A 114,312-nucleotide genomic window follows, 5' to 3' on the forward strand; every position below is an offset into this window, starting at 1 on the left:
TACAGCAGGGCGCCGAACGGTTCGGGGCGGACGGCGACCTGGTGGTGCAGCCGCCAGCCGCGGTCAGGATCGAAGGCCGGCACCGGCGCAGCCGGCAATCCGGCACCTGCTGGCGGAGCCGGCAATCCGGCCTCTGCCGGCCCCATCCGGGCCGCGGCTGGTGCAGACACGGTCAGTAGACCCCGCACATACCGTCGATCGAAACCTCTTCGACCAGAGTCTCGGTCACGAGATCGGAGCCGGTTGCTGCGTCAACCTCTGCGTGCTGATTCGAGTCCATGGATCGCCCCTTTCGCTACCGTGTCAGTTGCCGGTACTCGACAACTGTGATCCAAGTCGCAAGAATATGGCATCGAGTGCCGAAAAGGAAGGGCGGGTCTGATGAGGACCGAAGCGGAGCGTCCCGAGCCCGACGCCGGGACCGCCCCACAGCACGGCCGGGTCGGCCGTCGCCGTTCCACCACGCGCGACCACATCACCCACGTGGCGCTCGAACTGTTCGCGACCCGCGGCTTCGACGACGTCAGCGTCGACGACGTCGCCCACGCCGCCGGGATATCCCGACGCACGCTGTTCCGCTACTTCTCGTCGAAGAACGCCATTCCCTGGGCCGACTTCGATGCCAGCCTGACCGAACTGCGGAACCTGTTGAATGCCGTCCCCCACGACATGCCGCTGGATGCCGCGCTGCGGTCGGCTCTCTTGGAGTTCAACAGCTTTGACGAGGCCGAGACGCCCCGGCACCGACGCCGGATGCAGGTGATCCTGCAGACCGATGCGCTGCAGGCCTACTCGATGACGATGTACGCGGGCTGGCGGGGCGTGATCGCGGCGTTCGTCGCGCGCCGGCTGGACGCCAAACGGACGGACCTGGTGCCCCAAACCGTGGCGTGGACAGTGCTCGGCGTGGCGCTTACCGCCTACGAACAGTGGCTGGCCGACGAGACCGTCTCGCTGCCCGATGCCCTCGGCGAGGCCTTCGACGTCGTCCGCGAAGGCCTGCGCTCCGTGTGATTTGTGCACGGTTTTCCGCGGTCAGCGCGGAAAACCGTGCACAAATCGCAGAAAGTTTCGGCGGGGGCGTCGGAAAATCGTGGCGCGGCGCGACGATAAGGGTGTGAGGGGCGAATCAGACGGGGATGCTCCGCAGACGCTGCTGGCGCTGTACGACTCGGCGCTGCCCGTGGTCTACGGGTATTTCGTGCGGCGCTGCGGCGATCGGGGCACCGCGGAAGACCTGACGTCGGAGACGTTTCTGGCGGCGATGGACGCCGCCCGCCGGGATGCGCCGCCGGTGATCTCGGTGCCATGGCTGATCGGCGTGGCCCGGCACAAGCTCGCCGATCACTATCGCCGCAGACACGACCGCTTCACCGTGCCCGTATCCGAAACACCCGAGCCCGCAGAGCCTTTCGACGACTGGGAGGCCGAAGTGGACCGGCTGGTCGCCGAGGCCGCGCTGGCCCGGTTACCCGAACAGCACCGCATGGTGCTGACACTGCGATATCTGGATGACCGCCCGGTGCCCGAATGCGCCGAGTTGATCGGGCGCACTGTGCACGCCACCGAGGCACTGCTGGTGCGGGCCCGGCGGGCATTACGAACCGAATACCAGGACGGAGGTGCGTCATGACCATGCACAACAGTCACGACCCGCTGACAGTCCTGGCCGGCGGTGAACTTTCCGTGCAGCCCGACCCGGCTTTCGCGGCCCGGCTGCGCGAACGGTTGGCAGCCGCCGTCACCCTCCCGAAAGGAGTTGTCATGAGTGGAACCGACACCGCCATCGCCGAACTGAATGCACCTGCCGCCGCTGCCATCGAGGTGCCCCGACCAGCTGCCCTGCCCTACCTTGCCGTCGCAGACGCGCGGGCGGCGATCACCTGGTACGTCGACGCGCTGGGCGCGGTCGTGGTCGGGGAACCGATCGTCATGGACGACGGCCGGATCGGCCATGCCGAACTGACGCTGGCCGGCGGCGTGCTGTACCTGGCCGACGAGTTCCCCGAGATCGGGCTGAAAGCACCCGCACCCCAGTCGGTTTCGGTCAGCCTGATGCTCGCGGTCCCGGATACCGACGCTGCCCTGATCCAAGCCCGGCGGCACGGCGCACAGGTGCAGCGGGAGCCCTACGAAGCCCACGGCTCGCGGACCGCCGTGGTGATCGACCCGTTCGGCCACCGCTGGATGCTCACGGGCCCGGTCCCCGCCGCCGTACCCATCCAGCACGGCGACATCGGCTACATATCGGTGCAGACGCCGGATGCCGAGCGAGCCGCCGCGTTCTACCGGCACGTGCTGGGCTGGGTCTACGATCCGGGGACCCACAAGGTGACGGGCAACCGGCTGCACACCGGCATCTTCGAGATCACCGGCCCGCAGACGCTGTTCTGCTGCTACGCGGTCGCTGATCTGGATGCCGCGCAGCAGGCGATCGTGGCCGCGGGTGGTCAGGTGGGCACGCCCGAGGTCCACGAGTGGGGCGCGACGCTCGACGCCACCGATGCGCAGGGCACGGATTTCGCGGTGTTCCAGCCGGTGCCGGGCATCCCCCGCCCCGAGCTGAACGGTGCCGGGCCGGGCGAACTTTCGTATCTGACCTACGAGGTACCCGACTCGGCGGCGTTCAGGCAGTTCTACGGCGCGGTGCTGGGCTGGACGTTCGAACCCGGCCGGGTCGCGGACGGCTGGGCGGTGCAGGGCTGCCACCCGATGTCCGGTGCCGCCGGCGGTGCGGCGCAGACCACTGCCGTCCCGATGTGGACCGTGTCGGACGTCGACGCCGCGGTGGCGCGGGTTCGCGAGGCCGGCGGCACCGTCATCGACGAACCGTCCCGACAGCCCTACGGGATGTCAGCACTCTGCACCGACGACCAGGGCGCGCGCTTCTACCTCGGCGCGTTCTGAGTGATTTGTGCACGAAAATCCGCGGCCAGCGCGGATTTTCGTGCACAAATCACTGCAAAACGTCGGCGATCGGGACGGCGGCCGCGACCTTGGCCCGGTTCTTCATCACCTTGCCCGGCATGCCGCCGCCGACCACGCCGGCGACCGCCCCGTCGCGCTCGTAGAACGCCAGGAACTTGCGGCCGTCGTCTTCGACGATGTGCACGGTGTCGCCGGCCTTGGGCTCACCGAGGCACTGGATCTTGACGTCGTACTGGTCGCTCCAGAAGTAGGGCACCACCACGGCGGCGGTGGCGTCCTGGCCCAGCATCGCCGGCACGATCACCCGCGCCTGCTCGGCCACGTTGCTCCAATGTTCCACCCGCACTTGGTGTCCGGCGGCATCACGCCAGGAGGCGACGTCACCGATGGCCCACACGTTGGGCGCGCTGGTGCGGCCGGCGGCGTCGCACACGACGCCGTTGTCGACCGCGATCCCGCTGCCCTCCAGCCAGTCGGTGGACGGGCGCGAACCGATACCGACGACAACGACGTCGGCGTCCAGTTCGGAGCCGTCGGCCAGCTGCACCTTCTCGACATGATCTGTGCCGGTCACGCCGGTGACCCCGACGCCGCACCGCACGTCGACGCCCTCGGCGCGGTGCAGGCGTGCCACCAGTTCGCCGATCTCGGTGCCCAGCACCGACGCCAGCGGCGTGGGCTGTGGCTCGACGATGGTCACGTCGATACCGAGCTTGCGCAGGCTGGCCGCCACCTCGCAACCGATGAACCCCGCGCCGATCACCACCGCCCGCTTGGCCGAACCGGCGTGCTCACGCAACGCCACCGACTCGTCGTAGGTGCGCAGCACCCGGATACCGTCGAGGGCCGGCAGCGACGGGATGGTCCGGGGGACCAGCCCCGTCGCGATGACCAGCTCCTCGTAGGCGACGACATCACCGCCCGCCAGCGTCACGGTCTGTGCGTCGGTGTCCAGCTTGACCGCGCCCGAGCCCAGCAGCAGCGTGATGTTGTTCTCGTCGTAGAACTCGGCCGGCTTGAGCGTCGTGTCGTCGGTCTCGGCACGCAACACGTCCTTGGACAGCGGCGGCCGGTCATAAGGCAGATGGACTTCATCGCTGATCAGGGTGATCGGCCCGGCGTACTCGGCCTTGCGCAGTTGCTCGGCGGTACGCGCGGCGGCCAGACCGCCACCGACGATGACGATGCCTCCGTTTGTAGTCACGTGGGCTTTCTTACACGATGCGGCCGCTGCGAGGCAGGCCACCCTGTGCATCGCTGCTCAGCAGAGCACCAGGTGGGCCGGCTCGGGGCTATCCGTGCCCCCAAACCCCACGCGCCCTGCGCTCGACGATGTTCGACAGCACCACGATGCTCTCGCTGCGTTCGATGGACGCACTACCGCGGATGCGCTCCAGTACCACCTCCAGATGCCGCATGTCCCGGGTCATCAAGTGCAGGATCGCGTCGGAGGTGCCGGTCACCGTCGCGGCCGAGACCACCTCGGGGATACCCTCCCAGGCCTCCCGCAGCTGGGCCGGCGTGATGGTGCCCTGACAGTACACCTGGACGTATGCCTCTGTCCCCCAACCGATTACATTGCGGTCGACGACGGTGGTGAAGCCGCGGATGACGCCGGTGGCCAGCAGGCGGTCGACGCGCCTCTTGACCGCGGGCGCGGACAGGCTCACCCGTTCGCCGATCTCGGCGAACGTGGCGCGTGCGTTGTCCGCCAGTTCGGCCAGGATGCGCTCATCGGTCTCGTCGACGGTTTCCACCGGCCACGCACCTCCGTCACGCAATAGATTGTCGAATCGCGAGTCATCAAACAATAGATCTGTTACAGACGCGCAACAAGCATCGATTGCTTGCGCGCAATAGTGCTTCTACCATCGAATTATGACGATTACTGATGTCGTCAAGATGGCGACACCAAACGCAGGTTGGCGACCAGACCGGGTAGCCCGCCCCCGGCACTATGTGATGACCCGGCCGACGCATTTCACCGTCGAGTACGCGATCAACCCCTGGATGGACACTGCTGCGAGCGTCGATACCGCGCTGGCGGTGCGGCAGTGGGAGCGTCTGGTCCAGACGTACCGGAGCCTGGGCCATACCGTCCAACTGGTCGACCCGATCCCCGGACTGCCCGACATGGTGTACGCCGCCAATGGCGGACTGGTGCTCGACGACGGGTTCGAGAAGGTCGCCATCATCGCCAGGTTCACCTACCCCCAGCGGACCGGCGAATCGGTGGCCTACGCCGGATGGCTGCTCGACCACGGATACTGCCCGCTGTATACCGAGCACACCAACGAGGGCCAGGGCGACCTGCTGATCATCGGTTCGAAGATATTGGCCGGCTATGGATTCCGGACCGACCGCCAGTCACACGACGAGGTCGCCAAGCTGTCCGGGCTGCCGGTGGTCAGCCTGCAGTTGGTCAACCCCCGCTTCTACCACCTCGACACCGCCCTGGCCGTCCTCGATGACGAAACCATCGCGTTCTATCCACCGGCCTTCGGCGCCACGTCGGTGGCGTTGTTGCGCAAGATGTTTCCGGGCGCCATCGAGGTCGCCGACGCCGACGCCCACGTCCTCGGCCTCAACGCGGTATCGGACGGACTGAACGTGGTACATCCGGCCGCGGCCACGGGCTTCGCCGCGCAACTCGCCGCCGCCGGTTTCCGGCCCGTCGGCGTCGACTTGTCCGAATTGCTCAAGGGCGGCGGTTCGGTGAAGTGCTGCACCCTGGAGGTGTACTCGACGTCATGCTGAAAGCCGTTGCGGGAACGCCGGGAGCGTCCGGCAGCACGGCTGCGCTGATCGACCTCGACGACCGCTACGCCGCGCACAACTACGCCCCGCTGCCGGTTGTCGCGGCATCAGCTGACGGGGTGTGGATCACCGACCCCGAAGGCCGCAGTTACCTGGACTGCCTCGCGGCGTATTCGGCGGTCAACTTCGGCCACCGCAACCCTGAGATCCTCGCGACCGCCCACGCCCAGCTGGACACCGTGACACTGGTCAGCCGCGCATTCCATTCCGACCGCCTCGGTCCGTTCTGCGCAGCGCTTGCCCAGCTGTGCGGCAAAGACCTGGTCCTGCCCATGAACAGCGGCGCGGAAGCGGTCGAGAGCGCGATCAAGGTCGCGCGCAAGTGGGGCATCGATGTCAAGCACATCAAGGCCGATCCGGGCCCGAATATCATTGTGGCGCAGGGCAACTTTCATGGCCGCACCACGACGATAATCAGCTTCTCCGACGACCAGACGGCGCGGCAGGGCTTCGGCCCGTACGCACCCGGCTTCCGCTCGGTGCCGTTCGGGGACGCCGATGCGCTGGCCGCGGCCATCGATGACAACACCGCCGCCGTGCTGATCGAACCGATCCAGGGCGAGGCCGGCATCATCGTGCCACCCGACAACTATCTGCCCCGCGTACGCGCCCTGTGCACCGAGCGCAACGTGCTGATGATCGCCGACGAGATCCAGTCCGGCCTGGCCCGCACCGGCCGCACGTTCGCCTGCGACCACTGGGGCGTGGTGCCCGACGTCTACCTGCTGGGCAAGGCTCTGGGTGGGGGCGTCGTACCGCTGTCGGCGGTGGTGGCCGACAGCGATGTGCTCGGCGTGCTGCACCCCGGCGAGCACGGGTCGACGTTCGGCGGCAATCCCCTGGCCGCGGCCATCGGCACCACGGTGGTCGGCATGGTGCAGCGCGGCGAATTCCAATCCAGGTCAACCGAACTCGGCCGGCACCTGCACGCGCGCCTGACAGCGATGACGGGGCGCGGTGTCACCGCCGTGCGCGGGCTGGGCCTGTGGGCCGGCGTCGACCTCGACCCCGCCGTCGGCAGCGGACGGGAGGTCAGCCTACGGCTGGCCGAGCGCGGTGTGCTGACCAAGGACACGCACGGACCGACGTTGCGGTTCGCCCCGCCGCTCGTCATCACCCTGGCCGAAATCGATTGGGCGATGGACCGATTCGCCGAGGTGCTGGCCGGAGCGCCGACGGCACGGTGGTAAACCCATAGGATGCGCTTCAACCCGCCGCCCAGCTGGCCGCCGTTTCCACCCGACCGGCCCGATGGACGGAAATGGTTGATCATCGGCGGCGTGGTGCTGGCCGTGATCGCCCTGGTGGCGGGCGGCACCGTCGCCGTCACCAAGCTCTCCCGCGGCAACGGTGCATCCCAAGACGCAACGACGACAACACCGTTCAACGGCCTGACCATCGTGCCGACGCACCCGCCGGAGCCGACGGACTTCAACGCCTGGAACCGCGTCGGCGGCATCGACGCCACCTTCACCGACGACGGCCGGACGGTACGTCTCGATCCACCCGACGTCGCCGGCAGCCCGGTGACCACGTGGGTAGGGTTGATCCAGCCCGGCGATCCGGCGTGCTCGCTGCGGTTCACCGGACGCGTCCGCGGCGCCTCGAGCGGCTACGCCATCGGGCTCACGACCGTCAGCAATCCGGCCGATACGGATTCGGGCCCGATCCCGGCACCGGCCGACAACGACTGGCATGCAATCGATGTGACGATCACCAAGACCGGCGCGGTCTCGGTCGACCTCGACGGCACATCCGCGCTGCGGCGCATGATCGCGCCCGGCTGCGGCCGGCCCGCGATCAGAGTCTCAAGAGGCGCAACAGAATTCGCAGACGTGCTGGTCGGGCAGGTGGCCCCGTAGCTCAGTACTTCATGACGCCGCGGTCGACGGCGATCTGGGAACCGGAGATGGTCCCCGCGCCCGGACCGGCCAACCAGGTCACCACGTCGGTGACCTCTTCCGGCGTCATGAATTCCTGCAGGCCGGCCTTGCCGTCGTGCGCGACGGGCTTGTACGGCATCGGCGCGAAGCTGTGCAGGTAGTTCGGGTACTTGGAGAAGATCGCGCCCATGGCCTCAGGCTCGATCATCGGCGTCATGATCGAGTAGGGGTGGATCGAGTTGACCCGGATGCCGAACTCGCCGACCTCGAGTGCCAGTGCATTGGTCAGCCCGACGAGGCCGAACTTGGAGGCCGCGTAGTGGCCGTTGCCCGGCGTCGCCTTGAGGCCCGCCGAGGAGCTGACGATGATGATCGACCCGCCGTTGCCGGCCTCGATCATCGCGGGCACCACGGCCCGGATGGTGCGCCAGGTGCCGGACAGGTTGACGTTGACGACGCTGTCCCACTGGTCTTCATCCATCTCGAACAACCGTCCCCAACTCAGGACACCCGCATTGGCCACCAGGATGTCGAGCCGACCGAACTGCTCGACGGCGTCGGCGACGACCTGCTTCTGGGCGGCCAGGTCGCGGATGTCGACCTCGCGGGCGAGGACCTTGCGGCCTTCGGCCTCGACCAGGCGCGCGGTCTCGGCGAGATCTTCCGACGTCGGCATCGGGTAGGTGATGGTGTCCGACACGGGACCGCAGATGTCGATGGCGACGATGTCGGCGCCTTCGCGCGCCATCCGGATGGCGTGCGCCCGGCCCTGCCCACGGGCAGCCCCGGTAATGAACGCCACCTTGCCTTCGAGTGTTCCGCCTGCCGTCATTGCCAGTCCCTTCATCACATCTCGCCGGAGTCCACCGCCACGCTAGCAGTCAAACTGGAACGTGTTCTAGCGGCTTCCCCCCAGGCGGGACACCGGCTATAACTCGGCGATGATCTGGGCGCGCTTCGCGGTGTACTCGGCCTCGCTGATGGTGCCCATCGCGCGCAACGTCTCGAGTTCCTGCAGTCGTTGTGCCGCAGGCTGACTGGGCATCACAGGTGCCGCGGCCGGAGCCGGTGCGACCGGTGCGGCCGGTGCCGCATTGCCACCGGCGCGCCGGACCACCGCCATCACCTGCTGCCGAACCGCCGGATTCGACCGGAGATCCACCGTGCCGTCGGCCGGCACGCCGTTGGCCTTGAGAATCCGCAGGATGTCCATCAATGGACCGGCTTGGCCGGTCAGATCGTAGGTCCTGCCGTCCTCGTCCGAGGTGAACTGTGCCGGCGCGATCCCTGCCACCAGTGTGCTTCGCTGCCAATCGATTTGGAACTCGTTGGTCGCCGGGTCCACCAGCACCGCCAGGTATCGCGCGGTGATCAGCGGCATGCGCGGGATCGATGCGATCACCCGATCGGTGGCATCGAACGGAGCCAGACCCGGCCCCTCGATATGCAGACCCAGCTTCACCAGAGGGCGGTCGTTGATCTGGGTGCCGGTCTCGGTCAGACTCGTGACGCGAGCCAGTGCCAGCACCCCGTTGGCTTCCAGCGCCTGCTGCTTGGCCTGCCGTTTGGCGCCGAAGCTGACCAGCCACAGCGCAACGAGCACGTCGGCCGCGGTGACGAACAGCCCGGTCCAGAACATCCAGCCCAGGTACTCGCCGAACCCGCTGGCGAAATACACGGCCAGGAAGATGGGGCCCACCAGCCCGCCGCACAGCAGCACCATGGCCTGAGCCTTGAGGTAACGCACCAACATGTCAGCCACGCTCCTTGGATCAGCCGAACCGCTGCGAGACTCTAGTGTGGCGTCAGTCGCCCAGGACGTCCAACAGAACGAACGAGAAGTTGTCGGCGGCGCCGTTGGCCCGGGCCGTCCCGATGATGATCGCCGCGCCGTCGGCCCGGTCGTTGCATGCCGTGGCCGCCTGCAGGTCGTGATGCTCCATCTGCCCGTGCACGCCGTCCGAGCACATCAGGTAGCTACCCGGCTGCAGCGGCGTCGCGGTCAGGTGGGCAGCGATGGGCACCCCCTGGCCGAGCGACTGCGTGATGATGTTGGTGGGCCGGCCCGCGGCGTCGAGCACGGCGTCGTCGACCGACACCTGGGTCAACGTGTCGCCGGTGATCGAATACACGCGACTGTCCCCGACATTGAAGACGATCACCTCGTCCGCCGTCAGACACACGCCCGCGATGGTGGTCCCCATGCCGGCCAGCTCGGTATCGCGGCCCATGTCGTAGAGCCAGTCACTGACGTACGACAGCGACGACGTGATGTCGTCGCCACCGGTCCAGCCGGGCGACATGGTCGCGATCATGCTGAGCGCCGTCCGGCTGGCGACATCGCCGCCGACGTGCCCGCCCATGCCGTCGCATACCGCGCAGACGAACGGAAACCCGGGCTGCATCCGCATGTCCACCAGGACCCCGTTGTGCGTCTGGCTGACCCAGCCGCCGACCATCACGGCATCTTCGTTGCGTTTGCGCCGTAGTCCGGTGTCGGTGAATGCCCGCACGTTCACTCGCACGACAGGCCACCCCTCATCGCGTTCCCCTCCATCGCGAACGATCCTGCCATCTTGCCCGCAAGTACCACGTGTCGACACCTCTTTCTCGCCGCAAAACAAAGCGCCGCCCACCCGAAGGTGAGCGGCGCTCCGCTTGGAAAAACTAGATCACTTAATGATCTTGGTAACGCGACCCGCGCCGACGGTACGACCGCCCTCACGGATGGCGAAACGCAGACCCTCGTCCATGGCGACCGGCTGGATCAGCACGACGGAGATGTCGGTGTTGTCACCGGGCATCACCATCTCGGTGCCCTCGGGCAGGGTCACAACGCCCGTCACGTCCGTGGTACGGAAGTAGAACTGCGGACGGTAGTTGTTGAAGAACGGCGTGTGGCGGCCGCCCTCGTCCTTGGACAGGATGTAGACGCTGCCCTCGAACTCGGTGTGCGGGGTGGTGGTGCCGGGCTTCACGACGACCTGGCCACGCTCGACCTCTTCGCGCTTGATACCACGAACCAGCAGACCGACGTTGTCGCCGGCCTGGCCCTGGTCGAGCAGCTTGCGGAACATCTCGACACCGGTGACGGTGGTCTTGGTCGTGGTCGGGCGGATGCCGACGATCTCGACCTCTTCGTTGACGTTGATCACGCCACGCTCGACACGGCCGGTCACCACGGTGCCACGACCGGTGATGGTGAAGACGTCCTCAACGGGCATCAGGAACGGCTTGTCGGTCTCGCGAACCGGGTCCGGGATGGACTCGTCGACGGCCTCCATGAGCTCCTCGACCGACTTCACCCAGGTGGCGTCGCCCTCGAGCGCCTTGAGCGCCGAGACGCGGACCACGGGGGCGTCCTCGTCGAAGTCCTGAGCGGCCAGCAGTTCGCGGACCTCCATCTCGACGAGCTCCAGGAGCTCCTCGTCCTCAACCATGTCGGACTTGTTCAGCGCGACGAGGATGTAGGGCACGCCGACCTGGCGGGCGAGCAGCACGTGCTCGCGGGTCTGCGGCATCGGGCCGTCGGTGGCGGCGACCACGAGGATTGCGCCGTCCATCTGGGCGGCACCGGTGATCATGTTCTTGATGTAGTCAGCGTGACCGGGGGCGTCCACGTGGGCGTAGTGACGCTTCTCGGTCTGGTACTCCACGTGGGAGATGTTGATGGTGATACCGCGCTGACGCTCCTCGGGCGCATTGTCGATCTGGTCGAATGCGCGCGACTCGTTCAAATCGGGGTACTTGTCGTGCAGAACCTTGGTGATTGCTGCAGTCAGCGTGGTCTTGCCGTGGTCAACGTGACCGATGGTCCCGATGTTGACGTGCGGCTTCGTCCGCTCGAACTTCGCCTTCGCCACTTCTGTGTCCTCCTGGACTTGTTGGTGCTTTGGTTAAAGCAGTGTTGATGTGTTCAGTTATGTGGTCTGCCGCAGCAGAACGGGTCAGAGACTACTGGCCCGTTGCCTTGGCGATGATCTCCTTCGACACGTTGGCCGGAACTTCGGCGTACGAGTCGAACACCATGGAGTAGTTCGCCCGGCCCTGGGTCTTCGACCGGAGGTCGCCGACGTAGCCGAACATTTCGGACAGTGGAACCTGTGCCTTGACGACACGAGCACCACTGCGCTCCTCCATGGCCTGGATCTGGCCACGGCGGGAGTTCAGGTCGCCGATCACGTCGCCCATGTAGTCCTCGGGCGTGGTGACCTCGACGGCCATGATCGGTTCCAGGATGACCGGCTGCGCAGCGGACGCAGCCTTCTTCAGCGCCTGCGAACCCGCGACCTTGAAGGCCATTTCCGACGAGTCGACGTCGTGGTAGGCGCCGTCGAGCAGGGTCAGCTTCAGGTTGACCAGCGGGTAGCCGGCCAAGATGCCGTACTGCATGGCGTCCTGCGCACCGGCATCCACCGACGGGATGTACTCACGCGGGATGCGGCCACCGGTGACCTTGTTCTCGAATTCGTAGGTCGCACCGTCTTCGCCGACGAACGGCTCGATGCTGATGATGACCTTCGCGAACTGACCCGAACCACCGGTCTGCTTCTTGTGGGTGAACTCCACGTTCTGCACGGCCTTGCGGATGGTCTCGCGGTAGGCGACCTGCGGCTTGCCGACGTTGGCCTCGACCTTGAACTCGCGACGCATGCGGTCCACCAGGATGTCCAGGTGAAGCTCGCCCATGCCGCCGATGACGGTCTGGCCGGTCTCCTGGTCCAGGTGCACCTTGAAGGTCGGGTCCTCTTCGGCGAGCTTCTGGATCGCCGTACCCAGCTTCTCCTGGTCGCTCTTGGTCTTGGGCTCGATGGCCACCTCGATAACCGGGTCCGGGAAGGTCATGGACTCCAGGACGATCTGGTTGTTCGGATCGCACAGGGTGTCACCGGTGGTGGTGTCCTTGAGGCCGATGACCGCGTAGATGTGACCGGCGGCAGCCGACTCGACCGGGTTCTCCTTGTTGGAGTGCATCTGGAATAGCTTGCCCAGACGCTCTTTCTTGCCCTTTGTCGAGTTGATGACCTGGGCACCGGAGTCGACCTTGCCCGAGTAGACGCGGACGTAGGTCAGCTTGCCGAAGAACGGGTGCGTGGCGACCTTGAACGCCAGGCCGGAGAACGGCTCGTCGGCGGACGGCTTGCGCGAGATGATCTCGTCTTCCTTGCCCGGGACGTGGCCTTCGGCGGCCGCGACGTCCAGCGGGGTCGGCAGGTAGTCGATGACCGCGTCGAGCATGGGCTGCACACCCTTGTTCTTGAACGCGGAACCACACAGCACCGGGTAGGCCGCGCTGGTGACGGTCAGCTTGCGCAGGCCACCCTTGATCTCGTCGATCGTCAGCTCTTCGCCGCCCAGGTACTTCTCCATGAGCTCGTCGTCGGTCTCGGCGACTGCCTCGATCATGGCGGTGCGGTACTCCTCGGCCTTCTCCTGAAGGTCGGCCGGGATGTCGATGGTCTCGTACTTCTCACCAAGCTTGGTCTCGCCGCGCCAGACCTTGGCCTTCATCTCGACCAGGTCGACGATGCCCTCGAAGTCACCTTCGGAGCCGATCGGCAGCTGGATCGGGATGACGTTCGCGCCCAGGCGATCCTTCATGGTCTGGACCGAGAAGTAGAAGTCGGCGCCCAGCTTGTCCATCTTGTTGACGAAACAGATGCGGGGGACGTCGTACTTGTCGGCCTGGCGCCACACCTGCTCGGACTGCGGCTCCACGCCTTCTTTGCCGTCGAACACGGCAACGGCGCCGTCGAGCACACGCAGCGAACGCTCCACCTCGACGGTGAAGTCGACGTGGCCCGGGGTGTCGATGATGTTGATCTGGTTGTCGTTCCAGAAACAGGTGGTGGCAGCGGAGGTGATGGTGATACCACGCTCCTGCTCCTGCTCCATCCAGTCCATGGTGGCCGCGCCGTCATGGACCTCACCGATCTTGTACGAGATACCGGTGTAGAAGAGGATGCGCTCGGTCGTCGTCGTCTTGCCGGCGTCGATGTGCGCCATGATGCCGATGTTGCGGACCTTGTTCAGGTCGGTCAGCACGTCCTGTGCCACGGCTTGGTTCCCACTCTTTCAGTTGCTTCGGGTGATTCCGCATCGCCCGGTAGGGCGCTCAGTTGTGAGCCCGGGAGGGCGGTCAGTTGTGAATCAGATGCGCCGGCCGCCGGCATTGGCGGCCGGCGATTGAGTCACCAGCGGTAGTGCGCGAAGGCCCGGTTCGCCTCGGCCATCTTGTGGGTGTCCTCGCGTCGCTTGACGGCGGCACCCAGGCCATTGCTGGCATCCAGGATTTCGTTGGCCAGACGCTCGACCATGGTCTTCTCGCGGCGAGCCTTCGAGAAGCTGACCAGCCAGCGCAGCGCCAGGGTGGTCGAGCGGTCCGGGCGGACCTCGACCGGCACCTGGTAGGTCGCGCCACCGACGCGGCGGCTGCGAACCTCGAGGGACGGCTTGACGTTGTCCATGGCGCGCTTCAGCGTCACGACGGGGTCGGTGCCGGTCTTCTCACGAGCCTGCTCAAGGGCGCCGTAGACGATGCGCTCGGCCAGCGACTTCTTGCCGTCCAGCAGCACCTTGTTGACGAGCTGGGTAACCAGCTGCGAACCGTAGACCGGGTCGTTGACCAGCGGCCGCTTCGGCGCGGGGCCCTTGCGTGGCATTAGCTCTTCTCCTTCTTGGCGCCGTAGCGGCTGCGTGCTTGCTTGCGGTTCTTGACACCCTGGGTGTCCAGCGAGCCGCGGATGATCTTGTAGCGCACACCGGGGAGGTCCTTCACACGGCCGCCACGCACGAGCACCATCGAGTGCTCCTGCAGGTTGTGACCTTCACCCGGGATGTAGGCCGTGACCTCAACCTGGCTCGTCAGCTTCACGCGGGCGACCTTGCGCAGAGCCGAGTTCGGCTTCTTGGGGGTGGTGGTGTACACGCGGGTGCACACACCACGGCGCTGCGGGCTGCCCTTGAGTGCCGCGGTCTTGACCTTGGCGGTCTTATCGTGGCGACCCTTGCGGACCAGCTGGTTGATGGTTGGCATCTATCGGCTTTCTCTATTGCGTGTCGTACTGCGGTTTAAGTCTCTGTACTGCGGTTTCCGCCCGATCGCGTACCCGCGTCCGGGCGTGTCGCACGCGGCCAGGCACAAACCTTGCGGTGCACCACGGACATGCGAATTGGCCCGGCGTGCAGGCTTGCCCACAAACACAATGAATGCAAGCGCCCAGTCGGCCAGGCACGAACCACCACGATACCAGTACGGACCGCCACGATCCAAACCCACACAGAGGACCCAAACCGCAGGTCAGAGCGGTGCAGCCCGGACCGTGACCAACACCTTAGCGCTGGCGGTACGCCCGCCGGGTCATCAGAACCACTCCAAGGATGATCGCAAAGATCACCACCACCCCGCCACCGAGAACCGCGATTCGCGGTACCGACCAGAAGGTCGGAGCGATCTGTTTCGCCTGCACCGACTCCACCGATACCGGCAACGGCAGCGCCCCACCGGCCACCACCGCGGCGAACGACTTCGCCGAATCGGCGGTGAACTGCCCATGGATCTGCGTGCGCCCGGTCGTGATGGGCTCAAGCAGCGCCGGCGCGCTGACCACCTGGCTGTCGACGGTGAAGGCGGTCCGGGCGCCGACGTTGGCGCCGGTGAACGTCGACCAGATGTCGGCGGCCTTGTCGTCGAAGGTCACGAAGACGACGTAGTCGCCGCGTTGTCCACCCTGCCGGGCCGAGGCGTCCTTGATCTGGTCGCCGCTGATGATGGACTTGTCCAGCAGATACACCTGCTTGTGGTCGTCAGAGCACGTGACCAACGGCAGATTCGGGTCGTCGTGGTCGGCCAGCAGGTCCGGCTGAGCGCAGCGGGTCGCCTGGAACTGAAGCGCCAGCAGCTGGATCTGCGGCTGCGCACTCTGCCGCAGCGCCTTTTCGTCGGCGATGCGCTGGCTGTCGGCCACCGGCGGGGTCCGCGGCGCGGACGCCCCCTCGGAGTTCGCCGGAATCGCGTGGATCACCGGCCTTATATAGAGGCGGCCGATGGCGGTGACACCCCGCAGTTGAGCTTCGGTCACGTCGGTGGCCGTGACCTTGAGGGTGCTGCCGTCCAGCCCGACGGCGACGTCGTGTCCGCCGAGGTGGCCGATCCGCGATTCGACCACTGTGCGCGTCTGCGCCAGCGCGTCGGGGGTCGGCGTCGTGCCGGGCGGCGGCTGAATCTCGAACGACGCCTGCACGACCGGCCGGGGTTCGCCCGGACGCCAGATGTCCCTGGTCACGAACACTGTTGCGCCATAGCTCAGGACCAGCACCGCCAGGACCAGGGCCACCAGCCACCGGGGCACTCCGGAGTGCGCAGCGGCGATCGGTGCCGGCGGCCAGGCGGGCGGCGGTCCCGGCGGGAACCCCGGTGGCATGAAGCCGGGTGGCATGAAGCCGGGTGGCGGCGGCACGAAACCCGCAGGCATCTCCGGCAAGACTGGCGGCTGCGACCCACTCTGGTCGTCAGGCATCACGCGCTTCCCCGATCAAGCCGAGTCGCGCTCGTTCATCCCCCGCGCCAGTCGTACCACCATGTCGGTGAACACCGCGTCGGTGTCGACGCCGTCCATCACACCGGTCATCTCCAGCAACACGAAGCCGTGCAGGGCCGACCAGAACTCCAGCGCCGCGTAGAAGGCGTTCTCGCCGTCGAGTCCGTAGGACGCCAGGACCGCGATCACCGGTCCGGCGGCCGCGTGCGTCGCCGCGGTGTACTCGGGGTCGTCGCCACCCAGAGGCATCCGGGTGAACGCCGAGTACCGGCCCGGATGGTGATGCGCGTAACTGCGATAGGCGCTGGCCATCGCCATCACGGCATCGTCCCGGCTCCGACCCTCGCCCACTGTGTTGAGCATGCCGATGATGTCGTCGATGACGCGCATCCGGACCGTGCGCCGCAGGTCATCGAGGCTCTGCACGTGGTTGTACAGCGACGGGCCCTTGGTGCCCAGCTGATTGGCCAGCGCGTTGATGGTCAACGAATCCCAGCCCTCACGGTCCAAGAATGTCAGGGCGGCGCTGACGATAGAGTCCCGGCTGAGCTTGGTGGCGCGCGCAGTCGCCCGCGACCGCGCCGGCGCAGCCGGTCGGGCATCCCCAACGGCTTGCGACTCTGGGCGAGGTGCCATCTGCGCGATCCTCCGGTGTTCTATCTTTGAGTTCAACCGGCCGCGGTACGGACAGTTAACTAATGACTCTAACCTCTAGACGCTGCAGATTCCTGGCCATTTGGGCGAAACTTGTAACCGCGTCTCACGGCAAGTCCCACAGAACGGACCAACCGCCTCCGCGGCACCTACCCGCAACGTAGGCTCCCAGATACCGCACCACGGTGCACATCATCGCCAGACCAGAACGAAGGGGACCATCGTGAGTCGCAAAGCGTGTGGAACCGCATTGGTCGCCGGACTGCTGACGGTCCCGTTCACGGTCGGCGCGCCGAACGCCGCTGCGGTCAACGACGACACCCACATCGTCGGCACGGGCCTGTCGCAGACCATCGACTGCCACGGCGGCACCCTGTTCGTCAACGGGAGCGGCAACACCGTCAACGCGTTCGGTACCTGCTGGGCAGTCACCGTCCAGGGCTCGTCCAACACCGTCATCGCCGACACGATCATCAATGACGTCACCGCCTACGGCTTCAATCAGACGGTGATATTCCACAATGGGGATCCGGCACTCATCGACATCGGTCACCAACTGGGATTGGGCAACCGGCTGAACAAGATCCCCTGACCGGGTCCCGCATCGGGTGCCAGTAACGCCGACAGGGAGGGACACCGTATGAACCCCAACCGAATCGCGATTGCGGCGGCCGTCGCCGCTGCCGCTCTGGTGCTGACCAGCTGCGGATCGCAGGACAGCACCACCGCTGGAACCGGCCCGGGCACCACGGGCACCGCAGCCACCTCGGCAGCTCCCACCACCGCGCAGGTCGAGGTCGGCAACACCATCAACTACAGCGCGGTGGGCACCACCCGGGACCTCGATTGCGGCACCGGCAAATCGCTGACCGTGGGCGGCGCCAACAACACGCTGACCGTCAAGGGCACCTGCGCGAACGCGAACATCGGTGGCACCGACAACAAGGTGACCTTCGAAAAGATCGACCAGGAGCTCGCCGTCGTCGGCATGCACGCCACCGTCAGCTACAAGGACGGGTCACCGAAGGTCACCAACACCGGCATCGGCAACACCGTCACCAAGGGCTAGCGGGCCGCCCTCACGCCTGCGCGCCGTGCCGGCCCGCTCCCCCGGCGAACCGCTGCGCGCCGGCGAGGGATTCCTCGGCCACCTGGGCCAGACTGGCGAACTCGAATTCCATTGCGGATTGCTCGGATTCGCCCCATTGCCGCAGCGCGGACATCCGGTCGGCGCGCAGACACAACTGCGGCAACGCGGCCAGCTGGTGGGCCAGCTCTTCGGCCCTCTCGCGCGCCTGCCCGCGTGGCACCACCCGGTTGGCCAGGCCGATCTGCAACGCCTCGGCGGCATCGACGGCACGGCCGGTGAGGATCAGATCCATGGCACGGCTGTGCCCGATGAGCCGCGGCAACCGGACCGTGCCGCCATCGATGAGCGGGACCCCCCAGCGCCGGCAGAACACGCCGAAGGTGGCGTCCTCCTCGACGACGCGCAGGTCGCACCACACCGCCAGTTCGAGTCCGCCGGCGACGGCGTAGCCGCTGACCGCGGCGATCACCGGCTTGGACAGCATCATCCGGCTCGGCCCCATCGGCCCCGGCCCGGTCCGGTGCGTCTGGTTCATCTCCGGAGTGCCGAACGCCTTGAGATCGGCTCCGGCACAGAAGGTTCCGTGATCTCCCCACAGCACCGCGACAGCAGCGGAGTCGTCGCGGTCGAATTCGTCGAACGCCTGATAGAGCGCCGCTGCCGTCGGCCCGTTGACGGCGTTGCGGGCCTCCGGCCGGTCGATGATGACGGTTGTCACCGGTCCGTTCTTCTCGACGCGCACGGGCTCGGTCATATTGCCTCCATCGGTTCGTCCCGCCGCACTACCAGTTCCGCGGCGAAGTCTGCGTAGACCTGCCGCAATTGCTCGCCGGGCCAATCGGCCGGCAGCAGTTCGGCAGGCAGTACCGGGTCGGCCAACAGGTGGCGGACGATCGCGGCCGCAGCCACGAACCGGCCGGGAATGTCTGTTGCCGAGGCCATTTCGTCGAGCAGCTGACGCGCATGGGTGATCCAGGCCGGCAGGTCCCACAGGATGTCGGCCAGGCTTGCGGGGTCGTCGTCCCGGCTGGTCAGCACTCGGGCGCTGGCCGTGATCTCTTCCGGGATTTCGGTGGTCAGATTGGCCGGGCGCAGCCACAGGCCCTCGCGGAGCTCACCGAATCTGTTCTGCAACAGGTCGTTTCGCAAATCGGCGCGGGTCCGGGCATCGGCCCCGACCGTGGTGATCACCACGGTCGTCCAGTCGCCGTGCCATGGCTTGGTTTGCGGGTCGATCGCGGCATCCTGGCGTCGTTGCCGGGCCAGCAGCCGGTCGGCGAGCCGGTAGCCGTCGGCCGAGCGCACCAGATCGCCGGCGCTGACCATCCTGGTCAGCGCCACCCGCAGCGTCTGCTCCTTGATGTCGAAATCCGAAGTGAGCCGGACCAACTCGGCCGCGGACGCCCACGCGGGGTGGGCACCCAGCAGCACGCTGAGCACCACCGACCGCGCGGTCATCCGCTTGAGGTCAGCCATGGACGTCAGACCCCGGAGGCAACCCGACCCGTGTCCCCGAACGGATCGTCGCGGTGGCGGACCGCCTGGCGGAAACCGTGCTCGACGGCGTCGGCGACGAAGGCATGCCCTTCGGGCGTGTGCCGGGCGATGCCGTCGAACACCGTGCTGACCATCCGGCTGGTCGCAACCCCCTGTTGTAACAACGACGTGTTGCAGGCCAACTTCGCCATGATCAGCTGGTTGACCGGCATCGCCGCAATGCGCGCGACGAGGCGCTCGGTCCGTTCGTCGAGGTCTTGCGGCTCCGGCGCCTCGACGGCCAGGCCCCACTCGGCGGCCTGCGCCCCGGTGATGCAATCGCCGGTGAACAGCAGGCGTTTCGCCCGCTGGTCGCCCAGCCGGTGGGCCCACAATCCACCCGCGGGCACGCCCCAGACCCGCATCGGCGGATAGCCGATCTTGGCGTCGGAGGCCGCGATCACCTGGTCGGCATGCAGCGCGATGTCGGTGCCGCCGGCCACGCAGTAACCGTGGATCTTCACGACGGTCGGCTTGTCGCAGTGCATGAGGCTGGAGAAGCCACGGACGAACCGGCTCATCATCTGGTAGTCGATCATGGGATCCCAGGGCTGGTTCGGCAGGTGGTTGACGGCCTGGGTCTTGCCGTCCAGCACGGTGCCCTGGTGCTCCGATCCCCCGGCCGACGAGGTCCCGTCGGCGTAGGCGCTCAAATCGAAACCGGCACAAAAGCCTTCACCTCGGCCGGACACCAGGATCACGTGCACGTTCGGATCGAGGTCGGCCCGCTCCACGCACGCCGCCAATTCCAGCGGGGTGTCCGCGACGATCGAGTTGCCCTTCTCCGGACGGTTGAACGTGATCCGGGCGACGCGGTCGGCGACCTCGTACGTCATCGTCTTCAGACTGTCGAAATCCACAAACTCACCTTTCAAGAGCTGGGGACACCTCCCGCTTGCGGGGGACCGCAAAACTGCTCAAACCGGGCGTTTTGGGACAGTTTTGGGTCAGTTCGGCCGCAGAAATCAGCCCTTGACGAGGGCGCGTTCGATGATCGGCGCCAGGTCGAGGCCCGTCGGCAGCGTGCCGAACGCACCGCCCCACTGGCGGTCGAGGCGGCTGACGAGGAACGCCTCGGCCACTGCGGGGTGTCCATGGCGCACCATCAGCGCGCCCTGCAGCGCCAGCGAGATGTCCTCGGCGACTTTGCGTCCGCGGTATTCGAGGGTCTGCGGATCGGTGAGCTGCGCCTTGAGCGCGCGGACATGCGCGTCCAGGCGCGGGTCCTGTGCCTGGGCCAACTCGTCGAACAGCACCTCGATGCACTCGGGCTTGGTGGCCATGGCGCGCAGGGTGTCCAGCGCGCTGACATTTCCCGAACCTTCCCAGATGCCCATCAGCGGGGCCTCCCGGTACAGCCGCGGCATGCCCGACTCCTCCGCGTAGCCGTTGCCGCCGAAGCACTCCATGGCCTCCGCGGCGTGCGGCGTCGCGCGCTTGCACACCCAGTACTTGGCCGCGGCCAAACCGATTCGGCGGAACAGGCTTTCGCGCTCGTCGCCGCGGACAGCGCGGTCGGTGGCCCCGGCCATGCGCATCGCCAGCATGGTGGCGGCCTCGGCCTCGACGGCCATGTCGGCCAGTACGTTGCGCATCAGCGGCTGGTCGATCAGGTACGCACCGAACGCCTTGCGGTGCTGCGCGTGGTGCACCGCCTGGGTCAGACCCGTACGCATGCTGGTGGCGCTACCGAGTGTGCAGTCCAGGCGGGTCAGGTTGACCATCTCGATGATGGTCGGCACGCCGCGGCCTTCCTCACCGACCAGCCACACCGTGGCGCCGTCGTACTCGATCTCGCTGGAGGCGTTGGCGTGGTTGCCGAGCTTGTCCTTGAGCCGCTGGATGAACATCCGGTTGCGGGTGCCGTCGGGCAGCACCCGGGGCAGGAAGAAGCACGACAGTCCGCCGGGGGCCTGGGCCAGCACCAGGAACATGTCCCCCATCGGTGCCGAGGTGAACCACTTGTGACCGCGCAGCGAGTAGGTGCCGTCGCCGTTGGGGGTGGCCTGGGTGGTCCCGGCTCGGACGTCCGAACCGCCCTGCTTCTCGGTCATCGACATGCCAGCGGTGATACCCGCTTTCGTGGCAGGCACTTTCAGCTCGGGGTCGTACACCCGGCTGGTCAGCAGCGGCTCGTAGACCTTGGAGAGCTCGGGGTTGAACCGCAGCGCCGGGACGACGGCGTAGGTCATCGAGATCGGGCAGACGTGGCCGGGTTCGGGAGTCCAGGCCGACATCTTCGCCGCCCGGACGACGTGGGCGCCGGTACGGTCGTCGGCCCACGGTGCGCCGTGCAGACCGTGCGTCACCGCGGCGTTCATCAACTGGTGGTAGGCGGGGTCGTATTCGACCTCGTCGACGCGGTGGCCATAGCGGTCGTGCGTGTGCAGGATCGGGACGTTGCGGTCCGCGAGCTCACCCCAGCGCTGCGCGACCCGGCTGCCGCCGAGGGCGCCGACCTCGTGGACCTCGTCGACGCCCCACTCCCCGCCTTCGCGGATCAGGGCCTCGGCGAGCGCCGGGAAGGTGGCGGGGTTGTAGTTCTCGAGCGGCGGAACCTGGTTGGTGACGACATGCGTATCACTCATGCCCTCACTATTACACTTTTCCTACAGCCGCACAAGAACTGTATATATCAGCGGTGGCGCACCACGACCTCGGTGGCGGGATCCCCGCGGTGCACGAAATACCCCAGCGTCACGATGACGAACCAGATGACGCCCACCAGGATCGCCGTCCGTCCGTCGTCGGTGAAGAACAACAGCACGACCACGAGCGCCAGGAACCCGAGCGCCAGGAAGGTGGTGTACGGCGCCCCGGGCAGGCGGTAGTCCGACGCCGGCAGCACGCCCGCGGCCACCTGCCGCCGATACAGCAGGTGCGATACCAGGATCGAGCCCCACACGAAGATGATGCCGATGGTCGACACCGAGGTGATGTAGGCGAACGCCTTATCCGGCGACAGGTAGTTCACCAGGACGCCGACGCCCATGGTCAAGGCCGAGAAGCAGATGGCCAGCATCGGCACGTGGCGGCTGCTCAGCGCCTGCAGGCCGCCCGGCGCGTCGCCGCGCTGGGCCAAGCTGCGCACCATGCGGCCCGTCGAGTAGATGCCCGAGTTGCACGACGACAGCGCAGCGGTCAGCAGGATGAAGTTCACGATGCCCGCGGCCGCCGGGATGTTCAGGTACTGGAACACGGCGACGAACGGGCTGTGTCCGGCGTGGTAGTGCCGCCAGCCCTGCACGGACAGGATCACGAACAGCGCGCCGACGTAGAACAGGCCGATGCGGAAAGGCAGCGTGTTGATCGCCTTGCGCAACGTCACCTTCGGGTTTTCCGCCTCTCCCGCGGTGACGCCCACCAGCTCGACGCCCACGTAGGCGAACACCACGATCTGCAGGCTCAGCAGTGCCGAGCCGAGGCCCGTCGGGAAGAAGCCGCCGTCGTTCCACAGGTTGGCGACCGTCGAACCCGGACCGGGCGCCAGCCCGGTGAACGGCAGGAGCACGCCGATACCGATGAGGATCATTCCGATGATCGCGGTCACCTTGATCATCGAGAACCAGAATTCGGCCTCACCGAAGACCTTGACCGAGATCAGGTTGGCGATGAAGAGCACCACCAGGACGACCAACGCCGTCACCCACTGCGGGATGTCGTGTCCCCACGGCCAGTACTGCACATACTTGCCGGCCACGGTTATCTCGGCCATGCACGTCGTGGCCCACACCGCCCAGTACGTCCACCCGTTCGCGAAACCGGCGAACCGGCCCATGAATTCGTCGGCGTACTCCGAGATGCTGCCCGAAACCGGGCGGTACACCAGCAACTCACCGAGTGCCCGCATGATGACGAACACGGCCAGACCGGCAAGAAGGTATGCCAGGAGCAGCGCCGGGCCGGCTTTCTCGATGGCGCCGCCCGCGCCGTAGAACAGACCGGTACCGATGGCCCCGCCGATCGCGATCATCTGCACGGTTCTGGCCGAAAGACCGCGCTGATAACCGACGTCGGGAGTCTCTGTCACCTCAGCGTTGGAGTCTTGGGTGTTGGCGTCTTGCATCCGAGGTGTTTATCACAATTGTCGGTGCTGACTAAACGTTCTCGCGGAGGAACGCGATGTCGTCCTTACGGCCGTCTTCCGACGTCTCGCAGATGACCGGGGCAGCCGCGGCGCGCACCACGGCTGCCAACAACTGCGGATCGATCTGCCCCATGCCGAAGTTGGCGTGCCGGTCCGCTCCGGAGCCGGCGGCGTCGCGGGAGTCGTTGCAGTGCACCAGATCGATGCGGCCGGTGATGGTCTTGATGCGTTCCACCGCGTCGACCAGCGCCTCCCCCGCCGCCCACGCATGGCAGGTGTCGAGGCAGAAGCCGATGCCCTTGTCGCCGATCCGGTCCCACAGCCGGGCGATGGTGTCGAAGTGCCGGGCCATCGCGTGATCGCCGCCGGCGGTGTTCTCCAGATACACCGGCACATCGGTCTTGAGGGCGTCGAGCGCCTTCACCCACCGTTCGAAACCGGCGTCCATGTCGTTGTCGTCGGCGTGCCCGCCATGCACGATGACGGCCGTCGCCCCGATCTCCGACGCGGCGTCGCACGTGTCCTGCAGGATCTTGCGCGACGGAATGCGCACCTTGTTGTTGGCCGACGCGACGTTGATCAGGTACGGCGCGTGCACATAGAGAGGCACAGCGGACGCACGTAGCGCCTCGGCGTCCTCGCGGGGCGCGGGCTTCTTCCAGCTCTGCGGGTTGCCGAGGAAGAACTGCACCACATCGGCACCGTCGGCGGCGGCCGCGGCCAGAGGATCCGTGTTGTCGACATGCGAACCAATCAGCACGGGCCCAGTCTAGGACGGGTGCCCGACAACGGCTGACAGCTACCGAACCCGTTGTTTGCCCCACAGCAATATCCCCTGCAGCCGGCGTTGCTGCCGCATTGATCCGCAAAGCCTTGTGCCGGTTGGGAATACGTGACGCACTCACCAACACGCCCGTCGAAACCGGTTGGCGCAGAATGCCCACCGCACCACATCGTGACGCAATGGCGCACCAGCGCGGCTCGAGCCGGCGTGAGTTACGTCACGAAATGAACCGATCGGCGCCAGGCCTCGTGACCCCGGTAGAGGAGGACAAATGAGCGTAATCGCAAGTGTCCGTGGAGAACTGCCCGCCAACCGATACACCCAGGATGAGGTGACCGACGCGCTCCTGGCGCTGCCCGGCTACGCCGAGCACGCAGATGCCATCCGCAAACTTCATCGCAGCGCCAAGGTCGCCAGTCGACATACGGTCCTGCCGCTGCAGGACTACGCCGGCATCACAGACTTCGGACGCGCGAACGACGTGTTCATCGAACACGCCGTGGCGCTCGGGTGCGCCGCCGTTCTGGGTGCCCTGGAAGAAGCCGGGCTGAAGCCGGCCGACGTCGACGTCATCTACACCACCACTGTCACCGGCGTGGCAGTGCCGACGCTGGACGCCCGGATCGCCGGACTGATCGGCTTGCGGCCCGATGTGCGGCGTGTACCGATGTTCGGGCTGGGCTGCGTGGCCGGTGCCGCCGGCGTGGCGCGTGTCAACGACTACCTGCGCGGGGCACCAGAAAGTGTCGCCGTGCTGCTCGCGGTGGAACTGTGCTCACTGATACCCAAGACCGATCCATCGATGGCGACCGTCGTCGGCTCGAGCCTGTTCGGCGACGGCGCCGCCGCGGTGGTCATGGTCGGCGACCACCGCGCCGCCAACGTCGACACGTCGGGGCCGGAGGTGCTCGCCTCGCGCAGCCACCTCTATCCCGATTCGCAGCGCACCATGGGCTGGGACGTCGACTCCAGTGGCTTCCGGTTGGTGCTGTCTCCCGACGTGCCGAAGGTCGTCGAGAAGTACCTGGGTGACGACGTCACGGAATTCCTTGCCGCACATGGACTTCAAATCAGTGACATCGCGTCGTGGGTCAGCCACCCGGGCGGGCCGAAGGTGATCGAGGCCATCACCGCGACACTCGGACTGCCCGACGACGCACTCGAGCTGACCTGGCGATCGCTGGCCGAGGTCGGCAATCTCTCGTCGGCTTCGGTGCTGCACGTCCTCCGCGACACGATGGCCAAGCAGCCACCGGCGGGCAGCGCCGGGCTGATGATGGCGATGGGTCCGGGGTTCTGCTCAGAACTCGTCCTGCTGCGCTGGCGCTGACCCGTGGTCTGGTACCTCGCCCTGATCGCGGTGGTCGCCGTCGAGCGCCTCGCCGAGCTCGTCGTCTCCCGGCGCAATCTCGCCTGGTCGCTGGCTCGGGGCGGCCGCGAATACGGATTCAGCCACTACCCCGTCATGGTCCTCCTGCACGTCGGCCTGCTGGTGGGGTGCGTGCTCGAACCGGTGGTGCTGCACCGACCGTTCCTCCCCGCGCTGGGCTGGTCGATGCTGGCCGCCGTCCTGGCCGCGCAGGTGCTGAGGTGGTGGTGCATCACCACACTCGGCCCGCAGTGGAACACGCGCGTCATCGTCGTCCCGGGAGCACAGCGGATCGTCGGCGGGCCGTACCAGTGGATTCCACACCCCAACTATGTGGCCGTGGTCGTCGAGGGCATCGCGTTGCCACTGGTGCACACGGCCTGGCTGACGGCAGTGGTGTTCACGCTGCTCAACGCACTGCTGCTGCGCACCAGGCTGCGCGTCGAGAACTCGGCGCTGGCGAGCCTGTCGTGATCGACCTGCTGGTGGTCGGCGGCGGTCCGGCGGGGCTGGCGACGTCGCTGTACGCGGCGCGCGCGGGGCTTGAGACCGTCATCGTCGAACGCCGCCCGGGCACGCTGGACAAGGCCTGCGGCGAAGGCCTGATGCCGCACTCCCTCGCGCATCTGGACCGGCTGGGCGTCGTGGCGGCCGGGCAACCGCTGCGCGGAATCAGTTATCACGCGGGTGCGTCGCGGGTCGAAGCCGCGTTCCGTGGTGGCGTCGGCCGTGGGGTCCGCCGGACGACGCTGCACGCGGCGATGTCCGACGCCGCCCGGGCCGCCGGGGTGAAGGTCGTCCAGGGTGTGGCCGGCGAGATCACGCAGGACGAGGACGGTATTCAGGCGGTGGGGCTCCGGGCGCGTTACCTGGTGGCGGCCGACGGACTGCACTCGCCGATCCGGCGCGATCTCGGGCTGTCGCGCCCGGCGACCGGCCCGCGCCGTTGGGGTATCCGGCGACATGTCCAGATGGCGCCGTGGACCGACCACGTCGAGGTGCACTGGAGCACCGAGGCCGAGGCCTACGTGACACCGGTGGGCGACGACTGCGTCGGTATCGCGATCCTGTCCGCCGGCCGCGGCGGTTTCGATGCGAAGTTCGCCGCGTTCGACGAACTGCGCCAACGCGTCGACGGACATGATCACGGGCCCGACCTGGCGGCTGGGCCGTTGCGCCAGCACGTGCGGACGCGCGTTGCCGGCCGCGTGCTCCTGGTCGGCGACGCCGCCGGCTACGTCGACGCGCTGACCGGCGAGGGTTTGGGGTTGGCGTTCAGCGCGGCCGAGGCGCTGGTCGACTGCGTGGTCCGGGAGCAGGTCAGCGACTACGACCGGCGCTGGTGCAGGTTGACCCGCCGCTACCGGCTGCTGACCGAGGCTCTGGTCCGGGCCGGAGCCGTGCCTGCGGTGCGGTCCCGCATCGTCCCGGCCGCAGCGGCACTACCGCAGGTGTTCGCCGCAGCGGTGAATCAGCTCGCCTACTGAGTGCCGCACTACTGCGGGACCTTGTCCAGCATGGCGTTCTGGATGGCCGTCGCCGCGCCCGCCGAATCGGCCGAACACACCAAGTTGTCGACGACGACGCGATTTCTGGCCGCCATCGTCCGCGTGCATTGGATCCCCGGCCCCACCACGGCCTGCATCGACAACGCGTCGGGCTTGACCTGAAGCGCCTGGTTGTGTTGGGCGCCAGACTGATCGGCGACCTTCAGTACCACGTCGCTATTGGCGCACTGCTGCCACACAGCCTGCTGCGCGCCGATCCAGGCACGCGCCGCGCCGGGATCAGGAAACCCGACAGCACCCTCACTCACCTGCGCCCCCGGCGATGCCGTGCTGGTGTAGTTGACGTAATACATGCCGATCTGCCCGCTGCCGTCGAGTGCTGCGTGCAAGCCGTTGGTGGCGACGACACTGCACTGGGGTGGGGTGAACGTCATGCTCAAACCAACGCCCGCGTGCCGCCACGTCGCGGTCTTGACCAGACTCGGGTCGTTCGTGATACGCCGGAGCTCGTCGACACCCAAGGTGACGGCCTGCAGGTCCGGACCCGGAGCTGGCGCCGCGACCGCGCTGGTGGTCGACGGCGTGACGGTCTGTGGCGCGGCTGCGGGACTGCCGCCGACGGACGTCGTGCACGACGTCAGCAGAGCGACGGCGACACCGAGCGCCAAAGTCATTGGTACGCAAGGCTTTACTGAGACGGTCGTCATGCCGGCACCTTCCCGGCGATGAGGTTGACCAGCGCCGCCGCAGTGGCGCCGACCACGGCGGGGTCACCGCCGCACACCGTCACGTCGATGACCAGATTGCTACGGGAACTGATACCGCGGCCGCAGTTGCCGCCGGGCTCGGGAGGCACGGTGCGGTTGTTGACCAGAGTCTGTACATCACCCGCGGCAGCCGGGGCGCCGATCACATACGTGGCCGGCGGCACCGTCTTGACCTGGACCGACTTACCCGAGCACCCCTGCCACCCCTTCGTGGTCGCGGTCACCTGGTCCCGGGCGTCTTGAGCTGTCTCATAAAGAATCGCCGACGTGATGGCCGAGAAGCGGGCGGAACCGTCGGCCGGCGCATAGTCCTGGGTACGTACCAGCACGACGGGACTCTCCGAGTACGGCTGGATGGCTGCATCGGCGACCGCCCCCACACATGTCATGTCCGATACGTAATCGTCGGGCAGCAGCGACAGGGAATCATGGCTTTCGCTGATGCCGAGATTGGGCACATTGACCGTGGCACTCACCTGATTCGCTTCCGGCATCAGGCCTTTGAGCTGGTCCATCTGCACCAGCGGTCCGGGTGGCGGCGGTGGCGACGGCGGTGCCGCCACGCTCGCGCTCACCGGAGTGCTCGACGCTGACGTGGACGTCGTCGTCTGTGAGTTGCTGGTGCTGTCGGAGCCGCAGCCCGCCGTCGATCCCACCAGAACGACAGCGGCCATGACGATATGCAGTCGCAAAATAGTCCCCTCCCCCAAGGGACAGTCTCGCACGAGAACGCAAACGTCCCCGACACCAGAAGTGTCGGGGACGTTCACGAGCCGGCGGGGAAAGCTCCCCGCGTCACGACCTAGCGGTAGTCGCTGTAGCCGTAGTCATCCAGCGGCACGGCAGCACCAGTGGCCTGGCCGAAGTCCGGGCTGTAGTACTGATCCTCGTAGGACGGGATCGTGTACGCCGCAGCGCGGGCTTCTTCGGTCGGCTGAACCTGGATGTTGCGGTACCGGTTGATGCCCGTACCAGCCGGGATCAACTTACCGATGATCACGTTCTCCTTCAGACCCTGCAGCTTGTCGCTACGGCAGTTGATGGCCGCATCGGTCAGCACGCGAGTGGTCTCCTGGAACGACGCCGCCGACAGCCACGAGTCCGTGGCCAGCGATGCCTTCGTGATACCCATCAGCACCGGACGTCCGGCCGCGGGCTCGCCACCCTCGGCCACGACGCGACGGTTCTCGGTCTCGAACTCGCTGCGTTCGGTCAGCGAACCGGGCAGGAACTCCGTCGCGCCCGAGTCGATGATCGTCACACGACGCAGCATCTGCCGCACGATGACCTCGATGTGCTTGTCGTGGATCGACACACCCTGTGCGCGGTAGACCTCCTGGACCTCCTTGACGAGGTGAATCTGCACCTCGCGGGGGCCCTGGACGCGGAGCACCTCGTGGGGGTTCGCCGAACCCTCCATGAGCTGCTGGCCGACCTCGACGTGGTCACCATCGGCCAACAGGCGCTCGGTGCCGTCGTCGTGCTTGAAGACGCGCAGGCGACGGTTACGCCGCGGCAGCTTGTCGTAGACGACTTCCTCGCCACCATCGTCGGGAACGATGGTGATCTTGTAGAACTTGTCGTCCTCTTCCAGCTGCACCCGGCCGGCCACGTCCGCGATCGGAGCGACGTTGCGGGGCACGCGGGCCTCGAACAGCTCCTGCACGCGCGGCAGACCACCGACGATGTCGGCGCCACCGGTAACACCACCCTGGTGGAAGGTACGCATCGTCAGCTGGGTACCGGGCTCACCGATCGACTGGGCGGCGACGATACCGACGGCCTCACCGATGTCGACCAGCTTGCCGGTGGCCATGCTGCGGCCGTAGCACTTGGCGCAGACGCCGGTGCCGGTGGCACAGGTCAGCACCGAGCGCACCTTGACGGTGGAGATACCCGCCGCCAGCAGGGCCTCGATCGCCGGATCACCCAGGTCGTGCCCGCGCTCGACGATGACGTTGCCGCCTCCGTCGACCGCGTCCGTGGCGAGGGTCCGCGCGTAGGCGGACGTCTCGACGTGAGCGTCGCGCACCAGCGAACCGTCGGCCTGGACCTCGGCCAGAGTGACGGTGACGCCGCGCTCGGTCTCACAGTCGGTCTCACGGACGATGACGTCCTGCGACACGTCGACCAGACGACGGGTCAGGTAACCCGAGTCGGCGGTACGCAGCGCGGTATCGGCCAGACCCTTACGAGCACCGTGGGTGTTGATGAAGTACTCCAACACCGTCAGGCCCTCGCGGAAGGACGACTTGATCGGGCGCGGGATGAACTCACCCTTCGGGTTCGTCACCAGACCCTTCATGCCGGCCAGGGTGCGGGTCTGGGTGAGGTTACCGGTGGCGCCCGACTTCACGATCGTGATGATCGGGTTGTCCGCCGGGTAGTAGTCCTCCAGAGCCTTACCGACCTCTTCGGTGGCCTGCTGCCAGATCTTGACCAGCGACTCGTTGCGCTCGTCGTGGTTCAGACCACCGCGCTGGTACTTCTTCTCGATCGCGTCGGCCTGGCCCTCGTAGCGCTCCAGGATCTCCTGCTTCTGCGGCGGCACCAGAACGTCGGCCATCGAGACCGTCACGCCCGAGCGGGTCGCCCAGTGGAAACCGGCATCCTTCAGCTTGTCGACGGTCTGCGCCACGACGATCATCGGGTAGCGCTCGGCGAGATCGTTGATGATCGCCGCCTGCACCTTCTTGTGCATCTGCTTGTCGACGAACGGGTAGCCCTTCGGCAGCAGCTCGTTGAAGAGCACGCGACCCAGGGTGGTCTCCGCGGTCCACGCGTCGCCCGGCTTCCAGCCGTTCTCGAACAGCTGGGCCTCGATCTCGGCCGGCGGACGCAGGTGCGTCAACCGGATCTTGATCTTCGCCCGCACCGACAGCGCACCGCGGTCCATGGCCATGATGGCCTCGGCCGGGCTGCTGTAGACACCCTGCTCAGCGCCGTCCTTGGTGGCCGGCACAAACTCGCCGAGGTCACCCTCGATCAGGGTGGTCAGGAAGAACAGACCCGTCACCATGTCCAGACGCGGCATGGCGAGCGGGCGGCCCGATGCCGGCGACAGGATGTTGTTCGACGACAGCATCAGGATGCGCGCCTCGGCCTGCGCCTCCGCCGACAGCGGGAGGTGCACGGCCATCTGGTCACCGTCGAAGTCGGCGTTGAACGCCTCACACACCAGCGGGTGCAGCTGGATGGCCTTGCCTTCCACCAGCTGCGGCTCGAAGGCCTGGATACCCAGGCGGTGCAGCGTAGGTGCACGGTTCAGCAGCACCGGGTGCTCGGCGATGACCTCTTCGAGGACATCCCACACCTGGGGACGCTGACGCTCCACCATGCGCTTGGCGCTCTTGATGTTCTGCGCGTGGTTCAGGTCGACCAGACGCTTCATCACGAACGGCTTGAACAGCTCCAGAGCCATCAGCTTCGGCAGACCACACTGGTGCAGCTTGAGCTGCGGGCCGACCACGATGACCGAACGGCCCGAGTAGTCGACGCGCTTACCCAGCAGGTTCTGACGGAAGCGGCCCTGCTTGCCCTTGAGCAGGTCGGACAGCGACTTGAGCGGACGGTTGCCCGGACCGGTGACCGGCCGGCCACGACGGCCGTTGTCGAACAGCGCGTCCACCGACTCCTGAAGCATGCGCTTCTCGTTGTTGACGATGATCTCGGGCGCGCCGAGGTCGATCAGTCGCTTCAACCGGTTGTTGCGGTTGATGACACGGCGGTACAGGTCGTTCAGGTCGGAGGTCGCGAAGCGGCCACCGTCGAGCTGGACCATCGGGCGCAGCTCCGGCGGGATCACCGGAACGGCGTCGAGCACCATGCCCATGGGCGAGTTGCGGTTCGTCTGGAACGCGGCGACGACCTTCAGACGCTTGAGGGCGCGCAGCTTCTTCTGGCCCTTGCCGTTCTTGATGGTGTCGCGCAGCGACTCGGCCTCGGCGTCGATGTCGAAGGTCTCGATGAGCTTCTTGATCGACTCGGCGCCCATGGCGCCCTGGAAGTACTCGCCGTAGCGGTCCTGCAGCTCGCGGTACAGCACCTCGTCGACGATGAGCTGCTTCGGAGCCAGCTTGCTGAAGGTGGTCCAGATCTCGTCGAGCCGGTCCAGCTCACGCTGGGCCCGGTCGCGGAGCTGACGCATCTCGCGCTCGCCACCGTCGCGCACCTTGCGGCGGACGTCGGACTTGGCGCCTTCCTTCTCCAGCTCGGCGAGGTCGGCCTCGAGCTTCTGCGAACGCTCGGCCAGGTCCAGATCCCGCTGATCCTCGACGGCCTTCTTCTCGACGACCATCTCGGCCTCGAGCGTGGACAGCTCGTTGTGCCGCATCTCGGTGTCGACCGAGGTGATGACGTAGGCCGCGAAGTAGATGATCTTTTCCAGATCCTTCGGGGCCAGGTCCAGCAGGTAGCCCAAGCGCGACGGCACGCCCTTGAAGTACCAGATGTGCGTGACCGGCGCGGCCAGCTCGATGTGGCCCATGCGCTCACGACGCACCTTGGCGCGAGTCACCTCGACGCCACAGCGCTCGCAGACGATGCCCTTGAAGCGGACGCGCTTGTACTTACCGCAGTAGCACTCCCAGTCGCGAGTCGGTCCGAAGATCTTCTCGCAGAACAGGCCGTCCTTTTCGGGCTTGAGCGTGCGGTAGTTGATGGTCTCCGGCTTCTTGACCTCGCCGAAGGACCAGTTGCGGATGTCGTCCGCGGTCGCGAGACCGATGCGGAGTTCATCGAAGAAGTTGACGTCTAGCACGTAACTCCCTTTCCCCTTTCGGGATTAGATAACTATCAATCAAACGGCGAGAGGATTAAGCGAGATCCTCGACAGAAGCAGACTCGTTGCGCGACAGGTTGATACCCAGGTTCGCGGCGGTGCGTTCCAGGTCCTCGTCGTCGCTGTCGCGCATCTCGATCGCGGCGCCGTCCGAAGACAGCACCTCGACGTTGAGGCACAGCGACTGGAGCTCCTTGAGCAGAACCTTGAACGACTCCGGGATGCCCGGCTCGGGGATGTTCTCGCCCTTGACGATCGCCTCGTAGACCTTCACGCGACCGACGGTGTCGTCGGACTTGATGGTCAGCAGCTCCTGCAGCGTGTACGCCGCACCGTAGGCCTGCATGGCCCAGCACTCCATCTCACCGAACCGCTGGCCACCGAACTGCGCCTTACCACCGAGCGGCTGCTGGGTGATCATCGAGTACGGGCCGGTCGAACGCGCGTGGATCTTGTCGTCGACCAAGTGGTGCAGCTTCAGGATGTACATGTAGCCAACCGTCACCGGGTACGGGAACGGCTCACCGCTGCGGCCGTCGAACAGCTGCGACTTGCCTTCGGCATCGACCATGACGTCACCGTCGCGGTTCGGCAGCGTCGAGCCCAGCAGGCCCTCCAACTCGCCCTCGCGGGCACCGTCGAACACCGGGGTGGCGACGATGCTGTCGCGCGGCGCGCTGTGCATACCGTCGGGCAGGTTCGCCGCCCACTCGGGGTACGCACCGTTCGCATCCGCCTCGATGTTCCAGCCGGCCTTGGCCACCCACCCGAGGTGGGTTTCCAGAATCTGGCCGATGTTCATACGACGCGGCACACCGTGGGTGTTCAGGATGATGTCCACCGGGGTGCCGTCAGGCATGAACGGCATGTCCTCCTGCGGGAGGATCTTGCCGATGACGCCCTTGTTGCCGTGGCGGCCGGCGAGCTTGTCACCGTCGGAGATCTTGCGCTTCTGGGCCACGTAGACGCGGACCAGCTCGTTGACACCGGCGGGCAGATCGTCGTCGTCCTCGCGCGAGAACACGCGGACGCCGATGACCTTGCCGGACTCACCGTGCGGCACCTTCAGCGAGGTGTCGCGGACCTCACGGGCCTTCTCACCGAAGATGGCACGCAGCAGGCGCTCTTCCGGGGTCAGCTCGGTCTCACCCTTCGGGGTGACCTTGCCGACCAGGATGTCGCCGTCGCGGACCTCGGCGCCGATGCGGACGATGCCGCGCTCGTCGAGGTCAGCCAGCACCTCGTCGGAGACGTTCGGGATGTCCCGGGTGATCTCCTCGGCGCCCAGCTTGGTGTCGCGCGCATCGATCTCGTGCTCCTCGATGTGGATCGAGGTGAGCACGTCCTGCTCCACGAGCCGCTGGCTCAGGATGATGGCGTCCTCGTAGTTGTGGCCTTCCCACGGCATGACTGCCACGAGCAGGTTCTTGCCGAGGGCCATTTCACCGTTCTCGGTGCAGGGACCGTCGGCGATGACCTGGCCGGCCTCGACGCGCTGTCCCGAGTCCACGATCGGGCGCTGGTTGGCGCACGTACCGTGGTTCGAGCGGTTGAACTTGCGCATCCGGTAGGTGTGCCGCGAGCCGTCGTCAGCCATGACGGTGACGTAGTCGGCGGAAACCTCTTCGATCACACCGGACTTGTCGGCCACGACGACGTCACCGGCGTCGATGGCGGCACGCAGCTCCATGCCGGTACCGACCAGCGGGGCCTCGCTGCGCACCAGCGGAACCGCCTGACGCTGCATGTTCGCACCCATCAGGGCGCGGTTCGCATCGTCGTGCTCCAGGAACGGGATCATCGCGGTCGCGACCGACACCATCTGGCGCGGCGAGACGTCCATGTAGTCGACGTCGTTCGCCGAGACGAACTCGACCTCGCCGCCCTTACGACGGACGAGGATCTTGTCCTCGGTGAAGTGGCCACCGTCGTCCAGCGGCGAGTTGGCCTGCGCCACGACGTGGCGGTCCTCCTCGTCGGCGGTCAGGTAGTCGATCTGGTCGGTGACGACACCGTCGACGACCTTGCGGTACGGGGTCTCGATGAAGCCGAACGGGTTGACCCGCGCGTACACCGAGAGCGAACCGATCAGACCGATGTTCGGGCCTTCAGGGGTCTCGATGGGGCACATGCGGCCGTAGTGCGACGAGTGGACGTCGCGGACCTCGAGGCCGGCACGCTCACGGGACAGACCACCGGGGCCCAGCGCCGACAGACGACGCTTGTGGGTCAGACCCGACAGTGGGTTGTTCTGGTCCATGAACTGCGACAGCTGGCTGGTTCCGAAGAACTCCTTGATCGCCGCCACGACGGGACGGATGTTGATCAGGGTCTGCGGAGTGATCGCCTCGACGTCCTGGGTCGTCATGCGCTCACGCACGACGCGCTCCATCCGCGACAGGCCGACCCGGATCTGGTTCTGGATCAGCTCGCCCACGGTACGCAGACGACGGTTGCCGAAGTGGTCGATGTCGTCGACCTCGACGGGGACCTCGACGCCGCCGGGGGCGGTCATCTTGGTGTCACCGTCGTGCAGGCGCACCAGGTACTCGATGGTGGCGACGATGTCCTCTTCGGTCAGCGTCGTCGCGGTCACCTGAGCCGGATTGCCGTCGTGCAGGCCCAGCTTCTTGTTGACCTTGTACCGGCCCACGCGGGCCAGGTCGTAACGCTTCTCCTTGAAGAACAGGTTCTCCAGCAGGGTCTGCGCCGACTCCTTGGTCGGCGGCTCGCCCGGGCGCAGCTTCCGGTAGATGTCCAGCAGGGCCTCGTCGGGACCGGCGGTCGGGTCCTTCTCGAGGGTGCCCATCATGATCTCGGAGAAGCCGAAGCGCTCGCGGATCTGCTCGCTGGTCCAGCCCAGCGCCTTCAGCAGCACGGTGACCGGCTGACGACGCTTGCGGTCGATGCGGACACCGACGGTGTCGCGCTTGTCGACGTCGAACTCCAGCCAAGCACCGCGGCCCGGGATGACCTTGACGCTGTGCAGGGTCTTCTCGGTGGCCTTGTCGATGGACTCGTCGAAGTACACACCCGGCGAACGGACCAGCTGCGAGACGACGACGCGCTCGGTGCCGTTGATGATGAAGGTGCCCTTTTCGGTCATCATCGGGAAGTCGCCCATGAAGACCGTCTGGCTCTTGATCTCGCCGGTGGTGTTGTTGATGAACTCAGCCGTGACGAACAGCGGGGCCGCGTACGTCTGGTCCTTTTCCTTGCACTCGTCGACCGGAGCCTTGACCTCGTCGAAGCGCGGGTCGGAGAAGCTCAGCGACAGGGTGCCGGCGAAGTCCTCGATGGGCGACAGCTCCGCGAGGACCTCTTCGAGGCCACCTACGGGGTTGATGTCGCCGCGATCCACTGCCTTCGCCCGCCAGCGGTCGGAACCGATCAGCCATTCGAAGGAATCCGTCTGAACGTCGAGCAAGCCCGGAACCTCAAGCGGTTCGCGCAGCTTCGCGAACGAGACTCGGTTCGGCGCTCCTGGGACGGAGTTGTTGGAATCTACTGACTTGCTCTCGCGAGAGGCTGCCAAGATGCGTCCTTCCAGCACCTGATGCGACCATTTCGGGGCCGGTCGAAACCGGTCCGAATTGCCGCTGTATCTGCTTCGGTCCGGCTGGCGTTCTCACAGTCCGGGCCTTACAAGACACAAAGCACGCGTCTAGATCACTGAGCAACGCTCAGGCTAGAAGGTGTCAGGTGCGGGTGAGGTGGGCAGGATGCAGCCAGCGCAACGTCCAACATTAGCGTAGGACGGCGCATTCCTCAACCACGGCATGTTTGAAGAGAGTTCTAACGGATAACGCTGGCTGGCGTCTGAACCCATTAACAAAACCCTCGAATACATGCTGCCCAACAGATTGGCCCGTTTGCGGGCGTCAGTCAAGACTTGCCACGGTGTTTGGTGTGGAGTTTTGCCGGCAAATGGCGAACCGGGGCGCTCACATCGTGACGCAGCAGGTCCCGCGGCGCCAGTCGCACGCCCTCTCAGGCGGGCGTACGGTGACCAAGATCACCGACTCCCCCGCCGACGAAATCGCGCCCGGGCTGATTCAGCCCGGGCGCGATCGTCGACGTGCTGCGGATCAGGCCCGCGGAATCTGGGCGGTCACCGGGTCGTCGGCACCGCGGCCGCTCTTGTTGAGGTCCTCCAGGATGGCGGCCTGCGCGGCGGGCGGCAGGGTGTGCAGGATCGAACGCACGCGAGCCTGGCGACGCGCCACCGCCTGGCGCACCGGCATCCCCGGGGTCACCTCGATCTGCGGCGGCACGCCCTCGACCTCCTCGACACCACCATCGGCGTGACCGGCATCGATCGCCGCCGCCTCCGCGGCGGCGGTCGCGGCGTCCTTCTCCTCGGACATACCAATGGGGCCGATACGACGACCGTTGAGGAACTGCTTGACCGCCGGCTCCTCACTGGTCAGCAGCACCTCGCGGGGGCCGAACATGACCAGGTGCTTGCGGTAGAGCATGCCGATGTTGTCCGGCACCGTACGCACCACGTTGATGTTGTGCGTCACGATCAAGATGGTCGCGTCGATCTGGGCGTTGATGTCGATCAACAACTGCGACAGATAGGCGGTACGCACCGGGTCCAGACCCGAGTCCGGCTCGTCGACCAGGATGATCTTGGGGTCGAGCACCAGTGCGCGGGCCAGGCCGGCACGCTTGCGCATACCACCGGAGATTTCGCCCGGGAACTTGTGACCGTCGTTGGGCATACCCACGATGTCCAGCTTTTCCATGACGATCTTGCGGATCTCGGACTCGGACTTCTTGGTGTGCTCGCGCAGCGGGAAAGCCGTGTTGTCGTAGATGTTCATCGAGCCGAACAGCGCGCCGTCCTGGAACAGCACACCGAACAGGGTGCGGATCTCGTAGAGCTCCTTGGCCGAGCACTCGATGATGTTGGTGCCGTCGATGACAATGGAGCCGCGCTCGGGGCGCAGCAAACCGATCAGGGACTTCAGGAACACCGACTTACCGGTACCGGACGGACCCAGCATGACGCTGACCTCACCGGCGGGGATGGTCAAAGTGACGTCTTCCCAGATCTTCGACGACCCGAAGGACTTGCTCAGTCCCGTCACGTCGATTTGGACGCCCATATGAGATCCCTTCCGCCAGCGCTCGCGCGCCATCTGCTGCCCTGCCTGTGGCTTGAGTCACTGTAGCGCATCGATCGCGAGCCGATACACCTTGTTCCAACTATCGGACGGCCCGGCCAGAAGTCACTCTGATGGACACTGAGGCAACTACGCCATGGTCCCCGAAGGGGTCAGAAATGCCCCGATTTATAACCTCTGAAAAGCGAAATCCCCCGGAGTCCGCAGTGGACTCCGGGGGAAAACGTCAGTTCTGGCGAACTTACTTGACGGACACCGAAGCGCCGGCAGCCTCGAGCTTGGCCTTGGCGTCCTCGGCGGCCTCCTTCGAGACCTTCTCCAGCAGCGGCTTGGGGGCGCCGTCGACCAGGTCCTTGGCTTCCTTCAGGCCCAGGCCGGAAACGATCTCGCGGACGACCTTGATGACGCCGATCTTCTTGTCGCCGGCACCCTCGAGGATGACGTCGAACTCGGACTGCTCTTCAGCAGCCTCGGCGGGAGCAGCAGCGCCACCAACGGCGGCAACGGCGACCGGAGCAGCAGCGGTGACGTCGAAGGTCTCCTCGAACTGCTTCACGAACTCCGAGAGCTCCAGCAGGGTCATTTCCTTGAACGCGTCGAGCAGTTCTTCGGTGGACAGCTTGGCCATGTGAATGGTCCTTCCTTAGTTCTTTATTAGTGGTTGTGGGGTGGGTCAGGCGGCCGAGTCTTCGGCGGCCTTCTTGTCCTGCAGAGCGGCCGCCAGGCGGGCAACCTGGGACGCGGGCGCAACGAACAGCGCCGCGGCCTGGGACTGCTTCGCCTTGAGGGCGCCGGCCAGCTTGGACAGCAGCACTTCGCGCGACTCGAGGTCGGCGATCTTCTCGACCTGGGCCACGGACAGCGCAGCGCCGTCCATGTAGCCGCCCTTGATGACGAGCTGCTTGTGATCCTTCGCGAACTTCTTGAGTGCCTTCGCGGCATCGACCGGCTCGCCGGTGATGAACGCGATGGCGGTCGGACCTGCGAACAGGTCGTCGAGGCCTTCGATCCCGGCCTCCGAGGCGGCGCGCTTGACCAGGGTGTTCTTGGCGACCGTGTAGGTCGTCGAGGCACCAAGGGAGCGACGCAGCTCGGCGAGATTGGCAACCGTCAGACCGCGGTACTCGGTCACGACAGTGGCCGTCGAGGCCTTGAACTGTTCGGCGATGTCAGCGACCGCAGTGGCTTTATCAGCCGTGGCCATACATGCCTCCTTGTGGTGTATTCATCGGCCCACTGGAGACTGCCGGGGATTCGGCTTCGATCAAGGTCAGAAATGCAAAGCGCCCCGACACAGAAAGGTCGGGGCGCGCAGAATAAAAACTCTGAAAACCTCGTCCTCCTGCGTGGGCCGCCCGGAAAATCCGGAACCTTCAACCGATTTCCGAGCTACTTGCTCTTCGCGCAAGCGGCTCATCGGTGACCGACGGTCTTCGGTGGAACTGGATCAGAGTAGCCGATGGCCTGCCGATCAGCCAAAACGGCGACTCTGCGCATCACGGCCGGCCGGGCCGAACCTCATCCGGCGCCGGCAGCTGCCACTGCCGGCCTTGCTCGAGGTCGAAGCTCATCGGTTGGTATCGCAGCATGCCGGTGCCCGGGTACGGGGTGTACTCGCCGAACCAGACGTCGCCGTCGACGGCGTAGAGGTCGACGCGGACGAAGTCCCAGTCGGTGCCCAGCACGCTCGCGATCTCCAGCATCTTGTCCAGTTCGAGCGGCCGCTCCTCGACGGCGATCGGGTGGATGCGCCAGCGCACGGGCAACGGGCGCCAGTCGACGTCCAGGAAGGTGGTGGTCTGCTTCTTGTCGAAGCGGCCGCGGTTCACCTGGATCAGTTCGACCCGGCCACCAAAGACGAAGAACTTGTAGTCGACGGGCGGCCGGCCGTCCGGGGTGGGGATGCGTTCCTCGAGAAGGAGCAGTGGGCGGGCTTGGCTGTATCCCCACTCGCCGAGTTCCAGCGGCGTGCGCTCGAACCAGCGCTCGGTCCGGTTCCGCAGACTCTGCAGGTCGGTGTGCGCATCGGGGCCGAACAGCGCGTGCCCGCTGCTGTGGTTCGGTTTGAGGACCCACGGTGGCAGCGTCGTCAGCTCCGGGGCCTCCCGCAGGTCGGTACCGGACCAGTACGTGGCGGGGATGCGCAGATTGGCGCCCGGATAGGCCGCGCGGGCCATCTCCTTCATCCACATCTTGTCGCAGGCCTTGACGATCCGGTCCCGCCGATCGTTGAAGATGCGCCAGTTCACCTTCTCGTTGAAGGTCGCCGGCTCGCTGAAGTTGCCCCATCGCCGGATCATGAAGAGATAGAGCATCTTCCGCATCACCAGCAGTGGGATCAGCGCGACGAGGCGGCGGCGTACGGCGGCCGACCACTTGTCCAGCCGCATCACATCGCCCCGTCGAGTTCGGCCACACTGGTCAGGTAGCCGCCACGGCGGAAGAATGCGTCTCCGGCGTGTTCGGCACCGTCGGCCGTGCGTACGCGGGTGATCACCAGCGCCCGGTTCTGGCCGCGGTGCGCGCCCGGTCCGGACACCACGGCACCGCCGCCTTCCTGCACGATCACTCGGCCGGGCGATCCGCCGTACCGGATTTCGGAGACCTTGGATTCGAGCACCTCGATCCGTTCACCGCGGTAGAAGGTGAACGCGCGCGGGTAGGGGTCCGAGAGCGCGCGGACGAGCCGTTCCAGGTCCTCCGCAGGCCAGCTCCAGTCGATCAGGCTGTCGCGCACGGAACGCTTGTGGAAGTAGGTCCGCTCCGACTTTTCTTGCGGCCGCCATTGCGCGGTACCCGTTTCCAGCGCGGTGAGCGCTTCGTCCAGTGCGCCCGGGATGAGGTCGATGCCGCGCATCACCAGCTCGGTGCCCGTGTCGGCGGGACCGATGGGCAGCGAGTGCTGGACCAGGATGTCGCCGGCGTCGAGTTCGGAGTTCATGCGGTGGATGGTCAGCCCGATCTCGGATTCACCGCTGATCAGCGACCACAACACCGGCGAGAAACCGGTGCTCTTCGGCAGTAGGGAGTCGTGCATGTTCAGCGTCCCGTACGGCGGCAGGTCGTACAGCTCCTCCGTCATGCGCGTGTACCAGCTGTTGACGACGATGACGTCGGGCTCTGATCGCTTGACCACGTCGATGGTCTCGTGGTCGGCCCGCATGGTCAGGTGGACCGGGATGCCGTGCGCCCGGGCGAGTTCCTCGACCGAATCCGAGAAGATCGCCTTGTACGACTCCGTGCTGGTCGGATGCGTGACCACCATCGGCACGTCGTGTCCCAGATCGAGCAGCGCCTGCAGCGTCTTGACCCCCCACGTCTGGAAACCGAAGAAGACGACGCGCATGCCAAAACCTCACTAAGTCTGATTCTGCTGTCGATCGGAGCGATGTTCGCCGACCGGTTATCACAATCAACTTAGCTAAGTCTTACCTAAATTTGTGATCTACCTGTGAACGCGGGCCCGGGCCACGTCATCCGGCTAGCGCCACCACGACAAACACCGCGACCAGTACCGCAACCCGCAGCCAGTGCAGGTGGTCCCAGCGGCGGGCCAGTTCCCGACTGGTCGGCGCCTCGTCGGGACCGGCGCCCGCCCACGCCGCGACCCGGTTGTTGATCGGAACCAGCGCAGTCAGCGACAGGACCATCACCACGGCCATCAACACCACCGCGGCGATGGCGAGTGGCGCCGGCGCGAGTACCGCATCGACGACCAGCAGCGCCGCCGCGGTGGCGTACCAGAACGGCATCACCGCGCCGAGGATCCGACTGCCGGCGGCACGCGCCTGGCGGTAGGCGTCGTCGGGCAGCTGTTCCAGAACCGGATTGGTGAATGCGGCGACGCCGAACTCGACGCCGACGAGCGTGCCGACGACGATCACCGTGAGAATCTGCGCAAGACGTTCCATGGCATCGAGCCTGGTCACTATGCTGCCAAATAACAAGGTACTGACAAATTAGTCAGTACGTGAGCCAGTAGGAGCCCGGTCATGGCGGTATCGAAGAAGGAGATCGGCGAGTGCCCCATCGACGCGGCGCTGTCCGTGGTCGACGGCCGCTGGAAAGGCACCATCCTGTGGCGACTCGCGGACGGGCCGATGCGCACCGCGGAGCTTCGCCGGAGCATTCCCGAGATCACGGAGCGCATGCTCATCCGCCATCTGCATGAACTGGTGGCCGACGGCATCATCGAACGCCACGACGCGGGCACGGTGCCGCCGCGCGTGCACTATTCGATCTCCGAGTACGGCAAGACGCTGGGACCGGTGCTCGGCGCGCTGTGCGACTGGGGCCGAAAGGACATGGCGCGCCGCGCCGCTCAGGACCGCCACAACGCGGCGGCACCCACCAGTCCGGCGTCACCGCCGAGTTCGGCCGGCACCACCCGCAGGCCGCGCAGGAAACTCAATCCGGCGTAGCGGGGCAGCGCCGCCCGCAGCGGGCCGAACAACACCTCCCCCGCATTCGCCACGCCGCCGCCGACGATCACCAGGTCCAGATCGCAGACCGCTGCCGCTGATGCGATGGCGACCGCGATCGCCTCAGCACCACGCGTGAAGGCCTGCACCGCAACCGGATCCCCACGGCGGGCAGCCTCGGCCAGCGCCTTCGCATCGGCGTCCGGCGGCGCGTCCCACCCGTGCTCGTGCGCCCACCGCGCGAGGTGCGGACCCGAGGCCACCGCCTCCACGCAGCCCTGCGCGCCACACGCACAGCGGGGACCGTCGGGTTCCACCACAACATGCCCGACGTGTCCGGCATTGCCGGTCCGACCGAGGTAGGGCACGCCGCCCTGCACCAGTCCGCCGCCGATGCCGGTCGACACCACCATGCCGAGCAGGAACTGCGACCCGCGACCGGCTCCGCGCCAGTGCTCGCCCATGGCCAGACATACGACGTCGCCGGCCAGCCGAACCGGCAGGCCGGTGCGGCCGGCCAGTCGGTCAACCAGCGGAAACTGTTGCCAAGCAGCGATATTGAGCGGACTGACGGTTCCCGCGACCGTATCGATGGGGCCGGCGCAGCCGGCACCCACGCCCCGCAGCGGGCGGCCGCCGGCAACGACGAGGGCGCTTTCGATCAAAGCATCGACCGTTCCCCACACCTGCTCGCGGTCCGCGTGCGGTGTCGGCAGCTGCTCGCGGTGCACGAGCACGCCGTCCGGGTCGACGAGGGCCGCGGCGATCTTGGTGCCGCCGATGTCAAGGGCGAGGGTCAGTTCGGGCATCGTCACTTTCAGTGCCGGTGGACGTGGTCGGGCTGGCGCGGGTCGCCGGGATGTTCGTATCCGGGCGCCAGCTGCACCGCCTCGGCTCGTCGCGCATCGAGCCAATGCCGGAAGGCACGCCTGCGCGCCGAACCCAGCAGGTGTGCGGTGATCTGCGGCCGCACCTGGTCCAGCACGGGGGCGACGGTCGGCACGGCGGACCAGCCGTCCGGACCGGGCACGGGCGGCGCGAACCGCAAAGGGTTGCGTGCGTGGTAACCCTCGATCTCGTCGTCGGAGAGCTGAACTGTCGACGTCACGTAGCCGAACAGTGCCCTGGCCAACGGCCGCTCCAAGGCGGCCGCGGCAATGCTGCCGAGCTCCATGCGAGCAACAGCGTCGGGCAGCAGGTCGGCTTCGGTCGGGGTGTCGCGGTCGTCGACGCCGAGTTCCGCGGCCGCCACGCGCACCACCTCGTCGGTGACGAGCAACTGGGTCAGCCAGCGCCGTAGCTGCCGCCCCTCACTGGTTCCGGGCACAGGTAGCGACGACGCCAATGCGCTTGCGCGCAAACATGATTCGCGCTCGTCGAGCACAGCGACGGGAATCGTCCGCCCGGCGACGATGGCAATATGATTCATCGGACGCGCACCGATACCGCCGGCATGTACAGCACCCGGCCGGCCGCGGCGATCCGCACCAGCGCCCACCATCGCCCCGGGCCGACCCATGGCGGCGGCGCCACGTCGAAGTCGAACGCGACGGTGCCACCGGCGGGCACGTCGGCCCCGAGCACGCTGGGCCCCAACCAATCCCAGGTGCCCCACGGGCTGATCAGATGCGCTTCCAGGCTCAGCGGCGCCCCCGCGGCAGAGCCGACGATCACGCTCAGGTCCGCGTGTTCACCGGCGACGACCTCGACGGCTGCGGGCTCGGCAACCAACCTGAGCAGCGGGGTGTCGCCGGGGTCGCCGACCGTGACGACGCAGACGTCTTCGACCAGCTGGCGCCAGGCCGCCGGAATCTGCGTGTCCTTGGCGCCGCCGGTGACGGCCAGCTCGATCCGCACCGGGTACCGGCCGGCGGGGATGTCGGCCGGAAGTGCCACCTGCACATCGGTTTCCAGATAGCCGCCGGGCGGCAGCACGAACGCCAGCCCGTCCGGGGTGGCCGCCCAGCCGTCGGGGCACAGCACTCGCACCCGGCCGTGGAGCGCCGCGTCGGTGCAGTCGCTGGCGGCGGTGACGCGCAGCGACAGCGACGTACCCGGTTCGCCGGAAACTTCGGTGGGGTGTACGTGCGCCACGGCCGGCAGTCCACCCAACGGGGCCGGGCCGCGATTGTGCAACCAATACCGGGCGTAAATCGGTTGGGCGACTTCGGCATCCGGCGCGAGGGTGACATGGTCACCGTTGAGAACGTGGGGCAGATCGAGCCGGGCCCGCACGGTCGCGATCTCGAAGCCGTGTAGGCGCAGGTCCTTTTCGCCGGCCACCGGTTGTTCGAGGAGATCCAGCCGCTCCACGCTGTCGAGGTGCCGCATCCCCGAGGTGACGCTGACCTCGGTCGGGCGTCCCGAGGTCTGCACCAGGCGCAGAGTGATGCCCGACCGCGGGTCGACGGGCGCGCAACTGCCGGTGGCAATGGGATTTCCGGTGGCCTTCAGCGCAACCAGCGTCACGTCGGATGCGGGTTCGACGCCCAACAGTGAACCGGTACCGGGCAATCCGCCCGCCACCGCCGGATGGTCCGTGTGCACCGCGAGCAGCGGCTGCGAGTACTCGGCGCTGCGGCCGGCAATGCCCGCCGTCCGCCAATCTCCGTCGCCTGCCGCAACGGCGTAGTCGAAGGTGTGGGTCCAGTGCTGGAGCTGGAAATTCGAGCCGTCGGGTGCCGTTCGTCGCGGCGGGTCGATCCAGGTGCCCGACGGCCAGCCGGTGCACGACCGCATCAACGAGGTGTGCAGGACACCGTCCGGCTCGACGGCGAAACCCGGTACACCCCGGTTCATCACGGCGACGCTGCGCGCCTCGAAGGGACCGATACCGGCCGCAGCGTCCTGCTCGACGGTGATCTCGACGTCGGCGAGGGCGGCGATCAGTTCTTCGGTGGCGCCGGGTCCGGCGACGATCAGCACCGGCAGCGCCCGCACACCTGTCAGGTCGGCGCCCGGAATCCAGCGCTGCACCAGATCGGCGTCGGCGGGCACCCAGAGCCGGGCGCTGCCCATCGCCAGGCGCCGCTGCAGTTCCGCGCCGTAGCACGGGTCCACGGCTGCCAATACCGCTCTGGTGAAAGCGTTTTCGTCGGGACCACCGAGCGCGATGCGCGCGTCGGGCAGATTGGAGTCGACGGCGAGATCACCGTAGCGAGGTTTGCCGGCGCTGCTGCAGGTCGCCGTCACCCCGGCCCGGACGAGCGCCACCATCAGCTCACGGGTCGGAACCGCCGCATCGTCGGCGTTCGGGGCCACAACCTCGGCCACCGACACCGCCCGCACGTTGTCGCCCTGCGCGTCTCGCACCCGGACCCGCACTGCCGAGGACAGTCCGAACCAGCCGTAGGCGGGGTTGTCCAGCGTGTAGGGGTGGTCCGCGGTGTCGACGGCGTCGTGCGAATCCCGTTGGTGCAACAGGCCGAAGCCCCGGCCGATCACCGCATCACCGACCTCGCTGACCGGCATCGCGCCCGGCACCGGGCAGGGCCAGCGCAGCCGCAGCAGCTTGTCCGCACCGGCGAACTCGTCGACCACGGTGCGGCAGTCCAGGCGATCCACGCCGTGCCACAGCGTGATGGTCTGGGTGTAGCCCAGCAGGTCACCGATCCGACCGGTGACCACCAGCCGCTCCCCCACCGGGCAGCGGTAGGCCTGTACCGACTGGGCCGGATATTCCGCGGAGCCCACCACGGGCCCCTTCGGCAGCAGATGCCAGGGTCCTTCGTGTTCGGTGGGATGCGCGGAATGTTCGTCATAGACGGCGATCTCGTTGCCGAACCGTCCCATGCCGATCAACTGGATGCCGTCGCGCAGCAGTGACGACACCGCGCCGCCGCGGTCGGGGTCGACGGTGCAGCGGTAGCGGTCGTTGCCGATGGTGGTGCCGGCCACCGGTTCCCACCCCGACGGCACGGTGTTCCCGCCGAGCGTGTACCCCCGCCATCCGAGCGACGGCACCTCGCGGGCCAGCCAGGTGACGGTGCGGCCACCGTCTTCGGCCAGTACCGGCACCGGCGTACCGTCCGCACCCTGGACCGACCCTGCCATCGGTTCGTCGAGGTGGACGGTGACGATGTCGGTTCGGCTGTGCGCCAATGGGTTCCACACCACGATGTCACCGTCGACGGCGCGGGACAGCAGCGCCACCGCGTTGTCCCGGGCAGTCCGGCCGAGTTCCCAGGCGTCGCGCCAGCCGGTGAGCAGGTCGAGGTACACCTGGTCGGATTCCGATCCCGTGATGGCGTCGTGGTGTGCCCCGTAAGCCAGTTGCACCCAGGCTTTGGCCAGGGCCGCTTGCGGATAGGTGGCGCCGGTGAGCAATCCGGCGAACACCGCGAACCGTTCGGCTTCCAGCACGACGTTCTCGGCGGCCCGGTTGGCCTGCTTGGTGTCGATGTACGACACATCCTTGCCCGTGTAGATCGGGTTCATGTCCCGGGTCTGGGGCGACGGCTGGGCACCGCCGGCCGCGAGTTCCGTGCGCACCGCGGCGAAGAACTCCCGCGGCAGCGCACACACGAAACGGGGCCAGGTGTAGCGGGCCGCCCAATCCCGGTGAATCTCGGTCACCCACTTGTTCGGCGGGGTGTAGTCGGTGCCCACGGGCAGCAGCACATTGCGGGTCAGCGCCACCTTTTTCAGCTTGGCGAACGTCTCGTAGGTGGCAGCCTCAGCCTCCTGCAAGGACGCCGACGAATCCATCCACCATCCCGCGGCGTAGTGCGCAGGCATGTAATGGGTGAGCAGCCCGCGACCGGAGGGCGCGATCCAGTCGAATTCACTGGCGAACTGCATGCGCTCGGGATCGCCGCCGCGGTGCATCGGTCCCCACTGGTGATGCGGGCCGCGGGCCCACGAACTGGAGGTCAGCCCCGCGTCGGCGGCCATGCCGGGGAACTGCGGATCGTGACCGAACACATCCAGCTGCCACGCCGTCGCCGGGTCGGCGCCCATGACGTCACGCTGAAACCCGATGCCGTGCACGAAGTTCCGGATCGCCGTCTCGGGACTGGTCAGGTTGGTGTTCGGCTCGTTGTAGGTGCCGCCCATGATCTCGATGCGGCCCTCGGCGAGCAGCGCGCGCAGCTGGGCGCGTTGCTCCGGATGGGTATCCCAGTAGGGTTTGAGGTAGTCGACCTCGGCCAGTACGAATTTGTATTCGGGCTCCCGCCTTGCCATTTCGAGGTGCGCGGTGACCAGGTCGAAGCCGTTGGTCTGCCGGCACCGTCCGGGCGGATCCTCGGTCCAGGCGCTGGTGTACGCGGCCTGGGTGTTCCACCACACCGGGTCGTAGTGGAAGTGGCTGATCATGTGCATGGTCCAGCCGGGCTCGGCGACGACGAACTCGAACGGGGTCTGCCCGCCGCCGATCTCGAGATGCGCGGCCCGGCTCTGTCCCGGCTCCGGAGCCGCGACGGCCACCGGAATCTCCACCATGCCGTCGCCCGGCAGAGCCACAGCCTGGCCGCTCAACCCGTCCCCGGCCACCCGGACCTCGGTGGCATCCGCGCATCCGGTGTAGTCCACACGCACGATCTGCAGCGGTTCATCGGCCGGCCCGACGAACAACTCGGTGGAAACTACCGCCGTCACCCGCAGGAGTGGTCCCGTCGACACCCCTGCACCATACGGCGCGCTCCCTACCGGCCGGGCGGCATTGCCGCACGCAACCGGTCGGCCACCACGCCGGCCGCGGCCACCACCTCGGGCGGCTCGAGCACCACGAACCGATACCCCGGCATCGCCAGGTAAAGCACGATCCGTTCCGGGTCGTCGCCCGCGGCGGTCACGATGCAGTGGTCCGGCCCATCCGGCTCGATCTGCGCGGAGGCTGAGGAAAACACCTGTGCCAGTTGGCTTTCGGATGCCCGGAACCGCACCCGCGCGACGTACCGGTACGGCGACGTCGTGATGGCCCGGCGGACGTACTCGGCCGGGTCGGGCGCCGGGCGCGCGACGAACGTGGTCCCCGCCGCGCTGACGTCAACCATCCGGTCCAGCCGCAGCGTCCGCCAGTCGTCGCGGTCGCGGTCGTACGCCAGCAGGTACCAGCGGCGTCCGGTCGTGACGAGTCGGTAGGGCTCCAGGCGCCGCTGCGTGCTGTTGCCGCGGATGTCGGTGTAGCCGAGCCGGATGTGTTCGTGGTCGCGGCAGGCGCGCGCCAGCGTCATCAGGTCGTCGGGCGACACCGCTTCCACGGCGCCGCCGCCGGTCAACGTCACTGTCGCGTCGTGCACCGCGGCCACCTGCGACCGGAGCCGCGCCGGCATCACCTGGTCGAGTTTGGACAGTGCCCGCAGCGCCGACTCACCGACGCCCGCCACGCTGCCACCGGCCGCCAGTCGCAGACACACCGCCATCGCGACGGCCTCCTCCGGGTCGAGCAGCAGCGGAGGCAACGCGGCGCCGGCACCCAGCTGATAGCCGCCGTCGCGGCCCTTGCTGGCATGCACGGGATAACCGAGGTCGCGTAGCCGCTCGATGTCGCGACGGACGCTGCGTCCGGTGACGCCGAGCCGGTCGGCAAGCTCCTGCCCCGTCCACACCCGGCGCGCTTGCAACAGCCCCAGCAGCTGGAGCACGCGGCTCGTCGTTTCGGACATGACAACACTCTGCCGCACTCATAGGACAGAAACAGTCCTAATTGAGTGCGAGGCTTTGCACGTGACCGAAGAACTGGCCGAACAACTCGACTGGCACTGGCAGCACCAGCTGCGCCCACGCCTCGACGGACTGACCGACGACGAATATTTCTGGCAGCCGGTGCCCGGCTGCTGGACCGTCCACCCCGACGGGTCCATCGACTTCAGCTATCCCCCGCCGCAACCCGAACCGTTCACCACCGTCGCCTGGCGGTTGGCGCACGTCATCGTCGGCGTCCTGGCGATGCGCAACCACTCGCATTTCGGTGGCCCACCGGCCGATTACCAGTCGTGGTCCTACGCCCGCGACGCGCGCACCGCGCTGGATCAGCTCGACGCCGCCTATGCGCACTGGATTGCCGGGGTCCGCGGGCTCGACGACGCCGCCCTGGCGCGTCCATGCGGTCCGGCCGAAGGTCCCTACGCCGACCTCAGCATGGCCACCCTGGTGCTGCACATCAATCGCGAAGTCATTCACCACGGAGCGGAAATCGCCTGCGTCCGTGATCTTTACACCCACACCAAGAAGGAGAACTAACCATGGCTGGACTGCCCACACCCGCCGGCGACGAGCGGCAGACCCTGATCAATTTTCTGGCGTTCCAGCAGGACGCCTTCGCCGCCGTCGCCCACGGCCTCACCGATGAGCAGGCCCGCTCGACGCCCTCGGTCAGCGCGCTGTCGGTCGGCGGCCTGATCAAACACGTCACCGCCGTCCAAGCGGGCTGGGTGTCGCGCGCGGTCGCGGCTCCCGGCTTCCCGCCGCGCGACACCCGGCCGATGGCCGAGCAGATGGCCGAGCACGAAGACCAGCTCACGATGCGCGACGACGAGAAGCTCGGCGATCTACTGGACGCCTTGCGCGCGCAGAACACCGAGACGCTGCGGGTCTTCGCCGAACTCGACCTGGACGCGCTGGTGCCGGTGCCGCACGAGGTGCCGTGGTTCCCGTCGGACATCGACCACTGGTCGGTGCGCTGGGTGGGCATGCACATCATCGAGGAACTGTCCCGCCACGCGGGCCACGCCGACATCATCCGCGAATCCATCGACCGCGCCACCATGTACGAATTGCTGGCCGCCGAAGAAGAATGGCCGGAGACGGACTTCATCAAGCGGTGGCGGCCCGCCGTCCGGTAGCACTGTCGAGCCCGACGACACGGCTGCCCAGGCCCACGCCTGGGCAGCCATGTCGTCACTCTGGGCGCAGTACCAACGCCAGCGCCGCGTCGACCACCACGTTCAGCTCGGCGCCAAGCGCACCCGACAGCCACTGCTGGGCCAGCTCGGCCATCGCGCCGGTGTACATCGCGGCGCCGACGCGCGCGGCGACCGGGTCCGAGTCGGGGTGCAGCCGGCCACCCTCGGCCAGCACCGCGTCGAGCAGCAGGTCCTGGGTGACGGCCCGGCGCGCGGCCAGCACGGGGTTGGCGCGCGCTTCGGTGAACAGCACCCGCCCCCGCCGCGGATCGTGGGAACCGAAGCCCAGTACCGCAGCGATGCCGGCGCCGGTCCGTTCCCGCACCGAATCCCCCGCGCCGGCGATCGCGGTGTCCACCACGGCGGCCAATTCGACACTCACCTTGTCGTAGACGGCGCCCAGCAGCTCGTCGATGCCGTCGAAGCTCTCGTAGAAGTACCGGGTGTTGAGTCCGCACGCGCGGCATACCGACCGGACCGACAATGCCGTCTCGCCGCCGGAACCGAACAGTTCGAATGCCGCGTCGACCAGCAGCCCGCGGCGCTCCGCGCGGCGGTCGTCGAGCGGAATCCCCGCCCACCTGGTCGGTGTCGACATCCCTACAGCCTAGGTCTGGTCACACCCGTCACCAAATACTATTCTGGTCACAACCGTGACCAGAAGGAGTGGACGTGTATCTGCCGCACCAGTTCATCGAGCACCAGCTTCAGCACCGGTTCGACCAGACCATCCGGCGGAACTACTTCCGCGGCATGGACTTCGCCGGCCCCGCGGGAGATCCGGGCTGGTTCGGGCCCGGCAGCGCCGTCTGGCACGTGCACTCCCACACCGAGGCACTGGTCTTCGGCCTGCAGTGCGCCGCGTTCATCGAGCGGCTCGACCCGTCCATCTATTGGATGGGTATGCACCACTCCCGCCTGGTCCAACGCGACGAGAACGGGGTCGCCAGCCCGGTGATCGACCCCAAGGGCGCGGTCGTCCGGCTGGGCCATTCCATCGCGTTCTTCATCGGCACTGCGTACGGCAATACAGAGACCGCCGAAAACTTGGCCCGGACGGTCCGCGCCATGCACCACACCATCAAGGGCGTCCGCCCGGACGGTGCACCCTACGACGCCGACGACCCGGACTGGCTGCGCTGGAACTACGCGACGGTCGTGTGGGGCCTGGCCACCGCGCACGAGCTCTATCACCCGAACCCGTTGCGCGGCAAGAAACTTGACCGGTACTACGGCGAGTTCATCCGCGTCGGGCACGCCCTGGGCGGCACCGACCTGCCCACCACCAAGGCCGAGACCCTGGACTGCCTGAAGTCCTATCTCCCCAAGCTGGCCCTGACCCACGGCGCCGCCATGGCCACCGGCCCGAACCTGCCGATGCCACAGAGCGCCATCGATTGGGCGGTGCGCGACACCATGCCGAAGTGGGCCAAGCAGCTGCTCGGGCACACCGACCCCAACCCGATCGAGCGCACCGCGCGTCGCGCCGTCGTGTGGTCGATCATCAACGGCCTGCACGCCGCCGCGGGCCCGTTCCCGGAATTCCAGCAGGCGAAGGCCCGGGTCAAAGGTGGCCTCGATCCGGAGCTGGCTCCACACACCGTGCCGGCGTACGTACCGGGCAGCGACCCGGTCCGCAGCCGCGCCGACATCGAGAGCGTCTTCGTCTGACGCCCGGCCGCCAAGGGGTGATGCAGGGCACACATGTTTGGCGGTACTCGCGGTTTTGAGACACTTCCTCAATGAGTTCTCCGCGGAAGACACCGCACCGCGAAGGCGCCAGGCTGGACCGGGTGCCGCTGCCCGTCGAAGCCGCCCGCATCGGGGCCACCGGCTGGCAGCTCGCCCGGACCGGCATACGCGTCGTCGGCAGCGCCTTCTCCAAGGGCAGCCTGCAACAGAAGGTGATCAAGCAGGTCCCGAAGACCTTCTCCGATCTCGGGCCGACGTACGTGAAGCTCGGCCAGATCATCGCGTCCAGCCCCGGCGCCTTCGGCGAGCCCCTGAGCCGCGAGTTCCGCAGCCTGCTGGACCGGGTCCCGCCCGCGAACAAGGACGAGGTCCACAAACTGCTGCGCGAGGAGCTCGGCGGCGAGCCGTCCGACCTTTTCGAGAGCTTCGACGACGAGCCCTTCGCCTCCGCATCCATCGCGCAGGTGCACTACGCGACGCTGCACTCGGGCGAAGAGGTCGTCGTCAAGATCCAGCGCCCCGGTATCCGCCGGCGAGTGGCTGCCGACCTGCAGATTCTCAAGCGCGGGGCACAGATCGCCGAGCTGGCCAAGCTGGGCCAGCGGCTGTCCGCGCAGGACGTGGTCGCCGACTTCGCCGACAACCTCGCCGAGGAGCTCGACTTCCGGCTGGAGGCGCAGTCCATGGACGCCTGGGTGGCGCACATGCATGCCTCGCCGCTGGGCCAGAACATCCGGGTGGCCGAGGTGTACTGGGACCTGACCAGCGAGCGCGTGCTGACCATGGAGCGCGTCGAGGGCATCCGCATCGACGATGCCGCCGCCATTCGCAAGGCCGGATTCGACGGCGAGGAACTGGTCAAGGCCCTGCTGTTCAGCGTGTTCGAGGGTGGCCTCAAGCACGGCCTGTTCCACGGCGACCTGCACGCCGGCAACCTGCACGTCGATAAGGACGGCAAGATCGTCTTCTTCGACTTCGGGATCATGGGCCGCATCGACCCGCGGACCCGGTGGCTGTTGCGCGAACTGGTGTACGCCCTGCTGGTCTCGAAGGACCACGCCGCGGCCGGCCGGATCGTCGTGATGATGGGCGCCGTCGGCACGGTCAAGCCGGAAGGCCAGGCAGCCGAGGACCTCGCGGCCTTCGCGACGCCGCTCACCATGAAGTCGCTGGGCGACCTCTCCTACGCCGAGATCGGCAAGCAGCTGTCCGCGCTCGCGGACGCGTACGACGTCAAGCTGCCCCGTGAGCTGGTCCTGATCGGCAAGCAGTTCCTCTACGTCGAGCGGTACATGAAGCTGCTGGCGCCGCGGTGGCAGATGATGAGCGACCCCCAGCTGAAGGGCTACTTCGCCAACTTCATGGTGGATATCAGCCGCGACCACAAGAACACCGAGGAGTAGGCCGGAGGCCGCATCCGACCATGAACCACGAGGAGTAGTCAGTAGTGCACCCCGAACGCGACACCACCCCCGAAGTCCGGACCGGCTTCGCCCGCTCGGGCGACCTGGACATCGCCTACGAGGACATGGGCAACCCAGACCATCCGGCGGTCCTGCTCATCATGGGCCTCGGCGCACAGCTGCTGCTGTGGCGAAAAGGCTTCTGCGACAAGCTCGTCGAGAAGGGCTACCGGGTCATCCGGTTCGACAACCGGGATGTGGGCCTGTCCTCCAAGATCGAGGGCAAGCACTCCGGCTCCTCGCTGCTGCCGCGGATGCTCCGGTCGTATGCCGGTCTGCGCAGCGATGCCGTCTACACCTTGGAGGACATGGCCGACGACGCGGCGGCACTGCTGGATCATCTGGAGGTCGATCAGGCGCACATCGTCGGCGGCTCGATGGGCGGCATGATCGCGCAGGTCTTCGCGGCGCGTTACCAGCACCGGACCAAGACGCTCGGCGTCATCTTCTCGAGCAACAACCAGCCGCTGCTGCCGCCTCCCGGCCCCAAGCAGCTCAAGGCCATCACCACGCGGCCGCCGGACACCTCCCGTGCGGGCGTCATCGCCAACGCGGTCAACGTCGGCCGGATCATCGGTAGCCCCGGTTACCCGACACCGCTCGACCAGGCCGAGGCCGATGCTGCCGAAAGCTACGACCGCTCCTACTATCCCGTCGGCGTCGCCCGGCACTTCGGGGCCATCCTGGGCAGCGGCAGCCTGCGGCACTACGACGCGCTGATCACCGCACCGACGGTTGTCATCCATGGTCGGGCCGATAAACTGATGCGACCGAGCGGTGGTCGAGCAGTGGCCAAAGCAATCAGGCGCGCTCGGTTGGTGTTGTTCGACGGCATGGGTCATGACCTGCCCGAGCCTCTCTGGGACAGCATCGCAGGCGAACTGGCCACGACATTTGCCGAAATTCGATAGACGTATCAGTCCGGTCACGGACCCCGCCACGCGGGGGAATGAACGCGGCGACCTAGTGCGTCGGCGCTACGTTTGCTGCATGAGCTGAGCGTGACGACGCGTCACACCAACGCCAAGGCACCGGTTGGCGGCCAGGTATTGTGCGGTCACAGTTGCGAGATTTAGTGACCGACATCACCAAAGAGTGAGGAAGGTCAAGTTAGGTGTTACAGATGATTCAGGATTCGACTGGGGCCAAGGACATGCGGCCGCATTTCGAGGACATCCAGGCCCATTACGACCTGTCTGACGATTTCTTCGGGTTGTTCCAAGACGACACCCGTAAGTACAGCTGCGCCTACTTCACCGGACCGTTCGTCACGATGGAAGAGGCGCAGCTCGCCAACGTTGATCAGCACCTCGAACAACTGGACCTCAAGCCCGGTATGACGCTGCTGGAGATCGGCTGCGGTTGGGGCCTGACCATGCAGCGCGCCATGGAGAAATACGACGTCAACGTCATCGGCCTGACGCTGAGCAAGAACCAGCAGGCGTTCTGCACGGAACTGCTGAGCAGTACCGAGTCGGACCGCACGCACCGGGTCCTGCTGAAGGGCTGGGAAGAGTTCCACGAGCCGGTGGACCGCATCGTGTCCATCGAGGCGTTCGAGCACTTCGGCTTCGAGCGCTACGACGACTTCTTCAAGAACTGCTACGAGATCATGCCCGCCGACGGCCGGATGACCATTCAGAGCAGCGTGAGCTACCACCCGTTCGACATGTCTGCCCGCGGTAAAAAGGTGACGTTCGAGATGGCCCGGTTCATCAAGTTCATGGCGACCGACATCTTCCCCGGCGGCCGGCTGCCCAGCACCCAGATGATGATTGATCACGGCGAGAAGGCCGGCTTCAACGTCCCGGATCCGGTGTCGCTGCGCAACCACTACATCAAGACGCTCGGCGTCTGGGCTGCCAACTTGGAGCACCACAAGGAAGAGGCCATCGCGATTTCCGGCCAGGTGAACTACGACCGGTACATGAAGTATCTGACCGGTTGCCAGTACTACTTCCTCGACGAGGTCCTCGACGTCAGCCTGGTCACCTACGCCAAGAAGAAGGTCGCCGCCTAGCCGTTCTCCACAGCAGCAGCGCCCCCGGCCTCGAGGTCGGGGGCGCTGCTGCTTTGTGGCGGGGCTATCCGGTGTGTGATGCGTTTTTGGTGCCTGTCGTTCCGGTGTTCGACGTAGACCCGCCGGACTGGTTCGTATTGCCCGTCGAAGCCGCGGTCACCGGAGCAGCCGCTGTTGCGGTCGATGTCGATGACGTCTTCGCCACCACCGGCGTCGCCGCGGTAGCCACCACCGCCGCGGTCACCGGAGCAGCCGCTGTTGCGGTCGATGTAGATGACGTCTTCGCCACCACCGGCGTCGCCGCGGTAGCCACCACCGCCGCGGCCACCGGAGCAGCCGCCGTTGTGGTCGACGTCGATGACGTCTTCGCCACCACCGGCGTCGCCGCGGTAGCCACCACCGCCGCGGCCACCGGAGCAGCCGCCGTTGTGGTCGACGTCGATGACGTCTTCGCCGTCACCGGCGTCGTCGCGGTGGTCACCACCGCCGCAGTCGTCGCGGTCGTCGCGGTGGTCGCCTTGGGGGTGACCGCCGCGGTCTGGAGCGGCGCGGCCGTGGTCGCCGCCAACGGTGTGGAGCTCGGCAGGGTGTGGCTCAGCTGAGCGGAGATCGCGGCGAACCACGCATTGATTGCCTGGCCCAATTGTTGGAACTCGCCCTGGATCGCCAGGCTGATCGATTGCAGGAGACTCGCCAGCGACTGGGCAACTGCGCCTATGCCGGAGGTGACAGTGCCGACCGTAGAGCCGACGGTGCCCAGCACACCACTGGAGTACTGCTTGATGGCCTGCTGGATCACGGCGACCGCGAGCTTCGGGGTCCAGTCGGCGTTGTAGATGCCGTAGCCGTCGGCACCCGGAACGCCGTCCTGCGCGGTGTAGATGAACGCCGGGCCGGCATAGCTGAGCGTCTGCCAGGTGGCGAGCAGGTTCTTGATCAGGTCGGCCTGGGTCTGCTGGCTCACGTCGTTGGTGGATGCGCCGAACTCACTGATCCAGATCTTCTTCAGCCCGTCGCCGTATTGCGTCATCAGCTGATAGATCGCATTCAGTTGGGACAGCGGCGTATTCGCGATGCCGGCGCCTTGGGAGAACGGCAGCGACTCCTGATACGGATGGAACGACAAAGCGTCGAAGTACTTCGCCGCACCGGCGGCCAACATCTGGCTCACGAAGGTCGTCGGGTCCATGGTGATGTTGCCGAAGGTGACCACGCTGCCCAGCGCTCCGGCCACCACAGTCGCCGACGGGTTGACCGCCTTGATCGCCGGGTAAGCGGCCTTCAGCAGTGCCGCGTAGGCGACCGGGTCGATCGGGTCGGACGACAGCACGTAGTTGGGCTCGTTCCAGACCTCGTACGCGGAGATGGCCGTGCCGTACCGCTTGGCAACCGAGGTCACGAACGAGGCGTAGTCGGTGGGGTTCGGCGTACCGGCACCGGCGATGGCGTTGGACGAGCCCTCCCACAGCGGGGTACTGGCAACCTCGGCCATGACGCCCATATTCCGTGCCTTAGCCGCCTGGATCACCATGTCCAAACTGCTCCAGTTGTAGGTGCCGTTGGCGGGTTCGACGTAGATCCACGGTACGAAGACGCGGACGTCCTGGACCCCGATTGATTGCAGGGTGTCGAGCGTCTGATTGATCTGCGCCTGTGTTTCGCCGTATAGGCCGGAGTCGGCAATTCCGATGGTCGATGGGGCCGACACGATCTCGGCGACGTTCTGGACCTGAGCCGCTACCAGCCTCGGCGGGGTCGGCACGACTGATGGCGGGCTGTACGCGCAGACCATCGCGATCGGCAGTGCCGCGATGATCCCACGGAATGCGCAGGCACGAAGCGACCCGCGTAACGACGAGTACATGTGTTTCTCCTTGCTCGAAAACTAGCCTGGCGAACTATTAGGAGGCCTCCTGCGAATGGCGGAGACGCTACTCGTTAGTGCCAGAAAATATCTACGGATTAGTAAAATAAAAAGCCCAGAGCACAGCTAACAACCAGGTCATGGGCCATATCTGGATCACAGCATCTTCATAGGTTATTGTCAGTAGACTCCCACTTACCGCCCAGACAGGTTTTCGATAGCACACTTAACAACTCTATTCAGCAAATGATATTTTCGTTGCCAAATTTGCTCGGTGAAAACCTGGAAATTTCCGGGACGTTTCCGGGACGTTTCCGGGACCCGACTCGGCACTCGGCGGCGCGGCTCCGACCCATAAGCTTCTGCAGCACCGATCGATGGAGGGCGGATCCACCCCATGGGGCATTCAGTAGTGACGTACGCGGGCGCCGTCGCGCTGGGCGCAACCGTGGCAGGACTCGCGGTGCGGTCGATCCCCATCGCCAACCGGCTTTTGCTGGCACTGGCCGCCGGCGTGCCGTACCTGTCCCTCGGTGCTCCGGTCGCCGCGGTGATGTTCGGCGTCGCAAGGAACTGGCCCCTGGCCGCGGTCGCGGTCGCGGTCACCGTCGCCGCCGTGGCCGTCCAGCTACCCTTGCTCCGACGTGCAACGGCGCCTTCCGGAACGCCGTTGCGATTCCTGTCGGCGAATCTCCGCTACGGGCGGGCCGAGGCCGAACCGATCGTCCGCTACGCCGAGGACAGCGCGGACATCGTCGCACTGCAGGAACTGACGCCGGCAGCGTTGTCACGACTCGAGGCTGCCGGGCTGGACCGAATGTTCCCGTATCGCGCGCTTCGCGAGATGGACGAACCCGGCGGCGTGGGCCTCTGGAGTCGCTATCCGATCAGTGATATACACATCGACGACGGGTTCTGGCTGGGCATGTTGGCCGTCGATGTCCAGGTCCCCGGCGCGCCGGTGGCAACGCGTGTGTTGACCGTGCACCTGTCGGCGCCGTGGCCCGATCCTCTGCAAGGCTGGCGTGATGACCTGGCCCGGCTGGCCGGCACGTTGCTCAAAACAGCCCGGGCAAGTGCAGGCCCGGTGCTCCTCGCCGGTGACCTGAACGCCACCCCGGACATGCGCGAGTTCCGGCGGCTACTGCGGCAGGGCTATCAGGATGCCGGCGCGCAGGCCGGCGCCGGGGTGGTGCGCACCCATCCGGCCGATATCTTCGCGCCCCCCGTGTTCGCCGTCGACCACATCCTCACCCGCGGCTACGTGGCGACGTCACTGCGGACGCTGCGGGTGGCCGGTTCCGATCACCGGGCGCTGCTGGCCCAGTTGGTCGCCGGCTGATCAGTTCAGCGGCACATCGAGGATCGGGCGCGGCTCGGCCGCTCCCGGCCCGTTGAAGTGCCACCACTCCCCCGGATACACGCTCAGCCCACCGGCGACCATGGCATCCCGCAGCCGGGCGCGGTTGGCCTGCTGCGCAGGGGTGACGCCTGCGGTCGCGTATGCCGTCGCGCGCGGCGTGAAGTCGTCGAAATCAGTCCCCATGTCGACGCCGGTGATGGTGACATCCACCGACAGGCCGGACTCGTGACTGCGCGCGAACTGGCTGGGTTTGGCGACCCAGTTCGGATCCGGTACCGCCTGAAACATCCGGACCTGCACCGCATGCGGTCGGTAGCAGTCCCAGAACGTCAGCACCTCGCCATGCGCGCGCAGAATCCGGGCGGCGGTGGCCAGCCCGGGCGCCATGGATTCGTGGATCAGGCACCGCGCGTCGGCCGGATACAGCGGAACGCCGACGAAGTTGTTCGGGGTGGCGTACCGCAGGTCGATCACCGCATCGGGGACGACGGTTCGGACGTCGATCAGTCCGGCCGCCGCGGCCTGCGGCGATACCGGCGGCGGGGCGGCCGAGGCCGTGCCGAGGTCCGGCCCGAAATTGCCGACCGACAGCAGGGTTCCCAGAGTGACGGCGAGTGTTCGCACGAACATGTGTCGAGGTTGCCAGATCCTGGCGCCGGACCACTACCGGATCGGGTCGGCACGCCAGGGTGCACGGGCGCGGAACCAGCTCTGCCACTGGCTCGCGGAGACGTCGGGACGAAGGCGTCCGCAACCACCCGGTTCGCAGAGCGCGCATTCCGAACCCGCACGGTGGTGCTGGTGAGCGGCCCGATCGTGGCCGCACTGACAGGCATTGCTCATGCCTTCGATGGTTGGCGACGCACCTGTGACGGCTGCTAAACGAGACTGAACCGCACCTGAGAACTCCAGATGCGCCATCCGAAACGTCGGCCGGAAACGACGGAACCCCGCACGACCTGGGTCGTGCGGGGTTCCGTTACGAAAGCGGATTCGGACTACGCCTCTTCGGTGAAGTTCCGGGTGACCGACGGGTCGACCGGGATACCCGGGCCGGTGGTCGTCGAGACGACGACCTTCTTCAGGTAACGGCCCTTCGACGACGACGGCTTGGCACGCAGCACCTCGTCCAGCGCGGCACCGTAGTTCTCGGCCAGCTTGACCTCGTCGAACGACGCCTTGCCGATGATCAGGTGCAGGTTGGCCTGCTTGTCGACACGGAAGTTGATCTTGCCGCCCTTGATGTCGGACACGGCCTTGGCCACGTCCGGGGTGACGGTGCCGGTCTTCGGGTTCGGCATCAGGCCACGAGGGCCGAGGACGCGGGCGATCTTACCAACCTTGGCCATCTGGTCCGGCGTCGCGATCGCGGCGTCGAAGTCGGTCCACCCACCCTGGATACGCTCGATCAGGTCATCGCTACCGACGGCATCGGCGCCGGCGGCCACAGCGGCCTCGGCCTTCTCACCGACCGCGAACACCACTACGCGGGCGGTCTTACCGGTGCCGTGCGGCAGGTTGACGGTGCCACGCACCATCTGGTCTGCCTTACGAGGATCGACACCCAGCCGGATCGCAACCTCGACGGTCGCGTCCTGCTTCTTCGAGGACGTCTCCTTGGCCAGCTTGACGGCCTGGAGCGGGGTGTACAGGTTGTCGCGGTCCACCTTCTCGGCAGCTTCGCGGTATGCCTTGCTGTTCTTGCTCATTTGAATCTCCTGATTAGAGGTGTGGTCTGGATTGAACGCTCTTCGCGCGAGCGCTCATCGCCGAGCCGAAGCGGGCTCTTCCACAGGTGGATTCACGCAGCTGCGCGAATCCGGGGATTATTCGACCGTGATACCCATCGACCGGGCAGTGCCGGCGATGATCTTGGCAGCGGCGTCGATGTCGTTCGCGTTGAGATCTTCCTTCTTGGTCTCGGCGATTTCGCGGACCTGGTCCCAGCTGATCTTGGCGACCTTGGTCTTGTGCGGCTCGGCCGAACCCTTCGGGATACCCGCAGCCTTGAGCAGCAGCCGGGCAGCCGGCGGGGTCTTCAGGACGAACGTGAACGTGCGGTCCTCGTAGACGCTGATCTCGACGGGGATGACGTTTCCGCGCTGGCTTTCTGTCGCGGCGTTGTACGCCTTGCAGAACTCCATGATGTTGACGCCGTGCTGGCCGAGCGCCGGACCCACGGGCGGAGCGGGGTTGGCCGCGCCGGCCTGGATCTGCAGCTTGATCAGCCCGACGACCTTTTTCTTCTTCGGGGCCATTGGTGTGGTGTTCCTTTCTAGGTAGTCGCGGTGCGACTACATCCTGCTAATCGCGAGTTGGCAGTCCGCGACTAAATCTTGCTGACCTGGGTGAAGGTCAATTCGACCGGTGTCTCGCGTCCGAAGATGGACACCAGCACCTTGAGTTTCTGCTGTTCGGCGTTGACCTCGCTGATCGATGCGGGCAGCGTGGCGAACGGGCCGTCCATGACGGTGACGGACTCGCCGACCTCGAAGTCGACCAGGATCTCCGGACGCGCCAGGGTGGCCTCGCTCTCGGACGCAGCGGCGGCTGCGGTCGCCTTGGCGGGCTTCTTCGCGGCGCCCTGCGGCAGCAGGAACTTGACGACATCGTCGAGCGACAGCGCCGACGGCTTCGAGGTAGCCCCGACGAACCCGGTCACACCCGGGGTGTTGCGCACCGCGCCCCACGACTCGTCGTTGAGATCCATGCGCACCAGGATGTAGCCCGGCAGCACCTTGCGGTTGACCTGCTTGCGCTGGCCGTTCTTGATCTCGGTGACCTCTTCGGTCGGCACCTCGACCTGGAAGATGTAGTCGCCGACGTCCAGGTTCTGCACGCGGGTCTCGAGGTTGGCCTTCACCTTGTTCTCGTAGCCGGCGTACGAGTGGATGACGTACCACTCGCCCGCCTGCCGACGCAGCTGCTTCTTCAGCGCGACCGCGGGATCCTCGTCTTCGGGCTCCTCGGCGGCGGTTTCCACCGTCTCGTCGGCAACCACGTCGGTTGCCTCGGGTGCATCTGCAGCGTCAGCCGTTTCCACGGTGTCGTCAGCGTCCACGGTGTCGTCAGCGTCCACGGTGTCGTCAGCGTCCACGGTGTCGTCAGCGTCCACGGTGTCGGCTGCTTCCACAGTGTCGCCCGAGGTCTCCACCGACTCGACTGCCTCGGCGGTCACGTCGGACTCGTCCGAAGGTGTCTCGCCATCGAAAGTCACGGTAGTCAGTCCTCTCTTACGTTCTTGAGCTCGTCACCGGCGGGCGCTCGGCGTCAGCCGAACACCCACATGACGAGCTTGGCGAGACCGAAATCGACCCCACCGATCAGCGCCACCATGAAGACCAGGAACACCAGCACGACGGTCGTGTAGCCGACCATCTGCTTACGGTTCGGCCAGATGACCTTCCGCAGCTCGGCGACGACCTGCTTGAGGTAGTTCCAGACGAACACGAAGGGGTTCCGAGTGGGGCCCGTCTTCTTGGACTTTGCAGCCTTCTTCGGCTTGGCCTTCTTGTCAGCGTCGGCCGCACTGTCTTCGGCGTCGGAGTCCACGTCGCCGGATTCGATATCCGACTCGGCTTCGTCGACCTCGACGGCCCGCCGCGCCCGCTTTCCGGTCGGACGCGCGGGGCGCGTCACAACTGCGGTCTGGCCCGGCGACTCGCTTTCGCCCGCGTCGGTGCCCGCATCAGTACCGGCGCCTGCGGAGCCGGCACTATCGCGCTCGTCGCTCACCGCATGCCTTTCGTCTGTTCCAGGTGGTCACAGTTCCAGTGTCCACATCGGTATTCAGTTGAGCAGGGGCGACAGGACTTGAACCTGCAACCTGCGGTTTTGGAGACCGCTGCTCTGCCAATTGAGCTACGCCCCTTCAGCACCGACCAGGGTCGGCACTTCAGGTTGGGTCCTCACACAATTCGCGCGCTCCCCGATCGGTCGATCTGTAACCGACGGACAGCGCGCTGAAATGGGTGGATCCCCGAGGACCGAGTGTACATCGGCCCATGTCTGAGTTACTAATCCGCTCCGGCGGCCGAGCGCAGCACCTGCCCGGTCTCGCGGTCATAGCGCACCGACACCGAATTGTCGCCCTCGTGGCCCATCAACGTGGTGAAGGCCTCCATGATGACCCCGCCGTCGTCATCGGTGAGCGTGTTGCGGGTCTGCACGATGTCGGCGCCGAACCGGTGCTCGACGGAGATGATCTCGACGGTCGCATGCAGCCGGTCACCGACCTTGATCGGGCGGTGGTACACGAACTTCTGATCTACCTGGATGATCTGCATGGTCTCCATGCCGACATCGACGACGCGGAAGAAGTCCTGCTGGACCAGCAGCGCGACGATCGACACGAACGTCGGACCGGCGACGAGGGTGTCGTGGCCGAGTTCGGCCGCAGCCGCTTCGTCCATCGACGCCGGATGATCCGACTTGACCGCCTTGGCGTACTGCCGGACCTGCTCGCGCCCCACCGTGAACACCTGGGGGTACTTGTGGACGATGCCCAGGATGTCGGGATTCACCGGCATGGGCTAGGCCAACTTCGCGGTCGCGACAGCGCGGCCGAAGATCTTCTTGCCGCCGGTGGTGGCGGAAAGCGCAATGGTGACCGACTTGGATTCCTCGTCGACCGACTTGACGCGGCCGGTGAAGATCAGCTCGGCGCCGATGCCGTCGTTGGGGACCGGCACCACCGAAGTGAAACGGACGTTGTACTCGGTGACGGCAGCGGGGTCACCGACCCAGTTGGTGATGAAGCCACCGCCGAGGCCCATGGTCAGCATGCCGTGGGCGATCGCGGTGTCCAGACCGACTTGCTTGGCGATCTCGTCGTCCCAGTGGATGGGGTTCAGGTCGCCGGAAACACCGGCGTAGTTGACCAGGTCCTGCCGGGTCAGCTTGATGGTCTTCTCGGGCAACTCGTCACCGACCTTGACCGAGCTGAATTCACGAAGCGCCATCTGAGAATCCCTTCTGTCCGTCCTCACCCGAACGACCCGCCAGGGTCGTATAGGCCTCTTGAACGACATCACCACGATCGTTCGTGATGATGTTCTTGGTCACGATGATGTCGGTGCCGTGCGCCTGCCGGAACGAGTCGACGTAGACGTCGTAGTAGAGCTTGTCGCCGGCCTTGATCGGCGCGAAGAACTTCAGCTCCTGGTCGACGTGAATGATCTGGGCGTCCGAGATGACGACGCCGGCGTCCTCGAACATCGCCAGCTGCGCCTGGTACCCGAAGATGCTGATGAACGTCAGCGGCGCCAGCAGCGCGTCGTGACCGAGTTCAGCCGCGGCCGACTCCCGGTGAAAGCATGCGTCGTCGTTCTGGACGGCTATCGCGTGCTCTCGGATCTTCTCGCGACCGACCTCGTAGCACTCCGGATGCCGGTAGTGATACCCGACAATTTCCGCCGACAGACCCACGACGAGTGGCTAACGCGACTCTTTGTGCGGCTGGTGGGTGCCGCAGTTCGGGCAGAACTTCTTGATCTCAAGACGATCCGGGTCGTTACGACGGTTCTTCTTGGTGATGTAATTACGGTGCTTGCACACCTCGCAGGCCAAGGTGATCTTCGGCCGTACGTCGGTACTCGACGCCACGTCTCTGCCTCTTTCGCTTCGTAAATCTCTGTTGTGCTGGTAGCGGTGGGGAGGCTCGATCTCCCGACCTCACGATTATGAGTCGTGCGCTCTAACCAGCTGAGCTACACCGCCCCGACAGACACAGGCGGCGCAGCGGCGGATGTTTACTTCCGTCGCTCCGCTCGCCAAATGTCCACCGAGCCCCCTAACGGAATCGAACCGTTGACCTTTTCCTTACCATGGAAACGCTCTGCCGACTGAGCTAAGGGGGCCTGACCCTCGGGTTTCGTACTGTCGGTTACGACCGTCTACCCCGTGGGCCTTAAAGAGGTTACAGTCTCGCCGAATCACCTGCCAAAACGGCAGCGTAACCGCCCTATTTTGACTCGTCCGTGGCTTCCCGTGGCCCGATTGCCCCGATCTCGCCACTCGTTGGTCCCAGACAATCAAGGATTGCGCGCTACGACACGTGTCGATCGCGGTCAGCCCGGGATCGGCTCACGGCTGCTCGATGGGCACCACGCGCCGGGAGATTGACGCCATGTGCTTCGTCGCCCGGAGCACCCTCCTAGTCTGTCGGCATGCCTGATGACCGCCTCTACTTCCGTCAGTTGCTCGCCGGCCGCGACTTCGCGGCGACCGATCCGATCGCCCAACAGATGCGCAACTTCGCCTACCTGATCGGCGACCGGGACACCGGCGACTGCGTGGTGGTCGATCCGGCCTACGCCGCGGGTGATCTGGTCGACGTCCTGGAGTCCGACGGCATGCACCTGTCCGGCGTGCTCGTCACCCACCACCACCCCGACCACGTCGGCGGCTCGATGATGGGTTACACGCTGGCGGGCCTGGCCGAACTACTGGAGCGGGTCAGCGTGCCGGTGCACGTCAACGCCCACGAAGCCGACTGGGTGTCCCGCGTCACCGGCATCGCGCCGTCGGAGCTGACCTCCCACGAGCACGGCGACGTGGTGCAGGTCGGGGCGGTGCCGATCGAACTGTTACACACCCCCGGCCACACCCCCGGCAGCCAGTGCTTCCTGCTCGACGGCCGATTGGTGGCCGGCGACACCCTGTTCCTGGACGGCTGCGGCCGCACCGATTTTCCGGGCGGGAACGTCGACGACATGTTCCGCAGCCTGCAGGCACTGGCCGCGTTGCCCGGCGATCCGACGGTCTTCCCGGGGCACTGGTACTCAGCCGAGCCCAGCGCGCCGCTCGACGACGTTCGTCGCACCAACTACGTCTACCGGGCCAGCAACCTGGACCAGTGGCGCATGCTCATGGGCGGCTAGCGACGCAGTCGCCTGAACCTCAGCGCACAGCTACTACCCATCTTCCGTTGTACAAGTTCGCCAGCGAATATTATTGTCGGATTCCAAACCGATCGTTGACGTGAACGGACTGGATGGCGCGGTGGACTGGATATCTCAACGCTGGGACGATCTGACAGGTCTGGGATCGGGCGGCTGGCTGGCCATCGCGGCGTGGGCCGCCCTGGTGTTCGGCGTCGTCGTACTGATCGTCGTGAACCGCCAGCTGTCCAAGAATCGCCAGCTCAAGCAGGATCAGGTCCGCCCGCAGGTGACCATGTTCATGGAGCCGCACGCGTCGGACTGGCACCTCATCGAACTGGTGGTCCGCAACTTCGGGCAGACCGCGGCGCACAACATCTCGTTCGAGTTCACGCATCACCCGACCGTCGCCATCTACGAGGATTCCGACCACGACGGCGAGCTCGACGTCACCGAGCTCCGGCTGCCCAGCGAACTGTCGGTTCTGGCTCCGGGACAGGAGTGGCGAACCGTATGGGACTCGGCGATCAGTCGTGAGGAGCTGGGCGGGTCCATCCGGTCGCGGTTCGAGGGCACGGTCACCTACTACGACAGGCCGGCTCCCGCGCCCGGCAAGAAGTCCCGGTTCGGACCGAAGCCCCGCGAGTTCGAGGCCAAGGCGGTGCTCGACTGGGCCGCGCTGCAGCCGGTGCAACGGCTCGAGCTGATGACGACCCACGACCTCGCCAAGCGGGAGAAGCAGAAGCTCGAGCTGCTCCGCAGCGTGCTGACGTACTTCCATTACGCGTCCAAGGAGACGCAGCCCGAGGTCTTCCGGGCCGAGATCGATCGCATGAACCGGGCGGTGCGGGAAACCCAGGACCGCTGGCGCAGCAGGGAGTCCGACGAGACCACCGAGCTGGAGATCCAGTGGATCGACGACGGCCCGAAGGGCCGCCACCGCAACGGCGTCCACTGAGCGGACGGCGCCGAAGGCCCGTCTAGCATCGGCTCACACCTGTTTCCGGCCCGGGAACCTACCGAGGGAGAACCGATGAGCACCGTCACCTACGCCGTGACCGATGCAGTCGCCACCATCACGCTGGACGACGGCAAGGTCAACGTCCTGAGCCCGACGATGCAGGAGAACATCCACGCCGCGCTGGACCAGGCCGAGCAGGCCGCGGCGACCGGAGCGGTCAAGTCGATCGTCCTGGCCGGCAACAACCGGGTCCTCAGTGCGGGTTTCGACCTTGCGATCTTCGGCTCGGGGGACGCGGCGGCCGGATTCGCCATGCTGCGCGACGGTATCGAACTGATGGTCCGGCTCCTGCGTTTCCCCGTTCCCGTGGTGGTCGCGGCCACCGGGCCGGCCGTCGCCGGCGGATCGTTCCTGCTGTGCTCGGGTGATCACCGGGTCGGTTCGGAGAAGACCCGCTGTCAGGCCAACGAGGTGGCCATCGGTATGACGGTGCCGCAGTCCTGCATCGAAATCCTCCGCATGCGATTGACCAATTCGGCCTTCCAGCGCGCGGTCGGTCTGGCCGCGACGTTCACCGGCGAGGACGCGCGCGCCGGCGGCTGGTTGGACGAGATCGTGGCGCCGGAGAACGTGCTGAGCCGCGCTCAGGAGGTGGCCGCCGGATTCGCCGCGACCTTGCACACCCAGCATCACCTGGCCAGCAAGCTCAAGGCCCGAGCTGACGCGCTGGCCGCGATCCAGGGCGGCCTCGACGGCCTGGCCGCCGAGTTCGGCGGGTAACGCCCCGCTTCGACAACGCTGTCGGTACCTCGACCTAGGGTGGTCCGATGGCGCTACATCTGCACCGAGCCGAGGACACCGGCGCGCTGGCCACCGGGCTCGGTGCGCTCCTCGCCGAACCGTTGGCGGATCCGTTCGCCTCCGAGCTGGTACTGGTGTCCGCCCGCGGCATGGAGCGCTGGCTCAGCCAGCAGCTGTCTCATGTGCTCGGCCACGGCGCAGCCGCCGACGGCGTCTGTGCGGGCATCGAATTCCGCTCCCCCGCATCACTTCTCGCCGAGATCACCGGGACCGTCGACAGCAACCCATGGGACCCAGACGCCATGGTGTGGCCACTGCTCGAAGTGCTCGACGACCTCGGTACGGACCACCGCTGGGCAGACACCCTCGCCGCGCACCTGGGCTACACCGAACTGGGCAGCCCCGAGGAGACCCAGCTGCGGCAGGGCCGTCGTTACGCGGTGGCCCGGCGGCTGGCGGGTCTGTTCGACACCTATGCCAAGGCCCGGCCGGCGATGCTCGCGGACTGGCTGGACGGCGGCAGTGCCGATGGCGCGGGCGGCCATCTGGACGACGACCTGCGCTGGCAACCGCACCTGTGGCGCGCGACGGCCGACCGAATCGCCGCCGACCCACCTCCCATGCGACAGGCGAAAACGGTTGCTCGCCTTCGTCATTCACCGTCCGAACTGCCGGCCCGCTTGTCCTTGTTCGGCCACACCCGGTTGCCTGCGGCCGACCTCGAACTACTCGGAGCACTGGCCACCCACCACGAGCTGCACCTGTGGCTGCCGCACCCCAGCGACCCGTTGTGGCAGGAGCTGTCCGACCTGCACGGGCAGGAGGCCCGACGCGACGACACCAGCCGGCTGCGGGTCGGGCATCCGCTGCTGCAGACGCTGGGCCGCGATCTGCGGGAGCTGCAACGCGGCCTGCCCGCCGCGCAGACCGATCGGTTCCATGCCCGCGCCGGATTTCCGGACACGCTGTTGGGCTGGCTGCAGTCCGACATCTCGGCCGACGACGTGCGGCCCGCGCAGCGGCACCTCACGAAGGACGACCGCTCCATCCAGATCCATCGCTGTCACGGTGCGGCACGGCAGATCGACGTCTTGCGCGACGTCCTGCTCGGTCTGCTCGACGACGACGAGACCCTGCAGCCGCGCGACATCCTGGTGATGTGCCCGGACATCGACACCTACGCACCGCTGATCACCGCCGCGTTCGGGGCGGGTGAGCATGCCGACCTCAGCCATCCGGCCCAGGGTCTGCGAGTCCGGTTGGCCGACCGCGCGCTCACCCAGACCAATCCACTGCTGGGCGTGCTCGCCGAACTACTCGACATCGCCGACGGCCGGGCCACCGCCAGTTCGGTGCTGAGCCTGGCGCATGGCGACCCGGTCCGCCGCCGTTTCGGGTTTGGCGACGACGACCTGGTGACGATCACCGAATGGGTTGGCGCAGCGGGTATTCGGTGGGGTTTCGACGCGCCGCACCGCAGTACCTACGACCTGCAGCGGTACCCGCAGAACACCTGGCAGTTCGGTGTCGACCGGCTGCTCGTCGGCGCTGCCATGTCCGACGATTCGCAGGGCTGGCTGGGCACCGCCTTGCCGCTCGACGACGTCGATTCGAACCGGGTCGAACTGGCGGGCCGGCTGGCGGAGTACGTGCAGCGGTTGCGCGGCGTCGTCGACCGCCTGGCCGGCGCGCAGCCGCTGGACGGCTGGGTCGAGGTGCTGCGGGACGGCATCGCGCAGCTCACCCGGGTCGGCCTCGACGAGCAATGGCAGCAGGCGCAGCTGGACCGTGAACTGACAAGAGTGTTGACGCATGCGGGGTCTCGGTCCGGCACGACGTTGCGGCTGCCCGATGTCCGCTCGCTGCTGCGCCGGCAACTGGCGGGCCGCCCGACCCGCGCCAACTTCCGCACCGGCACGCTGACGGTGTGCACCATGGTCCCGATGCGCTCGGTGCCACACCGCGTGGTGTGCCTGGTCGGGCTCGACGACGGCGTCTTCCCGCGCACCAACATCGCCGACGGGGACGACGTCCTGGCCCGTCACCCGCTGACCGGGGAACGCGACATCCGTTCCGAGGACCGGCAATTGCTGCTCGACGCCATCTGCTCGGCCACCGACACCCTGGTCATCACGTACACCGGTACCGACGAGCACTCCGGTGAGCACCGTCCACCCGCGGTCCCCGTGCAGGAGTTGCTCGATGCGGTGGAGAACACCTCAGCCCGGACCGTCGACCAGACTGAATCCGTCCGCGACCACATCGTGGCCGATCACCCGTTGCAGCCCTTCGATATTCGCACCGTCAGTGCCGCGCCTGATGGGCTGGTGCCGGACCGGCCGTTCACCTACGACCCGGCCGCGCTGCGCGGGGCCAGGGCGGTCCTCGGGGAACGCCGGCCGAAGCCGCGGCTGATCGACGGTCCGCTGGACCAGTCACCGTGCGGCGACGTCGAGCTGGCCGAGCTGCTGCGGTTCTTCGCGAACCCCGTCCGGGGCTTTTTCCGGGCGCTGGACTACACACTGCCGTGGGACGCCGACGAAGTGTCCGACGAAATGCCGGTCGCCATCGACGGCCTCGGCAAGTGGGCGGTCGGGGAACGGATGCTCGACGACCTGAAGATCGGCCGGGAACCCGACTTCGTCATCGGCGCGGAATGGCGGCGCGGCACGCTGCCGCCGGGACACCTCGGCTGGCGTCAGGCCAGGGAAATCCGTGGCGAGGCAATCGAACTGGCGACTGCCGCGCGGACGCTGCAGCGGGGCGAGCCGAGCGCGTTGGACATCGATGTGGACCTGGGCGAGGGCCGCAGACTCACCGGCACCGTCGCCCCGCTGTGGCAGGACCGCACCGTGACGGTCACGTATTCGAAGCTGGGAGCCAAGCACCGACTGCAGGCCTGGGTCACCCTCGTTGCGCTGGCCGCGGGCGCGCCGGAGCGGGAGTGGGAGGCGTACTGCATCGGCCGCGGTCCACGGAACACCATGGCGGCCATGGCGTATCAGCCACCGGAGCAACCACTGCCGGTGCTGCGCGACCTGGTGGCGATCTACGACGCCGGCCGGTGCGAACCGCTGCCGCTGCCGCTCAAGACATCGCTGGAATGGGCGCGCGCGCGGCAATTCGACGATCCGGTACCGGAGCGGGGCGCCGAGTCGGAATGGCGCTGGGAGAAGGACGGCGCCGAGTACGTCGAGGTATGGGGACCGGGCGCGCCGATGCACGTTCTGCTCGATCCGCCGCGGTCCGACGAGGTCGCCGTACCCGGGGAGAACACGCGCCTCGGGGCCTACGCGTCCCGGCTGTGGCGGCCGCTGCTCGATGCGGAACGGCGGATCTGATGGACGCTTTCGATCTGCTCGGCTCGCTGCCCGAACGAGCGACGACGACGGTGCTGGAAGCCAGCGCCGGGACCGGCAAGACCTATGCCCTGGCCGGTCTGGTGACGCGGTACATCGCCGAGGGGGCCGCCACTCTGGATCAGATGCTGCTGATCACGTTCAGTCGGGCGGCCACCCGGGAACTGCGGGAACGGGTGCGCGCTCAACTGGTCAAGACCGTGGCCGCGCTGGATGATCCGCCCGCGGACGCCGACGACCTGATCCGCCATCTGGCCAATGCGGTACCCGACGAACTGGACCGGCGCCGCGGCCGCCTGCGGGACGCACTGTCGGATTTCGACGCCGCGACCATCGCCACCACCCACGAGTTCTGCGGGCTGGTGCTGCGCTCCCTCGGCATCGCCGGTGACACCGATTCGGGTGCCCAGCTGGTGGAGAGCCTCGACGATCTGGTGGGCGAGATCGTCTCCGACCTGTACCTGACCACCTACGCAGACCAGCGCGACGAACCCGGGCTGAGCTTCACCGAGGCGCTGGAGCTGGCCAAACGGGTCGCCGGCGATCCCAGTGCACAGCTTCGTCCCGCGGCCGCTGATCCCGACAGTGTTGCGGCAGAACGCTTGTCGTTCGCCGCCGGGGTGCTCGAAGAACTCGAACGTCGCAAGCGCCGGCTGGGCGTGCTGAGCTTCGACGACCTGCTGAGCCGGCTCGCCACCGCGCTGGAGGAATCCGACGCACCGGCGCGCGACCGGATGCGCCGGCGCTGGCCGATCGTCATGGTCGACGAGTTCCAGGACACCGACCCGGTGCAATGGCAGGTGATCTCCCGGGCCTTCGTCGGGCACAGCGCCGTCGTCTTGATCGGTGACCCGAAGCAGGCCATCTACGCGTTCCGCGGCGGCGACATCGTCACCTACCTGGATGCCGCGCGCAGCGCCGACCAGCGACTGACGCTGGCCGAGAACTGGCGCAGCGACAAGGTTTTGGTGGACCGGCTGCAGACCCTGCTCAAGGGCGCGGCGCTCGGCGACGAAGACATCGTGGTGCACCCCATCGAGGCCCGTACCGACCGGCACCGACTCACGGGTGCGCCGCACAGCGATCCCTTCCGGCTGCGGGTGGTGGCGCGCACGGAGTTCGGGACGCCGCAGCGCAAGATGGTCCCGATCGGCCAGTTGCGTCCGTACATCGCCAAGGATCTGGCCGCCGACATCTCGGTGCTGCTCGCCAGTGGCGCGCAGTTCGACGGCGAGCCGCTGACCGCCGGCGACATCGCGGTGATCGTCGACAGCGGCCTCGATGCCATACCGTGCCGGGATGCGTTGCTGGACTTGGGTATTCCGGTGGTGTATTCGGGTGACACCGATGTGTTCGCCTCGGCCGCGGCGGCGGAGTGGCTGCGGCTGCTCGATGCCTTCGACGCCCCCAATCGCAGTGGCGTGGTGCGGGCCGCCGCGACCACCATGTTCTTCGGCTACCGCGCCGCCGAACTGGCGGCGGGCGGCGACGAGTTGACCGACCAGGTCACCACCACGGTCCGGCAGTGGGCCGGGCTGGCCAGGGATCGGGGTATCGCGGCGGTGTTCGAGTCGGCGGTCTCCCTGGGCCTGCCCGAACGAGTGCTCGGGCACCGCGGCGGTGAGCGGCACATGACCGACCTGGCGCACGTGAGCCAACTGCTGCACGAAACCGCCCACCGCGAGCGGTATCACCTTCCTGCCCTGCGTGATTGGCTGCGCCGCCAGATCAAGGACCGCGGTGGCCCGGCCGAGCGCAACCGCCGGTTGGACAGCGACGCCGCGGCCGTGCAGATCATGACGGTGTGGCGCAGCAAGGGGCTGCAATTCCCGGTGGTGTACCTGCCGTTCGGGTTCAACCGGTTCGTCAAGGCCGACACGGTGCTGTGCTTCCATGACGCCGACGGCACGCGTTGTCTGCATGTCGGCGGCGCCGGGGCTCCCGACCGGACCGCGGCCGAGCAGGCCGGCCTGGCCGAGACCGCCGGGGACAACGTCCGGCTCACGTACGTCGCGCTGACCCGGGCCCAGTCGCAGGTGGTGGCGTGGTGGGCGCCGTCCCGCGACGAGCGCAGCGGTGGCCTGTCCCGGCTGCTGCGGGGGCGCCGTCCCGGCGCCACCCTGGTACCGGACTCCATTGTCCCGCAGACGCTTTCCGACGACGACGCGATGGCCTGTTTCACCGCGTGGGAGCACGCCGGCGGCCCGGTGGTCGAGGCGGCCGAGCCCGTCACGCCGATGGCACCACCGCTCCGGGAGGCGCCCCCGGACCTGGACGTGCGGCACTTCCACCGGAGCATCGACACCCATTGGCGCCGGACGTCGTACTCGGCGCTGGTGCGCGTCGTGCACGACGACGGGCAGGCCGTGAGCAGCGAGCCGGACTCCGCGCTCCGGGACGATGAATCCGCCGACGTCGTCACCGAGGCACCGCCTCGGCCACTGGCCGGTGATCTGCCGTCGCCCATGGCGCACTTGCCGGCCGGTGCCGCGTTCGGCTCCCTGGTGCACGCCGTGCTCGAACGTGCCGATCCCCTGTCCGCCGATCTCACGGCCGAGCTGGCCGCCCGCATCGACGAGCAGACCGGTTTGTGGAACGTCGAGGTGCCGACGGTTGAATTGGCCACGGCCTTGGTGCCGATGCACGACACGCCACTGGGCCCATTGGCGCCGGGCCTGACGCTGCGGCAGATCGGGTTGCACGATCGGCTGCGGGAACTTGATTTCGAGATGCCGCTGGGCGGCGGCCAGGGCCGGCCCGACGCCGCGCGGGACATCCGGCTGGCAGAGGTGGGTGCGCTGGTCAGCGAGCTGCTGCCGGCGTCGGATCCGTTGTCCGCCTACGGGGCCCGGTTGCAGGCGCAGCCGCTGGGCCACCAGCGATTGCACGGGTATCTGTCGGGGTCCATCGACGCGGTGCTGCGGGTTCCCGGCGACGGGGGCCACCACCGATACCTGGTGGTCGATTACAAGACGAACCGGCTGGGCGATTTCGGCGCGCCGAACACCGCGACGGACTACACCGCGCCCCGGCTCGCCGAGGCCATGATGCACTCCGACTATCCGTTGCAGGCGTTACTGTATTCTGTTGTGCTGCATCGGTTTCTACGGTGGCGACTACCCGACTACGCGCCCGGCCGGCATCTGGGCGGCATCGCCTACCTGTTCGTGCGGGGCATGTGCGGAGCACAGAATCCCGTCGTCGATGGTCACCCGTGCGGGGTGTTCAGCTGGCAGCCCCCGGTGGAGCTGGTCAGCCGGCTGTCCGACCTGCTGGACCGGGGGATGCCGTCATGACCGCACCGCCGGAGACAACACCGGACCGGCTGCCCGACCCGATGGACTGGCGGCAGGTGCCGGCGGCCACCGGCCTACTGGCGACGTTCAACGCCGCCGGTGTGCTGAATGCCGCCGACGTACATGTGGCCCAAAGGTGTTGCGCGCTGGCAGAAGAGCCGAGCGAGGTCGTTGCGCTCGCGGTCGCGTTGGCGGTCCGCGCGCTGCGGGAAGGCTCGGTTTGTGTCGACCTCAGCACCGTCGCCGAGGACATCGGCGACGGCGGTGGCCTACCGTGGCCGGCGCCCGACGAACTGGTCGCCGCGGTCGCGGGCAGTTCGTTGACGGGCACGGCCATCCGGCTGGACCACGAGCGGCTGGTGTACCTCGATCGCTACTGGCGCGAAGAACAGCAGGTGTGCGCCGACCTGCTGGCACTGTCTGCGCACGCATCACCCGCCGTTACCGGCACAGAACTCGAACGGCTTTTCCCACCAACGCGTTTCGCCGAGCAGCGGGCCGCGGCGCAACTCGCGCTGACCCAGCCGGTGACCGTGCTGACCGGCGGCCCCGGCACCGGAAAGACCACGACCGTGGCCCGGCTGCTCGCGCTCCTGGCGCAGGCCGCGCACCCGGCCCGGCTGCGCATCGCACTCGCGGCACCGACCGGGAAGGCCGCAGCCCGGCTACAGGAGGCGGTCACGGCAGAAGTCGCCACGCTCGAGCCCGCCGATCAGGCGCGGCTCAGCGGACTGCGGGCCGTCACACTGCACCGGCTGCTCGGCCGCCGCCCCGACAGCGCCTCGCGGTTCAAGCACCACCGCGGCAACCGGTTGCCGCACGACGTCATCGTCGTCGACGAGACCTCCATGGTGTCGCTGACACTGATGGCCCGGCTGCTCGAAGCCGTGCGGCCCGACGCCCGGCTGCTGCTGGTCGGCGATCCCGACCAGCTGACCTCGGTGCAGGCCGGCGCCGTGCTGGCCGACCTGGTCGACGGGCTCGCCGATCATCCGTCCATCAAGATCGCCGCGCTGCGCACCACGCACCGGTTCGGGGCGGCCATCGGCGGCCTGGCCGAGGCGATCCGGTCCGGCGACACCGATCAGGTGCTGACACTGCTGCGCGCCGGGGACCCGGCGATCGAGTTCGTCGAGGATGCCGACCCGGCCGCGGTGCTGCGCCCGGTACTGGCGGGCCACGCGCTGAAGATCCGCGAGTGCGCGCTGCTGGGCGCCGGCGACGACGGCCTCGCCGCCATGGACGAGCACCGGCTGCTGTGTGCGCACCGCGACGGCCCGTACGGCGTTCGGCACTGGAACCACCAGGTGGAACGCTGGATCACCGACGAGACCGGGCAGGCCACGTGGTCGCCGTGGTACCCGGGCCGCCCGCTGTTGGTGACTGCCAACGACTACGCGCTCGGCATCTACAACGGCGACACCGGGCTGGTCACCGCCGGCCCCGACGGCGTGCAGGTACACATCGCCGGAGCGACTGCGACGCAACAGTTCTCGCCGAGCCGCATCGTCGACGTCGAGACCATGTACGCGCTGACCATCCACAAGAGCCAAGGGTCGCAAGCCGACGAGGTGACGGTGATCCTGCCGCCGGCCGACTCCCGGCTGCTGACCCGCGAACTGTTCTACACCGCCGTCACCCGCGCCAAGAAGAAGGTGCGCATCGTCGGGTCGGCCGACGAGGTGCGGGCCGCGGTGCAGCGGCAGGCCCTGCGCGCGTCGGGCCTGCGGGACCGGCTGCGGGCCAGTACCTAGGGCCGCGCCGTGTGACGGCTCAGGATCGACACCCGATTGAAGGCATTGATCGCGGTGGCCACCCAGATCACCGCGGAGATCTGGTCGTCATCGAGTACCGCTCGCGCCCTTGCATATTCGCGTTCGGCGATATCGTGGTCGGGCAGCGTCGTGGTGATCTCCGCCAGCCGTAGCGCGGCCCGTTCCTGTTCGGAGAACAGCTCGGTGTCGCGCCAGGCGCGCAGCGTCGCGAGTTGCTTGTCGGTGACGCCGGCCTTGACCGCGCGCCGGTGATGGATCTCCAGGCACGACGGGTAGCCGTTGATCAGGGAGACCCGAGTGTTGACCAGTTCCACCAAGGCGGGCGGCAGCCCGGCCTCGGCGGCGGTCTTGGTGACCGCGGTCGCCACCGCGACCAGTGCCCGGTAGGCGTGGGGCGACTGCTTGTCGATGTGCACGTGGGCGAGGCCCGGTTCGGTGGTGTCCATTGCCTACTTTCAGGTTGCGGTCAGGACGGCGCGGGTAGGGTCGGGGCGAACGCGACGATGGTACGCAGCCGGAAAGGCGAATCGTGAGCAATCTTGAGGCAGAGCCCGTCGAATATGACTGTGCCGCCGGGCCTCCCAATCGCATCGAGATTCTCCGGCCGCGTGAGGTGCCGCTCGGTGGTCCCCGTGCGATGCAGGTCCGTCGCACTCTGCCGCAGCGTGACCGTTCGCTCGTCGGCGCGTGGTGTTTCGCCGACCACTACGGTCCGGAAGACGTCCGCACCCAGGCCGGCATGGACGTCCCGCCACACCCGCACACCGGTCTGCAGACGGTCAGCTGGTTGTTCAGCGGCGAGATCGAACACCGCGACTCGCATGGTGTGCACGAGATGGTGCGGCCCGGCGAGCTGAACCTGATGACCGCCGGCGCCGGCATCTGCCACTCGGAGGTCTCCACGCCGGCGACAACCATCCTGCATGGTGTGCAGTTGTGGGTCGCGCTGCCGGACGCCGCGCGCCACAGCCCCCGCAATTTCGATCACTATGCGCCGCAACCGGTCTCATTCGGCGACGCCACGGTGTCGGTGTTCCTCGGCACGCTGGCCGAGCAGCGGTCACCGGTGCACACGCACTCTCCGCTGCTGGGCGCTCAGGTCGATCTACCGGCCGGCGCCACCGTCGAATTCGAGGTCGACCCTACGTTCGAGCACGCCGTGCTGCTCGACCAGGGCGAGCTGACCGTCGCCGGTACATCGGTGCAGCCGGCCGAAATGGCTTACCAGGGCGTCGGATCCACGCGCCTGACGCTGGCCAACACCGGTTCGGAGGCAGCGCGCGCCGTCGTCCTCGGCGGTACGCCGTTCACCGAAGAACTGCTGATGTGGTGGAACTTCGTCGGGCGCACGCACGAGGAGATCGTCGAATATCGCAATCAGTGGCAGGCCGAGTCGCAGCGGTTCGGCGAAGTCATCGGGTATCGGGGTGAGCCGGCGCGGTTGCCCGCTCCCCCGCTACCGACCACCCGCCTGGTCCCGCGCAAGCCACCTACCGGAGGAAAGGCCCGAGTAATGCTCACCGACAAGAACGGCGCACCCGTCGACGTGACCCAGGAAGCCGACCGGTTCAGCATCGCGGTCGACGGAAAGCCCGTGGGGCTCACGGCATTCGTCGAGCACGGCGAGCAGCGGGTTTTCTACCACACGGAAATCGATCCGGCGTTCGGCGGGCGCGGACTGGCCAGCGTGCTGATCGCCCAGGCGCTCGCGACCACCCGGCAGCAGGACAAGCGCATCGTGGCGATCTGCCCCATGGTCAAGGCGTACGTCGAGAAGCACCACGACTTCGACGACATCCTCGATCCGCGGACGCCGGAGGTTCTGCGGCTGCTGCCGCACTAGAGACGGTCAGCCTGCGTGCAGGCGCCGTTCGGGATGGTCGGCCAGCCAACGCTGTTCGACTCGCTTGACCCGCAGATGCTCGAATGTGATGACGAGTGCCCCCGCGGTGACCAGCGCGCCGGCGATCAGGCCCAGCGGTAGCTCAAGCCCCGTGTGGCCGAACGCGGTTGCGAAGACGAAGCCGGCGATGGTGACGATGCCGAGTGCGATCAAACCCAGGCCAGGTAGCCACAACGTGTCGATGAAGGATTCACCGGCATGTGGTTGCGTGGTTCGCGAATGATCCACCGGATCATGGTGCGCGCCTTTCATTCGCATCTCCCTCCTTGCCGAAGATGCCCTAAGGCTACGCTCAAATACCGGCCGTAGTGAGATAGTTCACACTCGACCGCGCGGCTCCCCCGCCGACACACAATCCTGCGGGCTGAGGGGTGAAAATAAGCGGTTTGGGCGGATGCTCGAGAATTGCTAGCGCGGCGGCAGCGACACAGCCGACGCGGGCGGCGGCGCCAGAGCGGAACCGCGCACCCACTGGTCCCACGGCACACTCCAGTCGCCGTTCTGGCTCAGCATCTGCGGCGGGCCACCGGTGAACTTCACCTCGACGACGTCGCCGGGCACCGAGAAGTCGTAGAACCACTTGGCGTTGTCGCTGTTGAGGTTCAGGCAGCCGTGCGACGTGTTCTGTTTGCCCTGCGCCCAGATGGTCGCGTTCAGCTGGTGCAGGTAGATGCCGTCATGGCTGATCCGGGTGGCCCACGGGATGGTCTCCTTGTAACCGAGGCGGCTACCGATCGGCAATCCGAACGTCGAGGAGTCCATGATCACCGGGTTGGCCTTGTCCATCACGGTGTAGACGCCCGGCGGCGTCCAGAACGAGATGACGGTGTTGCCGATGGTCTCGGTACCACCCATGCCCATCGAGGTCGGCATGGTGCGCACCAGCTGGCCATTGTCGAAGACGCTGACCTGATGGGTGTGGTCGTCGGCGATCGAGACGTGGGCGTTGCCGATCCGGAACGACACGTGCTCGTCCTGCTGGCCGTAGATGCCGTCGCCGACCCTGACTCCGTAGATCTTGGCCGCGACGTCAACCGTCGTGCCTGGCACGAAGTACTTTTCCGGCCGCCAGTGCGCGTTGGCATCGTCGACCCAGTGCCACGAGCCCGGCACCGGCGGGTTGGTGGTGACGACGAGATTGCGCTCGGCGGCAGCTTTGTCCTCGATCTTCTCGTCGAAATGCGCGACGACGACCGTGCCGACGCCGTAGGTCTCCCCGTCCTTGAGGGAGGCGCCGGACACGGTGTTGAGGTACACCGCCGTCTGGTAGGTGGGGTCCAGCGTGGTGAAGCTGGAGGTCTGCCGCGACGGCATGCCCGAGGGACCGCGCGCTTCGATGGTCATCGTGTACTTGCGGCCGTAACCCAGCTGCTCCGCCGGCGTCCAGGTCTTGGCATCGGGTCCGAGGGTCCCGGGAATCTCATTTCCGGCGCCGTTGACCATCGTCACCGCGGTGATGGTGCCGCTCGTGGCGGTGACGTTCACGGGCGCGGCTGGGCTGACGTCTTTCGCCCCACCGGCCGGGGTGACGTTTAGTACGGCGGGCGACGGCGCGGCGGGCTGCGAGACGGACAGATCGCGCGCCGCGGCGACCACCTTGCAACCCTCCTGGCAGTGCGACGTCGACGACACCACGGTCCCACCGAGCACGGCAAGAACGGCCAGCGCAGCGGCCAGCCAGGCGCCACGGACACGGCGGGATGAGGTCAACACTGCTCCAAAGTTCGGCGTCGGCCAGGAATTTTCTGATTTGTGTACTCGAGGTACCGCATCAGAGTAAGCGGTCGGCGGGGTTCTTTGCACGTTGTGTAAAGGTCGTCCCGAATTCACCACCGCGCCGCCTCGGCGTGTCGGCTGGCAAACGCTTGCCGACATGTGATAGGCCACGGTTGCGGGGCATGTCGCCGGAGCGCGGCGACGGCCGGCCGACCAGGCGATTCAGCCAAACATACGGCATCCCAACAGCTTTGGGAAACGTCGGCCGCCCTGCGCCTAAATCTGTTCGGCGACATAATAATTCAGGCCACAGAGCACCCTCCGCGTCCTGAATCCGATGCCCAGAAATGGGGGCTATCGACCGGCGAATCGCGTGAGGGATCCGCCGTGCATCGCGCGGCCGGCGCGGGCCTGCCGGAAGCCGATCAACCCGCCTGCGCCCGTCAGCACCAGCAAGCCGGTGAAGCCGGGAACCGCGACGGCGGCGACCTCACCGAGACCGGCCGCCCGGAGGTCGTCCGAGTACCCGGCCCGATATGGTGCCGCGGCGACGAACGCGTTGTCCGCCGCGAAGACCCGATCCGCCGGCGCGGGGCCACCGGTGGGGAGCTCGCCGGCGGCGCCGGCGTGACCGGCAAAACGTGAATCCAGCTGCGCCCCATCGGGTGCCGACGGACCTACGTGCACACCGAATCCGCGCTCGACGGAGGCGCCCTGCGTGACACCCGACAATGGAGTGGTCAGGGCCGACGTCAGTGAGGCCGCGGCCGCGGTAAACCCGTTCACCACCGGCAGCGCCTGCGCCACAGCAAATCCGGGCAACGCGGCCACGCTTCGGATCGGGTCACCGATGGCCGCGGGCAGTGGTCCCGTCAACGCCGTCACCGGCGCCAAAGGTGCGTCCGCCACCACGACGGCGGCCTGGCCGGCCGCGGTACTCGCCTGGAGCAACGGGGCGGAGACCGACTGAACAGACGGTGCCGCCGCAGGGGTTGCGGCAACGTTCCCGGGTTCGCTGGTGGCTGCGCTCTCGGTTGCGTTGACGACGCCCGACGGCAGGCTGGTCGACGCACTCGATGATGAAGTCGCGGGCGAGATATTGGTGCCGTTGCGGCCGTCACCGAACTTGGGCGCCAGTTGCTGGCCGCCCGACGGCGAGACGCCGAAGCCGGCGAGGGCGCCGGTTCCCGCCGTGGTCGCAGCGGCCGTCAGCCCACCGAGGGTCTTACCCAGGTCTCCGATGGACGACAAGCCCGGACGCGAACCGCCCGAGCTGTCGCCACCAGAACCGGATGAGGTAGTGGGCGCAAGTGGCACGTCAAGAGGTGCAGCGTTCGCCAATCCGGCACCGAATACCGGTGCGGCGACCAACCACGTCACCGCCGCCATCCTCAGGTGCGTCGCCACGCTGCGTCCATCCTCTCGAAGCAGGCCGTCAGCGGCCCTCGTCTAGTTTGCCACGAGAATTTGCTATTGCGAAAATTTCTGTGACCGACACCACCATGTTATGGCAATCGACTCCAGAAATCAGAACGGGACAGTGGGGAGGTACTTACCGTCCAGGGTGATGACCGCACGTTCGCCACCATCGGGGTCAGCAACCTTCTTCACATCCAACCGGAAGTTGATGGCGGAGATGATGCCGTCACCGAACTGCTCGTGGACCAGCGCCTTGAGGGTGGTGCCGTAGACCTGCAGCATCTCGTAGAAGCGATAGATGGTCGGGTCGGTGGGCACGCCACCCGGGATGGAGCCGCGGGTCGGGATGGCCTGCAGCAACCGGACCGCGTCGTCGTCCAGTCCCAGCAGCGCACCGACGGCCTTCGCCGCTTCTTCCGGCAGCGCGTGCTGGCCGAGGATGGCCGCGGTCGTGAACGCCACGGACAGGCCGGCGGCGTCGGCAAGCTGCTGCCAGGACACGTCCTTACGCGTCTTGGCCTCGACCGCGGCAGCAGCCAGGAGCTGACGGGCGGTGGGGTCGAACTGTGCGTGGATCATGACGGGGCTCCTCTTTCAGCGGGTGATGCTTCGCGAACGTGGCGTCGGTGCCGGATCAATGCTGCGCCCACGTGCCGTACGGCACCATCGGGCTGGTTCCGAACGGCACGTAGGGGTTGGCGCCGCCGAGGAAGGAGTCCTGCGCATACACCGGAACCGGCCCGGGCAGCGCCACGGTTCCCCCGTTGTCTGCCGGCGCCGGAGCGGCCAGTCCGATGCCGACCGCGGCCAGTCCTGCGCCGATCAGTCCGGCTGTCACGGCGGCGAGGTTGTTGTTCTTCATGATGAGGCTTCCTTTCTTGCTGCATTCACCATGCATGAACAGCATCTATAACGTCCAATAGCCAAATTGCACTCAAGCCATAGCGGCCATCTATAGTGGACGGCATGGCCGGACTCGAGCTCCGTCACCTGCGGTATCTGCTCGCCGTGGCCGAGCACGGCAACTTCTCCCGCGCCGCCGAAGAGCTATATGTGTCGCAACCCACGCTCTCGCAGCAGATCAAACAGCTGGAACATGCGCTCGGCGTCCAACTTCTCGACCGCAGTGGCCGCACGGTGCGGCTCACCGATGCCGGCGCCGCCTTCGCCGAGCGCGCCCGCAGCGCACTCCGCGAACTGGCCGCCGCCGAACGTGCCATCGAGGATGTCCACGACCTCTCGCGCGGGCACCTGCGCCTGGGAATCACGCCGACGTTCATCACCTACCTCATCGGCCCGCTCACCGCCGAGCTGTACGCCCGTCATCCCGGGGTCAGCCTGACCGTGGCCGAGATGCCCCAGGACAGCATCGAAGCGGGCCTCCTCGCCGACGACCTCGACGTCGGCATCGCCTTCGTCGGCACCCCGGTTCCCGGCATCGACGCCGCCGCACTGTTCACCGAGCACCTCGGCCTCGTGACCAGCGGGGTACGCGCCCGCAGCCTGCCGGCCCCGCTTCCCGTCCGGGCGCTGGACGACGTCCACCTCGCCCTACTGAGCAGCGACTTCGTCACTCGCACCCACATCGACACGTATTTTGCGGCGCACCATGTCGACCCGCGGATCACCGTCGAGGCCAACTCTGTCCAGGCCCTCACCGAGATCGTGCAGCGCACGCCGCTGGCGACAGTTCTGCCGGACGCCGTCACGCACGACCATCCGCATCTGACGCCGGTGCCACTGGACCCGCCGATACCGACGCGCACCGTCGCTCTCCTGCGCCGGGACGGCGGCTATCAGAGTGCGGCGGCGTCCGCCTTCGTGCGGCTCACCCACGAACTCGTCGCGGCCCGAGGCTACGCAACGCCCGGGTGATTCGCCGCCGAACCGCGGTTGTTGTCCTGCAACGTAATTCGCGCTACCGCGGCGGGCCCGAGGTGACCGGGCCGGCCGACCCTCGCGAAGCGGTTGGCCTAACCGTGGCCTTCATGGCCGGCGTGCCCTTCGTGGCCGCCATGACCGGCGTGGTGCTCGTGGCCCTCGTGCCCGGCGTCAGGAGAGCCGCCCATCATGCGCAACATCGGGATGCCGCCGGTCCGGACGAAGCGGAACACCAGCAGTGCGGCCAGCAGCAGGAACACGATGTTGAGCCAGGTGGTGTAGTTCCAGGAGATGCCGCTCTCCATCACCATGGCGTTGCGCTGGGTGGGGACGATGCCGGCTGCGCCGAAGAGCAATTCGACCAGATAGCCCGCCGCGACCATCGAGACATAGAAGGTGGCCAGCAGCGTCAGCATCATCCGGGTGCCGTAGTACTTCCGGTAGATGTTGAGGATCGGCAGGATCAGCAGGTCGGCGAAGATGAAGGCGACCACGCCCCCGAAGCTGATGCCGCCATTCCACAACACCGCCGCCAACGGCGCGTTCCCGATGGAGCAGACGAACGACACGATCGCCACCACCGGCCCGACGATCGGTCCCCAGACCGCGGCCCACGTCGGGTCGTCGGCGAGGAAGAAGTTCTCCCAGAACGTATTCGGCACCCACGCGGCGATGGCTCCGGCGATGAGCAGCCCCAGGATCAGATCACGCAGGATTGCCGCCCACTCCATGACGAACACGTGCGACACCGAGGTGAAGCCGCGCGCCGAGAACAGGCGCGTGGCGAACGAGCCCTCGCCCTGCACCGACATGTCCATCGCGGCATGGCCTTCCATCGAGCCGGCGATGCCTCGGTCCGCCTGCACACGGGCGTCGTCGATGAGGCGGCTCCGGACGAACAACCGGAACAGCACGGCAAGCACGACGATCATGATCGGGCCGCCCACGAACTCCGCGGCGGTGAACTGCCAGCCCATCAGCAGGGCCAGGATGATGCCGAGCTCGACGACGAGGTTGGTGGAGCCGATCTCGAACGCCATCGCGGCCGTGAAGTTGGCGCCTTTGCGAAACAGCGAGCGGGCCAACGCCACCGCCGCGTACGAGCACGACGACGATGCCGCACCGAGCCCCGCCGCAATCGCCAGGGTTTTCGGCTTGTCGTCGCCGAGCAGGCGCACGATCGTCGACTTCCGGACGACAGCCTGCACCACTGCCGACAGCGCGAACCCGAGGATCAGTGCCCAGAGAATCTCCCACGTCATCGAACCGGCCAAGGCCAGTGCGTGGCTGATCCCAGCGATCGCGGCGTCCATCCCGTGACGTTAACCCGCCGGCGGCGTTCCGACTCGTCGTGCGTCGGGGTTTACGCGGAAATCGCGCGGAATTTCCGCGTAACCCCGCACGCGCGATGACGCCTAAGCCGGGCTGCCGATGAAGTCGATGCCGGCGGTGATCGCCGGGCGGTGCCGCAGCATGCGGTAGTGCGCCAGCTTTCCGAGCCCCTTGGTGGTCAGCAGCTGGGCACCGGGCCACGAGGCTGCGAGCTTCTCGCTCGACGAATAGGGACTGTCAGGGTCGTCCGGGTCGTGGATCAGCAGCAGCGGCGGGTGATCGGCCCGGGCCGCGAGGTTGACCATGTTCGTCTCTTCCAGCGACATGCCGATCCGGCGCACCAGTCGCCGTTGCAGGCCGGCCCGGATCCGCGGGCCGAAGTTGTGCCGGGCGGCGAACAGGTCCAGGTACATCGGGTAGTCGCCCATCGGCGCCAGCAGCACCAGGCGACCGACCTTCGCGCCGTTCACCGCCGCGGCCATGGTGGTCGCGTTGGCCCCGAGCGAGTGCGCGACGACGGCGTGGGCCGGCCCGTGCTCACGGATGACGGCCGCGACCGCGTCGGCGCATTCGATGGCGGTAGTGCGCCCAGGCTTGAGCGCGCCCGGGTCGGACTCGTTGTGGCTGGGCAGGTCGAAGGCGATGACGCGGTAGCCGGCCGCCACGAGCGGCTTGATGAACATGCCCAGGTGCGGACGGCGCCCGCCCCAGCCGTGCACCAGGTACACCGGTGGCCCTTCGCCGGCCGCGCTGCCCCAGGATTCACCGGCGACGCGATGGCCGTCCCAGTGAGCTTCCAGCGGGGTGCCCGGCCCGACGCCGGGCGGCATACGCAGACTCTGCTCGATGATCGGCGGCGTGCACCACAGCTCGGTGGCCCACCGGGATCCGATGGGCGGCGCGAATCGCTCGAGCAGCGCGAACTGCTTGCGAATCTTCGGGTCTACCGGCGGTTGCACACCGGACCCCTCGACGTCGAGCACGACATCCTGATCCGAAGTGGACTCGACCATGCGTCAAATCCTAACGACCGCCTCGTACCGGCATGCCGGACATCGGCGTCAGAGCGGAGCGAACCGCACCCGGTACATCGCGGGCCAATTCTTGCCGGTGAGCAGGAACTCCCCCGCGCCGAGGTACGCGATGCCGTTGAGTATGTCGGCGGGCTTGTGCGGCGCATCGAGCAGACCGTCGGCGTACACCAGCGATGTGACGACGCCGGAGGCCGCATCGATCTGGACGATCCTGTCGGTCGGAAACACATTGGCCCAGATCTGGCCGTCGAAGCAGGTGAGACTGTTGAGCCCCGCGACCGGGTCTCCGTTGTGGGTGACCGTCATGTCACCGGTTTCCTGCATGTCGCCGAGGCTGTGAAAGTGCAAGCGTGCCGAACCGTCGGTGCGGATCAGACGTTGACCGTCATTGCACAGCCCCCAGCCGTCACCGTTCAGGGGAACTTCTCGCAGCATTGTCAGCGTGGCCTTGTCCCACTCGATGGCCACGCCGTTCTGGTAGGTCAACTGCCAGATGTGGTCACCGTCATCGGCTATTCCCTCACCGAAATACGTCGGCGGCAACGGCGCGGCGCGGCGCAGCTGCCCGGTGGTCGCATCGAGCTCACGCAACTGCGAACGGCCGACTAACCCCGTACTCTCGTAAACTGTTGTGCCACTGATAAATAACCCCTCAGTGAAGGCACTCGGATCGTGGTCGAGACGGCCCAGTACCGCGGGGCGCAACAGCGCGACGGTCGCTGAGTCAGCGCGCGCCACCGGGATTTCCACGAACACGACAAGCAGTGCGATCAACAAAGCACCTACCCGCCTCATGGCGGTGAAAGTATCACCTGAACCCCGTTGGGCTCGGACGAGTTCGGACGGGAACCGATTCACGACCGCACAGCGGGTCACCGATGAGGTGGAATCCGATCATGCACAAATGGGTTTCACCCGCGCCACGGACGCCATCCTGTGCTTTTCCTGGTGGTCAGCTGGAGAAATGGTGGGAGTGACCGGAATTAGCGCCAAAGCAACGGTGAGATAACAGCGCCGCAACAAACGGTTGGCTATATGACCCTGCGGCAAGGACCAGACGAGCACCAGGCGCGTTGGGCCGCAACGAAAGCTGAGGCACCGCATGGCAAACCCGTCTCTCCTCAGGCCAGTGACCTTACTGTCGCCGAAGCGCATCGCCGCTATTGCCGCAGCAGCGGTCTGCGTCATCGCTGCGATAGAGGCCACCCCGGCGCACGCCGACCCGGCCGAGATGGCGCCGCAGGTGTACGACAAGGTCAGCCGGGATGGCTGGCATTTGCAGATCAAGATCGATCATGAATCGATCAACTCGGTGCCGAACCTGGCGGCGGCGGTGAACTCCCGGGAGGGCTTTGTCACGGCCTCGGGGACGGCGACCGCCTCCGGTGGGTCGAGTCCGATCACGGACAGCATCTTCATTCTCGGTTACCAGTTGGGTTGCCAGTCCGACGTTTCGACCGGTCTGCAGCTTGGTGGTACCGGTGGTGCCTCGGGCTCTGGCGGGCTTCCGTTTACCGGGGTCAGCGGCACGATCGGTGCGGCGGGTTTCGTCCAGACCGTGATCCAGCCCGGTGTGATCGTTGATCTGCCGCTGGCGAACATGGCGCTGTCCGATAGTGGCACCGCCATGCTCGACATCGACAACATCCACATCAAGGCCGATGCCTGCGGTGGTGATGTGAACATTCGGTCCTACGCGTACCTGAGGATTTCGACTGCCAAGTCGCACACGGAGTTCGCCATCTACGGCGACCCGAGCAAGATCTGACGCAGGGAGACTCGAATCATCATGTCGCTCAAAGGACTAGGGCCCAAGGCGCTAGGCGCGATCCTCGGGTTGCTGGCGATACCGCTGGCGCCGGGGGCGGCCGATGCGCAGCCACCGGCCCCACCGGTGCTGCCGTGGTTCCCGGGTCCACCGACACCGGTGAGCCCGACCATGGGTAGCTACACGTTCGCGCCCAACTGGATCACCAGCCCGCCGCCGGCCGCGTACGACGCTCGTGGCGTGCGGGCGGCGGCCAGTGTCGACCCCGCCATGAACGCTGACGGCTTGCCCGGGAGCGCCTTGGGGCTCAGTCCCAACAAGGCGAACCTGCTGACCTCCAGCAGCACGCGGTACCGGATCGGGGCCGGTATGAGCCCCAACCCGACGCTGCCCACGGTGGCCCCGGGTACCAATATCGGGGCGGGCATGGAGGTTCCCACGCTCGAGGATCCGGGCGGTGCGGCGCCCAAGTCGGCACCGGGCGCCGAATCGGCCCAACCGACCACCGCGCCTGCGGTGCCGGGGCAGCCGGCGCCGATCTTGGAGGCGGCCACCGGTCAGCCGGCGGCGGCCACGCCGACATCGACACCGGAGCCGGCGCCGTCGGGCCCGCCGCCGGTGCAGGTGCCTGCCGCTTCGTGAGGTCGCGAATCGGGTCAGCGGCGGCTGGGGCGGTTGTTGCCGTCCTGGCCGTCGGCTGTTCCGGCCATCACAACGCCGCACCAGCCCCAGTGTCGTCGTCACCGGGGCCGTCGACGTCGGCACAAGCCGGGCCGTGCACGCTGCCGCATTTCGGAAACCTGATCGAGTGGCTGCACGAACCCGGAAAGCCCGACCGCGCTATCCGGGTCAGTGACATCGATACCGCGAAATGCGAACCGACACTGAACAATTGGACGGCCAATCTGGTCGTGGGTCCGGGTGTCTGCTACATGATCGGCTGGGATTCGGCGAACCCCGGGTACAACAACATGGCCGTGCCGGCACCACGGTTGACCAAGGCCATGGACATGATCGGCGACGGATGTTGACGTCGGACAGCGAACAGGGGACTGGAATGCACACCACGGCAACCAAAATCGGATGGGCCATCACGGCAGCGCTGGCGGCGCCCTGCCTGGTCATGGCGGCACCCGCCGCCGCGCGACCGAGCTCGGGCTTCCCGCAGGCTCCAGCGCAGTCCTGCTCGGAAGCCAACGTCAGCGGGGGCACCGCGTCCTACATTCCGGTCCCCGGCGATCCTGCCGCGTACCAGAAGTGCGGACCTGCCGGACCCGTCGGCATCAAGCACTGCCAGACCGGATCGGCCTTCGACAGCTCGACCGGCTACTGCGTCGCGACGCAAGGCTCCGGGGCCACCCTGAGCGTGGACGCGGTGTGGCAAGAAGGCGACAGCTCCGACTGCCAAACAGCCTGCCCGCCACGGCCCATCAAGGTGAAGCTCACCTACAGCGGCTCCAGCGTCGGTATGGCCTCGGTCACGCTGGTCGATCCGACCGCACCGAGCAAATCGTGGGGCGGCTCAGCAAGCGCCCTCACCGGCGACGGCGCAACACATTCGGTCATCATCACCACCAACAAGCTCGTACCCACCGCCGCCGACTGGGCACTCAAACCCGGATCCTCAGTGGCCGTGCAGGCCTACCTGACCGACGGCAAAACCAACCCCGACGGCGACCCCAGCGTCGCAGTGGCAACCCTGAACCAGACCGTCACCGCCACCACCAAACCAACAGGCACCGACAACACCACCACCACCAGCGCCACGGCGTGAGATCGCGGCACCAGCCGATCACCGCGACCACCCACGTGTGCAACACCACAACATCCGGCCGACTCGCGCGGCTGCCCTACCCCGACCACACGCCCGGGTAGCCCCGACAATCCCACGCGCCCAGCAGATCGAGGGCGCGCCGTCGGCCTTTTCGTGATCTTCTCGCGCTCGGCGCAAAAACACGTCAGGCCCCCTCGAAAGGGGGCCTGATCAGTGTGGCAGATGCAGGATTCGAACCTGCGTAGGCTTTCGCCGACGGATTTACAGTCCGCTCCCATTGGCCGCTCGGGCAATCTGCCGGGATTCGCACCACCGGGAACCCCGGTTTGGCGCGAGTAGCAGAGTACAACGAAGATGTACCGAACACGAAAACGGGCTCCTGAGCAGGGGCGGATATACGGAGAGGCAATCCAATGGCGGATTCATCGTTCGACATCGTCAGCAAGGTCGATCGACAGGAGGTCGACAACGCCCTGAACCAGGCCGCCAAAGAGCTGTCCACCCGCTTCGACTTCCGTGGCACCGACACCACCATCGTCTGGAAGGGCGATGAGGTCATCGAGTTGGTCAGCTCGACCGAGGAGCGCGTCAAGGCCGCGGTCGACGTGTTCAAGGAGAAGCTGGTTCGCCGCGACATCTCGATGAAGGCCTTCGACGCCGGCGACCCGCAGCCCAGCGGCAAGACCTACCGCGTCTCGGGCACGCTGCAGCAGGGCATCAGCAGCGAGCAGGCCAAGAAGATCACCAAGATCATCCGCGACGAGGGCCCCAAGGGCGTCAAGGCGCAGATTCAGGGCGACGAGATTCGGGTCTCCAGCAAGAAGCGCGACGACCTGCAGGCCGTCATCGCACTGCTGAAGGGCGCCGACCTGGACGTGGCGCTGCAGTTCGTCAACTACCGGTAGCGCTCAGCCGTCGCTGTTCAACTCCTTGTCCAGGTGGGTGCCGATGTTCTTGCTGTCGCCGTGAGGATTGGTCATGTTGCGGCATTCGCCGTAGAGCTTGAACGCGAGCCGGCTTTCGCCCTGGTAGTACTCGATGTTGATCGCGACGCCGTCCCGGTTGATGGTGCCGCCGTACATGTGCTGTGTGGGTAGCTTGTCCGACCAGCCCGCGGCCAACATGGCGGTCTTGACCTGCTCGGCGTAGTCGTGGCCGCTGACGCCCGGAGGTAGTTGCGCACTCATCTCGATATACCCGCGGTTCGGCGGAGCGCCATCGTCATTGCACGATCCGAGATAGCCACCACCGGTGACGTCTTGCAGCCCAGCCACTTTCCGCAATTGCCGGCCCGCGCCAGTTCGCCTGCAAGCCGGCCGGCTGGCCGCGCTCGACGCCAATCACGATTTCCAACGCAGCCGAGGCGGTCCGTACGTCATCGGCGGCATCGAGCATCGCCCCGGGCTTTGCCGCGCGCACCCGCGACACCGTCACCGTCACTACTGCCGCACCCCCTCGGCGATCGCTCCTCCGATCGTCGCACAGCGTGCGGGTACCACCAGACACAACATCCAATCCGCACCGCCGGCCGGACACTCCGACATAACCTGGTCGCCATGGCACCAGCGCAGCGCGTACCGACCGTCGTCGTCCTCGGTGGAGGGTCTTGGGGTACAACCGTGGCCTCGATCTGCGCGCGCCGAGGCCCGACGTTGCAGTGGGTGCGGTCCGCGGAGACCGCCGCCGACATCAACGAAAAGCACTGCAACAGCCGCTATCTGGGCGACGGCGTGGCGCTTCCGGAATCACTGCGGGCGACCACCGACTTCTCGGAGGCGGCCAATTGCGCCGACGTCATCGTGATGGGTGTGCCGTCGCACGGCTTCCGCAACGTGCTGGGCGAGCTGGCCAAGGAGCTGCGGCCGTGGGTCCCGGTGGTGTCGTTGGTCAAGGGCCTGGAGCAGGGCACCAATCTGCGCATGAGCGAGATCGTCGACGAGGTGCTGCCCGGGCACCCGGCCGGAATCCTGGCCGGGCCCAACATCGCCCGCGAGGTCGCCGAGGGGTACGCCGCCGCCGCGGTGCTCGCGATGCCGGACCAGCACCTGGCCGCGAATCTCGCGGGCTTGTTCCGCACCAGGCGGTTCCGCACCTACACCACCGACGACGTGATCGGCGTGGAGATGGCCGGCGCGCTCAAGAACGTGTACGCCATCTCCGTCGGCATGGGGTACTCACTGGGCATCGGCGAGAACACGCGAGCGATGGTGATGGCGCGTGCGGTGGCCGAGATGTCCAAGCTCGGCGTGGCGATGGGCGGCAACCGTGACACGTTCGCCGGCCTGGCCGGCATGGGCGACCTGATCGTCACGTGTACCAGTCAACGTAGCCGCAACCGGCATGTCGGTGAGCAGCTGGGCCAGGGCAAGACCATCGACGAGATCATCTCGTCGATGAACCAGGTCGCCGAGGGCGTCAAGGCCGCCAGCGTGATCATGGAGTTCGCCGACAAGCACGGGCTGAGCATGCCGATCGCGCGCGAGGTGGACCGGGTGATCAACCATGGCTGCACTGTGGCGGACGCCTACGCCGGTCTCATGCTCGAAAAGCCTGGGCACGAAGTACACGGCTCGGGGTTCTGACCTCCGCGCGCGGGGCGAGACGGCGATCAGTTGGCGTACGGGTTGCGGTCTTTCGGCCTGTCCAGCAATGGATTCGACTCGTTGACGATGAAGCTGCCCGACGGGCTGACCACAAAGCCGGACTGGTCGAAGCTGTTGACGCACGCCGTCATGGTGCCGTCGGTGCCACACGTGATGTTGCGGTAAGTGATCCGGGAACCGGCCGGCAGCGTCTGTACCGGACCGGGCATCTCCCCGACGTACTTCGGACCGGTCAAGGTGTTGAACGCCGGCGCACCGACCTGTTGGCCGACGACCACATTGGCACCGTCCGGGGCGCCCGGCAGCGGACCGCTGCAGCCATATTCCCCTTCGTTGCGGCGCATGACGCAGGTCAGACCGCCGGGGGCCTGGAACATATAGAACGTGCCGTCCTTGCCCGCGTAGATCGACGGACTGACAGGCTTGAATCCATTGAGGTTCGGCGCGGCGGGCCCCGGTGGCGGAGGCACCGGCTCCGGCGGCGGAGCGGCCGCCGCAACGCCCGGTACCAACGAGATCGCCCCAGCGGCCGCAACCACACCGATCAGGAGTCTGCTCAACATCCGCCCAGAGTAGAACCCCGTGGCCACGGCCCGCAGCGTCAGTCGCGAATCACTTACAGCCCAGGTCGACGTAGACCGTGGTGGTCTGGCCCCGCAGCTTGCCTTCCTGACCCGAAAGCTCGCGACCCTGCCGGACGGCCGTGACGGTGCATGTGTCGATGGATCCGCTGCCGACCCGGGATTCGATCACCCGGAAACCTTCGTTCTGCAACCGATGGATGGTCTGGGTCGCTGACTCGCCGGGGGCGGGCGGCGTCACCGGACGCGCCGCGGCCGGGGCGGCCAGCGCAACCATCAATGTCAGGACGATTCCTGTGCCGACGGGGATTTTCGTGGGATTCTTCATTGTTTTCCCTCTCCCGCATTCAGCGCCGATAGCACTGAATCAATGAGTTCACCGTAACCGCGGAAATGACCGGAAAGCGAATTCTCAGGCCGAACACATACGGGTGCCCGCACGCTTCAGGAAGAATTCAGGCGAAACTCAAATAGTCGACTCGGACGTGCGTGGGTTATGCGACTCGCTCACGGTCACATACTCCCCGATGTCCCGGATCAACGGCAGCCTCACTCGGAAAACCGTTCCTGCAGTGTTTGATTCGACTTTGACCCGGCCGTCGTGCGCCTTGACGATCGTCGAGACGATGGCCAGGCCCAGACCGGTGCTGCCGAGCGCACGAGAACGCGACTTGTCGGCGCGCACGAATCTGTCGAACAAGATCGGCAACAATTCTTCGTCAATTCCCGGGCCGTCGTCGGCGACGGTCAATTCCACGTATCCGGGACCCGGAATCAAACTGGTCGTGACCGTCACTCCCGGCGGAGTGTGCACCCTGGCGTTGGCCAGCAGGTTGCCGACCACCTGATGCAGCCGCGACGGGTCACCGCGGACCCAGACCGGCACGTCAGGGATGCGGGTGCGCCAGCGGTGCGCCGGCGACGACACCGCGGCGTCGTTGACCGCGTTGATCACCAGGTCGCCCAGGTCGACGTCGTCCGTCTCCAGGTCCTGGCGCTCTTCGAGGCGCGAGATCAGCAGCAGATCCTCCACCAGACCGGACATCCGGTGTGCCTCGGACTCGATGCGGGCCAACGCGTATTCGGTGGTCTCCGGCAGCGAGGCGCTGTCCTGACGGGTGAGCTCGGCGTAGCCACGGATGGCGGCCAGCGGGGTCCGCAACTCATGGCTGGCGTCGGTGAGGAACTGCCGGGTCCGACGGTGCGACGCGGCGAGTTCGGCCAGCGCACTGTCGACGTTGTCCAGCAGCTTGTTGAGGGTGTCCCCCACGATGCCGACCTCGGTGCGCGGGTCGGTGTCCTCCGGCCGGACGCGTTCGGTGATGCGGTGGTCCTCGCTGTCGAATTGGCGCCGCGCCACCTTGGCGGCGGTCGAGGCCACCCGGCTCAGCGGCCGCAGCGCATAGTTCACGACCGCGATGGTGCCGATGGCCGTCAGCGCGATGGCCAGCAGCGTCATGACGGCGACGGCCACCGTCTTGCGCGCCACCACACTGTTGGCCTCTTCCATGGACACCCCGGAGACCAGCACGTCACCGTCGCCGACGTCCTGCCCCGCCATTCGGTACCAACCGAGCCGCGGCAGTTTGACGGACCGGGCCCCGAGGTTGGTCCACTGCTGCCCGCCGACCGCCTTGACCACGTCTGCCGGGACCGGTTTCGGCTCCCCGTCGGGGAACACCGCCGACTGCACGACGACACCGTTGTGCACGACGGCGATGAGATTTCCGGGAGCCTGACCGCCGAAAGCGGTCAGGCCGTCCTCCCCGGCATCGATCGGATGTGCCGGGTCGCCGCGCTTGATCTCGAGCCGGTCATAGGAATGACCGAGAGCATCGAGCGAACGGTCCAGTTCCCCATCGCTCATCGCCGACACGTAGCTGTGCAGGCTGTAGACCGACAGCACCCCGACCGTCAGCAGCACGACGGTGACGAGGGAAGTTACACCGAGGACGAGACGACGGCGCAGGGTCCGCGGACGCCACCACGGCACTTTGACCGGCACTTTGGCCGGATTTCGGGCAAGTACTCGAGTCGGCACCCGGGTCACGCGCGTCACCTCGGGCAGGTTAGTCCTCCGCGTCGGCAGGGCGCAGCATGTAGCCCACGCCGCGCACTGTGTGGATCATCGGTTCGCGATCGGTGTCGATCTTCTTGCGCAGATACGAGATGTACAGGTCGACGATGCTCGACTTGCCGCCGAATCCGTAGTTCCACACCCGGTCGAGGATCTCGGCGCGTGCGATGGCGCGTCGCGGGTTGCGCATGAGGTACCGGAGCAGTTCGAACTCGGTGACGGTCAACGCGATGAGCTCACCGCCGCGCGTCACTTCCCGGCTGGCGCCGTTGAGCACCATGTCACCGACCTTGAGCACCTCGTCGGATTCCGGCGCCAGGTGGCTGGAGCGGCGCAGCAGCCCACGCAGTCGCGCCACGAGCTCTTCGAGACTGAACGGCTTGGTCATGTAGTCATCCGCACCGGCGGTCAACCCGGTAACCCGGTCCATCACCGAATCCCGTGCGGTCAGAAATAGCGTCGGTGTGTATCCCTCGGCCGCGCGCACCCGCTGCAGCAGCTGCAGTCCGTCGGTGTCGGGCAGCATGATGTCCAGCACCACGAGATCCGGTTCCATCTCACCGAACTTGGTCACCGCGTCACGGCCGTTGTGCGCGACCTCGACAACCCAGCCCTCGTAGTGCAGCGCCATCTTGACCAGGTTGGTCAGCGCCGGCTCGTCGTCGACGAGCAACACCCGGATAGGGGATCCGTCGGCACGTTCCATGCGCGGCAGCTGGCCGAGCACTGCGGCTCGGGGATGGCGCTCTCGTGGCGGTACCGACATCGTTGTCATTCTTCCATTGTGTTGAGAACACAGAAACTTGTCACTGCGTTCATGCCGAGTTCAAATATTAGTCCCCACCTATGACCCACGTCACTTGAACGGCCCAATGTGATGCATGAGAGTCGTTGTAATACAGCAATTTTGACCAACCGGTCATCGATCTCGAGCATACCGGCGGGGCCCGCACCGGCCCGTGGCCGAGGATCGGAAACCGATCAACGCTTCCGCGCGGCAAGAAAATTTGCGTTCTCTATGCGTACCCGTCCCCGCCTTGCGGCCTCGTCGGGCGATAAATACTCTCGCACTTAGCAATTGGCGCAACCTGTCATCGGCGACCGCCGAGACAGTATGAAACATGTTGTGTCGCAACATGTTCAATCGACAATGGCGTCGGCGGGCGCGCGGGCCGAAACCCGCGCCGCGTATCTGCACATGTGTCCACCGGACAACCATCGGAGAACGGAAACCTAGGCATGCTAGAAACCGCCCCGCCGGCAAAGGGTTTGCGCGCCATACTGCGCTACGACCTGCCTGCGTCACTTGTCGTATTCCTGGTGGCATTGCCACTGTCGCTCGGCATCGCCGTCGCATCTAACGCGCCGATCCTGGCCGGCATCATCGCCGCCATCGTCGGCGGCATCGTCGCCGGTGCGCTCGGCGGCTCGCCGCTGCAGGTGAGCGGGCCGGCCGCCGGCCTCACCGTCATCGTGGCCGGACTGATCGCCGAATTCGGTTGGGCAGCGACATGTGCCATCACCGTCGGCGCCGGCATTCTGCAGATCCTGTTCGGCTTGAGCCGGGTGGCCCGCGCGGCGCTGGCCATCTCCCCTGTCGTCGTGCACGCCATGCTGGCCGGTATCGGCATCACCATCGCGCTGCAGCAGATGCACGTGCTGCTGGGCGGCAAGTCCAACAGCAGCGCGTGGGAGAACATCGAGCAGCTGCCCGCCCAGGTGATGAACATCCACGGACCCGGCTTCCTGCTCGGCATGCTGGTCATCGTCACGCTGGTGGCGTGGCGCTGGGTGCCGGCCCCGATCAACCGGATCCCCGCTCCGCTGGTCGCGATCGTCGGCGTGACAGCGCTCTCCGTCCTGCTGCCGTTCGACGTCAAGCGCATTCAGATCAACGGCTCGCTGCTGGACTCGCTGTCGCTGCCCACCCTGCCCACGGGTGACTGGGACGGCGTCATCGCCGGCGTGCTGACCGTCGCCCTCATCGCCAGCGTCGAGAGTCTGCTGTCGGCGGTCTCGGTCGATCGCATGCACAACGGTCCCCGTACCAACTTCGATCGGGAGCTCATCGGCCAGGGCGCGGCCAACGCCATCTCCGGCGCCATCGGCGGCCTGCCCGTCACCGGCGTCATCGTGCGCAGCTCGACCAACGTGGTGGCCGGCGCCAAGACCCGGGCTTCCGCGATCCTGCACGGTGTCTGGATTCTGTTGTTCGCGGTGCCGTTCGCCGGCCTGGCACAGATGATCCCGACGTCCGCGCTGGCCGGCCTGCTGATCGTCATCGGCTGCCAGCTGGTCAAGAAGGCGCACATCGAAACCGCCCGGCGCACAGGCGATATCGCGGTCTACGCGATCACGGTGCTCGGCGTCGTCTTCCTCAACCTGCTCGAGGGTGTACTGATCGGACTTGCCCTGGCGGTCGCCCTGACCGTGTGGCGCGTGATCCGCGCCAAGATCGTCACCGAGCACATTGCCGGCAACGACTGGCGCATCGTGATCGAGGGCTCCGTCAGCTTCCTGTCGCTGCCACGCCTCACGGCGGCGCTCGCCTCGGTGCCGACCGGCTCCGACGTCACGATCGAGTTGTCGGTCGACTTCATCGACCACGCCGCCCACGAGACCATCGACGCATGGAAGCGCCAGCACGTCTCCGGCGGTGGCTCCGTCGAGATCCATGAGCACGGCACCGCCGAACTGCACAACGCGGCGGCCGGCCCGCCCACCCGCACCTTCACCCCGTTCGACAAGCGGTCCGGTGTCGTCCCATGGAAGTCGCAGCCGCAGACCAACTCCGTCATGGAGGGTCTGGAGGCCTACCACCGTCGCACCGCACCGATGCTGCGCCCGCACATGGAAGAGCTGGTCCACACCCAGACGCCGCAGACGCTGTTCATCACCTGCGTCGACTCGCGAGTCGTGCCCAACGTGATCACCAGCAGCGGCCCCGGCGACCTGCTCACGGTCCGCAACGTCGGAAACATGATTCCGGAGGGACGCGCCGACGCCTCGATCGAAGCGGCCATCGCCTTCGCGGTCGACGTGCTGCAGGTCTCCTCGATCGTGGTGTGCGGCCACTCCAGCTGCGGTGCCATGACCGCGGTGCTGAGCGGCGATCACGGCCACGACGAGCACCTGCACACCTGGCTGGCGCACGGCGACGTCACGCTGCGCGCCTTCGACGAGGGCCGTCATCCCGTGGCACAGGCCGCGGCCGACGAGGGGTTCGGCATCGTCGACCAGCTGTCGATCGTCAACGTCGCGCTGCAGACGCAGAGCCTGGCCGCCCACCCGCTGGTCCGGGAGCGGTACCGCGCCGGCGAGCTCGAGGTGATCGGCTTGTTCTACGACATCGGCACCGCAGCCGCCCTGCGGGTGACGGCGGTCGGCGTGGACCGCCTGGTCGAGCTGGCCGAAGTGGCTGAGTAGCCGACAAGCTGATTGCCGATGACGGCCCGGGTGTGCAGTGCGCACCCGGGCCGTCGCGTTTCGCCTCAGTTGCGTTGCGCGTCAGCCACTTCTGTGCGTTGCGGCGCCGACGGAACCGGCGGCACAGCCCCTCAGCCGCCGCGGACCGCGGCGCTGAAGTCCTCGGCCCCGACCGGCGGCGCGATCGTCCAGAGCACCTCGGCCTCGCCGTCGGTCGGGTTGTGCCAATCGTGGAGCTGGGTCGCCCCGAAGGTCATGCTGTCGCCACTGTCCAGCAATGTGGTCTGCCCATCGATGGTGATGCTGAGCCCGCCCTTGAGGACGTACACGAAAATCGTTGTGGCATCGAGCCGGTAGGCGCCGCCTGACCCGCCACCGGGTCGCATCACGGTGTGCATCACCTGCACGTGCCGTTCGGTCTTCGGGGTGAGCAGTTCTTCACGGACGTCGTGGCCACCCATTTCCAGGGGCGCCCCCGCGCCGCTGCGGACTATCGGCGCGGCCGGGTACTCGAAGAGATCGCCGATTCCGATGCCCAAGGCATCGCAGATGCGGATCAGAACCGGCACCGACACGTTGGTCCTGCCCCGCTCGGCCAGACTGAGAAAGCCTTTTGTCACCTCGGCCCTGGTCGCCGCCTCGCTGAGACTCAACCCGCGCTGGGTGCGGAACTCCCGAAGCCGCGCCCCGGCGCGGCCCATTCCGGTCTCCTCCCCTTCCCTCACTCAATCCCTCCCGATCCCTCCCGCGCCATTGACGGCAATTCGTTTAGTGGTGTAAAACACCTTCAGCGTTTTATGGGATTGAACCCTACACGCGGTGTTGCCTCCCAAAACACAGAAAGGCACGCGGTGTCCTCATCTGAAACCGACCACCAGCACGACGTGACAAGGATCCGCGCCGCGGTGTTCGACGGCATCGGAGCAATCTCCATCGAGGAGGTGGTACTGGCGGCGCCCGGCCCGGGCGAGGTCCGAGTCAAGATCGCGGCCGCCGGCGTGTGCCACTCCGACCTGCATGTCACCACGCGTGCCTGGGATGTACCCGCGCCAGTGGTGCTCGGCCATGAAGGCTCTGGAGTAGTCACCGCAATCGGCTCGGGCGTCGAGGATCTCGAGCCCGGCGACCACGTCGTGCTGAGCTGGGTGCCCGGCTGCGGCGCATGCCGCGCCTGCGGGGCGGGCCGACCCGCACAGTGCTCGCTGGTCGCGTCCGTAGTGGCCGCCGGCGGGACGCTGTACGACGGCACCACGCGACTGTCCAACGAGCGCGGCACGATTCACCACTACTTGGGCGTCTCGTCCTACGCGGAAGAGGTCGTGGTCCCGCGCAGCGGTGCGGTCAAGGTGCGCAAGGACGCGCCGCTGGAAGACATCGCGATCGTGGGCTGCGCAATCGCCACCGGCGTGGGCGCAGTGCGCAATACCGCTGAGGTGCAACCCGGTTCGACCGTCGCGGTGATCGGCTGCGGTGGTGTGGGCCTGGCCTGCGTGCAGGGCGCCCGGCTGGCCGGAGCCTCGCGCATCGTCGCGGTCGACGTCGTCGCCGAAAAGCTCGATCTGGCACGCAAACTCGGCGCCACCGACGCGGTCGATGCGTCGGCCGCCGCAGACGTGGTGGCGGCGCTGCGGGACGTGGTCGCGGACGGATACGACTATGTGTTCGACGCAATCGGCAAGATCATCACCATCGAACAAGCCATCGCCGCGCTCGGCCTCGGCGGCGCGGCCGTCATCGTCGGCCTGCCCCCGCAGGGTGAACGCGCGAGTTTCGACCCGCTGAGCCTCGCCGAGGGCGATCGACGAATCCTGGGATCCAACTACGGCTCCGCGGTACCCGAGCGCGACATCCCCGCCCTGGTCGACGAGGTCATCGCGGGCAATCTCGATCTCGCCTCGATGATCTCCGGTCGCCGCCCGCTCGACGAAGCCGCGGCCGCGCTCGACGACCTCGCCGCGGGTCACGCATTGCGCCAACTCCTCATCCCGTCCGCCTGACAAGAAACGAGAACCCCAGTGTCCGAAGATATTCAGACGGGCCCCGACGTCGCACCCGGCGATGCCGGATTGCGGCGCGGCGTGATGGGTGGCGGCGAACTCGCCGCCCAGGCAATCGCCAACATCGCGCCGAGCGCGGTCATCGCGTTCACCGCCGCGGCTATCTACACGACCGCAGGCAACGGCACCTGGGCCTCCTTCGCGCTGGCAACCGTGGTCATCCTCTCGGTCGGCTACTGCATCTCACAGTTCGCCAAGCGCCGCTCATCGGCGGGCTCTCTCTACAGCTACGCGGCGACGGCGCTCGGCCCGTTCGGCGCCTACCTGACCGGTGTCAGCCTGCTGATCGGTTGCTTCGGTATCGCCGCCGGCTCACTCAGTGGGTCGGTCGCCTACACCGCGACCGTGCTGAACCAGCTCGGCATCTCGGTACACGGCACGGCGGCACAGATCGCGCTGGCAGTAGTACTCGGCACGCTGGCGACCTTGTTCACGATTCGCGGCATCCGCTTGTCTGCGCGGGTTTCCCTTGTGCTTGAACTGGTTTCGGTGTCCATCATCACGCTGCTGCTGGTGGTCACCCTGGTGCACCTGGGCGGCCGTGCCTTCGACGCCGCTCAGTTCGAACTCACTGGCGTCAAGCCGTCGGGCATCGTGGTCGGCATGGTGCTGGCGATCCTCGGTTTCGTCGGCTTCTCCAGCTCGGATGCCCTGGCCCGTGAGGCCAAGGATCCCTACCGCGCGGTGCCGCGCGCAATCATGTGGAGCGCGGCCGGCGTCGGCGTGCTGTACGTGTTCGCGGCCTACACGCAGGTGGCCGCCCTCGGTCCGGCGCTGGGCGAATCCGCGCAACCGCTCGACGACATCGCGACTCTGGTCGGCATGCCGACGTGGTTCAACCCGATCCTCAACTTCGGTATCGCCGCATCGTTTTTCGCCGTCGTGGTCGCACCCATGAACGTCGTCGGCCGAATCCTGTACGTGATGGGCAAGGAGGGTGTCGTCGGGGCGTCGATCGGGCGGACCCACCCCACCCATCTGACCCCGCACCGCGCGCTGGTCTCGGTTGGCCCGCTCGTGATCGCCGTGCCGGTGGTGATGTACCTGTTCGGCGTAGACGCGATGAATGTCGTGACATGGGTGGACACCTACGGAACCTACGGCTACATGGTCGCGTACGCGGCGGCAGCGCTCGCCGCCGTGGTGTTCCTGCGCAGCATCGGCGCCCAGGTTCCGCTGGTGTGGCCGGCCGCCGTCGTGGCCATCGTGTCGATGGCATATGTGTTCTACGCCAACGTGTATCCGGTCCCGGCGTACCCGCTCAACGTCATCCCGTGGCTGTTCATCGCCACTGTGGCTGCGGCGCTGGCGTGGTACTGGTACCTGAGTCGCCGCTCACCCGAAGTGATTTCGGCCATCGGCACCAGCGATGTGGAGACCCTCGAAGGGATTGGCTGAGTAGTCGACGAGCTGATTGCCGATGACGGCCTGGGTGTGCAGAGCGCACCCGGGCCGTCTCGTTGCGCGTCAGCTGCAGCAGCACGAGCCCGACACCTGGACTGCACCAGGCACTTCACCGTCGGGCCGCCAGTCGAACGGGAAGTGCTTGCTGGAGGCGCCGAGGTACTCGCGGGAGAAGTCGAAGCCCACGGCGTCAGCCTGCTTGACGACGCCCCACGTCGCCACCGTCATTGCTGAATCCTCTCTGTAGCGAGCCTGACTGGGTGGCGGAATTCCGCCTTGGAAATCGCCCTGCGGTCAGGATCGCGAGTTGTTCCGTTTGACCGTCAATGAAAGTTGACCGCGCCAGACCGAACATGTCGGTAATCCCGGCCACGTGCGCGGCTCACGCCAGTCGTCGCACAGAAGCGGGCGCGCTATCGCCCGGCCATGCGCTCCAGGCGCGCGATCCGGTCCTCGATGGGCGGGTGGGTCGAGAAGAGCTTGCCGATCTTCTCGCCGGCCCGGAACGGGTTGGCGATCATCAGGTGGGCCTGGTCGGCCAGCTGCGGCTCAGGCGGCAGCGGCGCCTGCTGCACCCCGGCAGTGATCTTGCGCAGCGCGCTGGCCAGCGCCAGCGGGTCACCCGTCAGCTCGGCGCCCGACTGGTCGGCCTGGTACTCGCGCGACCGGGACACCGCGAGCCGGATGATGGTCGCGGCCAACGGGCCGACGATCGAAAGAACCAGCAGAACAAAGGGATTGGGCCGATCGTCACGGTCGCCGCCGAACATGCCGATGAAGTACGCCACGTTGACCAACGCGGTCACCACCGACGCCATGGCGCCCGCGACGCAGGAGATCAGGATGTCGCGGTTGTAGACGTGCGACAGCTCATGCCCCAGCACCGCGCGCAGTTCGCGCTCGCTGAGAAGGTTCAGGATGCCCGTGGTGCAGCACACGGCGGCATTCCGGGGATTGCGCCCCGTGGCGAACGCATTAGGGGCGGCGGTGTCGCTGATGTACAGCTGCGGCATCGGCTGGCGCGCCGTGGTGGCCAACTCGCGGACGATCCGGTACATCGCGGGCGCCTGCATCTCGCTCACCGGCTGCGCGTGCATGGCCCGCAACGCCATCTTGGCGCTGTTGAAGTAGACGTAGGCGTTCATGCCGATGGCGAACAGCACCGCGAGGTACATGATGTTCTTGCCGAACAACGAGCCGATCAGCACGATGAGCGTCGAGAAGCCCACGAGCAGCGCGAACGTCTTCACGGTGTTCGCGTGGGGATTCCACGTCATCGGCTACCTCCTCCAAGCGCAGTCAGTGCTCAGCACAGTCCAACTCACTGCAAATCAACGCTCGGCGGACAGCACCTGGTTCCGCGGTATCCCGATCGGCGGTCAGCCGTGGCGGTCCGCGGTGTACTCGACCAGGTTGCGCAGGGCCAGCCGGCCCGGCAGGTCAGGGAGATTGTCCAGCTCGGCGCGAGCGTCAGCGGCGAACCGGTGAACGGTGCGCTTGGCCTCGGCCATGCCCTCCGACGCCCGCAGCAACCCCAGTGCCTCGGCGAGGTCGCCGTCGTTGTCGATGGGTGTGGCCAGCAGCTCGCGCAGCCGGTCGCCGTCGGACCCGGAGCCGCGCAGTGCATACAGCACCGGCAGGGTGTGCACGCCTTCGCGCAGGTCGGTGCCCGGCACCTTGCCCGACTCGTCAGGATCGCTGTCGATGTCGATGATGTCGTCGGAAATCTGGAAGACCGTGCCGACGATGCCGCCGAGCCGGCTGAGTCGCTCGATCTGGTCTTCGCCGGCGCCCGAGAACGTCGCACCGAAGCGGCCGGACGCCGCGATCAGGCAGGCGGTCTTTTCGTACACGACCTTCAGGTAGTGCTCGACGGGGTCGGCGCCTTCGACGGCGCCGCGGGTCTCACGCATCTGGCCCGTCACGAGCTGGGCGAACGTATCGGCGATGACGCGGACCGCGTCCGGTCCCAGCCGGGACACCAGGCGCGAGGCGGTGGCAAACAGGTAGTCACCGGCCAGGATCGCGATGTTGTTCCCCCAGCGCGCGTTGGCGCTGTCCGCGCCGCGCCGCACCTGGGCCTCGTCCATGACGTCGTCGTGATACAGCGTCGCCAGGTGTACCAGCTCGATGACGGCGCCGGCGATCGCGACGTCGTTGTTGTCGGGATCGGGTCCCAGCGACGCCGACAGCACGGTGAAAAGCGGACGGAACCGCTTGCCGCCGGCCTGGAAGAGGTGCTGGACGGCCTCGGCCATCAGCTCGTCGGCTTTGCCCAGCTCGGTCGACATGAGGTCTTCGATACGCGCCACCGCGTCACGAACCTGCGCGGCGAAGGCGGCGTCACCAAAGTCCACGCCCGCGACCACTGTCGCTGGTGTCTTCATGGGTCCAACATACTGGGCGGCATGGTCGTGCACGCAGATGTGGTCGTGGTCGGAGCCGGGCCGGCAGGTTCCGCTGCTGCCGCCTGGGCGGCGCGCCGTGGCCGCGACGTCTTGGTCATCGACTCCGCGCAGTTCCCCCGGGACAAGGCCTGCGGCGATGGCCTGACCCCGCGGGCCATCGCCGAACTGCGCGGGCTGGGGCTCGGCGAGTGGCTCGAGGGCCGCGTCAGCCATCACGGTCTGCGGCTCGCCGGGTTCGGCGCGCAGCGCGAGGTGCGCTGGCCGGGGCCGTCATTCCCGGCCACCAGCAGCGCGGTGCCCCGCACCGAGCTCGACGACCGGATTCGTCAGGTCGCCGCCGACTCCGGCGCGAAGATGCTGCTGGGCGTCAAGGCCGTCGGGGTCGAGCACGACGCCACCGGCCGGGTGTGCACGCTGACGCTCGACGACGGGCAAGCGGTGAGCTGCAGCGAACTCATCGTGGCCGACGGCGCCCGCTCGACGCTGGGCCGGGCGCTTGGCCGCGAGTGGCATCAGGAGACCGTGTACGGGGTGGCGATCCGCGCGTACCTCGAGACGCCGCGGCACGCCGAGCCGTGGATCACGTCGCACCTGGAGCTGCGCTCACCCGAAGGCATCCGGGGCGAGCGAAGCGACGGGAAAGGCGCCATCCTGCCGGGCTACGGCTGGATTTTCCCGCTGGGCAACGGGGACGTGAACATCGGTGTGGGTGCGCTGGCCACCGAGAAGCGGCCGGCCGATGCCGCGCTGCGCCCGCTGCTCGCCCACTACACGAACCTGCGCCGCGACGAGTGGGGCTTCGAGGGTCAGCCGCGGCTGGCCAAGTCGGCCCTACTGCCGATGGGCGGCGCGGTGTCCGGGGTGGCGGGACCGAACTGGATGCTGATCGGCGACGCGGCCGCGTGCGTCAACCCGCTCAATGGCGAAGGCATCGACTACGGCCTGGAGACCGGACGGCTGGCCGCGGACCTCCTGGGTTCGGGTGACCTGAGCCTGGCGTGGCCGGCGGTGCTGCAGGAGCACTACGCCGCGGGGTTTTCGGTGGCCCGCCGACTGGCAATCCTGTTGACCCTGCCGAAGTTCCTGCCTTTGACGGGGCCGGTTGCGATGCGGTCGCAGTATCTGATGACGGTCGCGGTCCGGGCCATGGGCAACCTGGTGACCGAAGAGGACACCGACATGATCGCCCGCATCTGGCGCCGCGCGGGCCGGGGCTCGCGCCGGCTGGATCAGCGCAAGCCGTTCAGCTGAGCGACCGCGCGAAACCGACGATGTCGCGGACGGTGGTGGCGAACACGTCCGGCATGGCACCGGCGAGCAGGATGTCACCGGCGTGGCAGGTGCCGGCAACGATCCGGCCGGCGACGCTGACGCCGGCCGCCGCCAGCCGCCGGTAGTAGATCAGGCCCTCGTCGCGCAGCGGATCGAGTTCGTTGACCGAAATGATATGCGGCGGAAGGCCTTCCAGCTCCAGATCGGTGGCCTCCGCGGCCCAGCAGGTGCCGTCCTGCGCGTGCTCCTGGTCCGGGTCGTAGACCGAACCGAGCAACGCCAGCTGCAGGCGGCTGATGAAGTACTGGTCGTTCTCGCGCAGCGACGGCAACTCGTCGGTGTCCTCCAGCCACCGGTTGGAGATGTAGGGGCACTGGGCGTAGACGCCGGCGATCTCGCCGATCCAGCCTTCCCGCTTGGCTTTCAGCGCGACCGTCAGGGTCAGGTTGCCCCCGCCGGACTCCCCCGCCACGATCAGGTGGCTGATGTCGAGCTCGTCCTTGTGCGCTGCGGTCCACCGGACGCCGGCCACGCAGTCGTTCAACCCGGCCGGGAACGGGTGCGGGCCGAGCGCACCGCCCGAGTTGCGGAACTCGACGCCGATGACGACGAGGCCTGCGGCCGCGAGGTTTTCGCGCAGCCGGACGTACTGGATGTCGGCGGCGCTGCAGATCGCCATGCCGCCGCCGTGCAGGTGCACGAGGCCCGGCAATGGCCCGTCGGCGTCGGTGGGCCGGCTGATGAACAGCGTGATGTCGTTACCGTCGACGCCCGTGATGGTGGTGGTCGTGGTGGTGACGCCCGCGGCGGCGGGTGCCTGCTCGCCGAACATCTTGAGTACGGCGCCGGTCCCCTGCTCGGCGAATGCCACGAATTCCAGGCGCTGCGGCAGCGGGGCGTCGACCGTCAGGTCGACTTCCGGTAGCCGGCCGTCCATCCCGAAGGCGGCGAGCGCCTTGACCATGCGCGGGTCAGCGCGCGGATCGGTGCCGATGGTGCAGTCAGGGTCAGCGAGGCGTCCGTAAGGCATGGCCCCATTTTGGTGCCGAACGCGAACGTGGTCGCGACTTTTGCGAAAAGTCGCGACCACGTTCACCGGAAGCGGAACGTTACCGGTATTCGCAGAGGTAGGCGGTCTCGACCTCGACGCGCACGCCGAACTTGCTGTCGGCCGGCACGGTGAATTTCGTTCCGGCGGCGAAGGTCTCCCACTCGTCGCTGCCGGGCAGCTTGACGGTCAGGGCGCCGGACACCACGCGCATGATCTCCAGGCTGGAGGTGCCGAATTCGTATTCGCCGACAGCCATGACACCGACGGTCGCCGGCCCTTCCGGTGCGGTGAATGCGACTGACGTCACGGCACCATCGAAGTACTCATTGACCTTGAACAACTGCGGCTCCTCGAACTCAGGTGAGCGGTCAGGATATCGGGGGCCTACTGCACCACGTATTTGTGGACCCCGAGGATCGCATTCTCGTCCGCGGGTTCGGTTGCACATTCGTGCAGCGCCGCACGCACCGCGTCGGTGTCCATGCCGGTGCCGATGCACACCAGCTGGGTGCCCGTCCCGCGACGTTTCTGCAGCCGCAGCGAACCACCCACCAGCTGCAACAGGTACCGGTGTCCGGCTCCGAAATCGACGAAACCCTTTGCGCGATAAAGACCAACAGGTCGGTCCCGCAGCAGCGCCAGCAGCCGGCGCGGATTCAGCACGTCGTCGGTGGTGTACTCGACGGTCTGGTAGACGGGATGTTCGTGATCGTGGTCGTCATGCAGCAACTCGTCGAACGACAGCTGGGCCCGCGGGGCGCGCTGCGGGACGTCGATGAGCAGCGTCGGGTCGATCCGCGCGAAATCGGTGGGCTGCACCGGAACTCGCGGGTTCTGGGCGCGGATGCGGGCCACCACGTCCTCGACGTCGGTGGCGTCGCCGGCCCAGTTCAGCACGACGAGGTCGGCAACGGGCAGGCCGTGCCCGAACTCCGGCTCGCATCCGTTGACCACCAGCACCAGGCCGGCGTAGTGGAAGTCCTGCGAGTCGGCGGTCATGATGGTCCGCGCCACGGCGGGCGGCTCGGCGACCCCGCTGGCCTCCACCACGATCAAATCCAGGGCCGGGCGCACCGCTGCCAGCTTGCCCAGCATCTCGGCGACCTCACCGTCCTCGGCGACACAGCAGATGCAGCCGTTGGTCAGCGACGCCATCGCATCGACCTGACCGGCGACCAACATCGCGTCGATATTGACCGCTCCGAAGTCGTTGACCAGCACCCCGATTCGCACCCCGCGGCCATTGCGCAGTAGGTGGTTCAGCAGTGTGGTCTTGCCCGCGCCGAGAAAGCCGGCGACGGCGAGGACGGGAACGCTCACGGCTTGACAGCGGCGTGCAGCGCGACGATCCCCCCGGTCAAGTTGCGCCACCGCACCTGCGACCAGCCGGCGGCCTCGATCTGGCGGGCCAGATCGTCTTGATCGGGCCAGGCCCGGATCGACTCGGCGAGGTAGACGTACGCCTCGGGGTTGGACGACACCGCGGTGGCCATCGTCGGGAGCGCCTTCATCAGGTACTCCTTGTAGGCCGTGGCGAACAGGCGGTTGGTGGGCGTGGAGAACTCGCATACCACCAGGCGGCCGCCCGGCCGGGTCACGCGGGCCATCTCGCGCAGGCCGGCGCTGAAGTCGACGACGTTGCGCAGCCCGAAGCTGATGGTCACCGCGTCGAACACGCCGTCGTCGAACGGCAGTTTGGTGGCATCGCCGGCCACCTTTGGCACATCCCGGGACGCGCCGGCGGCCAGCATGCCGACCGAGAAGTCGCAGGCCACGCACCACGCGCCTGACGTCGCGAGCTCGACGGTGGACACCGCGGTCCCGGCCGCCAGGTCCAAGACCTTGTCACCCGGGCCGATGCCCAGCGCCGCGCGCGTCTGCCGCCGCCAGAATCGGTCCTGCCCCATCGACAGCACGGTGTTGGTGATGTCGTAGCGGCGGGCGACGCCGTCGAACATCGACGCCACCTCGTGCGGATTCTTCTCCAATGACGCGCGGCTCACAGATATGACGCTACCGGCCTCGGGAATGCAACGACGACCATGGGAGCTGTAAGCCGCATGGGTGCAAAGGTCTGGTTCATCACGGGGACATCGCGCGGCTTCGGCCGGGAGTGGACGATCGCGGCGCTGAAGCGCGGCGACAAGGTGGCAGCGACGGCGCGGGACGTGTCGACGCTCGACGAGCTGGTGGCCGAGTACAGCGACGCGCTGCTGCCGATCGCGCTCGACGTCACCGACCGCGACGCCGACTTCGCCGCGGTGAAAACCGCACACGAGCACTTCGGCCGGCTGGACGTCGTCGTCAACAACGCGGGCTACGGCCAGTTCGGCTTCATCGAGGAGCTGTCCGAGGCCGAGGCCCGGGACCAGATCGAAACCAACGTCTTCGGCGCGCTGTGGATCACGCAAGCGGCCCTGCCGTACCTGCGCGAGCAGGGCAGCGGCCACATCATCCAGGTGTCGTCGATCGGTGGCATCAGCGCGTTCGCGGGACTGGGTGCCTACCACGCGTCCAAGTGGGCGCTGGAGGGTTTCTCGCAGTCGCTGGCCGCCGAGGTGGAGCGGTTCGGGATCCACGTCACGCTGATCGAGCCGGGCGGCTTCTCCACCGATTGGGGCGGCGCGTCGGCCCAGCGGACCACGGAGCTGCCGGAGTACGACGGACTACGCGCCGACGTCGCGCGCTGGCGCGGCGAGCGCAACGCCGTACCGGGCAACCCGGAGGCGTCGGCTGCCGCGGTGCTCAAGGTGGTCGATGCCGAGAAGCCGCCACTGCGAGTGTTTTTCGGTAGCGCACCACTGCAGATCGCGAAGGCCGACTATGAAAATCGGTTGCGCACCTGGGAAGAGTGGCAGCCGGTGTCCGAGCTCGCCCAGGGCTGATGGAAGGAACCGGGATGGCGGGATTGAAGTTCGTCCGACGGGGCGATGGGTTGACCTATGAGTTCGCCGAAGACGGCGTGGCACATGGGTTTCCGTCGTTCAAACGAGTCGACCTGGATGTCTGGTGCCGGCGACTGCCGCACTTCGGGTGGGTGGTGTGCACGGAGTCAGGTGCGGTATCGAGTCGCCCGTTCGACCACGCGGGGTTCGGCTACCTGCCGCCCGCGGGTGCGTGGGTGAGTCGCAATGACGACCGCTCGTACGTTTACGACCTCGTGCATGATGAGTCCTGAACCGGCTCAGGCAGTTTTGAAGACGAAGTTGTGGTCCAGAGCGACGTGGTCGAGATCCCGGTGCATACAGACAATGCCCGTCATGGGAGCCCGGAAGAATTCCCCATTGCGCAGTACCGCAAGCCCCGGTCGGTGATGGCTCTGCTCAAGGTCGGACGTGACTGGTCCTTCAATCACGAACGGTGATAACGGTTTTGCCGGGGCGGTGTAGGCCACGGCCGCTTTCGAAGGCGGCTGGTCCGTCGGCCAGCGGGTAGGTACCGGCGATCACGACGTGCAACTCTCCCGCGTCGACCAGTTCGGCGAGACGCGCCAGCTGCTGCCGGTCGGGCACGACGATGAAGAACATGGCCTCGATCTGGAAGGCCTCTGCGCGGCTCTGAGACGGGGGCGCCGACAACGTAACCAGCCGCCCTCCGGGGCGGATCACCTCGAAGGATCGCTCCAGCGTCGACCCGCCGATGGTGTCGATGACGACGTCGTAGACGGCGTCGGGGCCGTCGAACGGCTCGACGCGCGTGTCGATGATGCGGGTCGCACCGAAGCCCGCGGCCCTGTCGCGAGCTTCGTCGCTGCGCACAGTAGTGGTGACATCGGCGCCCAGCGCGACGGCCAGCTGCACCACGAAGGCCCCGACGCCGCCGGCCCCGCCGTGTACGAGGACCTGTTCCCCGGGCTGCACGCGGGCGTGGTCGACCAGTGCCTGCCACCCGGTGAGTCCGGCGAGCGGCAGGGCCGCCGAGACGGTGTGCGGGACGGACCGGGGCCGCGACGCCAGGTCCGAGGCAGGCACCGCCACGTAGTCGGCGGCGGCCCCGTCACGATCGAACGGGATCAGGCCGTACACCTCGTCGCCCACTGCGAAGTCGGTGACTCCGTCGGCGACCGCGGCGACCACCCCCGACGCCTCGTGCGACGGGATGACGGGCGTGCGGTCGACGCCGTCGCGTTCCCAAGTTTCGTCCCACGTGAGCTCGTCGAAGGTGATGGCAGCGGCGTGCACCGCGACCAGCACCTCGCCGGGAGCAGGCGTCGGGACCGGTGCCTGCTCGACGACAAGGACCTCGGGGCCGCCGCGGTGGTGTGCGCGCATCGCCGTCATAGTGGCGGGTACAGCCATGGTGGTCATCTCAGAAACCCCTTGCGCTCGAACCACTTCAGCACCACGTCGGCCACGTCACGCCACCCTGCGTCGATGGTCAGGGAGTGCCCGCGACCCTCGAACTCGTGGAACTCGGTGTCCGACCGTCCTTTCGCATACATCATGTAGACCTGCTTGGTGACTTTCAATGGCACCGTGTGGTCTTCGGTGCCCGAGGTCAGCAACAGCGGACCGCGCTCGGCCGATCGGGGCCGGGTTACCCAGCGCCGGGTCGATCGCCACCGCGGCCGCGACGTGGCCGCCGGCAAGCCCCCGCGAGTGTGCGTGTCTGCGCACGGCACGCCGCTGAATGCGTACACATTCGTCACCTTCACCGGCAGCGAGCGAGACGTTTGTGCACACCAAATACGGCGTGTCGCAGGCAAACACGCACGCTCGCGGGAGAGAAGTACTACGCCGCGAGGGCGCGGCGCTCGCCGAGCACGGCGGCGTAGTGGCCCAGCAGCTGGTCGCACACGGCGGGCCAGGTGCGGCCCAGTACGCTGCGGCGGGCGGCCACCGAGTAGCGGGGCCGTTCGGCCAGCAGGTGATCGACGGCGGCCGGGAGGGACGCCTCGAAATCCGGTACCGGCAAGAGCAATCCGGTATGCATCGGCGTCACCAGATCACGCGGGCCACCGGCGTCCGGGGCGATCACCGGCAGACCCGACGCCATGGCCTCCTGCACCGCCTGGCAGAACGTCTCGTGTTCGCCCGGGTGCACGAAAACGTCCATGCTGGCGTAGGCCGTGGCCAGCTCCGGACCGTACAGCGCACCGGTGAAAACCGCCGTCGGCAGCAGCTTTTCGAGCTTGACGCGGTCGATGCCGTCGCCGACCACCACGATCTGCAGATCGTTCCGCCCGGCCAGCGCGGCCAGGCGCTCGACGTGCTTCTCGGGAGCCAACCGACCCACGAAGCCCACCACGGGTTTGCCGTCGGGTGACCACTGCACCCGCAGCGCGGCGCTGCGGGCCGACGGCGCGAAGCCTGTCACGTCGACGCCGCGACCCCACTTGTAAACGCGCGGAATACGATGGGCAACAAGGTCTTCCATCGTCGCGCTGGACGGCGCGAGAGTCCGGTCGGCCCGTGAGTGCAGATGCCGGTTCCACGCCCACGCCGCGCTCGTCATCATGCCGACGCCGTAGCTCTGGGCGAATCCGGCGATGTCGGTCTGGAACACCGCGACGGTCGGGATGCCGAGGAAGCGCGCGGCCTGCAGGCCGCCGTAGCCGAGCAGCGCGGGTGAGGCCAGGTGAACCACGTCAGGACGAAAATCGCGGAGTACCCGCACCATTCGCGGCCGCGGTACACCCAGCGGCAACGACGTCACCTTGGGGAACATGCGGGACGGGATGCGGTGCACCGGAACATCCCCGTGGGCGGCGGCAGCGGGCGCTTCGCCACGCGGGGTGTCCGGCGCAATCACCAGTGCTTCATGGCCATTCCGGTGGAGATGCTCGAGCACCCGGAGCACCGAATTGGTGACGCCGTTGACATTCGGGAGAAAGGACTCCGCCACGATCGCAACTCGCACACCTGCAGGCTGGCAGCGCAGCCTGACCGTCAGGTTGCCGACAGGGGTACGCGACGCGAAGACCGGCACAACTCGGGTACCCCCGGTATCGTCTGTCGCACCGGGGTGAGAAAGGGGGCCGCATGCGTCTACCTCGGTTTATCGCGGCCCTGGCCATCCTCCTGGCGCTCACGGGCTGCGGCCGCACCGTCACCGGATCGGCACTGCGCGACCCGAATCTGCCGGGCATCGCCCTCACCTCGGACGGCTTCGGGATCATCGCGGGCCGGCCCGACGCCCCAGCGCAGATCGAGATCTACACCGAGCCGCAGTGCACCCACTGCGCGCATCTGCAGGAGACCGACGGCGCCGAGATGAAAAGCCTGATCACCCTCGGGCTGCTGACCGTCACGTACCGCCCGGTGACCTTCCTGGACACCGGAGACGGCTACTCGGCCAAGGTCGCGGGCGCGATGTTCCTGGCCGCGACGCACGGCACGTCGGCCCCGGCACTACAGGCGTACGTCGCGACGCTCTGGGGCCACCAGAACCCCGGCGGTTCGGCGCCGTCGGACGAACAGCTCGCGGGCTGGGCCGCCGACAGCGGCGTCAGCGGCGAGGCCGTGGCCGCCATCCGGTCAGGTGAACATGCCGTCGACACCGACGCCATGACGCAGACCAACGAAGCCCGGCTGCAGGACATCCGCCAGGGAGAAGCGGGCACACCCACGGTGTACGACCTCACCACCAATGCCCTGGTCGACATCCAGGAGGACGGGTGGCTGAGCAAGCTGACCGGCGGCCGGCAGACCACCTGATCCGGCCGGGCTAATCCAGTCGGCGCTGCACGAGGGTCACGACGCCGAGGAGCACGCCGGCAACCAACCAGCCCACCACGGCGATCGACCCGGCCGGGATGACCGCGAGCGACGCGTTGCGGTTCTGTACCCGCACCAGGTCCGGGTTGCTGCGGTCGTATTCGACATAGATGCGCATCCCGGTCTCCAGCTCAGACGGGTACAGCACGCCGAGCTCGGGCCGGTAGGTCACGCGGTCCGGCGTCACGAACTCGATGGTGGAGCGCCGCGGACCCGCGGACAGCACTTCGGCGGCCGCGGTGCCCATGTTGTGCTCGATCTGCTGGTCGTTGCGCCACGCACCGAGCATCAGCAGCACCGATTGCAGGGTCACCAGGCACGCCATGATCACGATGCCGATCCGGACCCGACGGAGAATGCACTGCGACCGCGTCTCCTCGCAGTTGCCGACGAGAAACGGAATCGCCTTGTCCCACAAGGCACTGACCCTGCCGGTCAGGCCCGCCCAGATCATTCGGCGGCCTTGATCGCCGCCCGTATCGAAGCGTGGAGCGACCGCAGCGTGGAGCGATCGGCCTTGACCTCCAGCACGCGCATGCCTTCGAACGGTTCGCGCAGCGCGGCGGCCAGCCCGTCGGCCTCAACCTGACGGCATTCGACGTGGTACGCCCGGCACAAGGCGGCGATGTCGACGTCGTGCGGCGTGCCGAAGATGCGCTGCGACACGTCGGAGAACCGGGGATCGCCCTGCTCCAGCAACTCGAAGATGCCGCCGCCGTTGTCGTTGGAGACCACGATGGTCAGCGCCTTCGGCATCGGCTCGGTGGGGCCGATCAGCAGACCTGAGCTGTCGTGGACGAAGGTCAGGTCACCGATGAGCGCGACGGTCCGGCCGGAGGTGTGGGCCAGGGCGGCGCCGATCGCGGTGGAGACGGTGCCGTCGATACCGGCGACACCGCGGTTGGACCGCACCGAGATGCCGTGCGCGTTCAATCCCACCAGCGCGGCGTCGCGCACTGGATTGGAGGCGCCGAGCACCAGCTGGTCGCCGTCCTGCAGGCCGTCGGCGACCGCGGCCGCAACGTGCAGGCCGGTGGTCAGCTCGTAGGCGGCGAGCTGTTCGCGGACCGCATGCTCCGCGCGGGCGTTGGCGTCGGCGCAGCGGCGCAGCCAGTCCGGGTCCGGCGTGCCGGAGGTGATGGCCCGGGTGCCGGTGGCCTGCGAATTGCCGGACACATCGGGCCAGCGCGGCCCGGTGGTCAGGGCGTAGACGGGCACCGACGGGTCAGCGAGCAGCGCCGACACCGGACGGTGCAGGGTGGGCCGGCCCAGCATGATCACCTGGTGCGGCCTGACCAGCGACAGCGCCAGCGGGTGCAGCGGGTTGTCGGCCGGCGGCGCGGTCGGTTCGGCGACGGTCGGCAGGTGCGCCAGGTTCTCATGACGGCCCGCGCCGTGGCCAGCGATGACGACGGTGTCGGCCGTCAGGTCGATCTCGAGCGGCTGGTCGAACGTGACGGGCGGCGTGTAGGTCCACGGCCGGCCGTCGGGACGGCCTTCGGGTGCGTACGCGGCGTCGTCTGCTCCGTCTTCGGCGTCAGGTACCAACGGCTCCCGCAGCGGGATGTCGAACTGCACAGGTCCGGCGTTGGCAGTGCGAGAACCCTTGGCCGCCACCAGAACTCGACACGTCGCCGACCGCCACTGAGCATTGGACGCGGCCACGTCGGCCGTCGCCTCGGCCAGACCCAGGCTGATGGTCGCCCGCACCTGATTGCCGAAATAGCCCAGCTGCTCCATGGTCTGGTTGGCGCCGGTGCCGAGTAGTTCGTAGGGCCGGTTGGCACTCAGCACGATCAGCGGCACCCGGGCGTAGTTGGCTTCGATGACCGCCGGCCCGAGGTTGGCCACCGCGGTGCCCGACGTCATCGCGATGCAGACCGGCGAGCCCGCCGACACCGCCAGGCCGACGGCCAGGTAGCCCGCGGTGCGCTCGTCGATGCGCACGTGCAGCCGCAGCCGGCCGGCCCGGTCGGCGTCGGCCAGGGCGAACGCCAGTGGGGCGTTACGTGAGCCGGGGCACAGCACCACATCGCGGACGCCGCCGCGAATCAGTTCGTCGACGACGACCCGCGCCTGAATCGTCGACGGGTTCATTGCTACAGCGTGTCACAGGGCCTAACCGGTCGGCCCCGCCGACGTCGGGTTGGCGGCGAAGAATTCCAGCACGGCGGCGTTCACCACATCGGGACGCTCGATGAAGCCGAGGTGGCCGGCGTCGGGGATCTCCAGGTAGCGGCCCAGCGGGATGGCGTCGGCCACCTCCTTGGAC

At 67.2% G+C, this 114,312-nt stretch carries 111 protein-coding genes, 4 tRNA genes and 2 pseudogenes (2 of these 117 running past the window's edge); 41 read left to right on the top strand and 76 right to left on the bottom strand.

Going from position 1 to position 114,312, the window contains the following annotated elements; all coding sequences use genetic code 11:
• Window positions 1-146 carry the start of a mycofactocin biosynthesis chaperone MftB gene (mftB, locus tag G6N59_RS11000; protein WP_306789639.1) on the bottom strand. 229 nt of this gene lie to the left of the window's left edge, so only the first 146 of its 375 coding nucleotides appear in the window; the start codon lies at window positions 144-146; its stop codon lies beyond the left edge, outside the window.
• 26 nt (window positions 147-172) lie between these two features.
• On the bottom strand, window positions 173-280 hold the full coding sequence (gene mftA, locus G6N59_RS11005) for a mycofactocin precursor MftA (protein WP_138232212.1): 108 nt from the start codon (window positions 278-280) through the stop codon (window positions 173-175).
• A gap of 101 nt (window positions 281-381) precedes the next feature.
• Between mftA and mftR the strand changes: the two genes are divergently transcribed.
• From mftR to G6N59_RS11020, 3 genes are all read left to right on the top strand, one after another.
• A complete protein-coding gene (gene mftR / locus G6N59_RS11010; protein WP_138232213.1) occupies window positions 382-1,014 on the top strand; it encodes a mycofactocin system transcriptional regulator MftR in 633 nt (210 codons plus the stop codon).
• A gap of 103 nt (window positions 1,015-1,117) precedes the next feature.
• Window positions 1,118-1,633, top strand: a complete 516-nt coding sequence (locus G6N59_RS11015) for an RNA polymerase sigma factor (protein ID WP_138232214.1) — start codon at window positions 1,118-1,120, stop codon at window positions 1,631-1,633.
• Window positions 1,634-1,635: 2 nt separating this feature from the next.
• A complete protein-coding gene (locus G6N59_RS11020) occupies window positions 1,636-2,907 on the top strand; it encodes a VOC family protein (RefSeq protein ID WP_138232355.1) in 1,272 nt (423 codons plus the stop codon).
• Window positions 2,908-2,956: 49 nt separating this feature from the next.
• Here the strand turns inward: G6N59_RS11020 and G6N59_RS11025 are convergent, their stop codons facing one another.
• Complete coding sequence (locus tag G6N59_RS11025) at window positions 2,957-4,183, bottom strand: NAD(P)/FAD-dependent oxidoreductase (protein ID WP_407665844.1); 1,227 nt, start codon at window positions 4,181-4,183, stop codon at window positions 2,957-2,959.
• A gap of 37 nt (window positions 4,184-4,220) precedes the next feature.
• A complete protein-coding gene (locus G6N59_RS11030) occupies window positions 4,221-4,685 on the bottom strand; it encodes an Rv2324 family transcriptional regulator (RefSeq protein WP_138232216.1) in 465 nt (154 codons plus the stop codon).
• A 121-nt stretch (window positions 4,686-4,806) separates the two neighbouring features.
• Between G6N59_RS11030 and ddaH the strand changes: the two genes are divergently transcribed.
• Genes ddaH through G6N59_RS11045 form a run of 3 tightly spaced genes read left to right on the top strand, consistent with a single transcriptional unit; the run spans window position 4,807 to window position 7,607 of the window.
• A complete protein-coding gene (gene ddaH, locus G6N59_RS11035; protein WP_179970300.1) occupies window positions 4,807-5,685 on the top strand; it encodes a dimethylargininase in 879 nt (292 codons plus the stop codon).
• Window positions 5,679-6,935 (top strand): ornithine--oxo-acid transaminase, encoded by a 1,257-nt coding sequence (gene rocD / locus G6N59_RS11040; protein WP_138232217.1) that lies wholly within the window; start codon window positions 5,679-5,681, stop codon window positions 6,933-6,935. Before ddaH ends, rocD begins: the two co-directional genes overlap by 7 nt.
• A 9-nt stretch (window positions 6,936-6,944) precedes the next feature.
• Entirely contained in the window at window positions 6,945-7,607 is a 663-nt protein-coding gene (locus tag G6N59_RS11045) for a hypothetical protein (RefSeq protein WP_138232218.1), read from the top strand.
• A 1-nt stretch (window position 7,608) separates the two neighbouring features.
• Here G6N59_RS11045 and G6N59_RS11050 read toward each other — a convergent pair whose 3' ends face one another.
• The 9 genes from G6N59_RS11050 to G6N59_RS11090 form a co-directional block, all read right to left on the bottom strand.
• Complete coding sequence (locus tag G6N59_RS11050) at window positions 7,609-8,460, bottom strand: mycofactocin-coupled SDR family oxidoreductase (protein WP_138232219.1); 852 nt, start codon at window positions 8,458-8,460, stop codon at window positions 7,609-7,611.
• A 96-nt stretch (window positions 8,461-8,556) separates the two neighbouring features.
• On the bottom strand, window positions 8,557-9,381 hold the full coding sequence (locus G6N59_RS11055) for an SHOCT domain-containing protein (protein WP_138232220.1): 825 nt from the start codon (window positions 9,379-9,381) through the stop codon (window positions 8,557-8,559).
• A 52-nt stretch (window positions 9,382-9,433) separates the two neighbouring features.
• Complete coding sequence (locus G6N59_RS11060; protein ID WP_138232221.1) at window positions 9,434-10,153, bottom strand: PP2C family protein-serine/threonine phosphatase; 720 nt, start codon at window positions 10,151-10,153, stop codon at window positions 9,434-9,436.
• Window positions 10,154-10,300: 147 nt separating this feature from the next.
• The gene (gene tuf, locus G6N59_RS11065) at window positions 10,301-11,491 is read right to left on the bottom strand and encodes an elongation factor Tu (RefSeq protein WP_138232222.1); all 1,191 of its coding nucleotides are present in this window, start codon (window positions 11,489-11,491) and stop codon (window positions 10,301-10,303) included.
• Between the two features lie 91 nt (window positions 11,492-11,582).
• A complete protein-coding gene (gene fusA, locus G6N59_RS11070) occupies window positions 11,583-13,685 on the bottom strand; it encodes an elongation factor G (RefSeq protein ID WP_138232223.1) in 2,103 nt (700 codons plus the stop codon).
• A gap of 134 nt (window positions 13,686-13,819) precedes the next feature.
• Window positions 13,820-14,290 carry a 30S ribosomal protein S7 gene (gene rpsG, locus G6N59_RS11075; protein ID WP_020101372.1) on the bottom strand — a complete coding sequence of 157 codons (471 nt, stop codon included), beginning with the start codon at window positions 14,288-14,290 and terminating at the stop codon, window positions 13,820-13,822.
• Window positions 14,290-14,664, bottom strand: a complete 375-nt coding sequence (gene rpsL / locus G6N59_RS11080) for a 30S ribosomal protein S12 (protein WP_020101371.1) — start codon at window positions 14,662-14,664, stop codon at window positions 14,290-14,292. Before rpsL ends, rpsG begins: the two co-directional genes overlap by 1 nt.
• Window positions 14,665-14,962: 298 nt before the next feature.
• Complete coding sequence (locus tag G6N59_RS11085; protein WP_138232224.1) at window positions 14,963-16,147, bottom strand: SecDF P1 head subdomain-containing protein; 1,185 nt, start codon at window positions 16,145-16,147, stop codon at window positions 14,963-14,965.
• Window positions 16,148-16,162: 15 nt separating this feature from the next.
• A complete protein-coding gene (locus G6N59_RS11090; protein ID WP_163911230.1) occupies window positions 16,163-16,804 on the bottom strand; it encodes a TetR/AcrR family transcriptional regulator in 642 nt (213 codons plus the stop codon).
• 241 nt (window positions 16,805-17,045) lie between these two features.
• Between G6N59_RS11090 and G6N59_RS11095 the strand changes: the two genes are divergently transcribed.
• Both G6N59_RS11095 and G6N59_RS11100 read left to right on the top strand, forming a co-directional pair.
• Window positions 17,046-17,414: a DUF3060 domain-containing protein gene (locus tag G6N59_RS11095; RefSeq protein ID WP_234884386.1), complete on the top strand. Its 369-nt coding sequence runs from the start codon at window positions 17,046-17,048 to the stop codon at window positions 17,412-17,414.
• A gap of 48 nt (window positions 17,415-17,462) precedes the next feature.
• Window positions 17,463-17,891: a DUF3060 domain-containing protein gene (locus tag G6N59_RS11100; protein ID WP_138232225.1), complete on the top strand. Its 429-nt coding sequence runs from the start codon at window positions 17,463-17,465 to the stop codon at window positions 17,889-17,891.
• A gap of 10 nt (window positions 17,892-17,901) precedes the next feature.
• Here G6N59_RS11100 and G6N59_RS11105 read toward each other — a convergent pair whose 3' ends face one another.
• The 6 genes from G6N59_RS11105 to G6N59_RS11130 form a co-directional block, all read right to left on the bottom strand.
• Complete coding sequence (locus G6N59_RS11105; protein WP_138232226.1) at window positions 17,902-18,666, bottom strand: crotonase/enoyl-CoA hydratase family protein; 765 nt, start codon at window positions 18,664-18,666, stop codon at window positions 17,902-17,904.
• The gene (locus G6N59_RS11110) at window positions 18,663-19,388 is read right to left on the bottom strand and encodes a PaaX family transcriptional regulator C-terminal domain-containing protein (RefSeq protein ID WP_138232227.1); all 726 of its coding nucleotides are present in this window, start codon (window positions 19,386-19,388) and stop codon (window positions 18,663-18,665) included. The genes G6N59_RS11105 and G6N59_RS11110 overlap by 4 nt, the downstream gene beginning before the upstream one ends.
• Window positions 19,389-19,393: 5 nt before the next feature.
• Entirely contained in the window at window positions 19,394-20,323 is a 930-nt protein-coding gene (locus G6N59_RS11115) for a crotonase/enoyl-CoA hydratase family protein (protein WP_407665845.1), read from the bottom strand.
• Between the two features lie 90 nt (window positions 20,324-20,413).
• Window positions 20,414-22,036, bottom strand: coding sequence for an acyl-CoA dehydrogenase family protein (locus G6N59_RS11120; protein ID WP_138232229.1), 1,623 nt, complete (start codon window positions 22,034-22,036; stop codon window positions 20,414-20,416).
• A 47-nt stretch (window positions 22,037-22,083) separates the two neighbouring features.
• Window positions 22,084-23,514, bottom strand: a complete 1,431-nt coding sequence (locus G6N59_RS11125; protein ID WP_138232230.1) for an amino acid permease — start codon at window positions 23,512-23,514, stop codon at window positions 22,084-22,086.
• 31 nt (window positions 23,515-23,545) lie between these two features.
• A complete protein-coding gene (locus G6N59_RS11130; RefSeq protein ID WP_138232231.1) occupies window positions 23,546-24,295 on the bottom strand; it encodes a deoxyribonuclease IV in 750 nt (249 codons plus the stop codon).
• 295 nt (window positions 24,296-24,590) lie between these two features.
• On the opposite strand from G6N59_RS11130, the gene G6N59_RS11135 reads away from it, so the two are divergent.
• Genes G6N59_RS11135 through G6N59_RS11145 form a run of 3 tightly spaced genes read left to right on the top strand, consistent with a single transcriptional unit; the run spans window position 24,591 to window position 27,175 of the window.
• Complete coding sequence (locus G6N59_RS11135) at window positions 24,591-25,649, top strand: type III polyketide synthase (RefSeq protein ID WP_138232232.1); 1,059 nt, start codon at window positions 24,591-24,593, stop codon at window positions 25,647-25,649.
• Between the two features lie 3 nt (window positions 25,650-25,652).
• A complete protein-coding gene (locus G6N59_RS11140) occupies window positions 25,653-26,162 on the top strand; it encodes an isoprenylcysteine carboxyl methyltransferase family protein (RefSeq protein ID WP_138232233.1) in 510 nt (169 codons plus the stop codon).
• A complete protein-coding gene (locus tag G6N59_RS11145; RefSeq protein WP_138232234.1) occupies window positions 26,159-27,175 on the top strand; it encodes an NAD(P)/FAD-dependent oxidoreductase in 1,017 nt (338 codons plus the stop codon). Before G6N59_RS11140 ends, G6N59_RS11145 begins: the two co-directional genes overlap by 4 nt.
• 8 nt (window positions 27,176-27,183) lie before the next feature.
• On the opposite strand, the gene G6N59_RS11150 is transcribed toward G6N59_RS11145, so the two are convergent.
• The 10 genes from G6N59_RS11150 to G6N59_RS11195 all read right to left on the bottom strand — a co-directional run bounded on the left by G6N59_RS11150 (window position 27,184) and on the right by G6N59_RS11195 (window position 41,786).
• Window positions 27,184-27,903: a sensor domain-containing protein gene (locus G6N59_RS11150; RefSeq protein WP_138232235.1), complete on the bottom strand. Its 720-nt coding sequence runs from the start codon at window positions 27,901-27,903 to the stop codon at window positions 27,184-27,186.
• On the bottom strand, window positions 27,900-28,637 hold the full coding sequence (locus G6N59_RS11155; protein WP_138232236.1) for a sensor domain-containing protein: 738 nt from the start codon (window positions 28,635-28,637) through the stop codon (window positions 27,900-27,902). The genes G6N59_RS11150 and G6N59_RS11155 overlap by 4 nt, the downstream gene beginning before the upstream one ends.
• 128 nt (window positions 28,638-28,765) lie before the next feature.
• On the bottom strand, window positions 28,766-32,722 hold the full coding sequence (locus G6N59_RS11160; protein WP_138232237.1) for a DNA-directed RNA polymerase subunit beta': 3,957 nt from the start codon (window positions 32,720-32,722) through the stop codon (window positions 28,766-28,768).
• A 55-nt stretch (window positions 32,723-32,777) separates the two neighbouring features.
• Window positions 32,778-36,296 (bottom strand): DNA-directed RNA polymerase subunit beta, encoded by a 3,519-nt coding sequence (gene rpoB / locus G6N59_RS11165; RefSeq protein WP_138232238.1) that lies wholly within the window; start codon window positions 36,294-36,296, stop codon window positions 32,778-32,780.
• A 535-nt stretch (window positions 36,297-36,831) separates the two neighbouring features.
• Complete coding sequence (locus tag G6N59_RS11170) at window positions 36,832-37,857, bottom strand: ABC transporter ATP-binding protein (RefSeq protein WP_138232239.1); 1,026 nt, start codon at window positions 37,855-37,857, stop codon at window positions 36,832-36,834.
• A gap of 259 nt (window positions 37,858-38,116) precedes the next feature.
• The gene (rplL, locus tag G6N59_RS11175; protein ID WP_133759538.1) at window positions 38,117-38,503 is read right to left on the bottom strand and encodes a 50S ribosomal protein L7/L12; all 387 of its coding nucleotides are present in this window, start codon (window positions 38,501-38,503) and stop codon (window positions 38,117-38,119) included.
• Between the two features lie 45 nt (window positions 38,504-38,548).
• Window positions 38,549-39,079, bottom strand: coding sequence for a 50S ribosomal protein L10 (gene rplJ / locus G6N59_RS11180; RefSeq protein ID WP_135356861.1), 531 nt, complete (start codon window positions 39,077-39,079; stop codon window positions 38,549-38,551).
• 292 nt (window positions 39,080-39,371) lie between these two features.
• Window positions 39,372-40,265 carry an ATP-grasp fold amidoligase family protein gene (locus tag G6N59_RS11185; RefSeq protein WP_138232240.1) on the bottom strand — a complete coding sequence of 298 codons (894 nt, stop codon included), beginning with the start codon at window positions 40,263-40,265 and terminating at the stop codon, window positions 39,372-39,374.
• Window positions 40,265-41,221, bottom strand: a complete 957-nt coding sequence (locus G6N59_RS11190) for a methionyl-tRNA formyltransferase (protein ID WP_138232241.1) — start codon at window positions 41,219-41,221, stop codon at window positions 40,265-40,267. Before G6N59_RS11190 ends, G6N59_RS11185 begins: the two co-directional genes overlap by 1 nt.
• 127 nt (window positions 41,222-41,348) lie before the next feature.
• Window positions 41,349-41,786 (bottom strand): anthrone oxygenase family protein, encoded by a 438-nt coding sequence (locus tag G6N59_RS11195; RefSeq protein ID WP_138232242.1) that lies wholly within the window; start codon window positions 41,784-41,786, stop codon window positions 41,349-41,351.
• An 81-nt stretch (window positions 41,787-41,867) separates the two neighbouring features.
• Between G6N59_RS11195 and G6N59_RS11200 the strand changes: the two genes are divergently transcribed.
• The gene (locus G6N59_RS11200) at window positions 41,868-42,296 is read left to right on the top strand and encodes a winged helix-turn-helix transcriptional regulator (protein WP_138232243.1); all 429 of its coding nucleotides are present in this window, start codon (window positions 41,868-41,870) and stop codon (window positions 42,294-42,296) included.
• On the opposite strand, the gene G6N59_RS11205 is transcribed toward G6N59_RS11200, so the two are convergent.
• From G6N59_RS11205 to G6N59_RS11220, 4 genes are read right to left on the bottom strand one after another with little or no spacing between them, the layout of a single operon-like run.
• Window positions 42,197-43,105 carry an ROK family protein gene (locus G6N59_RS11205; protein WP_138232244.1) on the bottom strand — a complete coding sequence of 303 codons (909 nt, stop codon included), beginning with the start codon at window positions 43,103-43,105 and terminating at the stop codon, window positions 42,197-42,199. The two genes, G6N59_RS11200 and G6N59_RS11205, sit on opposite strands and share 100 nt — an antisense overlap.
• 8 nt (window positions 43,106-43,113) lie before the next feature.
• The gene (locus tag G6N59_RS11210; RefSeq protein ID WP_138232245.1) at window positions 43,114-43,725 is read right to left on the bottom strand and encodes a DUF7158 domain-containing protein; all 612 of its coding nucleotides are present in this window, start codon (window positions 43,723-43,725) and stop codon (window positions 43,114-43,116) included.
• Window positions 43,722-47,900, bottom strand: a complete 4,179-nt coding sequence (locus G6N59_RS11215) for a glycoside hydrolase family 38 N-terminal domain-containing protein (protein ID WP_138232359.1) — start codon at window positions 47,898-47,900, stop codon at window positions 43,722-43,724. Before G6N59_RS11215 ends, G6N59_RS11210 begins: the two co-directional genes overlap by 4 nt.
• Window positions 47,901-47,941: 41 nt before the next feature.
• Entirely contained in the window at window positions 47,942-48,904 is a 963-nt protein-coding gene (locus tag G6N59_RS11220) for a helix-turn-helix transcriptional regulator (protein WP_138232246.1), read from the bottom strand.
• 55 nt (window positions 48,905-48,959) lie between these two features.
• Between G6N59_RS11220 and G6N59_RS11225 the strand changes: the two genes are divergently transcribed.
• Window positions 48,960-49,481, top strand: coding sequence for a DinB family protein (locus G6N59_RS11225; RefSeq protein WP_138232247.1), 522 nt, complete (start codon window positions 48,960-48,962; stop codon window positions 49,479-49,481).
• Between the two features lie 2 nt (window positions 49,482-49,483).
• Window positions 49,484-50,083, top strand: a complete 600-nt coding sequence (locus G6N59_RS11230) for a DinB family protein (protein ID WP_138232248.1) — start codon at window positions 49,484-49,486, stop codon at window positions 50,081-50,083.
• Between the two features lie 55 nt (window positions 50,084-50,138).
• Here G6N59_RS11230 and G6N59_RS11235 read toward each other — a convergent pair whose 3' ends face one another.
• Window positions 50,139-50,741, bottom strand: coding sequence for a TetR/AcrR family transcriptional regulator (locus G6N59_RS11235; protein WP_138232249.1), 603 nt, complete (start codon window positions 50,739-50,741; stop codon window positions 50,139-50,141).
• Between the two features lie 74 nt (window positions 50,742-50,815).
• Between G6N59_RS11235 and G6N59_RS11240 the strand changes: the two genes are divergently transcribed.
• From G6N59_RS11240 to G6N59_RS11255, 4 genes are all read left to right on the top strand, one after another.
• The gene (locus G6N59_RS11240) at window positions 50,816-51,814 is read left to right on the top strand and encodes an oxygenase MpaB family protein (protein ID WP_138232250.1); all 999 of its coding nucleotides are present in this window, start codon (window positions 50,816-50,818) and stop codon (window positions 51,812-51,814) included.
• A 71-nt stretch (window positions 51,815-51,885) separates the two neighbouring features.
• Window positions 51,886-53,238: an ABC1 kinase family protein gene (locus G6N59_RS11245; protein WP_138232251.1), complete on the top strand. Its 1,353-nt coding sequence runs from the start codon at window positions 51,886-51,888 to the stop codon at window positions 53,236-53,238.
• 125 nt (window positions 53,239-53,363) lie between these two features.
• Window positions 53,364-54,209, top strand: coding sequence for an alpha/beta fold hydrolase (locus G6N59_RS11250; protein ID WP_138232360.1), 846 nt, complete (start codon window positions 53,364-53,366; stop codon window positions 54,207-54,209).
• 212 nt (window positions 54,210-54,421) lie between these two features.
• The gene (locus G6N59_RS11255) at window positions 54,422-55,318 is read left to right on the top strand and encodes a cyclopropane mycolic acid synthase family methyltransferase (protein WP_138232252.1); all 897 of its coding nucleotides are present in this window, start codon (window positions 54,422-54,424) and stop codon (window positions 55,316-55,318) included.
• 64 nt (window positions 55,319-55,382) lie between these two features.
• Here G6N59_RS11255 and G6N59_RS11260 read toward each other — a convergent pair whose 3' ends face one another.
• Entirely contained in the window at window positions 55,383-57,182 is a 1,800-nt protein-coding gene (locus G6N59_RS11260) for a cellulase family glycosylhydrolase (protein WP_163911232.1), read from the bottom strand.
• A gap of 397 nt (window positions 57,183-57,579) precedes the next feature.
• On the opposite strand from G6N59_RS11260, the gene G6N59_RS11265 reads away from it, so the two are divergent.
• Window positions 57,580-58,524: an endonuclease/exonuclease/phosphatase family protein gene (locus G6N59_RS11265; protein ID WP_234884387.1), complete on the top strand. Its 945-nt coding sequence runs from the start codon at window positions 57,580-57,582 to the stop codon at window positions 58,522-58,524.
• Here G6N59_RS11265 and G6N59_RS11270 read toward each other — a convergent pair whose 3' ends face one another.
• The 12 genes from G6N59_RS11270 to G6N59_RS11325 form a co-directional block, all read right to left on the bottom strand.
• Window positions 58,525-59,175 (bottom strand): M15 family metallopeptidase, encoded by a 651-nt coding sequence (locus G6N59_RS11270; RefSeq protein ID WP_138232254.1) that lies wholly within the window; start codon window positions 59,173-59,175, stop codon window positions 58,525-58,527. It abuts the gene before it with no gap.
• Between the two features lie 368 nt (window positions 59,176-59,543).
• Complete coding sequence (rplA, locus tag G6N59_RS11275; protein ID WP_138232255.1) at window positions 59,544-60,254, bottom strand: 50S ribosomal protein L1; 711 nt, start codon at window positions 60,252-60,254, stop codon at window positions 59,544-59,546.
• Between the two features lie 117 nt (window positions 60,255-60,371).
• Window positions 60,372-60,803, bottom strand: a complete 432-nt coding sequence (rplK, locus tag G6N59_RS11280; RefSeq protein ID WP_138232256.1) for a 50S ribosomal protein L11 — start codon at window positions 60,801-60,803, stop codon at window positions 60,372-60,374.
• Window positions 60,804-60,874: 71 nt separating this feature from the next.
• On the bottom strand, window positions 60,875-61,762 hold the full coding sequence (gene nusG, locus G6N59_RS11285) for a transcription termination/antitermination protein NusG (RefSeq protein ID WP_138232257.1): 888 nt from the start codon (window positions 61,760-61,762) through the stop codon (window positions 60,875-60,877).
• Window positions 61,763-61,815: 53 nt separating this feature from the next.
• Window positions 61,816-62,280: a preprotein translocase subunit SecE gene (gene secE / locus G6N59_RS11290; protein ID WP_138232258.1), complete on the bottom strand. Its 465-nt coding sequence runs from the start codon at window positions 62,278-62,280 to the stop codon at window positions 61,816-61,818.
• Between the two features lie 63 nt (window positions 62,281-62,343).
• Window positions 62,344-62,416, bottom strand: a tRNA-Trp gene (locus G6N59_RS11295).
• Window positions 62,417-62,561: 145 nt separating this feature from the next.
• Complete coding sequence (gene hadC / locus G6N59_RS11300) at window positions 62,562-63,074, bottom strand: (3R)-hydroxyacyl-ACP dehydratase subunit HadC (RefSeq protein ID WP_138232259.1); 513 nt, start codon at window positions 63,072-63,074, stop codon at window positions 62,562-62,564.
• A gap of 3 nt (window positions 63,075-63,077) precedes the next feature.
• Window positions 63,078-63,506, bottom strand: a complete 429-nt coding sequence (gene hadB / locus G6N59_RS11305; protein ID WP_138232260.1) for a (3R)-hydroxyacyl-ACP dehydratase subunit HadB — start codon at window positions 63,504-63,506, stop codon at window positions 63,078-63,080.
• On the bottom strand, window positions 63,493-63,972 hold the full coding sequence (gene hadA, locus G6N59_RS11310) for a (3R)-hydroxyacyl-ACP dehydratase subunit HadA (protein WP_138232261.1): 480 nt from the start codon (window positions 63,970-63,972) through the stop codon (window positions 63,493-63,495). Before hadA ends, hadB begins: the two co-directional genes overlap by 14 nt.
• A gap of 9 nt (window positions 63,973-63,981) precedes the next feature.
• Window positions 63,982-64,149, bottom strand: coding sequence for a 50S ribosomal protein L33 (gene rpmG / locus G6N59_RS11315; RefSeq protein ID WP_003881823.1), 168 nt, complete (start codon window positions 64,147-64,149; stop codon window positions 63,982-63,984).
• 37 nt (window positions 64,150-64,186) lie between these two features.
• Window positions 64,187-64,263, bottom strand: a tRNA-Met gene (locus G6N59_RS11320).
• Between the two features lie 67 nt (window positions 64,264-64,330).
• A tRNA-Thr gene (locus G6N59_RS11325) sits at window positions 64,331-64,403 on the bottom strand.
• A 309-nt stretch (window positions 64,404-64,712) separates the two neighbouring features.
• Here G6N59_RS11325 and G6N59_RS11330 point away from each other — a divergent pair.
• The 6 genes from G6N59_RS11330 to recD all read left to right on the top strand — a co-directional run bounded on the left by G6N59_RS11330 (window position 64,713) and on the right by recD (window position 75,597).
• The gene (locus G6N59_RS11330; RefSeq protein WP_138232262.1) at window positions 64,713-65,426 is read left to right on the top strand and encodes an MBL fold metallo-hydrolase; all 714 of its coding nucleotides are present in this window, start codon (window positions 64,713-64,715) and stop codon (window positions 65,424-65,426) included.
• A gap of 121 nt (window positions 65,427-65,547) precedes the next feature.
• Entirely contained in the window at window positions 65,548-66,384 is an 837-nt protein-coding gene (locus G6N59_RS11335) for a DUF8453 domain-containing protein (protein ID WP_138232362.1), read from the top strand.
• A 75-nt stretch (window positions 66,385-66,459) separates the two neighbouring features.
• Window positions 66,460-67,167, top strand: a complete 708-nt coding sequence (locus tag G6N59_RS11340) for a crotonase/enoyl-CoA hydratase family protein (protein WP_138232263.1) — start codon at window positions 66,460-66,462, stop codon at window positions 67,165-67,167.
• A gap of 47 nt (window positions 67,168-67,214) precedes the next feature.
• Window positions 67,215-70,529, top strand: a complete 3,315-nt coding sequence (gene recC / locus G6N59_RS11345) for an exodeoxyribonuclease V subunit gamma (RefSeq protein ID WP_138232264.1) — start codon at window positions 67,215-67,217, stop codon at window positions 70,527-70,529.
• Window positions 70,529-73,843, top strand: a complete 3,315-nt coding sequence (locus G6N59_RS11350) for a UvrD-helicase domain-containing protein (protein ID WP_138232265.1) — start codon at window positions 70,529-70,531, stop codon at window positions 73,841-73,843. The genes recC and G6N59_RS11350 overlap by 1 nt, the downstream gene beginning before the upstream one ends.
• The gene (recD, locus tag G6N59_RS11355) at window positions 73,840-75,597 is read left to right on the top strand and encodes an exodeoxyribonuclease V subunit alpha (RefSeq protein WP_138232266.1); all 1,758 of its coding nucleotides are present in this window, start codon (window positions 73,840-73,842) and stop codon (window positions 75,595-75,597) included. The genes G6N59_RS11350 and recD overlap by 4 nt, the downstream gene beginning before the upstream one ends.
• Here recD and G6N59_RS11360 read toward each other — a convergent pair.
• Window positions 75,594-76,064 (bottom strand): carboxymuconolactone decarboxylase family protein, encoded by a 471-nt coding sequence (locus G6N59_RS11360; protein WP_138232267.1) that lies wholly within the window; start codon window positions 76,062-76,064, stop codon window positions 75,594-75,596. The two genes, recD and G6N59_RS11360, sit on opposite strands and share 4 nt — an antisense overlap.
• 83 nt (window positions 76,065-76,147) lie before the next feature.
• On the opposite strand from G6N59_RS11360, the pseudogene G6N59_RS11365 reads away from it, so the two are divergent.
• Window positions 76,148-77,113 (top strand): annotated as a pseudogene (locus G6N59_RS11365) (pirin family protein); the annotation flags it as partial.
• An 18-nt stretch (window positions 77,114-77,131) separates the two neighbouring features.
• Window positions 77,132-77,461 (top strand): GNAT family N-acetyltransferase, encoded by a 330-nt coding sequence (locus G6N59_RS32030; RefSeq protein ID WP_234884399.1) that lies wholly within the window; start codon window positions 77,132-77,134, stop codon window positions 77,459-77,461.
• A 6-nt stretch (window positions 77,462-77,467) separates the two neighbouring features.
• Here G6N59_RS32030 and usfY read toward each other — a convergent pair whose 3' ends face one another.
• The 5 genes from usfY to G6N59_RS11390 form a co-directional block, all read right to left on the bottom strand.
• Window positions 77,468-77,749: a protein UsfY gene (gene usfY / locus G6N59_RS11370; RefSeq protein WP_234884388.1), complete on the bottom strand. Its 282-nt coding sequence runs from the start codon at window positions 77,747-77,749 to the stop codon at window positions 77,468-77,470.
• Between the two features lie 180 nt (window positions 77,750-77,929).
• Window positions 77,930-79,234, bottom strand: coding sequence for a L,D-transpeptidase (locus G6N59_RS11375; RefSeq protein ID WP_138232268.1), 1,305 nt, complete (start codon window positions 79,232-79,234; stop codon window positions 77,930-77,932).
• 357 nt (window positions 79,235-79,591) lie between these two features.
• Complete coding sequence (locus tag G6N59_RS11380) at window positions 79,592-80,617, bottom strand: hypothetical protein (protein ID WP_220099690.1); 1,026 nt, start codon at window positions 80,615-80,617, stop codon at window positions 79,592-79,594.
• Window positions 80,618-80,764: 147 nt separating this feature from the next.
• Window positions 80,765-81,235 (bottom strand): cyanase, encoded by a 471-nt coding sequence (gene cynS / locus G6N59_RS11385; RefSeq protein ID WP_138232270.1) that lies wholly within the window; start codon window positions 81,233-81,235, stop codon window positions 80,765-80,767.
• Between the two features lie 55 nt (window positions 81,236-81,290).
• A complete protein-coding gene (locus tag G6N59_RS11390) occupies window positions 81,291-81,518 on the bottom strand; it encodes a hypothetical protein (protein WP_138232271.1) in 228 nt (75 codons plus the stop codon).
• 104 nt (window positions 81,519-81,622) lie between these two features.
• Between G6N59_RS11390 and cynR the strand changes: the two genes are divergently transcribed.
• Window positions 81,623-82,531, top strand: coding sequence for a transcriptional regulator CynR (gene cynR, locus G6N59_RS11395; RefSeq protein WP_138232272.1), 909 nt, complete (start codon window positions 81,623-81,625; stop codon window positions 82,529-82,531).
• Between the two features lie 98 nt (window positions 82,532-82,629).
• On the opposite strand, the gene G6N59_RS11400 is transcribed toward cynR, so the two are convergent.
• From G6N59_RS11400 to G6N59_RS11410, 3 genes are all read right to left on the bottom strand, one after another.
• Complete coding sequence (locus tag G6N59_RS11400) at window positions 82,630-83,850, bottom strand: permease (protein ID WP_138232273.1); 1,221 nt, start codon at window positions 83,848-83,850, stop codon at window positions 82,630-82,632.
• A 102-nt stretch (window positions 83,851-83,952) separates the two neighbouring features.
• Window positions 83,953-84,882 (bottom strand): alpha/beta fold hydrolase, encoded by a 930-nt coding sequence (locus G6N59_RS11405; RefSeq protein ID WP_138232274.1) that lies wholly within the window; start codon window positions 84,880-84,882, stop codon window positions 83,953-83,955.
• A gap of 48 nt (window positions 84,883-84,930) precedes the next feature.
• Window positions 84,931-85,677 (bottom strand): glutaminyl-peptide cyclotransferase, encoded by a 747-nt coding sequence (locus G6N59_RS11410; protein ID WP_234884389.1) that lies wholly within the window; start codon window positions 85,675-85,677, stop codon window positions 84,931-84,933.
• Between the two features lie 379 nt (window positions 85,678-86,056).
• On the opposite strand from G6N59_RS11410, the gene G6N59_RS11415 reads away from it, so the two are divergent.
• The 4 genes from G6N59_RS11415 to G6N59_RS11430 are packed head-to-tail and all read left to right on the top strand — an operon-like array spanning window position 86,057 to window position 88,445.
• On the top strand, window positions 86,057-86,671 hold the full coding sequence (locus G6N59_RS11415) for an MspA family porin (RefSeq protein ID WP_407665884.1): 615 nt from the start codon (window positions 86,057-86,059) through the stop codon (window positions 86,669-86,671).
• Window positions 86,672-86,692: 21 nt separating this feature from the next.
• Window positions 86,693-87,313 carry a hypothetical protein gene (locus G6N59_RS11420; protein ID WP_163911236.1) on the top strand — a complete coding sequence of 207 codons (621 nt, stop codon included), beginning with the start codon at window positions 86,693-86,695 and terminating at the stop codon, window positions 87,311-87,313.
• On the top strand, window positions 87,310-87,702 hold the full coding sequence (locus G6N59_RS11425) for a hypothetical protein (protein ID WP_163911239.1): 393 nt from the start codon (window positions 87,310-87,312) through the stop codon (window positions 87,700-87,702). Before G6N59_RS11420 ends, G6N59_RS11425 begins: the two co-directional genes overlap by 4 nt.
• A gap of 26 nt (window positions 87,703-87,728) precedes the next feature.
• Complete coding sequence (locus tag G6N59_RS11430) at window positions 87,729-88,445, top strand: hypothetical protein (protein ID WP_163911242.1); 717 nt, start codon at window positions 87,729-87,731, stop codon at window positions 88,443-88,445.
• A gap of 216 nt (window positions 88,446-88,661) precedes the next feature.
• Here the strand turns inward: G6N59_RS11430 and G6N59_RS11435 are convergent.
• A tRNA-Tyr gene (locus G6N59_RS11435) sits at window positions 88,662-88,744 on the bottom strand.
• Window positions 88,745-88,858: 114 nt separating this feature from the next.
• On the opposite strand from G6N59_RS11435, the gene G6N59_RS11440 reads away from it, so the two are divergent.
• On the top strand, window positions 88,859-89,350 hold the full coding sequence (locus G6N59_RS11440; RefSeq protein ID WP_138232378.1) for a YajQ family cyclic di-GMP-binding protein: 492 nt from the start codon (window positions 88,859-88,861) through the stop codon (window positions 89,348-89,350).
• A gap of 3 nt (window positions 89,351-89,353) precedes the next feature.
• Here G6N59_RS11440 and G6N59_RS11445 read toward each other — a convergent pair whose 3' ends face one another.
• A complete protein-coding gene (locus G6N59_RS11445) occupies window positions 89,354-89,719 on the bottom strand; it encodes a lipoprotein LppJ family protein (RefSeq protein WP_138232379.1) in 366 nt (121 codons plus the stop codon).
• A 282-nt stretch (window positions 89,720-90,001) separates the two neighbouring features.
• Here G6N59_RS11445 and G6N59_RS11450 point away from each other — a divergent pair, with 282 nt between their 5' ends.
• Window positions 90,002-91,027 (top strand): NAD(P)H-dependent glycerol-3-phosphate dehydrogenase, encoded by a 1,026-nt coding sequence (locus G6N59_RS11450; protein ID WP_138232381.1) that lies wholly within the window; start codon window positions 90,002-90,004, stop codon window positions 91,025-91,027.
• A gap of 26 nt (window positions 91,028-91,053) precedes the next feature.
• Here G6N59_RS11450 and G6N59_RS11455 read toward each other — a convergent pair whose 3' ends face one another.
• From G6N59_RS11455 to G6N59_RS11470, 4 genes are all read right to left on the bottom strand, one after another.
• Window positions 91,054-91,611 (bottom strand): hypothetical protein, encoded by a 558-nt coding sequence (locus tag G6N59_RS11455; protein ID WP_138232382.1) that lies wholly within the window; start codon window positions 91,609-91,611, stop codon window positions 91,054-91,056.
• A gap of 49 nt (window positions 91,612-91,660) precedes the next feature.
• Entirely contained in the window at window positions 91,661-91,957 is a 297-nt protein-coding gene (locus G6N59_RS11460; protein ID WP_138232383.1) for a hypothetical protein, read from the bottom strand.
• Window positions 91,958-92,095: 138 nt separating this feature from the next.
• A complete protein-coding gene (locus tag G6N59_RS11465; protein ID WP_170212452.1) occupies window positions 92,096-93,634 on the bottom strand; it encodes a sensor histidine kinase in 1,539 nt (512 codons plus the stop codon).
• A gap of 64 nt (window positions 93,635-93,698) precedes the next feature.
• A complete protein-coding gene (locus tag G6N59_RS11470) occupies window positions 93,699-94,481 on the bottom strand; it encodes a response regulator transcription factor (RefSeq protein WP_138232384.1) in 783 nt (260 codons plus the stop codon).
• 464 nt (window positions 94,482-94,945) lie between these two features.
• Here G6N59_RS11470 and G6N59_RS11475 point away from each other — a divergent pair, with 464 nt between their 5' ends.
• Window positions 94,946-97,132, top strand: coding sequence for a SulP family inorganic anion transporter (locus G6N59_RS11475; protein ID WP_138232385.1), 2,187 nt, complete (start codon window positions 94,946-94,948; stop codon window positions 97,130-97,132).
• 131 nt (window positions 97,133-97,263) lie between these two features.
• Here G6N59_RS11475 and G6N59_RS11480 read toward each other — a convergent pair whose 3' ends face one another.
• Window positions 97,264-97,857, bottom strand: coding sequence for a helix-turn-helix domain-containing protein (locus tag G6N59_RS11480; protein WP_234884401.1), 594 nt, complete (start codon window positions 97,855-97,857; stop codon window positions 97,264-97,266).
• A gap of 126 nt (window positions 97,858-97,983) precedes the next feature.
• Here G6N59_RS11480 and G6N59_RS11485 point away from each other — a divergent pair, with 126 nt between their 5' ends.
• Window positions 97,984-99,129 carry a zinc-binding dehydrogenase gene (locus tag G6N59_RS11485; protein WP_234884402.1) on the top strand — a complete coding sequence of 382 codons (1,146 nt, stop codon included), beginning with the start codon at window positions 97,984-97,986 and terminating at the stop codon, window positions 99,127-99,129.
• A gap of 18 nt (window positions 99,130-99,147) precedes the next feature.
• Window positions 99,148-100,587 carry an APC family permease gene (locus tag G6N59_RS11490; protein WP_138232386.1) on the top strand — a complete coding sequence of 480 codons (1,440 nt, stop codon included), beginning with the start codon at window positions 99,148-99,150 and terminating at the stop codon, window positions 100,585-100,587.
• Between the two features lie 69 nt (window positions 100,588-100,656).
• Here G6N59_RS11490 and G6N59_RS11495 read toward each other — a convergent pair.
• The 3 genes and pseudogenes from G6N59_RS11495 to grcC1 form a co-directional block, all read right to left on the bottom strand.
• Window positions 100,657-100,815, bottom strand: a pseudogene (locus tag G6N59_RS11495) (DUF1326 domain-containing protein); the annotation flags it as partial.
• Window positions 100,816-101,006: 191 nt separating this feature from the next.
• Entirely contained in the window at window positions 101,007-101,870 is an 864-nt protein-coding gene (gene htpX, locus G6N59_RS11500; RefSeq protein WP_138232387.1) for a zinc metalloprotease HtpX, read from the bottom strand.
• A gap of 102 nt (window positions 101,871-101,972) precedes the next feature.
• Entirely contained in the window at window positions 101,973-102,980 is a 1,008-nt protein-coding gene (gene grcC1 / locus G6N59_RS11505) for a nonaprenyl/(2E,6E)-farnesyl/geranylgeranyl diphosphat synthase (RefSeq protein ID WP_163911245.1), read from the bottom strand.
• A gap of 21 nt (window positions 102,981-103,001) precedes the next feature.
• Here grcC1 and menJ point away from each other — a divergent pair, with 21 nt between their 5' ends.
• Window positions 103,002-104,252, top strand: a complete 1,251-nt coding sequence (gene menJ / locus G6N59_RS11510) for a menaquinone reductase MenJ (protein ID WP_138232388.1) — start codon at window positions 103,002-103,004, stop codon at window positions 104,250-104,252.
• Here menJ and G6N59_RS11515 read toward each other — a convergent pair.
• The 4 genes from G6N59_RS11515 to G6N59_RS11530 form a co-directional block, all read right to left on the bottom strand.
• Complete coding sequence (locus G6N59_RS11515; protein ID WP_138232389.1) at window positions 104,245-105,303, bottom strand: alpha/beta hydrolase; 1,059 nt, start codon at window positions 105,301-105,303, stop codon at window positions 104,245-104,247. The two genes, menJ and G6N59_RS11515, sit on opposite strands and share 8 nt — an antisense overlap.
• A 79-nt stretch (window positions 105,304-105,382) precedes the next feature.
• Window positions 105,383-105,664, bottom strand: a complete 282-nt coding sequence (gene ppnP, locus G6N59_RS11520; RefSeq protein WP_138232390.1) for a pyrimidine/purine nucleoside phosphorylase — start codon at window positions 105,662-105,664, stop codon at window positions 105,383-105,385.
• A gap of 44 nt (window positions 105,665-105,708) precedes the next feature.
• Window positions 105,709-106,644: a CobW family GTP-binding protein gene (locus G6N59_RS11525; protein ID WP_138232391.1), complete on the bottom strand. Its 936-nt coding sequence runs from the start codon at window positions 106,642-106,644 to the stop codon at window positions 105,709-105,711.
• Complete coding sequence (locus tag G6N59_RS11530) at window positions 106,641-107,327, bottom strand: demethylmenaquinone methyltransferase (protein WP_138232392.1); 687 nt, start codon at window positions 107,325-107,327, stop codon at window positions 106,641-106,643. Before G6N59_RS11530 ends, G6N59_RS11525 begins: the two co-directional genes overlap by 4 nt.
• Window positions 107,328-107,384: 57 nt before the next feature.
• Here G6N59_RS11530 and G6N59_RS11535 point away from each other — a divergent pair, with 57 nt between their 5' ends.
• Window positions 107,385-108,209 carry an SDR family oxidoreductase gene (locus G6N59_RS11535; protein ID WP_138232393.1) on the top strand — a complete coding sequence of 275 codons (825 nt, stop codon included), beginning with the start codon at window positions 107,385-107,387 and terminating at the stop codon, window positions 108,207-108,209.
• Between the two features lie 14 nt (window positions 108,210-108,223).
• On the top strand, window positions 108,224-108,502 hold the full coding sequence (locus G6N59_RS11540; RefSeq protein ID WP_138232394.1) for a hypothetical protein: 279 nt from the start codon (window positions 108,224-108,226) through the stop codon (window positions 108,500-108,502).
• A gap of 169 nt (window positions 108,503-108,671) precedes the next feature.
• Here the strand turns inward: G6N59_RS11540 and G6N59_RS11545 are convergent, their stop codons facing one another.
• From G6N59_RS11545 to G6N59_RS11555, 3 genes are all read right to left on the bottom strand, one after another.
• On the bottom strand, window positions 108,672-109,604 hold the full coding sequence (locus tag G6N59_RS11545; RefSeq protein WP_138232521.1) for an NADP-dependent oxidoreductase: 933 nt from the start codon (window positions 109,602-109,604) through the stop codon (window positions 108,672-108,674).
• Window positions 109,605-109,627: 23 nt separating this feature from the next.
• Complete coding sequence (locus tag G6N59_RS11550; RefSeq protein ID WP_138232395.1) at window positions 109,628-109,963, bottom strand: alpha/beta hydrolase; 336 nt, start codon at window positions 109,961-109,963, stop codon at window positions 109,628-109,630.
• Between the two features lie 92 nt (window positions 109,964-110,055).
• Window positions 110,056-111,183, bottom strand: a complete 1,128-nt coding sequence (locus G6N59_RS11555) for a glycosyltransferase family 4 protein (RefSeq protein ID WP_138232396.1) — start codon at window positions 111,181-111,183, stop codon at window positions 110,056-110,058.
• A gap of 122 nt (window positions 111,184-111,305) precedes the next feature.
• Here G6N59_RS11555 and G6N59_RS11560 point away from each other — a divergent pair, with 122 nt between their 5' ends.
• On the top strand, window positions 111,306-111,980 hold the full coding sequence (locus tag G6N59_RS11560) for a DsbA family protein (protein ID WP_138232397.1): 675 nt from the start codon (window positions 111,306-111,308) through the stop codon (window positions 111,978-111,980).
• 10 nt (window positions 111,981-111,990) lie between these two features.
• On the opposite strand, the gene G6N59_RS11565 is transcribed toward G6N59_RS11560, so the two are convergent.
• The 3 genes in view from G6N59_RS11565 to G6N59_RS11575 are tightly spaced (at most 21 nt apart) and all read right to left on the bottom strand, a layout consistent with a single transcriptional unit that may run on beyond the window.
• On the bottom strand, window positions 111,991-112,494 hold the full coding sequence (locus tag G6N59_RS11565) for a DUF3592 domain-containing protein (RefSeq protein ID WP_138232398.1): 504 nt from the start codon (window positions 112,492-112,494) through the stop codon (window positions 111,991-111,993).
• On the bottom strand, window positions 112,491-114,137 hold the full coding sequence (gene menD, locus G6N59_RS11570; RefSeq protein WP_138232399.1) for a 2-succinyl-5-enolpyruvyl-6-hydroxy-3-cyclohexene-1-carboxylic-acid synthase: 1,647 nt from the start codon (window positions 114,135-114,137) through the stop codon (window positions 112,491-112,493). The genes G6N59_RS11565 and menD overlap by 4 nt, the downstream gene beginning before the upstream one ends.
• Before the next feature lie 21 nt (window positions 114,138-114,158).
• Window positions 114,159-114,312: the 3' end of an alpha/beta fold hydrolase gene (locus G6N59_RS11575; protein ID WP_138232400.1), read on the bottom strand. Its footprint extends 653 nt past the window's final position; the window shows 154 of its 807 coding nt (coding positions 654-807); its start codon lies off the right edge, out of view; its stop codon occupies window positions 114,159-114,161.

The sequence above is a fragment of the Mycolicibacterium aubagnense genome (assembly GCF_010730955.1).
Taxonomy (GTDB): Bacteria; Actinomycetota; Actinomycetes; order Mycobacteriales; family Mycobacteriaceae; genus Mycobacterium; species Mycobacterium aubagnense.

Coding starts and splice junctions, on each gene's coding strand:
- mftA (WP_138232212.1), bottom strand. CDS start 280: ATGGACTCGAATCAGCACGCAGAGGTTGACGCAGCAACCGGCTCCGAT.
- mftR (WP_138232213.1), top strand. CDS start 382: ATGAGGACCGAAGCGGAGCGTCCCGAGCCCGACGCCGGGACCGCCCCA.
- G6N59_RS11020 (WP_138232355.1), top strand. CDS start 1,636: ATGCACAACAGTCACGACCCGCTGACAGTCCTGGCCGGCGGTGAACTT.
- G6N59_RS11025 (WP_407665844.1), bottom strand. CDS start 4,183: ATGCACAGGGTGGCCTGCCTCGCAGCGGCCGCATCGTGTAAGAAAGCC.
- ddaH (WP_179970300.1), top strand. CDS start 4,807: ATGACGATTACTGATGTCGTCAAGATGGCGACACCAAACGCAGGTTGG.
- rocD (WP_138232217.1), top strand. CDS start 5,679: ATGCTGAAAGCCGTTGCGGGAACGCCGGGAGCGTCCGGCAGCACGGCT.
- G6N59_RS11045 (WP_138232218.1), top strand. CDS start 6,945: ATGCGCTTCAACCCGCCGCCCAGCTGGCCGCCGTTTCCACCCGACCGG.
- G6N59_RS11050 (WP_138232219.1), bottom strand. CDS start 8,460: ATGACGGCAGGCGGAACACTCGAAGGCAAGGTGGCGTTCATTACCGGG.
- G6N59_RS11055 (WP_138232220.1), bottom strand. CDS start 9,381: ATGTTGGTGCGTTACCTCAAGGCTCAGGCCATGGTGCTGCTGTGCGGC.
- rpsG (WP_020101372.1), bottom strand. CDS start 14,290: ATGCCACGCAAGGGCCCCGCGCCGAAGCGGCCGCTGGTCAACGACCCG.
- rpsL (WP_020101371.1), bottom strand. CDS start 14,664: ATGCCAACCATCAACCAGCTGGTCCGCAAGGGTCGCCACGATAAGACC.
- G6N59_RS11085 (WP_138232224.1), bottom strand. CDS start 16,147: ATGCCTGACGACCAGAGTGGGTCGCAGCCGCCAGTCTTGCCGGAGATG.
- G6N59_RS11090 (WP_163911230.1), bottom strand. CDS start 16,804: ATGGCACCTCGCCCAGAGTCGCAAGCCGTTGGGGATGCCCGACCGGCT.
- G6N59_RS11100 (WP_138232225.1), top strand. CDS start 17,463: ATGAACCCCAACCGAATCGCGATTGCGGCGGCCGTCGCCGCTGCCGCT.
- G6N59_RS11105 (WP_138232226.1), bottom strand. CDS start 18,666: ATGACCGAGCCCGTGCGCGTCGAGAAGAACGGACCGGTGACAACCGTC.
- G6N59_RS11110 (WP_138232227.1), bottom strand. CDS start 19,388: ATGGCTGACCTCAAGCGGATGACCGCGCGGTCGGTGGTGCTCAGCGTG.
- G6N59_RS11120 (WP_138232229.1), bottom strand. CDS start 22,036: ATGAGTGATACGCATGTCGTCACCAACCAGGTTCCGCCGCTCGAGAAC.
- G6N59_RS11125 (WP_138232230.1), bottom strand. CDS start 23,514: ATGCAAGACGCCAACACCCAAGACTCCAACGCTGAGGTGACAGAGACT.
- G6N59_RS11135 (WP_138232232.1), top strand. CDS start 24,591: ATGAGCGTAATCGCAAGTGTCCGTGGAGAACTGCCCGCCAACCGATAC.
- G6N59_RS11150 (WP_138232235.1), bottom strand. CDS start 27,903: ATGACGACCGTCTCAGTAAAGCCTTGCGTACCAATGACTTTGGCGCTC.
- G6N59_RS11155 (WP_138232236.1), bottom strand. CDS start 28,637: ATGGCCGCTGTCGTTCTGGTGGGATCGACGGCGGGCTGCGGCTCCGAC.
- G6N59_RS11170 (WP_138232239.1), bottom strand. CDS start 37,857: ATGGGCGTCCAAATCGACGTGACGGGACTGAGCAAGTCCTTCGGGTCG.
- rplL (WP_133759538.1), bottom strand. CDS start 38,503: ATGGCCAAGCTGTCCACCGAAGAACTGCTCGACGCGTTCAAGGAAATG.
- rplJ (WP_135356861.1), bottom strand. CDS start 39,079: ATGGCCACGGCTGATAAAGCCACTGCGGTCGCTGACATCGCCGAACAG.
- G6N59_RS11185 (WP_138232240.1), bottom strand. CDS start 40,265: ATGCGGCTGGACAAGTGGTCGGCCGCCGTACGCCGCCGCCTCGTCGCG.
- G6N59_RS11190 (WP_138232241.1), bottom strand. CDS start 41,221: ATGCGCGTCGTCTTCTTCGGTTTCCAGACGTGGGGGGTCAAGACGCTG.
- G6N59_RS11195 (WP_138232242.1), bottom strand. CDS start 41,786: ATGGAACGTCTTGCGCAGATTCTCACGGTGATCGTCGTCGGCACGCTC.
- G6N59_RS11200 (WP_138232243.1), top strand. CDS start 41,868: ATGGCGGTATCGAAGAAGGAGATCGGCGAGTGCCCCATCGACGCGGCG.
- G6N59_RS11205 (WP_138232244.1), bottom strand. CDS start 43,105: ATGCCCGAACTGACCCTCGCCCTTGACATCGGCGGCACCAAGATCGCC.
- G6N59_RS11210 (WP_138232245.1), bottom strand. CDS start 43,725: ATGAATCATATTGCCATCGTCGCCGGGCGGACGATTCCCGTCGCTGTG.
- G6N59_RS11220 (WP_138232246.1), bottom strand. CDS start 48,904: ATGTCCGAAACGACGAGCCGCGTGCTCCAGCTGCTGGGGCTGTTGCAA.
- G6N59_RS11230 (WP_138232248.1), top strand. CDS start 49,484: ATGGCTGGACTGCCCACACCCGCCGGCGACGAGCGGCAGACCCTGATC.
- G6N59_RS11235 (WP_138232249.1), bottom strand. CDS start 50,741: ATGTCGACACCGACCAGGTGGGCGGGGATTCCGCTCGACGACCGCCGC.
- G6N59_RS11245 (WP_138232251.1), top strand. CDS start 51,886: ATGAGTTCTCCGCGGAAGACACCGCACCGCGAAGGCGCCAGGCTGGAC.
- G6N59_RS11250 (WP_138232360.1), top strand. CDS start 53,364: ATGGGCAACCCAGACCATCCGGCGGTCCTGCTCATCATGGGCCTCGGC.
- G6N59_RS11255 (WP_138232252.1), top strand. CDS start 54,422: ATGATTCAGGATTCGACTGGGGCCAAGGACATGCGGCCGCATTTCGAG.
- G6N59_RS11260 (WP_163911232.1), bottom strand. CDS start 57,182: ATGTACTCGTCGTTACGCGGGTCGCTTCGTGCCTGCGCATTCCGTGGG.
- G6N59_RS11265 (WP_234884387.1), top strand. CDS start 57,580: ATGGGGCATTCAGTAGTGACGTACGCGGGCGCCGTCGCGCTGGGCGCA.
- G6N59_RS11270 (WP_138232254.1), bottom strand. CDS start 59,175: ATGTTCGTGCGAACACTCGCCGTCACTCTGGGAACCCTGCTGTCGGTC.
- rplA (WP_138232255.1), bottom strand. CDS start 60,254: ATGAGCAAGAACAGCAAGGCATACCGCGAAGCTGCCGAGAAGGTGGAC.
- rplK (WP_138232256.1), bottom strand. CDS start 60,803: ATGGCCCCGAAGAAGAAAAAGGTCGTCGGGCTGATCAAGCTGCAGATC.
- hadC (WP_138232259.1), bottom strand. CDS start 63,074: ATGCCGGTGAATCCCGACATCCTGGGCATCGTCCACAAGTACCCCCAG.
- hadB (WP_138232260.1), bottom strand. CDS start 63,506: ATGGCGCTTCGTGAATTCAGCTCGGTCAAGGTCGGTGACGAGTTGCCC.
- G6N59_RS11330 (WP_138232262.1), top strand. CDS start 64,713: ATGCCTGATGACCGCCTCTACTTCCGTCAGTTGCTCGCCGGCCGCGAC.
- G6N59_RS11340 (WP_138232263.1), top strand. CDS start 66,460: ATGAGCACCGTCACCTACGCCGTGACCGATGCAGTCGCCACCATCACG.
- recC (WP_138232264.1), top strand. CDS start 67,215: ATGGCGCTACATCTGCACCGAGCCGAGGACACCGGCGCGCTGGCCACC.
- G6N59_RS11350 (WP_138232265.1), top strand. CDS start 70,529: ATGGACGCTTTCGATCTGCTCGGCTCGCTGCCCGAACGAGCGACGACG.
- recD (WP_138232266.1), top strand. CDS start 73,840: ATGACCGCACCGCCGGAGACAACACCGGACCGGCTGCCCGACCCGATG.
- G6N59_RS11360 (WP_138232267.1), bottom strand. CDS start 76,064: ATGGACACCACCGAACCGGGCCTCGCCCACGTGCACATCGACAAGCAG.
- G6N59_RS32030 (WP_234884399.1), top strand. CDS start 77,132: ATGCTCACCGACAAGAACGGCGCACCCGTCGACGTGACCCAGGAAGCC.
- cynS (WP_138232270.1), bottom strand. CDS start 81,235: ATGATCCACGCACAGTTCGACCCCACCGCCCGTCAGCTCCTGGCTGCT.
- G6N59_RS11390 (WP_138232271.1), bottom strand. CDS start 81,518: ATGAAGAACAACAACCTCGCCGCCGTGACAGCCGGACTGATCGGCGCA.
- cynR (WP_138232272.1), top strand. CDS start 81,623: ATGGCCGGACTCGAGCTCCGTCACCTGCGGTATCTGCTCGCCGTGGCC.
- G6N59_RS11400 (WP_138232273.1), bottom strand. CDS start 83,850: ATGGACGCCGCGATCGCTGGGATCAGCCACGCACTGGCCTTGGCCGGT.
- G6N59_RS11405 (WP_138232274.1), bottom strand. CDS start 84,882: ATGGTCGAGTCCACTTCGGATCAGGATGTCGTGCTCGACGTCGAGGGG.
- G6N59_RS11420 (WP_163911236.1), top strand. CDS start 86,693: ATGTCGCTCAAAGGACTAGGGCCCAAGGCGCTAGGCGCGATCCTCGGG.
- G6N59_RS11430 (WP_163911242.1), top strand. CDS start 87,729: ATGCACACCACGGCAACCAAAATCGGATGGGCCATCACGGCAGCGCTG.
- G6N59_RS11440 (WP_138232378.1), top strand. CDS start 88,859: ATGGCGGATTCATCGTTCGACATCGTCAGCAAGGTCGATCGACAGGAG.
- G6N59_RS11450 (WP_138232381.1), top strand. CDS start 90,002: ATGGCACCAGCGCAGCGCGTACCGACCGTCGTCGTCCTCGGTGGAGGG.
- G6N59_RS11455 (WP_138232382.1), bottom strand. CDS start 91,611: ATGTTGAGCAGACTCCTGATCGGTGTGGTTGCGGCCGCTGGGGCGATC.
- G6N59_RS11460 (WP_138232383.1), bottom strand. CDS start 91,957: ATGAAGAATCCCACGAAAATCCCCGTCGGCACAGGAATCGTCCTGACA.
- G6N59_RS11470 (WP_138232384.1), bottom strand. CDS start 94,481: ATGACAACGATGTCGGTACCGCCACGAGAGCGCCATCCCCGAGCCGCA.
- G6N59_RS11475 (WP_138232385.1), top strand. CDS start 94,946: ATGCTAGAAACCGCCCCGCCGGCAAAGGGTTTGCGCGCCATACTGCGC.
- htpX (WP_138232387.1), bottom strand. CDS start 101,870: ATGACGTGGAATCCCCACGCGAACACCGTGAAGACGTTCGCGCTGCTC.
- grcC1 (WP_163911245.1), bottom strand. CDS start 102,980: ATGAAGACACCAGCGACAGTGGTCGCGGGCGTGGACTTTGGTGACGCC.
- menJ (WP_138232388.1), top strand. CDS start 103,002: ATGGTCGTGCACGCAGATGTGGTCGTGGTCGGAGCCGGGCCGGCAGGT.
- G6N59_RS11515 (WP_138232389.1), bottom strand. CDS start 105,303: ATGCCTTACGGACGCCTCGCTGACCCTGACTGCACCATCGGCACCGAT.
- G6N59_RS11535 (WP_138232393.1), top strand. CDS start 107,385: ATGGGTGCAAAGGTCTGGTTCATCACGGGGACATCGCGCGGCTTCGGC.
- G6N59_RS11540 (WP_138232394.1), top strand. CDS start 108,224: ATGGCGGGATTGAAGTTCGTCCGACGGGGCGATGGGTTGACCTATGAG.
- G6N59_RS11545 (WP_138232521.1), bottom strand. CDS start 109,604: ATGACGGCGATGCGCGCACACCACCGCGGCGGCCCCGAGGTCCTTGTC.
- G6N59_RS11560 (WP_138232397.1), top strand. CDS start 111,306: ATGCGTCTACCTCGGTTTATCGCGGCCCTGGCCATCCTCCTGGCGCTC.
- G6N59_RS11565 (WP_138232398.1), bottom strand. CDS start 112,494: ATGATCTGGGCGGGCCTGACCGGCAGGGTCAGTGCCTTGTGGGACAAG.
- menD (WP_138232399.1), bottom strand. CDS start 114,137: ATGAACCCGTCGACGATTCAGGCGCGGGTCGTCGTCGACGAACTGATT.